Genomic DNA, 115,343 nt, shown 5'->3' with positions numbered 1-115,343 from the left:
TATTATTGTCGGGCGCCGGTCTGTGAAAATGAGCCGGTCAGGCCACGCTTTCCTTGGTCGACCATAGGGCGACGGCTACAAGAATACGTTGGCACAGGTGCCTGCCATCAAGGGTTTTTCAGCAAAAAGGGGGGATTCTGTGATGGTGTCGACAGAGGTTCCGCAACCCCTGCCGCACTTTGTCGCCTGAGCCGGATTCAGATTGCCGGCTTTGGCCAGGCCTTTCGACCCTCACTGAGAGTAAGCCGGACGACACCCGGCAGTTCGCGATCGGTCACCGGCGCATGGCGACCGGCTGAAACCAGTGTTTTCGAGTTCGGTGTCCAGAAGGCATCAGGATCAAACACACAGACATCAGCGATTTCGCCCTCGGCAAGGCGGGCTGTTCTGCCCAGCGCGGAAGCCGGACCGTTGGTCAGCGCGCGAATCAGATCAGGCAGTGCCAGCTCATTCATCTCCACCAGTTCCAGCCCCAGCGACAGCACACTCTCAATGCTCGACAGTCCCGGCTCGGTGGCTGCCATGGGCGCCTGCTTGGCGGCGGTATCGTGAGGTTGATGCTGACTGACAATGGCATCAATCACACCGTCCCGAACACCGGCTATCAACGCCTTCCGATCGCCCTCGCCGCGCAGAGGAGGCCGAACATGGAAGCGGCTGTCGAAACCGGCCAGGGCCTCCTCGGTGAACACAAGCTGGTGCATAGCCACATCGGCGGTTACCGCAATGCCGCGGCGGCGGGCTTCAGCCAGCATTTCAACACTGCGACCACAGGAGAGCTGGCTCAGATGCAACCGTACCCCGGTCTCCTCCGCCAGCAACAGCATTTCCATCACCGCGGCGGTTTCCGCCACTTCCGGAATACCGAGCAGGCCCAAGCGAGATGTTACCAGGCCGTCGTGGGCGTAGCCGTCGGCTGCCAGGGCCTGGTTCTCGGGACTGAACATCACCGTCAAACCAAAGGTCTGGGCGTAGGCCATGCAGCGGCGCAAGATACGGGCGTTGCGCACGCCCCGGGAGCCATTACCCACAGCGACACAACCCGCTGAGGCCAGGCCCGCCATGTCGCTGAGCAAATCACCCTCCAGACCCCGGGTGATGGCACCAATGGGCAACACCCGGATCGGCGACCGGCTGGCGGCGCCGTCCCGGATCAGATGGGTGACGGCACTGGAATCATTCACTGGCGAGGTTTCCGGCGAAGCGCAGACCGTCGTGAAACCGCCATGAGCCGCTGCGAGAGTTTCCGAGGCAATATTGCCTTTCTGGCCATTGCCCGGCTCACGGAGGTTACAGCAAAGATCGACAAACCCCGGCGTTATGACAGCGTTCTCGGCGCTGATTGTCTCGTCGGCCTGTGCCCGGGCGGCAGCTTCGCCCATCGCGGCAATACGGCCATCCCGGATCAGCAGCGCGGTATTCTGCTGCTCCGGGCCCTGACCATCGAACAGTCGGCCTCCGGTAATCTTCAGGCTGGTTCCGGATGTGTTGACACTGCTCATGCCTGGCCCCTCTCACTCAATTTCTGCTGCCGTTCTGAAACCTGGCCACCCATGGCCATGGACATGACCGCCATCCGGATGGCGATGCCGTTGGTCACCTGGTTCAGAATGACCGACTGTGGTCCGTCGGCAACCGCCGATTCGATTTCAACGCCCCGATTGATCGGCCCCGGGTGCATAACGATGCATTCCGGATGGGCCAACGCCAGTTTTTGCTGGTTCAGGCCGTAGAGCCGGTAGAACTCGCGCTCGCTGGGCAGCAATGCGCCTTCCATCCGCTCTTTCTGCAGTCGCAGCATAATGACCACATCCAGATCCTTCATCCCGCGGGTCATGTCGTATTCCACCGTGCAGCCGAGGCTTTCCACGTCTTTGGGAAGCAGGGTTCCCGGGGCAATGACGCGAACTTCCTCGGCACCCAGCTCGTTGAGAGCCCGGATCTGGGAGCGGGCCACTCGGGAGTGCAGCACGTCGCCAACGATAGCGACTTTGAGGCCCTCGAAACGCCCCTTGTGCTGGCGAATCGTCAGCATATCCAGCATGGCCTGCGTCGGGTGAGCGTGGCGACCATCACCGGCGTTGATGATGGCGACGCCAGGCGTCACGCTCTCGGCGATAAAATGCGGCGCACCACTCTGGGAGTGCCGGACCACAAACATGTCGCTGGCCATGGCTTCCAGGTTCAGCAGCGTGTCAGACAGGGATTCGCCCTTGGAGGTGGCCGAGGTGCTGATATCCAGGTTGAGCACATCCGCAGAGAGGCGCTTGGCCGCCAGCTCAAAGGTACTGCGGGTTCGGGTGCTGGACTCGAAAAACAGGTTTACCACGGTTCGCCCGCGAAGCAGTGGCACTTTCTTGATGGTTCGCTCACCGACCTCGATAAAGGAGTCCGCAGTGTCCAGGATGTCGGTCAGCAGCGCCCGATCCAGACCGTCGAGAGTGAGGAAATGCCGCAACTGACCATCCCGGGTCAGCTGCAAGTGGTGCGGGGAAGAGTCGTTCGCGGTCATGGGTCGCCTGTTATCCGATTCGGAGGTTTATTGTCCGGCTTCCTGAAGCTCGATACGGAGCGGGTCGGGGCCACGCAGTTTGACGCGTTGATGGGCTTCCAACGCCATTGTCTTGCCAGCCACATCCGGCTGGATGGGCAATTCCCGGGCACCGAGGTCAATCAGGGTGGCCAGTATGATACTGGCTGGACGGCCATAATCGAAGATCTCATTCATGGCCGCCCGGATCGTCCGGCCGCTCATGATGACATCGTCAATCAGGATGATGTCACGACCTTCGGTATCGAAGGGCAGACTCGAGGGTTTCACCCGGGGATTCAGACCGATGCGGCTGAAATCATCGCGGTAGAAGGAGATGTCCAGTTCGCCCAACGGCTCTTCGATGCCAAGGCGTTTGCTCAGCACGTTGGCCAGCCAGACTCCTCCGGTCCGTATACCGATCAGGACCGGGGATTGCACGCCCCGTTGCTGGAGCGCCTGACGCAGCCCGGTTTCCATCTGGTCAAGCAACTGATCAATATCAAGCAATGCCGTCATTCGGTCCTCACTGTTGAAAAAAGGTTTCCAGGATCAGCACCGCGGCCCGGTCATCCACTCCGTGGCGACCAAAATCACGACTGCCTCCGGCGGCCATCACTTCACCCTTGGCCTCGAAGCTGGTGAGCCGCTCGTCCACCATCTCGACCGGCACGTGGTAGCGCCCATGCAGGCGCTTGCCGAATTTGCGCGCCCGGGCACACATATCGTTTTCGGTGTCGTCCATGTTGAGGGGCAAACCGACCACGACCAGGTCCGGACGCCACTCCTCGAGCAGGGACTCAATCTGTTGCCAATCGGGGATACCGTCTCGGGCAGGAATCAGAGCCACCGGTTGGCCGGATCCAAGCAACTCCTGACCGACCGCGACGCCAATACGGCGGGTGCCAAAATCGAACGCCATGACGCGACGGCTGGCCGGTTCAGGCATGACCGACCGATTCGCTGAGCTGATTGAGATCAATTCCGATCAGCTGCAGCACCGCCTTGTAGCGCTCTTCCCAGGGAGTACGGAACAGGATGTCGGTGTTGGCCGGACAGGTGAGCCAGGCGTTACTGCCCAGTTCCTCTTCCAGCTGCCCTTCGCTCCAGCCGGAATAGCCCAATGCCACCAGGTACTCGTCGGGACCTTCGCCACGACCAATGCCTGCCAATACATCGCGGGATGTGGTCAGCAAAACATCGTCGGTGACCTTCGCCGTGTTCTGCCAGCTGGTGCCTGGGGGATGCAGCACAAAGCCGCGTTCCGGCTGCACCGGACCACCGCTGAATACCGGCAGATCCAGCTCGCCGCCTGGCAGGTCCAGTTGTTCCAGGATTTCACCAAGGTGGATGTCCAGCGGCTGATTGATCATTAACCCCAGGGCACCGTCGTCAGAATGCTCGCAAATGTAGATCACGCCGCCATGGAAACGGGGATCAGCGAGATAGGGCGATGCCACCAGGAACTGGTGGCGCAAGCTATGGGGAGAGTGTTTTGATGCTGTCATCCGGATGTCAGCCCCCGACGCTGGAAGGACCAGGTACGTATGATTTCGAGTTCATCCACCTCTTTCCGCATTTCGTCCGGAAATGGTGCAAAAGGTGAGGCCATCCTGACTATACGGATGGCAGCATCATCCAGGACGGTGCTGCCGGAAGACTGCAGGATCGCCACCTCTTTAATGGTGCCGTCTTTCTTGAGTGACACCAGCATTCGCAGTGTGCCATAGATTCCGGCATTGCGCGCCTCGGTCGGGTAGTTGATATTCCCCACCCGCGTGACCTTGCTCACCCAGTTCTGAACGTACCAGGCGTTGGTGGACTTGAGCGTAGAGGCGGCGGTTACCCGCATCACCCTGGGTTTGCGGGCATAAGCCTGCTGCTGGGCATCGAATCGGGCCTCAAGGCTGGCAATTTCGAGGCTGCGCTCCATCAGGCTCTTTTTCTCGCGAACCGGCAGAGGCTCCTCTTCCGGCCTGGTGCGCTCTTCAGGCTGGCGAACCTTCTGACTGGAAGAACTTTCGGTCTGAACTACCTGCTTTTCCTGACGCGGCTGCGGCTCGGTTTGCGCAGGAGGCTCGGGTTGAACCTGGGCTACCTGCGGCTGGCTCACCTCCGCCGGTTGCGGGGTGGTCATTTCCCGAACATCTTCCTCGGTACCACTGCCCTTCTGACTGGTCTGGGCCAGGAAATCCGCCTTCTCCGGAGCTTCCTCATCGTCAAACTGGGACAGGGTAATTTCCATGGTCTGGGCAGAGGAGCGGGGCGGTTCAGGCGCAAAGGTGATTCCCAGCACCACGATGGCGTGCACCGCCAGCGCCATAAACAGGGTGAAGGAAAACCGGTCGAAGTCGCTTACCTGAACTGCCATTCCTGATATGGATCCTGTCGTTATACCTGTCCGGCCGCCATCACCGGATTATGCCTGGCCCAGACGCTTTGCAATCGCGTCCATCAATAAGCCACCAATATCGATCCCGAAGGCCGCATCGAGTTCCCTGATACAGGTCGGGCTGGTGACATTGATTTCGGTAAGGTAGTCACCAATGACATCCAGACCCACAAAAATGAGACCCTTCTCTTTGATCACCGGGGCAACGCGTTCGCAGATCTCGCGATCCCGAGCGGTCAGTTCACGACCCTCACCCCGACCGCCAGCGGCCAGATTGCCCCGATTCTCGCCATGAGAAGGTATTCTCGCAAGCGAATAGGGGACCGGTTCACCGTCGATCAGCAGGATGCGCTTGTCGCCATCGCTGATTTCGGGGATGTATTTCTGGGCCATGGCCTGGTGCGTGCCATAGTTGGTAAGGGTTTCGATGATGACACCGAGATTGAAATCGTTTTCCCTGATACGGAAGATCGAATGACCGCCCATGCCGTCCACCGGCTTCATGATGACATCGCCGTGTTCGGCGTAGAACTCACGGAAGCGACTCGCCGAACGGCTGACAAGTAGTGGCGGCGTCAGGTCAGTAAACTGCGTGGCGAACAGCTTCTCATTGCAGTCGCGCAGCGTGGACGCGGGATTGACAACCAGAGCGCCCTGCTGCTCGGCCGCCTCCAGTATATAGGTGGCCATCAGGAACTCCCGGTCTACCGGCGGGTCCTTGCGCATGAGGATGACATCCAGATCTCCCAGCGCCCGGTCCTGGGACGGCCCGAAGCCGTACCAGTTTTCCGGATCCATGTGCACAGTCAGGTCACGGGTGTGCGCCATGGCACGGCCACCGTCCAGGTACAGGTCGGGGAGCTCCATGTACTCGATTTTCCAACCGCGTTTCTGAGCAGCCAGCAACATGGCCAGTGAGCTGTCTTTCTTGAAGTGGATATCTTCAATCGGATCCATCACGATCCCGAGTCTGACGGTCATGGGCGTTCCTGCACTCCTGAGGGTTAAAAACACGAACCGGTCTGCAGAGCGGACCAGACATTAGGTGCTATGCTTTGAAATCAGATGGTATTGTACCCGAACTGCAAATGCATCCGGAGAAATCCTCAGTCAGTTACGTGACGTTGCGGGCAGTAGTACATTTGGTCACAAACTAATACTTTTTATCCGGCCATTGATAATCTATAAATGAGCGGGGTTTATAGAAGAACCTTAAGGTTTGTGTTAAAACCCCCGTTTTAAAATAACGACAGTCGCTGAGCGCAAGGCAGTTGGACAATGGATGACAACTTCGAGAACTTGAAGATCATGGTGATCGACGACAGTAAAACCATACGTCGCACCGCAGAAACCCTTCTGAAAAAGGTCGGCTGTGAGGTCATCACCGCGACTGACGGCTTTGACGCTCTTGCCAAGATTGCCGATTCACAGCCGGACATCATTTTTGTCGATATCATGATGCCCCGACTGGACGGCTACCAGACCTGCGCACTTATCAAGAACAATTCCTCCTTCAAAAAGACGCCGGTTATCATGCTCTCCAGCAAGGACGGTCTGTTCGACAAGGCCAAGGGCCGTATTGTCGGCTCGGACCAGTATCTGACCAAACCGTTCAGTAAGGATGAGCTGCTCAATACCATCCGCCAGTATGTTCCACAGGCGGAACAGTAAACCTGCTGACCCAAAGAACCATCGAGGAAACCATGGCCCGCATTCTTATTGTTGACGATTCCCCTACCGAGGTTAAGAAAATCTCTACGATCCTCGAGAAGCATAAGCACGAGGTGCTTACAGCTGACAACGGCGCAGACGGCGTTGCCAAGGCTCGTGCAGAGACCCCGGATCTGGTTCTGATGGATGTCGTTATGCCCGGCCTGAACGGCTTTCAGGCAACCCGCCAACTGACCCGCGCCCCGGAAACCGCGTCCATCCCGGTCATCATCGTAACTACCAAGGATCAGGAAACTGACCGAGTTTGGGGCACCCGCCAGGGCGCCAAGGGTTACCTGGTCAAGCCGGTTAACGAAGACGACCTGATCAAAACAATCAACAGTCTGATTGCCTGATCCCCAACCGTGGAGTAAGCATGTCCGCCCAGGCCGCCCCTTTTGCCGTTCTGACGGATATCGCCGCGCGCAGCCGGTCGCTGGCTGCCGGCCTGCCGGAACAACAGCAAGCCGTTGAACTGTGGAACGGCATCGGCTTCGTTCTCGCAGGCGAACGGTACGTTGCCCCCATGGGCGAAGTCACTGAAATCCTCCACGTTCCCCGGTTTACCCATATACCGGGGGTTCGCCCGTTTTTGCTTGGCGCGGCCAATGTTCGCGGCCGCCTCCTGCCCCTGGTTGATCTTGCCGGCTTTTTCGATATTCCCCGCTCTTCCCGTAGCCAGCGGGAACGGCGCGTGCTGGTGGTAGAGCAGGGTGACATTTTCAGCGGGCTGGTCGTCGATAGTGTGCTGGGCATGCAGTATTTCGCAACTGACAGTTTCAAGGATTCGCCCGAGGGCGTGCCTGAAAACGTTCGACCGTTTGTCTCAGGCGGTTATGAACGCAACGAGGAAGTCTGGAAAGTGTTTTCGGCCGTCGACCTGCTCGAGGACGAACGATTTCTTGACGTCGCACAGTGGTAAGGGTGGTGACAATGGCAGGAACATCACCCTGACCGCCTGAAACCCGAAAAAACAAACTTGCCAATTTCTTGAAGAGGCCGGGAGCCAGAAAATGAAGAACAGAGCCGGAAGACTCAGTATGGGACAGGGAGGCAACAAGCTGGTTGCCGGCCTGATCGCCGCGCTGATCGCACTCACTATCCTGCTCGTTGTGGTGCTGTTCATTATCAATACAGACAGCCAGAACGATCAGGAATACATCGCCAACACCGCCGAACTGAGGGTGCTCTCTCAGGAGATTGCGAAGAACGCGACCGAGGCTGCCGGCGGTACCGCCGAGGCCTTCAACCAGCTGCGCCGCTCCCGTGACGAATTCCAGCAGCTCTGGACCAACGTAACCGAGGGTAATCCGGAAACCGGTCTGCCGCCGAGTGAACTGGCCCAGCAGAGTGGCGTTCAGGAAAACTGGAACACCGTGCGGGAAAACGCCGACAGCATCCTCTCCACCCAGGATGCGGTGCTCGGTCTCCACGAAGTTGCCCGGACTCTGAACGAAACCATTCCGCAGCTGCAGGTTGAGTACGACGATATCGTACAGATCCTGCTCGACAACGACGCCCCCGCCGAACAGATCGCACTGGCGCAGCGTCAGTCACTCCTGGCGGAGCGGATTGTTCGCTCGGTTAACAACGTACTCTCCGGTGACGAAGACGCGGTTATTGCCGCGGACCGTTTCGGTCGTGACGCGAGCCTATTCGGCCGAGTGCTTGAAGGCCAGCTGAACGGCAACCCTGCCATGGGGATCTCTCAGGTAAATGACGAAGACGCCATCTACGGCCTCGAAGCTGTCGATGAACTGTTCCAGTTCGTTTCCCAGAACGTAGACGCAATCCTTGAAGCCTCTCCCGACCTCTTCAAGGTTCGTACTGCTGCCAGCGACATCTTCCAGAATTCCGAGATCCTGCTTTCCGAACTCTCTGTACTGGCCGAGAACTTCCGGACCCAGTCCGGCTCACGTCTGGTCAGCCCGACCCTGGCCTTCGCGATCCTGGCCGCCATGGTTGCCATTGTTGTGTTTATCGGTCTGGCCCTGTACCGCGAAGCCCAGGCCCGACTGGCTACTACGCAAGAGCAGAACGAGCAGAACCAGAACGCGATCCTGCGACTGCTGGACGAACTGGCCGACCTGGCTGATGGTGACTTGACCACCGAGGCCACGGTAACCGAGGACTTCACCGGTGCCATCGCCGACTCCATCAACTACGCGATCGACCAGATGCGCGGACTGGTTCAGGCGATTCGTGGTACTGCCGTGCGGGTAGCGTCAGCGGCTCAGGAAACCCAGGCCACTGCGATGCATCTTGCCGATGCTTCCGAGCACCAGGCCCAGGAAATCGCCGGCGCCTCCGCCGCGGTGAACGAGATGGCCGTGTCCATCGACCAGGTATCCTCGAACGCTGCCGAGTCCTCCGCGGTTGCGGAGCGGTCGGTTGCGATCGCGAAGAAAGGCGCGGAAGTGGTACAGAACACCATCCGCGGCATGGACAACATCCGTGAGCAAATCCAGGAGACCTCCAAACGGATCAAGCGTCTGGGTGAATCTTCCCAGGAAATCGGTGACATCGTATCCCTGATCAACGACATCGCCGACCAGACCAACATCCTGTCCCTGAACGCGGCGATCCAGGCCTCCATGGCCGGTGACGCTGGCCGGGGCTTCGCGGTTGTTGCGGACGAAGTACAGCGACTGGCGGAACGCTCCTCTGCAGCGACCAAGCAGATTGAAGCGCTGGTTAAGACGATCCAGTCGGATACCAACGAAGCGGTTATCTCCATGGAACACACCACCGCCGAGGTGGTTCGAGGTGCCCGTCTGGCCCAGGACGCGGGTATCGCCCTCGAGGAAATCGAGAACGTATCCATGTCTCTGGCGGAACTGATCCAGAACATCTCCAACGCTGCACGTCAGCAGTCTTCGTCGGCGGCGCACATTTCCAACACCATGAACGTTATCCAGGAAATCACCTCCCAGACGTCTTCCGGTACCAACGCGACTGCGAAGTCTATCGGTAACCTGGCAGAAATGGCGTCCGAGCTTCGGTCTTCCGTTGCCGGCTTCACTCTGCCGGAAGAAGACGTGGCGGATTACGAGGAAGAGGAAGACAGCGACGTTCCGGTGGTGGGCTGATTTCCGTTCCAGGGCTGTTGACGGTTTATGGCGCAAATGCATAACAACCTGTCACCTGCCGAGGGCATCTGGTCACTGCGTCGACTCCCGGATATGGACGAGGCGCAGTTCAGCCAGTGGCAAACCCTGCTGGAACACCGAACCGGGATCACCCTGTCGTCCGAGCGCCGTTCGTTTCTGGAAACGAACCTTGGCATCCGGATGCGGGAAATCGGCTGCAGCAGCTATCAGGCCTATTACGAAAAGATCGTATCCGGGCCGGATGCGATCAGGGAATGGTCAACGCTGGTGGACCGGCTCACTGTCCAGGAAACCCGTTTCTTCCGGGATCCCGACGCTTTCCGGCTGGTATCCGACTATGTCCTGACACGGCCGCGGGAACAGCTGAAAAAGCGCCCACTAGAGGCCTGGAGTGTCGGATGTTCCACCGGGGAAGAGCCCTACACCCTGGCCATGGTGCTGAATGAATGCATGGAGCAGCTGGCATTGCAGCCTCTGTTCGGTGTCACCGGCTCTGATATCAGCAAGCCGGTGATCGAGAAGGCCCGGAACGGTCAGTTCAATCCCCGCAAACTGCTGGGAATGGACGAGAAAATGAAAGCACGGTATTTCCGCCCGGCCGAGCGGAACACCGTAGAAATCGTGAACAGCATCCGCGACAGGGTGTGCTTTACCAGACTGAATGTTCTGGACCTGGATAAAGCACCCATGCACGGGATGAACATTATCTTCTGCCAGAATCTGCTGATTTATTTCCGCCGCTGGCGCCGGCGGGAAATTGTCAAGCGACTTGCAGAGCGGCTGGCGCCCGGGGGGTTGCTGGTACTGGGCCAGGGAGAGCTGACCGACTGGCAGCCTCCAGGGTTACAGAGAGTCCCCTCGGAACATGTGCTGGCGTGGATCAAACGCCAGACTGACGAAGAATAACCGGAGTGGTTATGGGCAATCACCATGACAGCATCGCCCTCGACTGGGTTCGGGGAGAGATACAGGACACGCTGACCCAGGGTCAGCATGCACTGGAAGCGTATGTCGAGAATCGTGACGACACCGCGCGCCTGCGCTTCTGCCTGAATTATCTCCATCAGGTACATGGCACCCTGCAAATGGTCGAGCTCTACGGTGCAGCCCTGCTCACCGAGGAGATGGAAAAGCTCACTCAGGCCGTACTCAACGAAACCGTTGCCAATACCGACGAAGCCGTTGAAGTCCTGATGCAGGCCATCCTGCAGTTGCCCCAGTACCTCGAGCATCTGGCCAGCAGCCAGGACGATTTCCCGATGGTGCTGCTGCCACTGCTTAACGACCTCCGGGCCGCCCGTGGCGAATCCCTGCTGTCTGATACCTCTTTGTTCAAGCCAGACCTGGCCCCCTCGCGAATGACCGTGTCCGGGAAGGTCTCCCAGCGCCTGCAGGACCCCACGGTCCTGGGCCACATCCGCAAACTGCGCCAGATGTACCAGTTCGCGCTGGCCGGTGTTATCCGGGAAGCGGATCTCGATGCTCATTTCGAGTACATGCAGAAGGTTATTCAACGGTTGGTCCGTTTATGCCAGAAAACGCCCCGGGGCGAGCTCTGGAAAGCGGCCAGTGCGTTTGTGGAAACACTTCAGGCACACGTAAACCCGGTGAATGCGGCGGTGAAATCCCTGCTCAGGGAGCTGGACAGTGAAATACGCCGACTGACCGATGAGCACGCCGATATCCTTCAGCAACCGGCACCGGAAGCGCTGCTTAAACACCTGCTCTACTACGTTGCCCGTGCGCGGGATCTGGATTCACCCCAGGTCAGTGCCCTGCGGGAGGCCTACCAGTTGAACCAGGCACTGCCGTCAGAAGACGATGTTGATGCCGCCCGAACGCGTGTCTCCGGCCCCGGCCGGGACGCCATCCATTCCGTTGTCGGCGCGCTCAATGAAGAGCTGGCGAAACTGAAGGATCAGCTGGATCTGTTTGTCCGCTCAGAGCTCCGCCAGAACAGTGAGCTTGACGACCTGTTGCCGGGTCTGCGCCAAGTGGCCAATACCCTGGCCGTGCTGGGTCTGGGCATACCGCGGAAAGTGATCACCGAGCAGGTCGAACTGGTTGAAAAACTCAGCGCCCAGGCCGAGCTGGTTGACGATGGGACGCTGATGGATATCGCCGGCGCACTGCTTTACGTCGAAGCCAGTCTCGCCGGTCTGGACAGCGAAGGTCAGCAGGAGTCGTCCGCTGACGAAACCTCCGATACACCGATTAACCTTGGCTCCCGGGAACTGGGCGAGGCCAGCGGCGCGTTGCTGCGGGAATCACGGAACACTCTGGAGCAGGTGAAATCCGCCATCGTCAATTTCATTGCCTCGCAATGGGATACCCGGGAAATCGAGCATGTCCCCGGCCTGCTGCACAGCATTCGCGGCGGCATCAGCCTGATCCCGCTGGACCGGGTTGCAAGCATGCTGGCCTCGGCAGAGCGCTACATCAGCGATGTGCTACTGGACGGCAAGCAGGTTCCTGACTGGAAGCAGCTCGACATCCTGGCCGATGCGGTTACCAGCATCGAGTATTACCTGGAGCGCCTCGCTGAAGGGATTGGTGAAAACGATTCGATTCTGCGGGTTGCCGAGGACAGTCTCGCTTCCCTCGGCTTCCCGGTCGGGGCTGAGCCCACCTGGACGGAAACCAAGGCCCAGGAAGAGCCCGTCGCTGAACCGTCTTACGAGCAGGATGAAGCCAGCGTTTCGACCGCCCCGGAAGAAGCCAAAAGCTCGGATTCGGAGCTCCTGGACGACGAGATTCTCGGCATTTTCGTTGAGGAAGCCGAAGAGGTTCTCGAGACCATTCATGAATTCTATCCGCGTCTGCGCCAGAATCACGACGACCGTGAGGCTCTGACCGAAGTTCGTCGTGCTTTCCATACGCTCAAGGGCAGCGGACGACTTGTGGGCGCGACCAGTATCGGCGAATTGGCATGGTCTGTGGAAAACCTGCTGAACCGGGTGATCGATCAGACCATTCGCCCCACCGAAGACATGTTTTCCCTGGTGGACGAGGTCAATGCACGGATTCCATCACTGATCCGTGAATTCAAGGACGGCCAGACCGCAGGCGACGTGGAGGAGCTCACAAACCGGGCCGAGGCCATGGCAACCACCCGTCGCACCGACGACGATGCTGTGGCGGAGCCGGAAACTCCCGAGGTCGAACACACAGTCGCCGACCAGGGAGAAGAAGAGCACGAAATCCCGGCATCCATCGATGAAGAAGCCTCAGCTGAGGCCGTGTCGGATGAGTCCGCTGTTGACGACGACCTGATTGACGATGAAATACTCGAAATATTCGTCGAAGAAGCCGGTGAGGTGCTGGACACCATTCGCGAATACCTGCCGATGCTTCTGCGTCAGCACGATGACCGCAGCGCCCTGTCCGAAGTTCGCCGTGCCTTCCACACGCTGAAAGGCAGTGGCCGTATGGTCGGCGCACTGGTTGTTGGTGAACTGGCCTGGTCCGTGGAAAATATGCTGAACCGCGTTATCGACGGCAGCATATTCATGAACGATGACATCGCCAGTCTTCTGGGAGATGTCACCGCCAACCTGCCGGCCCTGGTCGAAGATTTCGAGAAGCGCCGTTCGGCGTCCGTCGATACCTCCAACCTGGAAGCCCGCGCCAACGCTCTGGCAAACGGGGAGATTCCCGATGCCAGCACGATGCCGGAGGCCGAATCGGACGGCTCCGAAGCCGTAGCCGAAGGGGAAACCACGACTGCAGGCGCAGAGGTCGAGACGGCTGAAGAGGATGCGGTCGACCCGGTACTGCTCGATATTTTTGAAAGTGAAACCGAGACCCACCTGCAGACGCTGAAGGATTTCCTGTCAGCAGCCGGAGACAAGACCACGGTTACCTACACCGATGATCTTTCCCGGGCCCTGCATACCCTAAAAGGCAGCGCCCATACCGCCGGCATTGCACCCATTGCTGCTGTGATCACACCACTGGAACGCTTCGTCAAGGAATCCCGGGCACAGAACAAGCGGGCCAACCGTGACGTGCTTTCGCTGATCGAATCCGCCTGCGATTTCCTGACCCAGGGCCTGGCCCAGATCCGTGAAAATCCACAGGCCTCGCTGCCGGGCACCGAAGCCTTCCTCGAGAAGCTGGACCAACTGACAGAAGAGACACTCCGCGGCCACAGCGAGGAGGCCCCGCGCGAACATCCGCAGCAGGCTCCGTCACGGCTAGTTCAGCTGTTCCTGAACGAGGGCCTCGACATTGTTCTGGATGCTGACCGGATTCTCGACCACTGGGCAGAAAACCCCGGCGAGATGGAGTCGTTGAACCCGTTACGTTCCGAGCTGGAGCAGTTGACCTCCGGCGCCTCCGAAGCCGGGCTCAGCGACGTTGCCGCGCTCTCAAGCGCGTTGAAAGACACCTACGACGAAGCCGCCAGACACGATGAAGCGCCGGACGAAGCCTTTTTCGAGACCGTTCGGGCAGCTCACGAACAGCTGATCAACATGATGGATCAGGTGGCTGCCGGGCTTGCCACGGAATCCAGCGACGACATGGTTACCGCGCTCGAAAACCTGAAACGGGCCCCGAGCACAGAAAACCAGGAACCCGACGCCTTCGAGCAGGAATTCACCGGTGAGCTCGAAGAAATCGATCTCAGCTTTGAGATGGATGAAACCGACGTACCGGCAAATGAAGAACCAGCGGCGGCCGAACAACCGCCGCTGCCGGAAATGTCCGAATCCGATGATGACATGGACGAGGAGCTTGCGGAGATCTTCCTGGAAGAGGCCCGCGACCTCATCGACAGCACCGCTGACGCGCTGCAGAGTTGGAGCGAAAATACCGGAAACCTGGATATCCTTCGGTTGCTGCAGCGGGATCTGCATACCCTCAAGGGTGGTGCACGCCTGGCCGACATTCCTGCCGTGGGCGATCTCTCCCACGAGCTGGAAAACCTGTTTGAGGGACTGACCGAGCAGCGGCTATCGATCAATGATGAGCTCTCGGATCTGCTGTTCCGCTGCCACGATCGGCTTGCGGGCATGGTCGAGAACCTGGAAGCCAAGGAGCCGCCTCGCCCTGCGCCGGATCTGATTGGCGAAATCCAGGCGTACATGGACAGCGCCACCGGAACACGCCCGGTCACCAATGTTGCGAGCCCTGAAGAAGAAGCGGAACCGGATTTCAACGACGAAGAGCAGGCCCCCCTCCCGGAGGTCGAGGAACCCGTCGATTCCGATTCAGAAACCGCGGAAACCGGCGAGGCGGAAGACGGCGTTGCCGATCTCTCGCATCTGGATCCGGAGCTGGTCGGCATCTTCCTGGAAGAAGCCTACGACCTGATCAACTCTACCGGCAGCGCTCTGCACACCTGGACCGAAGACCCGTCGGACCGGAGCATTGCCGCGGAACTGCAACGGGATGTCCACACGCTCAAGGGTGGCGCCCGGATGGCTGGCGTTGAGCCCATTGGCGACCTGACCCACGTGCTCGAAGACCTGTTTGAAAAGATTGCGGAGGGTCAGCTGGAAGCCAGCGACGCCATGAACGACCTCTTGTTCGCCTGCCATGACCGGCTGGCGCAAATGGTCGAGCAGGTGGCGACGCAGAAGCCTTGCCCGCCGGCGGAGGAGCTGGTCGCTCGCGTCCAGTCTATCCTTCGGGGTGAGTCGGCGCCGTCCGAGGAGTCAGCAGAAGCCCCCGACCTCAGCGAGACTCTGACACAGGCCAGCGATGATGACCTGATCGGCATCTTCCTGGACGAAGGCCTGGAAATCTATGGCGCCATCAGTGAGTGTCTTGACCAGTGGCGCGAGGAACCGGAAGAACTGACCGGACTGACCCAGCTGCAGCAGGAACTGCATACCCTCAAGGGTGGTGCACGGCTTTCTGACGTCGATCCGATTGCCAACCTGGCAGAAGCCTGGTCCGACGCTCTGGATCCCCTCATCTCCGGGTCCAATAACCAGAAGACGTTGCTGAAGCTCAGCGACCGGGCATTGGGCAGCCTGAAGACCATGCTCAACAGCCTGGAACAGGGCAGCAAGCCCGAGCCGGATGCGGACCTGATTGAGGACTTCCGGGTGGCCCACGAAGTGGCCGCCGAAGAGACCGCTGCTCCCCGAGAAGAGTCCCAACAGGAAGCGATCGATCCGGAAGTACTGGAAATCTTCCTGGAGGAAGCCGGTGAAATCATGGACCAGTTGGAGCAGCTGCTCGATGACTGGCGCAAGGAACCGGCAAACCACACCTTCAACCAGGAAGCCCAGCGGGCATTGCATACTCTCAAGGGCGGTGCCCGTCTGTCCCAACTCACACAACTTGGTGACAAGGCCCACGCCTTTGAGACCCGTCTGATCGACCTTGGCGGCAATGCCCCGGATGAGTCCCAGTGGCAGGCCATTACCGAAGATCACGACGCCATCATCGCCCTGGTTGCCGACATCCGTAAGGGCTATGAGTCCGGCATGGGTGTGCCTTCGGCAAAGGCCGAACAGCCTGCGCCAGCCCCGGCCGCGCCGGAACCGAAAAAGCCTGAAGAGCCGACGCCTCCCGCCAAGGCAGAAAAACCGGTAGCACCGGCACCCAAGCCCGGAAAATCGCCGGCCAAGGTTCGCAAACAGGCGGCCGAGGCTCAGCGGGCGGCCCAGGAGACCATTCGGGTGTCCGCACCGCTGCTGGATGAGCTGGTCAACCTGGCGGGTGAAACCAGTATTACCCGTGGCCGGCTTGAGCAGCAGACCAGTGATTTTGGCCATACCCTGGAGGAAATGGCCGCCACCATCGAGCGTCTGCGTGAGCAGCTGCGCCGGATGGAAATCGAGACTGAAGCCCAGATACTGTTCAGTGCCGAGAAAGAGCACGGGCCGGATTACGGCGACGACTTCGACCCGCTGGAGATGGACCGTTACTCCTCCATTCAGCAGCTGTCCCGCGCTCTGACCGAGTCCTCTTCGGACCTTGCAGACCTGCGGGAAACCCTGTCTGACCGGGTACGGGACACCGAAACCCTGCTTGTGCAGCAGTCCCGGATCAACACGGAACTCCAGGAGGGTCTGATGAAGACCCGGATGATTCCGTTCGCCTCCATGGTGCCGCGTCTGCGGCGCATCGTTCGCCAGATCAGCGGCGAACTGGGCAAGAAAGTCGACTTTGATGTCCGCAACGCCGAAGGCGAAATGGACAGGAGCATCCTGGAGCGCATGATCGCACCCCTGGAACACATGCTCCGGAACGCCCTGGACCACGGCATCGAAAGCCCGGCGGACCGTAAGCAAGCCGGCAAGCCGGAGACTGGCGAAGTCACACTGTCACTGACCCGCGAAGGCGGCGACGTTGTCCTGAGGATGATCGACGATGGCGCCGGCATTCCCTCTTCGGTCATTCGCGACAAGGCGATCCGTCAGGGCATGCTGCGGGAAGACGAGGATCTGTCCGAGCGGGAAATCCTGCAGTTTATCCTGCAGCCCGGCTTCTCTACCGCCCAACAAGTAACCCAGATTTCCGGCCGCGGCGTGGGCATGGACGTGGTTGCCAGCGAGATCAAACAGCTCGGTGGCAGCCTGGACATCGATTCCGCCGTTGGCCGCGGAACCACCTTCACGGTTCGCCTGCCGTTCACGGTTTCCGTCAACCGGGCGCTGATGGTGTCCACCGGCGAGGATTTCTACGCGATCCCGCTGAACACCATCGAGGGTATTGTCCGGGTCAGCACCTACGAGCTTGAGGAATACTACAAGCCGGACGCGCCGATGTACGAATACGCCGGCCAGGAATACCGGCTCCAGTATCTGGGCAGCCTGCTGAACAGCGATCACCATCCGAAGTTGCAGGGACAGGCCCTGCCGCTGCCGGTGATCCTGGTGCGCGGCGCCGAGCAGCCCATGGCCCTGCAGGTGGACAACCTGATGGGCAGCCGGGAGATCGTTGTTAAATCCCTTGGTCCGCAATTCAGTTCGGTGCGCGGTGTGTCCGGTGCCACCATCCTGGGTGACGGCAACGTGGTGGTGATTCTCGACCTGCCTGCGATGATCCGTTCCGACATCCTGTCCGAGCGCCAGCGCCTGGCCAATCTCGAGAAAGCCCGCGAGTCTGCACGGTACGAGGAGCAGGCTACCGTGGTCATGGTGGTGGACGACTCGGTTACCGTACGGAAGGTTACCTCACGACTGCTGGAGCGTAACGGCATGGAGGTCATCACTGCCAAAGACGGCCTGGACGCGGTCGCACAGCTGCAGGATCACAAACCGGACATCATCCTGCTGGATATCGAAATGCCGCGGATGGATGGTTTCGAGGTTGCGAGCTTTGTGCGCCACGACGACAACCTGCGGGAAACCCCGATCTGCATGATCACCTCACGGACCGGCGAGAAACACCGCGAACGCGCGCTGGCCATTGGTGTGAACGAGTACCTCGGCAAGCCGTTCCAGGAAACCGAGTTGCTTGAGACTATTGAGCGGCTGACCGGACGTCAGTGATGGCCGGCCAGACTGGCCGGCCACGGGTCGGGATCGTCTCGGATGTGGTTCTGCAGCGACACCGACTGCAGGCCGCAACATCCAAGTTCGGTCTGGAGGTGCGTTTTGCCGGGGATCCCGAGCGTTTGCTGGGCTACCCGGAGTTCCCGGATGCCAGCCTCTGGCTGGTTACCCTCGAAGACGAGGCCGATCACCCATTGCTGTTCGATCACCTGCTTGAAAATACCGACGCACCGGTACTGTTCGGATTGGATGAAGCACCCAAACCGGGAAGTACCGAGTATTTTCGCTGGGAACGACGTTTACTGGGCAAACTTGAGCAGCAACTGGGGCACCTGGAAGAGCTGGACTCAGAAGCCACTCTGGCAGAACTGGAGCAGGAAACGCCGGCACCAGCACCATCGCCGGGCCTGCCTCACTGGATAACGCCTGCCGTACCCGGTTCGGTGGCCGAGGAAGTCTGGATTCTGGGCGCTTCACTGGGAGGGCCGGCGGCGGTTAAGACGTTTCTGGACCACCTGCCGCCGAATCTGCCCGTGGGCTTCATCTACGCCCAGCACATAGATGGGAACTTCACAGAGGTTCTTACGCGGGTACTGGGTCGCCACGCCCATTACCAGCTCAAGCGAGCCGAAGAAGGCTATCGGGTCAAGAATGGTGATGTGGTGCTGATGCCGGTGGAGCACGAATGGAAGCTGAACGAGCAGGGAGCCCTCACCGAAACCAGCAATGCCTGGCCGGGGCCCTATGGCCCTTCCATTGATCAGGTCCTGCTTAACGTCGCGGATCATTACGGCCAGCGCTGCCATGCTATTCTTTTTTCCGGCATGGGTAATGATGGCGCTATTGCAGCGCCTTTACTGAAAGCCTACGGTAGCCGGATCTGGGTCCAGGAGAGCACAAGCTGCGGCAACAGCTCTATGCCCGAATCCGTCGCCGCCACCGGTTGCAGTGGTTTCTGTGGCACCCCGGAGCAGCTGGCACGGGAACTGGTAAAAACCATCGAAGAATCCTGCCTGCTCAAGAGCCGGCAGAAACGGGACTCCGCCTGAGGTAACACGCAATGAATGACAACAGCCAATCCCTCTCCTGCGTCATGATTCCCATGAGCGGACGGCAACTGTTGCTGCCCAACGTCTCGATTGCGGAAGTGGTCGACTATGCCAGCGCTGATGCCGGCGCGAACACGCCGGAATGGCTGGTTGGCTACCTTGACTGGCGGGGCCTGCAACTTCCGGTGATTTCATACGACGCGGCCAACGGCGGCGCCCTAACCGTTCCGGGCGATAATCGGGGCCGCATCGTGGTCCTCAACACCATCGGCGATCACCACAACGAAGTTCCGTTTATGGCACTGGTTACCCAGGGCATTCCCAGCCAGGCCCGTTTGGCGGAAGACCAGGTCAGGAAGCTGGAGGGTGAACCAGGGCCGGCGGATCTGATGCAGGTCGAGGTTGAAGGTGAGCATGCCTGGATCCCGAATCTGGAATTTCTGGAATCCCTGGTCGTAAAGTCCCGACACTGAACCGTGCCACTGCCGGACATGGCAGACAGCCCTGCAAATGTTATAATGTTTCAAATTTTGCAGGATTTCGACCATGTCTGCCCGTGCTATTCCCTACCGGCCTCACAACCACGATGCCTGTGTCAGTCAGGCCCTGACTGACGCCAGGACCATTTGCCAGCGGCAGAATGCCCGGCTGACCCCCATCCGGGAACGGGTTCTGGAACTGATCTGGCAGTCCCATAAGCCCCTGGGTGCCTATGATGTGCTCGCGGAACTGTCCTCCGATGGTCATAACGCTGCGCCGCCCACCGTTTACCGCGCACTGGATTTCCTTCAGCAGCATGGGCTTGTGCACCGCATCGCGTCGCTCAACGCCTTTATCGGTTGTACCCACGCGGGTGAAAGCCACACCGGCATGTTTCTGATCTGTCGCGCCTGCGGCAATGTGCTCGAACTGACCGCACCAGAGGTGTCAACAGAGGTTCGCAAAGCCGCATCCGGCGAAGGCTTCCGGGCCGAGACCACGACGCTTGAAATTGCCGGCCTTTGCCCCCGATGCCAGTCGGAGCCGGGCCATGACTGATCCTCTGGTCAACCTGGAGAACCTCACTGTCCGGTTTGACGAACGCCCCGTGGTTGATCAGGTCAACCTGAAGATTCACCGTGGCGACATCATCACCATCATTGGTCCAAACGGGGCAGGCAAGACGACACTGATCAAGGCCGTACTTGGCATCCAGAAAGTATCTGAGGGTAAGGTGTCCCTGAAAAAGAACCTGGTGATCGGGTACGTCCCGCAGCATCTGACGCTGGAGGCCACACTGCCTCTGAGCGTCAAACGGTTCATGCTGCTCAGCGGCCGGTCTCTCGCGGAATGTGAGTCTGCCCTTGCCCGCACCGGCGTCGGACACCTGCTGCATGCCTCCGTGCACCACCTCTCCGGGGGAGAGAAGCAGAGGCTGTTGCTTGCCCGGGCCCTGGCCCGCAAACCGGACCTCCTGGTCCTTGATGAGCCCGCCCAGGGCGTCGACATCAATGGCCAGGCGTCATTGTATGATCTGATACGTCAGTTAAGGGATGACCTGAACTGCGGTGTTATCATGATCTCCCACGACTTGCACCTGGTCATGGCAGCAACCGACAAGGTTATCTGCCTGAACCAGCATGTCTGCTGCAGCGGTTATCCCGAGGACATCTCCCACGACCCGGCTTTCATCGAAACATTCGGTCGCCCGGTGGCAGAGTCTCTCGCGGTCTATCACCATCACCACAACCACAGCCACGATCTGCACGGGAATGTTGTCGAGGGCAGACACACGGAGTGTGACCATGCCCATCATTGACGCGATTCTGGACGATTTTTTCTGGCGCGCCCTGATCGGCGGACTCGGCGTGGCCCTGGTAGCCGGGCCATTGGGCTGTTTCGTGGTCTGGCGACGATTGGCCTATTTTGGCGATACCCTGGCGCACTCGGCCTTGCTCGGCATCGCCCTGAGCTTCCTGATCAGCGTACCGCTGAACCTCGGTGTGATCATCACCTGTGTGGTGCTGGCCATGGCACTGGTACTCCTGTCACGGACCCGGACTCTGGCAACCGATACCCTGCTGGGCATACTGGCCCACAGCGCCCTGGCCATAGGGCTGGTAACCCTGAGCTTCATGCCGGATGTCCGCGTCGATCTGACCGGCCTTCTGTTCGGGGATCTGCTGGCCATGAGCCGTGAAGACCTGCTGTGGATCTACGGCGGCGCGGCACTGATCATTATCCTCCTTGCCGTGCTCTGGCAGGGGTTGCTGATGAGCACGATTCACGAAGAACTCGCCCGGGTGGAGGGTGTTGCCGTAGAGCGGCTTCGCCTGGTTCTGATGCTGATGTTCTCACTGGTCATCGCGGTAGCCATGAAAATCGTCGGCGTGCTGCTGATTACCGCACTGCTGATCATTCCTGCGGCAACCGCCAGGCGCCTGGCCCACAATCCGGAAATCATGGCGGCCATGGCCATCGGGTTCGGGTTTGTGGCGGTGAGCGGCGGTCTGAGCCTGTCCTGGCACCTGGACACACCGGCCGGCCCTTCCGTCGTTGTCACGGCTTTTGCCGTATTCCTGCTGGTCTACGGCGCAGCTGGCAAAGTCCGGACCTGAGCATTTCCCTCTCTTCTCGAGCTGGACTAGAGTATAGGAGTAACGTCGGTCTGTTCTGAGGGTACAGACCCAGCCGCAAAGGACGCACGGCATGGAAAGCTCGACTTCTGCCCGTTTCCGCAGACCGGTCTTATGGCCAGGAATCTGGATTCCCCTGATCCTGGTCGCAGCCGGCCTGCTGGTAACCGGAATTACTGCAAACATTGAAGCGCGTCGGGCCATGGCGCTTGCCGAAGCGCGATATCACGCCCAGCATCAGGCCCTGGTGAATCATCTGCTGGCCAACGTTCCGGACCAGTCGATGGTGGGCGACCACAACCAACCCGTGTCGGCCTGGCTCCAGGCCTTGTTCAGTGACACCCTGCCGGATTCTCTCGGACTGCGCATCGACACCCTCGAACGACATACCAAGATGCCGCTGCTGGAACTGGGCACCAACGGTTCGGTGGACCCGACACGGGCGCTGCGTACCGAAGTTTCGCCAATGGATCAGAACTGGATACTCACAACCGTACCGTCTCCAGAGGGACTTGAAGCGGTCGCCCAAGCCTCTCGACGAACCGTCTGGATCGCCGGTGCAGCCCTGTCGGTGTTCGCGGCCGCCCTCACCCTGGTGCTGAACCGGCGGCTCCACCGGCAAACACTACACATTCGTGGTCTGGAGCAGCGAGAAATTGGTGCTGACCATCAGATCGCCAACTTTCAGACAGAAAAATCGATACTTCGGCGAGCACTGAACGATAGTGAGCAGCGCAGCCGGGATCTGGTGGCTCTGTCCGGAGCGGTCATATGGGAACTGGACGAAAAAGGCAGGATCGGTTTTGTTTCACCGCAAATCGCCGAACTTCTGGACCAGGCACCCGCCGATCTGGTCAACCAGCCCCTGGAGGAACTTGTTGCACCGGCGTCCCGGGACAATTTCCGGCGAGCCCTGGCGGCCGCCCGCAGTGACAGTTCCATTGAACGCGTTGATCTTTCCCTGGTCCATCGTGACCAGGAGACGGAGATTCCAGTAGTACTCAGGGTTCGGGCGCTGAAAGACCCGGTTCACGGCCTCTCGGGCTTCAGGGTAAGCACCCTGCAGCGAATGGCGCTCTACTCGAGCGCTTTGTGACTACCGTCGCAGAGAGGGGCATTACCGGTTTGCTTGCACCCGCAGAACCACACCCACTCTTTCTTCTCCGCCTCGTATTTAATCGGGGTTATCCCTGTCTCCTTGTGGGAACCGTCGCAGAATGGCTGGCTGCCACTGCGGCCACAGGCACACCAGAAGTAGTTCTTGCCCGCCTCAACCATCACAGAGAAAGGTGTCTTGCTGGCGACCACCGGTTTTTCATCCGACATAATCTGCTCCCCAAGTCATGACTTTACTGAACCAGTATAGACACTCCTACAGAAACACATCGTTCAGAGGGGCCTGACGATATCCGCCAGATGCCCGGTTTCGATCAGCTCCATAAACTCATCACCCAGGCGATCACTTTCGGCAATGGCCGATCGCCAGGCCCGTTCACGGCCGGCGTCATCTCCGACATAGCGCTCGAAGTCCTTCCGATCCGGGAGTTTTCGGTCAGGCAGGGATTCCAGATAGGCTTTTGACGGTGCAACCAGCAGGACATCCTGCAAACGGGTGGCGTCGCCCCGCCGCCAGGGCAACGACTTGTCAAACCAGCCGGGGACCACCTTATCCGTAAAGTGTGGGTATAGCACCACGCCCGGCTGCTGGTATGGCAGATCCAGATGATAGTCGAGAAGACCGCCGTCGCGATAGACGCCTTCCGGGGCGCCGGGAATATTGCGAACACCGGACATCACTAGGGGGATAGACGCAGAAGCCAGGAGAGCGGGCAACAGGTTCTCGCGGGTCAGCGCAACCTCATGGCTCGGAAAATCCACCAGCTTTGACACGGGCGCCTTGAGACGGGCGTCGTGGATTATGCCCCGCTCCATGAACCGGCCCAGATGCCGGCGACTGACCATATTGGCGCTGATGGCGCTCATCAGGCCAAGCCCCAACCGCCCTCGCGCATCCTCCGCCAACCTGCCAAGACTGCGAACCACCACCACGTTCAATCGGTACCATGGGTGGTTCAGAATGGCGTCTTCCCGCCCACCGAGCAGCTCTTCCAGAAACAGCACGCTCTTGCGGCTCACTTCCGCAGCGCTGACACCCTTGGCAAAGCGTTGTGCGGTATAAAGTTCCGCCAGCCGGGCGAGCTGGGCTTTTGGGTCATCGGAGGAAGCCACGGCGGCAAAACGCCAGCTGCCGATCGACGAGCCGATCAATGATCGCTCCTGCGGAACCCTTGGCAACCAGTCACCGAAAATGGCTTTGTCCAGGCCACTTATTCCCAGAGCCTTGGGGCCACCGGCAGCACCCGGAATGACATGCACGTCCTCGGGCGACAGCGGCTTTTCCCTGAGGCGCTGCATCGCGCGCCGGCCTGCCCGGATCGTCAGAGCCGGTTCTCGGATGTGAATAGCAGTCATAGGATGGTCCCTGGGCGTGTCCCTGAATCAGTCCCGCGGAGTTTAACGAAGTGGACAAGGCGCGGCCAACTGAACAAAACTAATGGTGGTCATAAACGGCGCTATCTGCTTCATTAAATGAACGGCCATGCTAGACTTCAAGACTGTCCCGGCACCGGACGCGGGCGGATACGACTCAAACAGCGGGAGTATGCTGTGAATTTTTCGGTACCACCCTCCACCCTTGCCACCAACCCGACACTCGCGGTGCTGGGGTTCAAGCGCCAGTTGGTCTATCACCTGCATTTCTGGGCATTTGTCGCAGTAGCGCCTCTGGTCGTCGTGCAATGGCAGCAGCACCACTTTCTGCTGTCGGCAATGCTGGTCCTGTTCTGTGCGAACGCTATCCTAGTCATTGCCTTTCTTCGGCTACGCGGAACCTACTTCCTCAAAGGCCGTCTGTTTCCCCTGCTCGCTGTGGTCAGTGCCGCCTACTCGACACACATCAATGGCCATGCCGGCCTCTACTGGGCCTACCCGGCGGCCACTGCCCTGTTCTTTTTACTACCGCTCAGGGAGGCGATTGGAAGCAACATTGTTTTCGTTGTTGTTATGGCCGTCGTGTCCTTTTTACGATTTCCCGAGGCCGACTTCTGGCGGATAACCTTTTCGCTCGGTCTCACGTGCCTGTTTGCCATGATTTTCGCCTGGCTGGTGGGCAAGCTTCAGCAGGAACTCACGCGACTGGCAACCACCGATCCCCTGACCGGCTGTCTGAACCGCTCGCAACTGGCTGACATCCTAAACAGCCAGATTCAGATGCGGGAGCGGTATGAGCGGGTCTCCAGTCTGATTCTGCTGGACCTTGACTACTTCAAGACGATCAACGATCAATGGGGACATCTGGCCGGCGACAAGGTGCTCACGGAAATGGCACTGCGCCTGAGATCCCGTCTGCGCGAGAGCGATCAGCTGTTCCGGATTGGTGGTGAGGAGTTCATGATCGTGCTGCCGGAAACCCGCCAGAAAGATGCCGATGTGCTGGCGAATCAGCTTTTGACCAGCATCAGCGCACGGCCATTCCTGGAAGATATCAAGGTAACCGCCAGTGCCAGTGTCGCCGAGGTCAGCAAGGGTGAGACCTGGTCAGTCTGGCTGAACCGGGCGGACCAGGCGCTTTACGAAGCAAAATCCCGGGGTCGCAACCAGGTCGTCAACGCGGCCCGGCCGCTACCGGTTGTAGGCAGGGGTGCCGAGGATATGCCCGATTCCGCATCGGGCTGAGGAAAGCCCGCCCCGGGAGCTATCCCTCGCAGCGCTTGCGAAACTCCCGATAGGCACTGAAAACCTCCCAGGGGCACTCCAGATGGGGGTAGTGCCCGATATTCCTGAGGGTGACCACATCACCATCGGGCATCAGTTCCCTGTAGCGTCTGACCATGCCGGCACCCGAGACCGGATCGGCGGTACCCGAAATCAATCGCATCGGCTGCGTTGCCTTCTGTAGCGCGCCAACCCACCGGTTGCGGTGGCAGCGGCGTTCTTCCATGAACTGGATCAGATGATGCAGGATGCCCCGGCCGTTGTTGTAGGTCAGCAGGTGCCAGAAGTCCTCCATATCCTGTCGATCAGGCGGATTCTGGGTTCCGAATAACCGGCGGAAGTTTCGCTCGAAACTGCGTCGGGTCAGGCCCCGGCTGATCAGCCCGCCAAAGGGGCTCCCCAGCAGCTTCTGAATAAGCAGGGGATTGTGGACCTCGGGGAAAAGGGCGCCGTTGAGGAAACAGACACTCGCAATCCGGAATGGCAGCAGGTCCTCTTGCTCCCTCGCCAGAAGCTCCTGGGCAACACTGCACCCGTAGTCATGAACCAGCAGGTGCACGGACGGCAGACCCAAGCCCTCAATCCAGCCTTGAAACAGATCCGCCTGGTCTTCAATGCTGTAATCGTAATCGGCGGGTTTATCGGAAAAGCCAAAGCCCAGCATGTCCAGGGCCAGCACGTTGTGCTGCTGAATCAGCATCGGCCAGAGTCGATTCCAGTCCCAGCTGGCAGTGGGAAATCCATGAATCAGCACCAGCGGTTCTCCCGAGCCTGCCATCCGGCTGAAGATGGCATGTCCCTCGAAACTGAACCACTTACCTCCATGTTGCCACCCTTCTAGGGTGCCTTCCTCGCGCCCCGCGGCGGAAACCCCACCAACGGTCGGCATCACCTCATCCATGCATTGTCCCCGAAGAACATTGATAGCCTGAAACTTTAGAACAAACCGGCCGCCACTGCCATAGCCCCACTGCCTATACCACTGGGCATGGCGGCCAAAGTGGTCTTTTCCGGCGATGCCTGCGTAAAGCGTAGAGATGGCGGGCAAATTGCCTTAAGCTTTGGCCCTCGTAAGACACTGCTAACCGGAAAAGACTATGAGTAAACTCCTTGACGACCTCTCAGGGCACTTCCGTGCCATCATCGATGGCCTGGGCGAAGACCCGGATCGCGAGGGTCTGCAAGACACTCCAATGCGCGCGGCCAAGGCCATGCAGTTCCTCACGTGCGGGTACCAGCAGGACCTTGGCGACCTGGTCAACAATGCGGTATTCGAATCGGCCATGGATGAAATGGTCGTGGTTCAGGATATCGAACTCTACAGCATGTGTGAGCACCATATGTTGCCGTTCATCGGCAAGTGCCACATTGCCTACCTGCCCGCCGGCAAGGTACTAGGCCTGTCCAAGTTTGCCCGCATCGTCGACATGTACGCCCGCCGTCTGCAGATTCAGGAAAACCTGACCCGACAGATTGCCGAGGCCGTTGAGAGCGTCACGGGCGCCAAAGGCGTGGCCGTTGTCATCGAAGCCCAGCACATGTGCATGATGATGCGGGGCGTGGAGAAACAGAATTCCCGCATGAAAACCTCGATGATGCTGGGGCAGTTCCGCAAATCCCAGGCGACCCGCACAGAGTTTCTGACGCTGATCAGTAACAATCGCTGAACTATCTGACCCGAGGGAGGGCGCATGACAGACGTCAACGGGAATCACCTGGCAAAAGTCCGCATCAAGGATCTTCTTCTCAGGGCCTACATAGGCATCAAGGAAGAAGAAATCAATAATCAGCAGGACGTGTTGATCAACGTTGCGCTAACTTATGATGCGACGGAAGCCGTGAACCAGAATGAAATCTCCGCCGCCCTCAACTATCGAACCATCACCAAGCAGATCATTCACCATGTGGATGGCAATCGCTTCGCCCTGCTCGAGCGTCTGACCCACGAGGTCCTGACCATCGTCATGGAGCATGAGGCGGTACAGTGGGCCGAGGTGGAAATCGACAAGCCTCACGCGCTACGCTACGCGGAGTCCGTGTCTGTCTGTCTGCAGGCACACCGTTAATCCAGCGAGGTTTCGCCAGCATCATGCCCAGTACCAGCCCGGAACAGTTGCGTGACATCCTGACCACTGTCAGGACCATCGCCCTTGTCGGCGCGAGTGAAAAGACCAGCCGGCCTTCCCATGAGGTCATGGAGTACCTGCAGTCCCAGGGCTACCGAATCCTACCGGTCAATCCCCGCCTGGCCGGTCAGACCGTGCTCGGTGAAACGGTATACGCCGACCTCCGAAGCCTTCCCGAACCGGTGGACATGGTTGACCTGTTCCTGGCGCCGGAGCGCACAGATGCGATTATCGACCAGGCCATCGATCTGAAAATCCCCGTGGTCTGGCTCCAGATTGGCGTCATCAACCATGAAGGTGCGGCGCGAGCCGAAGCCTCGGGACTGACAGTGGTGATGGACCGTTGCCCCAAGCAGGAAATTCCCCGGCTGGGTATCCGCAGGGTTTCTGAGCATCCCTGAAACCTGATCTAAATCAGGCACTGAGTCACACTTTCTCCACTCTTCTGTAACCGGTCTGTCAGGTCTGACATAATCAGCTGACATCAACGGAAGACTGGAAAGCCCTGTGGAACAACCTGTATCACCCCAAAAAACTGTTGTCTCGGGCCTGCTGAGCCCGCTGTTTCCGGTGGTGATATTCCTGGTTTTCCTGGGTCTGGCAGCCGGCCTGCGCTACGGCCTGGTGCAGCAGGACAAACGTCAGATAGAAGCGAACCTGGCCAACGAAGCCCGGGCCATGGCCAACCACCTCGCGCGGGAATTTCTGATCCATGCCGAAGCAATCCGGCGCATGGCTGAAAGACTCGAGACAGCCCCGGACATCACCGAACAGGAGTGGCGCCAGGACGCCCGCAACTATCTGGACGATTTCGGGGTTTACCAGGCCATTGAATGGATTGACTCTGATTTCGTTATTCGCTGGCTGGAGCCATTCACCGATAACGAGGAGGTCATCGGATACAACGTTGCCTTCAACGAGGAACGACGCCAGGCGCTGGAGCTGGCGAAGCAGTCCGGCACCTGGGATCTTTCCGGTGTCATCAATTTGCGCCAGGGCGGCAAGGGCATGGTGATCTATGCGCCCGTGGGAGCAGGCCCTGAAAACAATGGTTTCATGGCCGGCGTGTTCAGGATGGAAGTACTGGCCCGCCAACTCCTCACCGAACGGGTCCTGGAATCGTTCCGGATCGAGATCCGCGAAGCCGGCGAAGTGAGCTATGAACTGAACGTGTCACAGCCGGTCAGCAGCGAGTTTTCGCAACGCCAGTCCGTCAATCTGCCAACGCTGGACTGGACCCTGACACTTCGCCCGTCTGTCGAGTGGGTGGATAACCAATACAGCGACTGGCCGGCCCTGACCTTTACCACGTTCCTGTTGATGGGCCTTCTCACCAGCCTGACCACGTTACTGGTACAGCTGATTCTGAAACGCAATCAAGCCTTGCTGAAGACCCGTCGGGAACTGGATCAGGAAATGGAACAGCGCACCGCGATCCAGAAGGATTTGGCGCGGCTGGAATCCACCGACACCCTCACTGGTCTGGCCAACCGTCGGTTCTTCATGGAAGACCTGTCTCACACCCTGAACATTGCGGATCGCCAGATGCGCCAGGTTGCCCTGGTTATGTTGGACCTCGACCGGTTCCAGACGCTGAATGACTCGCTTGGCCACCAGTTCGGGGATGAGCTGCTGATCAAGGTGTCCGAGCGGCTCAACCGTTTGAGTAACGAACGGCTGCTGGTGGCCTACTCCGGAGGCGATGAGTTCATGTTCTGCCAGCAGCAGGTAGACGACATTGACGACATCATTCACCTGCTGGGCCAGATCAAACAGTGCTTTGACCAGCCCTACGAGGTTCAGGGCCAGTCCCACAGCATTACCGGCACCATGGGCGTGGCGGTGTATCCCCAGAGCGGTCTGGACGCAGATACGCTGTTGCGCAATGCCGACATTGCCCTGTATCGCGCCAAGGAGCAGGGCCGGAATACCTACCAGTTCTATACCGAAGGCATGCAGGAACGGGAGGTCATGCGCCTGGAGCTGGACAAAGATCTGAGCCAGGCCCTGGCCAACAACGAATTCGTGCTCTTCTACCAGCCTCAGTTGAATCTGGACACCGGTGAAATCCAGAGTGTTGAAGCACTGATACGCTGGCGCCATCCCCGCCGGGGGCTGCTGCCTCCCGTGGAATTCATTCCCCTGGCCGAGGAGAGCGGCCGGATCACCGATATCGGGCGCTGGGTAGTGATGGCCGCCTGTCGGCAGCTGGCAGCATGGAAAGGGTCGCCACAGGATGGCCTGCGCATTGCGGTCAATCTCTCCGGCCGGGAGCTGGACGATGAGGATCTGGTGGATCATATCCGGGAAGCGCTGGCCGCAGAGAATGTCCCGGCGGATCGTCTGGAGGTTGAGCTGACCGAGGAGATCTTCATCCAGAATATCGAGCACAATCGCAATCAGCTCTCCCGTCTGCATCAGTTGGGAGTGAACCTGGCGATTGATGACTTTGGTGTCGGTTATTCGTCTCTCGGCTACCTGCGGGATTTCCCGGTCGATCTGCTGAAGATCGACCGCTCGTTCATCACGGAGGTCACCGAACGCCACGACGATGCCGTCATTACCCGGGCGGTAATCAATCTGGCGCATAATCTGGGTATTCAGGTGGTTGCCGAGGGCGTGGAAACCGAGGAGCAACTGAGCTTCCTGAAGAACCAACGCTGCAACTTTGCCCAGGGTTACCTGATCAGCCGGCCGATCCCTGTCGATGACCTTGAGAAGGCGCTGGCCTCCGGCGTTCTGGTGGCAGGTATCACCGCCGATTCCGGATTGTAATTCCCCCCGGCCGTCCCCAAGATACGGGTAAATCCTCCAGGTGAGATTCTATGGCTGCGCAATACCTGACACCGGAACAGGACGACAAGATTCGCCAGTGGGAACGCTGGAACCGGAACTATTTTATTTTTGCCTTTGTGGCGCTGACCATCATTCTGGTGTTCAGCAGCCAGCTGGGCTTGTCCAGCGGTGAAAGCTGGGGCCCCCTGGGTGTTCTGATCGCCGCCCTGATCACGCCGATCATAGTTCTGCAGCTTAAGCTGGCGTGCCCGGCCTGTGGCCACAAGATTGGCTGGCAGGCAAAGCTGATGGCGCCGGATCAATGCAAGACCTGCGGTACGTTTTTGCGTTCCCAGGATTAATAGGCCTTCCCGGATTCCTCCCTCGAAAAAACCCTTTGACCTGTGAGTTGCTCACAGGTTTTAGTCTATTCTTATTGGTTTGGAGTTTGCCGTGCGGACTTCAGTCTGTGGTTCCTGACGCCATGATCTTTGGCAAGTTGAGCACAAGACGATGAAAGTAAAAGAGATTGCAGACGCCGCTGGTGTTAATCCGGATACGGTGCGTTTTTACACCCGGGAAGAACTGCTCAAACCAACCCGTAACCCGGACAACAACTACCAGCAATACGATACCGAGGATCTTCGACGGCTTCGCTTTGCCCGTAAGGCCCGTCAGCTGGGATTTTCCTTGCCTGAAATTCGGCAGATTCTGGATCAGGCGGACGACCATCATTCGCCGTGTCCGATGGTTCGGGATGTGTTTCAACACCGGCTGGCAGAAGTTGAGCGGGAGATTCGGGAGCTGCAGCAGCTTCGCAAGCGGATGACCTCTGCGCTGGCGGCCTGGCAGGACATGCCGGATGGCACGCCGGATGGACACACCATCTGCCGGTTGATCGAACACTGGGATGATCCGGCGCCCTGTTGCGGGGCAAACGAACAGAACGAGGGGTGATTCTGGATGACTGATACACCTGTTTTACAAACAACCCTCAGCATTTCCGGAGCTTCGTGCCAGGGCTGTGCGAAGAAGATTCGTAACGCCCTGGAGCCGTTGACCGGCGATACTGGGCTGGTTGAAGTCGATCTGGAAAAACAGACCGTGGCCTTGCCGGAGGGAGTGGATGCCTCTGAGGCCGCGCGTATTGTTACCGAGACTGGTTACCCGGCTGAGCCTTTTGTAGAAGACGCCACGCCGGGCAGTTGCTGTCCTCCAGCTCATCAGGATAAGGGCAACTCCAACGACAGCGCCGAAGACCGGGCAACCGGTGAACGTTCGGCACCTGCCAGCTCTGAAGCGACAACCGGAGCGGATGAGCAAATTCATCTTTCGGTGACAGGTGCGACCTGTGCCTCTTGTGTCAATACGATTGAAAAGGCTCTGATGTCGGTTTCCGGGATCAGCCATGCGCATATGAACCTGGCAGACAATACCGCCACTGCCACGGGTGATGCCGATCCCGAGGCCCTGGTGAAGGCGGTTGAAAGTTCCGGTTATGGCGCCAGCGTGATCGAGGACGCGGACGAAGCAGACGATCGCAAGCAGGAGGAAGACCGGAAGCAGTACAAGTCACTGCTGGTAAAAATGGCGGTGAGTCTGAGCCTGGGTCTTGGCCTGATGGTCTACGGCATGGGTTTCGACACCATGATGGTGACGGATGCCAATCAGCTCACCTGGCTGAACCTGGGCATTCTCACTCTTGGGGTAATGATCGCTACCGGACGCCACTTCTACACAGGTGCGTGGAAGGCATTCCGTCACCATAACGCCAACATGGACACCCTGATTGCCCTGGGTACCGGTACCGCCTGGCTCTATTCCATTGTCGTGGCGAGTATTCCCGGTGCTCTCCCGGAAATGGCTCGCCATGTCTACTTTGAGGCCTCGGCGATGATCATCGGCCTGATCAACCTGGGGCAAGCGCTGGAGCTTCGGGCCAAAGGCAAAACGTCAGAAGCGGTGCGCCGGTTGCTTGACCTGCGGGCGAAAACCGCGCGAGTGATTCGCGATGGTGAAGAGCAGGATCTTCCGGTCGAGGAGGTTCGCAAGGGCGACCATATTCGGGTACGGCCGGGAGAAAAATTGCCGGTCGATGGTGTCATCGCCGAAGGCTCCACCCGCATTGATGAGAGCATGCTCACGGGTGAGCCCATGCCGGTGAGCAAGTCCGAAGGCGATGAGGTTTCTGCCGGCACCCTGAATACCCATGGTTCAATTATCTATGAGGCCACCCGGGTAGGCAGTGAAACCGCGCTGGCGCAGATCATCAAGCTGGTGAAGAAAGCCCAGGGCTCCAAGCCCGCCATCGGTCGGCTTGCCGACAGGATTTCATCGGTGTTCGTGCCCACCGTGATGCTGATTGCGGTAGTCGCGGCGCTGGTCTGGTACAACGTTGGGCCGGAACCGGCCGTGGTTCACATGATGGTGGCAGCCACCACGGTGCTGATTATCGCCTGCCCCTGTGCCCTGGGCCTGGCGACCCCGATGTCGGTGATGGTCGGGGTTGGCAAGGCTGCGGAGTACGGCGCACTGATTCGTCAGGGCGATGCCCTGCAAACCGCCGGCAAGCTGGATCTGGTCATACTGGATAAAACCGGCACCATCACCGAAGGCCATCCTGCTGTCACCCGCGTTCATGCCATCGACGGAGATGAGCAGCGGCTGCTGGCCCTGGCGGCCGGGCTGGAACAACACTCCGAGCATCCCCTGGCCGAGGCCGTTCTGGAGAAGGCCAAAGAGAAAAACGTTGAGCCCGAGAAAGTGACCGATTTTGAAGCCCTGAACGGCAAAGGGGTGCTAGGTAAACTCGACGGTGAGTCCCTGCGTCTGGGCAATCGCCGCTGGCTGGAAAACCAGGGCATTGGACTGGACAGCTTGGCTGAGGCCGCCCGCGCAATAACTGAGGAGGCCGGCACGCCCCTGTTCCTGGCATTGGGCAACGAGGCCGTCGGCGTCATTGGGGTAGCCGATGCGATCAAACCGGACTCCAAGGCCGCTATCCAGCGACTCCACCAAGCTGGCATCAAGGTGATGATGGTCACCGGCGATGTCGACGCCACCGCGAAAGCCATCGCAAAAAAGGCTGGTATCGATGACTATCGAGCAGAAGTCCTCCCGGAGGACAAGGCCGGGGTGGTCAGCGAAATGCGCGGCAAAGGGCACGTTGTTGCTATGGTCGGCGATGGAATCAACGACGCCCCGGCCCTGGCGGCGGCGGACGTCGGCTTTGCCATTGGCACCGGAACGGATGTTGCCATTGAGAGCGCCGGCATCACACTGATGCGTGGTTCGCTACACGGCGTGCCCGATGCCATCGAGATCTCCCGGGCCACCGTGAAAAACATTCACCAGAACCTGTTCGGTGCGTTCGTATACAACACCATGGGCATTCCGGTGGCCGCCGGCCTGCTCTACCCGGTCTGGGGAATACTGATGAGCCCCATTCTGGCTGGCGCCGCGATGTCATTGTCATCGGTCACCGTGGTCTCCAACGCCAACCGTTTGAGGCTGTTCCGAACCAGCCACCGGCCGGAACAAGGCGACGGGCACAGTGATCCGAAACAGCAAAAGGAGCGGAACTGATGGAAACCCTGCTGGTCAATGCCGGAGGATTTGCCCTGATGGCTGCCATCGTCTGGTGGTTCTGGCTCTCCGGTTCCGACGACAAAGGCTCCAATGAACATGAACATCACCACTGAGGTATTTGCCATGAAAAAGCACACCCTGGCTCTTGGTCTGATGGCGGCTCTGGGGTTCAGCACCACGGCGTTGGCCGGCGGCGCGGCCCCGAGCATCCATGTTTACAAATCCCCAACCTGCGGCTGTTGTGGTGACTGGATTGATCACCTCGAGGACAATGGCTTCACGGTGACAGCAACCGACACCAACGACATGGGCAGGATCAAGGCCGACGCCGGTCTGATCGCCGGTCTGGGTAGCTGCCACACCGCCTTTATCGGTGATTATGTTATTGAAGGCCACGTTCCGGCCGACGACATCAAACGCCTGATCAGCGAAGCGCCCCGAGCCACAGGCCTCAGCGTGCCGGGTATGCCCATCGGATCTCCGGGCATGGAGATGGGCGACCGGAAAGACCACTTCAAGGTCATCCTGTTCAACGAGTCAGGACAGACGCGGATTTTTTCCGAGCATAACTAGCATCGATCGCCAGGCAGGGGTCGTTGCATCAGCGGCCCTTGCGACACTGTTTCCCTCCCGAAACGCTCCCTGCCCTGTCTGTTTTCTCTACACTCTGACTAACCAGTGTTCTATCATTGGCGCCCAGAAACCCAGAAAAACCGAGAGGGACCCTCGTTGAGCCTTAAAACCCGAATCCTTGGTCTGGCCGCAAGCCTCATAATCGTGGCTTCACTGGCATCGTGGCTGGCCTATCGGGAGCTATCCGAAAATATCATCGAACGCTGGGGCCAACAGGTGGCGGAAATACAGGTGCGCTACGACAGTGCCCGACTGCTGCAGTCACTGGAGCGGGAGATTGGGCTGGCCAAACAGATGGCGAGCTCTCCGGCATTACTCGACTGGGCCAGAAATCCGGATGATTCCGCGCTTGAATCTGAAGCCATCCGCCAGATGGAGAGTTTTCGTTCCAATTTCCGGGACAACAATTACTTCGTTGCTCTTGTTGAGAATGGCCACTATTACTACAACAACGAGGAAAACGAATACGCCGGCAGTCAGTTCCGATATGTTCTCAATAAAGAAAAACCCGATGACGCCTGGTTTTTCCAGCTGATTGATGAAGGTCGGGACTTCCACCTGAACGTCAATCCGGACACCGAACTGGGCGTCACCAAGCTCTGGATCGATGTGTTGATGCGCAACGAGGCCGGCGAGATTGTTGGCATGGTCGGTACCGGTCTGAGTCTGGACGCGTTCCTGCAGGATATTGTCGACATCGGCCAGGAGGGCATCACAACCCTGTTCGTGGACTACAACGGCGCCATTCAGCTGTACCGTGACCGGAACTACATCGACTTCGCCAGCATCATCAAACCCGAAGGTCAGAAGAACACGGTCGATCTGCTGTTCGAGGATCCCCAGGACAAACAGCAGATTCTCGGTATGCTGCAGCTGCTCAAGAAGCGGGGAGACCAGGCCGGCCAGGTGGAAAGCGGCTTCGTAACGGTGGATGGCCGCAAGCATCTGGCCGGGGTTGCCTTCCTGCCGGCAATTGGCTGGTTTGAGATTACGCTGCTCGACCTCAACACACTCCTGCCAACGAGCTACCTGTGGCCGCTGGTGGCCGTATTTCTGGGCACACTGCTGGTCACACTGGTTTTGTTCCACCTGATTATCCAGACCCGAATTCTCAAACCCATCATGAGCCTCGAGCACGCGGTGGAAAAAGTCCGGGAAGGCAGTTTCGACCTGCCACGGCTGGATAAACCGGACAATGAGATCGGCTGGCTGGCCGATCATTTCGAGAAAATGACTCAGAGCCTGGGCAACTCTACCCGGGAACTCGAAGAAAAAGTCGCGCAACGAACCGATGAATTGAACCGACTGGCCCGGATCGATCCCCTGACCGGTCTGAAAAACCGTCGCGGCCTGGACGAGGTTCTCGATGAGGAAATCCAGCGGGCCCGCCGCCAGGAAACCGGTTTTGGCGTACTCTGGCTGGACATTGACCATTTCAAGAGTATCAACGACAACCTGGGCCATCAGGCGGGCGATCAGATCCTGTGCCGGGTGGCGCTGTGGCTGAAGGCCGGCGTGCGCCCTTATGATCACCCCGGACGCTGGGGTGGCGACGAATTCGTGGTACTGCTGTCACCTTGCGACCCGGACACGTTGAGTCGGATCGCTCTTCGCATCCGGGAATCCGTGGAACAGGAAAGCCAAAAAACCGGAACCCCGGTTACTGCCAGTGTTGGTGGCTACTTCGCCCTGCCAGGTGACAGCACCGACACCATTCTTCGCCAGGCAGATCGGGCCCTCTATCAGGCCAAACATGAGGGCCGGAACCGGGTGTGTATCACCACCTCGGAAGACCCGGAGATTAACCCCGCGTAACGGGTCTGACTCATACCGCCATAACCGTTATACTCCGCCCCATCATTCATTTTTTACCAGCCAGGTTACTTCATGCTCAAAGCCGACGCCCTCAGCCAGTTGCGCCAGCTGAAATCGGATATCAAGGAAAACAAGGTGGTTTTCCCCGGTACTGTCAAAGCCACCAATGGCCGCTTCGGATTTGTTGCGCTCGATGAGGGTCGGGATGTTTTCCTTCCCCCGGAGGAAATGCAGAAGGTGCTGCCCGGGGACCGGGTGAACGTCACCGAGCAGGAAGTTGAGAAAGGCAAAACCCAGGGCGTGGTGGACGAACTCCTGGAAACCCGCCTGAACACCTTTGTAGGGCGTTACCTGGTAAAAGGTAAAGGGCATTTCGTGGTGCCCGAGACGCCGGGCATCAACCGCTGGATCTTCATTCCCCCCAAGGAACGAATGAACGCCCAGCAGGACGATTACATCTACTGCCAGATCCACAAGCATCCGATCAAGGACGGCAAGGGCCAGGCCAAGGTACTGCGGGTAATCGGTAAGGCCGGGAAACCTGGTATTGAGCGCTCTTTCACCCTGGCGACGTTTGATCTGGCAGACACCTGGCCGGACGCTGTCCGCGCGCAGGCCGACAGCCTCAGTGAAAGCGACATTGAGTCCAGGGAAACGGGGCGGGAAGACCGCACGGACCGCCCCTATGTAACCATCGACAGCCCTGGCACCCAGGACATGGACGACGCCCTGCTGGCCGAACCCAACGCCACCGGCTGGACACTCTCGATCGCCATTGCCGATCCGACCGCCGTGATCGACACCGACAGCCCGGCGGAACAGGAAGCTTTCAATCGGGCCACCGCTATCTATTTCCCGGGCGAGCCTCTGCCCATGCTGCCAGACAGCATCAGCACCCGCCTGTGCTCTTTGATGCCGGAAGCCAAGCGCCTGTCCCTGATCTGCGATCTTCAGGTCAACAATGATGGCAGTCTTGGCGACTACAGCTTTCATCAGGCCACTATCAAGTCCAAGGGCAAGCTCAGTTACGAGCTCGTTTCCAACCTGATCGAAGGACGGGAAGACGACGACATCAAGGCACTGCCGGACGCCGTTGCCAACAGCCTGGATCAACTGCATCAGGCAGCGACAGCCCTCCGGAAATGGCGCAACGAGCATGCGCTGCTGAGCGGCGACCGTCCCGAATTCCGCCTGCGGCTGGATGAAAACAAACGTATCCGGCTGATCGAACCGTCCATCCAGAATGAAGCCCATCGGCTGGTGGAAGAATGCATGGTTGCCGCCAACCGCTGCGCCGCGGATTTCCTGAGTAACCACACGGCCGGCCTGTTCATCCAGCATCCCGGATTACGGGATGATCGCGCCGACAACATCCGGTCACTGATCGACAGCCACGCACCGCATCTCTCAGGCGTCGACGCCCATCAGGCCGAGGGTTTCAGGAAGCTGATGAAGGAGACGGACTCTCTGGAGGCCGAGGTACCGGTCAAGGCCATCCTGTCCCGCCAGCTGGCCCGGGCAGAGCTGAGCTTCAAGCCGGCTCCTCATCAGGGCATGGGCCTCGATGCCTACACCACCTTTACCTCGCCACTGCGCAAGTTCTCGGATTTCTATGTACACCGTCTGATCAAGGCGGCTCTGTGGAGCACCCCCATGAAAGCGCTGACAGAGGATCAGCTGGAAGCCCTGCAAGCTGCCCAGATCCGCGCCCGACAGGCGGCGAACAGCCTGGAATCCTGGCTCAAAAGCGATTTTGCCAAAACTCTCGGCGAAGAACCCATGGCCGGCGTTATCAGCCGCACAGTGCCCGCCGGCTTCTTCGTTCGCCTGGATGCCAACGGGCTGGAAGGCTTCGTCAGCTGCAAGGATCTTGACGGAAAATACAGCTTTGATCCGGTTACCATGCGCCTTATCCACAACAAGAACGGACGCATCTTCCAGCTGGAGCAACCGGTAACGGTCAGCTTTGCCGGGGTGGATGACGAGCGCAGGCAGATTAATTTCAAGTTGGTGGAAGCCCAGGAAATTGCCAGCCAGAGCAGCACTGACGGCGGTTGAAAAACCACAATGGCAGGCGCATCGTATTCATCAGGACATGTTCCACTGATGGAGGTGCGCCATGACCATCACGCCCGATGAATTTCTGAAAAAGTACGGCTTCGACAAGGAAGACGACGAGCGGGACCACAGCCTCCGCAACAACGCCATGGAGCATGCCAAACATCTGCGAAGGCCCCATGCGGGAACGCCCCACGACTGGGAAGAATGGGAACGCTACAAGCGTGAACATCCGGATGAAGTGGAGGATGATTCCGACAGCTGATGCCCGATATTTATCGGGCCAGCATTTGCTCCAACCGCTGGTCCTTGGCCCGCCACTGATCCCCCAACCAGTTTTTCACGTTCCGGCGGTGCTCGGCATCCGTTGAATAGTCTCGGCCTTTCAGATGGTCCGGGATATCAACGGTGTGGATTTCCATTTTGACTTCCTTTACCCGGCCACAGATAAAGTCCCAGAACGTGGGCGCCCCGTCCGGATAGGCGATAGTCACGTCCACCAGGGTCTGGATCGAGTCGCCCATGGCGTCGAGTACGAAGGCCGCACCGCCAGCCTTTGGGGTCAGCAGGTGTTTGTAGGCAGACTTCTGTTTGTCGTGTTTGGCCTGGGTAAACCGGGTCCCTTCAACGAAGTTCATCACACTGACCGGGGTATGACGGAACTGCTCGCAGGCCCGACGTGTGGCCCGCAAATCTTCACCGCGTTTCTCCGGGTGTTTGATCAGGTACTCCCTCGTGTAACGCTTCATGAACGGGAAATCGAGGCCCCACCAGGCCAGGCCTATGACGGGCACCCATATCAGTTGCTGCTTGAGGAAAAACTTCAGGAACGGCGCCCGGTGATTGAAGACCCGCTGCATGGCGAAGATATCCACCCAGCTCTGGTGGTTGGCCAGCACCAGGTACCAACTTTCCCGCTTGAGGTTCTCGGCGCCTTTCACGTCCCATTTTGTGCCATGGGTAAGCTTCATCCAGCCGGTGTTGCAGGCGACCCAGGCCTCAGCTATCCAGATGATGACTCGCGTGCAGAGTACCCGGAAGCCCTTGATCGGGATGATCAGCTTCAGGATGGCCGGTATGTAGAGCAGTATGCACCAGAACAGGGTGTTGATTCCCAGCAGGATGGAGTTGAGTACACCGATCACGGGGGCGGGTAGAAAGCTGAGCATGGCAATCCTGTTTTTCTGGTTGTTTTTTCAAAATGGAGCTTAATGATAACAACCACAGGCCTCGTTGGGCAGTGGCCTGAAGTGACCGGTTTGCCCACCAGTCTGGACACTTCTGCCATGGTGATTTGCGCCCCAGCATGGATAATCCCGGTTTCTGACCGAAGAGAATCGAAGTTCGGTAATCCGTATAGTGAACGTCAAATTTTCCATGGACATGCCCATGCCCAATCTCTTCAAATCCGCCGCCGACCGCGCGGCAGGCGTTACCCGGCAAACGGCCCTATACGCCGGCAACGCCTTCGACCGAATGTTCCGGGCCGCCAGTCTGGTTCAGGCCGGACAGACGCCATTTGAAACCCTGTATACCGACGGGCTGGTCAGTCTGCGTTATTACCCGCCCCTGGCCGAGGATTTTATCGAGCTGGACGGGGAGACCATTGCGGTTGAGCGAACGGCCCATAAGACACCGATTGTGATCGTACCGCCCCTGGCGGTGAACATGCTCATCTACGATCTGTTCCCCCAGCGTAGTCTGGTGCGTTTTCTGCGGGCCAAGGGATTCGAGGTGTATCTGATTGACTGGGGCATGCCAACGCGGGAGCACAGTCACTACAACCTGCATACCTATGTGGCCGAGTTGTTGCCGGCCTATCTGAACCGGGTTCGGGAGCACAGCGGTGAACAGGAGTTGTCGCTGCATGGCTGGAGTATGGGTGGCATGTTCACGCTGTTCTATTCCGCCCTCAGTAACGATCAGCACGTGCGCAATGCCATCGTGCTGGGCTCGCCGATCGACAGTCACGCCTCAGGAATTCTGGGGCTTGTGAATCAGCGGATGGCAGACGTGGCCGGGTTTGTTCGAGAAAGGACCGGGTTCCGGCTTCACGATGTGAAACCCCACTGGTTTCATACCCCCGGCTGGGCCAATACCATCGGTTTCAAACTGACCAACCCTGTCGCCAGCGTGATGAGTTACTGGGAGCTGATCATCCGGCTGGGTGACCGGGAGTTTGTCGCCAACCACGCGACCACGTCGGCGTTTCTGGACCGGATGGTGGCTTATCCCGGCGGGATCATTCAGGACACGGTGGTGCGGGTCTGGATCGACAACCAGCTGTCGAGAGGTGAGATCCAGATCGGCGAGGACATTGCCAGGCTGGACAATGTGAGTGCCAACTTACTGGCCATTGCCGGCGGCGACGATACGCTCGTGACACCCGGTGCCGCCAAGCGGGTGATGGATCATGTGAGTTCTACGGACAAGACGTTCCGGGTTGTGCCGGGCGGGCATATGGGCATTCTTGCCGGGAGTAAGGCGCCGCGTCAGAGTTGGCTGGAGTTGGCGGAGTGGCTGGCTGTTCGGTCGGACTGATTGTCTTGCTTTGGAGTTTGCCGGCAGATGACGGGGAGGGCTTCGCTGACATCAGAGGTTCTTCAGTGTTACCTCCAACTCTGAAAGACTGCTGATCACTGCTGAGGGCTGAATCCCCCAGTCTTCAAAAACCTTATCCGGATCCCTCTGTACCCAGATTGCGAGTAATCCCGCAGCTCGGGCACCAATGACATCCCAGGCATTGCTTGAAACCAGACACAACGGCTTCTCCCAACAGCCCGTGGCCCTTCGGGCATGGGTGTAGACTGCCGGATCGGGCTTGAAGCTTTTGACGTCGTCTACCGAGACCAGACCTTCGAACTGCTCCAGCAGATCGTTGTGTCCAAGGACCTTTTCCAGCGCCGGATAACTTCCATTGGAAAACGCGAACAGCGGATACTGCCCTTTCAGTGTTTTCAGTGCCGGCAAGGCATCGTCGAACGCAGGCAGAGACAGGTAAGCCGCCATCAGGGCGTTTTCGCGTTCTTCGGGCAGGATCAGTTTGTGGGTTGCCATGGCGTAGCGCAGGGCTTGGCGGGTGCAGACACCGAAATCTTCGTAGACTTTCATCAGGCCCTTGCGGAACGAGAATTCCAGCTGTTTCTCCCGCCACAACGCGGCTACGCCCTCTGCCCTGTCACCAGCGTCTTCCGCCAGCAGGCGGGACATGCCCATGGGGTCAACCAGGGTTCCGTAGACGTCGAAAGCGAGAGTCATGCTCATCGGTGGGGCTCCTCATCCGGAAGGCGGTTCGGGGTCGTATACTGAAGTCACAGTATCGAGATTTGAACGATCACTCAACACAGTCAGCAATGACGACGGTTCAAACGAAAGGAGCGAATCTCACTCGCCGGCTATGACTATTCTCAGGAATTTGCTCGTTTTACTGGTGCTGGGCACGACCGCCGCCTGCGCCACCAGCACGCAACTCTACACGCCAGGGCCTGCAACGCTAGGGGCCGAACCGGTGACTGATTTCGACCGCTATGTGGCGTCGGTCAAAACCTACGTCGATACCAATCTGGTGCCGGTGGAAGGGTTTGAACGGGAACAGCAGGTGTTATGGAACCTGCCATACAGGCTGTCGCCGGCCGCCGATTGCAACTCCGGAGATCGCACCGGGCTGTTGCTGGTGCACGGCCTGAGCGATTCGCCCTTCGTGTTCCGGGATCTGGCCCGTTACCTGGCGGATCAGTGCGTGGAAGTCCGGGCCCTGTTGCTGCAGGGACACGGCACCCGTCCCGGGGATATGGTGACGGCCAGCGCCGACGTTTGGCGCGATCAGGTACGTAATCACTTCGTCGCCTTGTCGCAGGATGTGGACCGGGCGTTTATTGGCGGCTTTTCACTGGGCGGTGCCCTGGCCACGGATTACGCGCTTTCGGAGACGGGGCCAAGACCGGCGGGCCTGATTGCAGTCGCGCCCGCCTGGCAGCTCAACGGTCTTCGGGATTACCTCTGGCTGGCGCCCATTGCCGACGTCTTTGGTGATTTCGTGGAAAAAGAGCCCGAGCTGAATCCGGTGAAGTACGAGTCGTTTTCCTTTAACGCGGGCAGCCAGATCGGCGATGTCATCTCGGCGGCGCAAAGCCGGATAATCCAGAAGGAAAGCCTCGATATACCCCTGTTCCTGGCCGCCACTGAGGCCGACTCGGTGATCAATCTCGAGTATCTGGTCACGCAGTTCCGGGAGCGGTTCAGCAATCCCGGGAATGCCATGATGATCTTTCGGGATACCCGTAAACCCTGGCCGGTCGCGCAGGCCGATGAGCGCATCCGTTTCCTGAACAGTTATCTGCCTGACGCCAATATCCTGGAATTCTCTCATCAGTCCCTGCTGATTGCGCCAGACAACGAACTCTACGGCCTGGGCGCGCCGCTGCAACGGTGCCTGGAACCCAACAACATCTCCCTCGAGGATTGCCGGCAGTTGCCGGAAGAAGATCTCTGGTTCAGCGCCTGGCACGATACAGAGCGGCCCGTGTTTACCAGCCGGCTGACCTACAACCCCTGGTTCGATGATCTTGCTCAGGCCATCGGCTCCTTCATCAAGGAAAGCGAGTACACCAAGGTGCCGTAGCGCCACCGGGGGCATCGGGTTACACTGCCATTCATGAACCCGATTGATACATTCAACCTGGATTTCCGAGCCCTGAGTACGTTTTTGGCGGTGCTCGATGAAGGCAGCGTGTCCCGTGCTGCGGTGCGGCTGGGTGTTACCCAGTCGGCGGTGAGCCACACGCTGGAACGCCTGCGCCAGGCACTGGGGGACCCCCTGTTCGTAAAATCCGGGCGGGGTATCGTGCCAACCCGCTACGCTCTTCAGGCCGGGCCACACATTCGGCAGATTCTGGATGATCTGCAGTCGCTGTCCTCGGGGCCGCCGTTCAGTCCCGCCACGGCCGAGTTCACCTTCACGATTGCTGCCAATGATTACCAGCGGGACCTGCTTTTGCCCGGCCTGGTGCGAACCTTGCGGCAGGAAGCTCCGGGCATCAGCCTTCAGGTGATTCCATCCGGCATTCCCCGGGCAGACCTGTTGCGGAAGGATGTCTGTGATCTGGTGATTTCTCCGCACGCGCCGGAGGCGACGGACATTATGCAGCGGGGCCTGATGGCCGATCGGATGGTGGTGTTCTACGATCCCGAGTACCGCAAACCGCCTGCAGATCTGCCGGAATACCTGAAGGCGGACCACATTGCCCTGCTGTTTGCCACTGGCGAGAAGCCAACGGTGGAGACCGCCATGGATACCCGTGGCCTGGTTCGCCGCAATGTGGTGACGGTTTCCAATTTTTCCGGCCTGCCGGAGTTCCTGCGAGGCACGGATATGCTTGCCACGGCGCCGGAGGGAATGAGCAAACACTTACTCCGCGACTTCGCCTGGGTGCCTCTGCCCTTTGATTTCAAACCCTTCACCCTGCTGATGTTGTGGCATCGCCGCAATCAGAACGATCCTGCCCACAAATGGCTGCGGAATCAGGTGAATGCTGTTGCCGCTGCGCTCAACGGTCTGAAAAGTTAATCAATTAGTTTTGCTCATAGGTTGTATGAGCTTTGCTGGCGTTATCTTCTTACCTCCTCTCACCTAGACTGCCATTACTCGGCGGTCGGCCAGGTTGGGAAAGGCTTTCCAAAACACGCTACGAGCACATCCATGTGCGCTTGTTTCGGGCCATCCTTGGCCCTCTACAGTTTTGGAAAGCCTTTCCCAACCTGACCTGTCGTTACTCTTTCGGTATTTCTCTGATAACGCGTTAGGAAACACATGCTGACTTTGACCAGTGTCTGGACAACGATACTTCTTGCCGCCGCTGTGGCCCTTGGGCCGCTGGCAACGGACATGTATCTGCCGGCACTGCCTCAGATTGGTTCAGACTTTGGCACCGGTACCGATCAGGTTCAGCTGACGCTGAGTTTGTATATGGTCGGCTTTGCCATTGCCCAGCTGATTTGCGGTCCGTTGGCAGATCGCTTTGGTCGCAAGCCGATCATGATTGGTGGTTTCGTGCTTTTCGCCATTGCCAGCATTGGCTGTGCCCTGGCGTCGAACATCGAAACGCTGATTCTGTGCCGTTTCCTGCAAGCGCTTGGTGGTTCTGCCGGCCCGGTCCTGGGTCGGGCGGCGATTCGGGATATCTACAGGCCCCGCGAAGCTGCCAAGATCCTGGCAATACTGGCCAGCATCATGGCCCTGGCGCCGGCCGTTGCACCGACCATTGGCGGTCTGCTGACCGCCAGCCTCGGCTGGTCATCGGTGTTCCTCGCATTGGGTGGCTACGCCCTGGTGATGGCGGTGGTTGTGGCCTTCGGCATTCCAGAGCCCATGCGCCCGGAACATCGCCAATCCCTGAAAATCGGCAGCCTTTTGCGGAATTATCGGACCATCGCGAAGGACATCAGCTTTTTGGGCTACACCCTGACCAACGCGCTGATCTTTTCCGGACTGTTTGCGTTCCTGTCCGGTTCTTCGTTCGTCCTGATCGATTTCCTGGGCGTGCCGACCGAGCAGTTCGGCCTTTACTTCGCCTGTATGGTGGCCGGTTATATTGTCGGCAACCTGACTGCCGTCCGTCTCGGCCGTCGTCTGCTGCCGGACCAGATTCTGGTTCGTGGCCTGATTATCGCCGTCGGTGGCGGCAGCCTGATGGCCGTTCTGGCCCTCAGTGAAGTGTTCAACGTCTGGGCGGTTATCCTGCCCCAGGCCCTGTTCATGATCGGTACCGGGATGGTGTTGCCCCAGACCATGGCAGGCGCCCTGGCCAACTTCCCCACTATGGCCGGCTCCGCATCTGCCCTGTTCGGCTTCACCCAGATGGCCGTCGCCGCCATCGCCGGCATGCTGGTCGGCCATCTGCACGACGGCACCTCTCTGGTCATGGCTTTGATCATTGCAGCATGCGCCGCCATTGCCATGGGCTGTTATCTGCTGCTGGTTCAGCGTTACCCTGCGAAAGGTTTCGAACCGCAAAGTGCAACCGGTAATTGAGGCAAAATCATCCAAAGTGGTCTACACAGAGTACGTTAGACTCTAAACCAGACACCGAGGAGCAAATACCATGAGCAGCGTTAACCTGGACGGCAACCCCATTGAATTGAGCGGTAAATTTCCCGAAACAGGCGACAACGCGCCTCCCTTTACCCTGACCAACGGCGGGCTGGAAGAAGTCAAACTCGACAACTGGTCCGGCAAGCGCAAGATCCTGAACATCATCCCGAGCATCGACACCGGCGTCTGCGCCGCGTCTACCCGGAAGTTCAACGAAAAAGCCGGCAGCCTGGACAACACCGTGGTCCTCGTAGTCTCTGCCGACCTGCCCTTCGCAGCCGCCCGCTTCTGCGGCGCCGAAGGTCTGAAAAACGTCGAAACCCTCTCCACCTTCCGGAACTACAGCTTCCAGCAGGACTACGGCGTCGCCATTCAGGATGGCCCCCTCGCCGGTCTCTGCGCCAGGGCGGTGGTGGTACTGGATGAGAACGACAAGGTCATCCACAGCCAGCTGGTCGATGAGATCAAGGACGAGCCGGATTACGATGCAGCGCTGAAAGTGCTGTAAAACCAGCAATCAATAATCCGGCAGTTGGCAGTATCGCCTGAGCTCGGGCGAAGCGGCCGGTGCGACTTTCCAGGACTGTGCATTGCCAGGGATGGCAATGCCAAGCCCCCATGAATGGGTTCACGGCGTGTCCTGGAAAGTCGCACCGGCTGCTTTGCTAACACCCAAGCCAGGACCTGTTAGAATCCCCGCCCAAAGCCCGAATCCTAACCGAAGGCCCCTGACGCCCCGTGCAGACCACCACCCAAAACCCATCCCTGGCCCGCCAGCTCTACAGCATGACCTGGCCCATGCTCTTCGGGGTGCTGTCCCTGATGACCTTCCAGCTGGCCGACAGTGCCTTCGTGGGTCAGCTGGGTCGTGATCCGCTAGCAGCCCTGGGTTTCACCTTGCCGATGCAGCAACTCATCATCGGCCTTCAGGTGGGTCTGGGGATCGCCACCACAGCGATCGTATCCCGCACGCTGGGGGCCGGCGATGAATTGCGCGCCTTCAGGCTGGGCGGCCTGATCATTACCGTGGGCGGCAGCCTCGTTTTCGTCATTTGCATGGCGCTGTGGTTCCTGCAAAGCCACATCATGACCGCCCTGGGCGCTGAAGACTCGCTACTGCCACTGGTCCGGCAATATTGGGTCCCCTGGCTGATGGCGGCCTGGACCGGGGCCTTCCTCTACTTCGGCTACAGCGTTTGCCGCTCCCACGGCGATACCAAATTGCCCGGGTACATGATGGTAGCCACGAGTCTGGCCAACATCGCCCTGGATCCGCTTTACATCTTTGTCTTTGGCTGGGGACTCCCCGGCGCCGCATGGGCCACCATCACATCCTTCAGTATCGGTTGCCTGGTGATCTATCCAAAACTTCTGAAGCGACAGTGGATCCGGTTTGATCTGGGCCAGCTTGCCCTGGGCCAGGCCGTGAAACAGCTCAACGGCATCATGGCTCCGGCGATGGTCAGTCAGCTGATGCCCGCTGTCTCAGCGATGTTGGCAACGGCAATGGTCGCCGGCTTTGGTTCAGCAGCCGTCGCGGCCTGGGGCCTCGGCACCCGCCTGGAATTTTTCTCCATTGTGGTGGTGCTGGCCCTGACCATGTCGATGCCGCCGATGATTGGTCGCATGCTGGGTGCCGGCGATATCGAGCAGATTCGTAAACTGGTGCGTCTTGCGGTCCGGTTTGTGGTGGTCTGGCAATTGGCCATTGGCCTGACCTGGGTGGTGGCTTCCGGGTTGGTGTCGGAACTGTTCTCCAGCGACAGTGATGTTCAGGAGGTTCTCGCCGGTTATCTGGTGCGGGTACCGCTCAGTTACAGCGGTCTGGGCGTGTGCATGCTGATGGTGTCGGTGTGCAATGCCCTTGGCATGGCGATGCGGGCCCTGCTGGTCTCCACCCTGCGACTGTTCCTGTGTTTCCTGCCCCTGCTCTGGATCGGTAGCCAGATCAACGGCGTCTACGGGCTTATGAGCGGCGCCCTGGTGGGCAATCTGTTTGCAGGCGCCATGGCTTACAGCTTTTACCGTGCCGGCATGACGCGCCTCAAGGCCGAGGTATCCTCAGGCAAAGCGTGAGCGGAAGCTCTCGGGCACCGGCACCACTTCCTTGCGGTGGTAGTTGAAGAAGACGAAGCCATACTTCGCCAGTGCCACGGGCTGGCCGCTCTCGGCCTTGGTGACCCGGAATACGAAATCCCCGCCATACTTGTTGAAGTCCATCAGACCCACTTCAAAGCGCAGCATTTCAGGGAAGAAGGACTCGGACTGGTACATGGTGGCCAGGTCGGTGACGATAATGCCGGTGCCGTCCTTGCTGGCTTCCTGAATGCCATAGCTGACCAGGAACTGGGCCCGGGCCTCGGAGAGCATGGAGATGAGGGCGTCGTTGCCGAGGTGGTTGGCGCCGTTGATGTCGGTGATTCTGACGGGCATCCTGGTTTCGAAGCAGAAGACGTCATCCGGGAAGGAGAGTTTGATTCGGGCCACGGGGGTTCCTGTTTTCACTGGGTATGTTGGGGCAAATCATACGCTGTTCGACTTTAGTGTTCATCTCAAGACGCCCAGTCCCAAATCGGTTATCTTGCTATGAGACCTCCGCGCCGATGGTTTTGGTGGAGCGACGGCAGGGAAGGGCTTTCCAAAACACGCTCCTTTCGGCACGTCCATGTGACGCTTGACTGTCGCCATCCATGGCGACAGACAGTTTTGGAAAGCCCTTCCCTGCCATCGTTCGTATCACTCCCGCGCACTGACAATAAATATTTGAAGATGGAGTTTTATGGATATTCGCCCTGCTGCCACGCTGGTTCTGGTTCGAGATACGGCCGACGGCCTTGAAGTCCTGCTGCTGCAACGTACCTGGGACGCCGTGTTTATGCCCGGCTATTTTGTATTCCCCGGTGGGAGGGTCGAGGAAAATGAGACTCACGGGCAGGATCATATAATCGGGACCGCAGACGCCGAGATCAGTCAGATCATGAGCGTCGATGAGGGCGGCGCGGACTATATGCTGGCGGCGGTTCGGGAGTGTTTCGAGGAGTCCGGCGTTCTGGTTGCGGTGGATAAGCAGGGCAACCCGATCGCCGGGGATCATCCGGCCCACGCGGATCGGAAGTCGGTGTTCGACGGCGATCTGTCTCTGGCCAGTCTGTGTAAAAAGCACGGCCTGGCGATTCCGTTGGACCGGCTGGCCTATCTCGGCCACTGGATCACGCCGCCGGGGCCACCACGGCGTTTCGATACACGGTTTTTCGTGACGCCCGCTCCTGAGGGGCAACTGGCCGGGCACGACGGGGTCGAAACCATTGATCATGTTTGGATCAGGCCGGAGCAGGCCCTTGAGGACCATCGCAAGGGCCAGTGTTTGCTGGGGTTGCCGACGATCCGGACGCTGCGGGTGCTCAGTGATTTCGACACCACTGAGGCGCTGATGCGCTATGCCCATGCCAATCCGCCGGAGCCTTATCCGAGCCAGCCCTGGCCCGCTCGGAAAAAGGGCAAGCCGGTGACGCTGGAACCGGGTGCTCCGGCCTACGATGAGGCGGCGAAGCTGGATCCGGAGGGCGAAGGCTCCACCCGGGCGGAGATTATTCCGGGTGAGGCGGTAGAGGTTGCCGCCAGGGTCGTCAGGCTGACGGCGCCCAACCCGGGCATGATGACCGGGCCGGGTACCAACACTTACATTCTGGGCCATGAACGCTTTACGGTGATTGATCCCGGCCCCGCCAACGAGTCCCATATTGAGCGGATTCTGGAGGTGACCGGTGGTGTGATTGACCAGGTTCTGGTAACCCACACGCATCAGGACCATTCGCCAGCCGTTGCCGCCCTGAAGGAGCGGACCGGATGCCGGGTGTTCGGTTGGCCGGCGCCCCCGGGTGCCGGGCAGGACCAGACGTTCCGCGCCGACGATGAGCCGGAGCACGGCGACCTGATTGTGACCGAAGCCGGGGTCTTGAAGGTGCTGCATACCCCGGGCCATGCGTCGAACCACCTGTGTTTTCTGCTGGTCGACCAGCAGCTGCTGTTCTCCGGTGACCACATCATGCAGGGCTCAACGGTGGTCATTAATCCGCCGGACGGCGACATGAAGGCCTATATCGAGTCGCTCTACGAGTTGCTGGCAGAGTCTGTACGTTACATTGCGCCGGCACACGGGTTCCTGATGGGGCATCCCGAAGCGGTGATCGATTTCCTGATTACCCACCGCCTCTCGCGCGAACATAAGGTGGCCCGTGCGCTGGAAGCCCTCACTCCCGTGGATCTTAAAGCCCTTACCGCCAAAGCCTATGATGATGTTCCGACGGCCATCCACGGCCTGGCGGCACGGTCAGCCCTGGCGCATTTGCTGAAACTGGAAGCGGAGCACAGGGCGTTCAAAGAGAATGACCTCTGGCATGTCATACACGAGAGCTAACGGGGTAGTAACGAAAGCACACCGGATTTCGCAAAACACCCATATTGTTGATCGCTTTTCCGGCGTATAACAGGGTTCGTTATAACTTGCCCGGATTTCATGAAGGTGGCATTAAACCTTTGTCACAGCGGTGTTCATGACCGACAGGGGCACTCTATCCTTGAGCGCACACTGACGAACCGTGAGGAAATATGCTGTTTGAGCGGCTTCAAAAACCGTCCCCCCGGATCCTTCTGATCGCCCTGGTGATACCCTGGCTGTCGGCACCGCTTTTGGCCGAAACCGATTCGGCAAAGGCCGGCAAGAAATCCGAAGTGCTGGTTGCCGAACTGGCCGAGGACGAAAGCGTCGAGGACGTTGAGCAGTCGGCTCCCTTGCAGACCAAAGGGCAGACCCACAAATCCCGGAAACCGGAAGCCCCACGGGGCGGGGCCGGTGTCGATACGCCCTCGGCTGCGTCACGGAAAGTGGCGCCGAATATCGATCTGAAACAGGTGGCACCGCCACCGGAAGCCCAGGTTTCAACGCCGGCCGACACGGATGCGGATGCCGCCGAATCCGAGGTCATGGCAACCGAAGCGGTGGCCGAACCTGAGCCGCAACCCGAACCCGAAATTCGCGAGGGCAAGGTATTCACCCTGCTCGACAACGATGTCATGCCGGGCACGTCTACCCGTCTGGCCTGGACGCCAGGCATCCAGATTGCCGGCCTGTCCCAGGCCACGCCGGTACTGGTGGTTAACGGTATCAACGCCGGCCCCACCCTGTGCCTCACCGGCGCCGTCCATGGGGACGAACTGAACGGCATCGAAATCATCCGCCAGACCATGTACGACCTGAACCCCGAGAAGCTCTCGGGCACTGTGGTAGGCGTGCCGATTGTAAACCTGCCTGGATTCCAGCAGGGCAGCCGCTACCTCCCCGACCGTCGGGACCTCAACCGGCATTTCCCGGGCAGTCCCAACGGCAGCCTGGCGGACCGGATTGCGCATTCACTGTTCGAAAACGTGATTCGCAAGTGCGACATGCTGGTGGACATCCATACCGGCTCACTGAAACGCACCAACCTGCCGCAACTTCGCGCCGACATGAACAATCCGGATGTGGCGGAATTTACCCGCGGCTTTGACCGCATGGCGGTGGTGCACAGCTCGGGCTCTGCAGGCATGTTGCGCACGGCCGCCGTGGAAGCCGGCATTCGAACGGTCACCCTGGAAGCGGGCGAATCCCACCGTATCCAGCAACACCAGATCAGCGCCGGCGTTAACAGCCTCACCAGCCTGATGGAGCGACAGGGCATGATCTCCCGAATGTTCGTGTGGGGCGATCCGGAACCCGTCTACTACGATTCCGACTGGATCCGGGCCGATCACGGCGGGATCCTGTTCAGCGAAATTGAGTTGGGGGCCAATGTATCGGAAGGTGAGATTCTCGGTTACGTCTCCGACCCGATCACCAACGCCCAGCACCCCATCCGGTCCACCAGTGATGGCCGCGTGATCGGTATGGCCGTGGACCAGGTCGTGATGGCCGGTTTCGCCGCCTACCACATTGGTACGGAGGCAGAAGTTCCCGGAGAGTAGTATGCTAGGCTTTTTTCGGGCATCACCAACCCAGAGGAGCCTTTGTGTCTTCCGAGAACGCCGGAGTTTTATCACGTATTCCCGGCCTGGCCTACATCGGGCTGGTTCTCACCCCGCTATTCTGGGCCGGCAACGCCGTGGTGGCCCGGGGTACGGTCGAGAACATCCCGCCGTTATCCATGTCGTTCTGGCGCTGGGTGATCGCCCTGGCTATCCTGCTGCCATTCGGGCTTCCCGGTATCTGGCGCCACCGCCAGGTTATCCGCCAGCGCTTCGGTTCCATGCTGGCACTGGCGACCTTCAGTGTGGGAGCCTTCAATACCCTGCTGTATCTGGCGGCCACCACAACCACCGCGACCAACATTGCCCTGATCAACGCCACCATTCCCATTTTTGTCGCTCTGCTTGCCTGGATCCTGCTCGGCGACCGAACCCGGCCGATTCAGGCATTGGGAATCGCGCTGGCGATTACTGGCATCGTTACCGTGATTGCCCGCGGCGATCTTTCGGTGTTGACCCGTCTCCAGGCCCAACCCGGCGATCTGATCATGGTGGCGGCAGTATTCAGCTGGGGCCTGTTCTCGGTGCTACTGAGACGACAGGCAGTGCCTCTGCCAGCACTGACCTTTTTGACCACGCAAATTCTTCTGGGCACGATGGTTGTGCTGCCCTTCTACCTGACAGATCTGATTTTCTTCTCCGGAGGCTTCGAGCTGTCAAAAACCACGGCCATGCCGCTACTGTACTTCGCGATCTTCCCGGGGATCCTGGCCTATGGATTCTGGAACCACGGTGTGCATAAAATTGGCCCGGCCAGAGCAGCCATCTTTATGTACCTGACGCCTGTCTTTGCCTCAATTCTTGCGGGCATTTTCCTGGCCGAGTCCCTCGGATTGTTTCACATTATCGGAGCCGTGCTGATTCTTGCGGGACTGGTGCTGGCGACACAAACCCGAGTTCGCACGAACCACCCACTCTCAAAGCAGCAAGCAAAAGGAGAAACCCATGGTTGAACTCACTCTCAGTAACGCTCGCGGCTTCTTTTGCCTGATTCTGATGCTGTTGACCGCGAGCCTGTCGGCACCGGCTGCGGCAGAACCCTGCGATCCGGAGACAGCCAAGTGGAACCCCGAGCATTATTACCCCGAAGATGCCGTGGTTTTCCATAAAGGCCACTGGTACGAATCCAGAGAGATGCACAAGGGACTGGAACCAGGCATCACGTTTGACTGGAACAAGCTTGACTCAGTGCCCGACTGTAGCAACCGACCCGAGAGCGGAAAGCAGGCAAAGGGCAGCGACAAACAGAATGACGGCAAATCCCATCGCGGCGAAACCGCCTCCGGAATGTGCGTAAAGCCGGAACAATGGCTGTTTTCGAAAAGCTATGAAAAAGGCGACCTGGCCAGTCACGGAGGACAGATCTGGGAAGCCACCGGGCCAACTCGGGGGGACATGCCAGACATGGACGAGCCCCCTCACTGGAAACTGGTTGAAGAGCACTGTGCCCTTCAAAATCAGTGATCTGACACGTCCCTGTCCAGGGCCGCTTCAATGCGGCCAATGACCTCCTCAAGAACCGACCTCGGGCAGCCGATATTCAGGCGCATAAAGCCGCTGCCCGGGTCTCCGAAGGAAAGTCCGGGATTCATGCCCACACCGGCCTTTCGAACGAAAAAGCGTTTCAGACCCGCATCGTCCAGACCCAGCTCGCGGCAATCCAGCCACATAAGATACGTGCCCTCCGTAGCAGAGACCCGAATGCCGGGGAGGCGCTGGCCGACCGCTTCCACCACGTAGTCCCGGTTTGCCTGCAGGTAAGCCATCAGATCGTCCAGCCAGGGACCGCCATGGCGATAACCGGCCTCAAACCCGGCAATGCTGAACGGATTACACTGGGGCAGATGCATCGATTCGAACACCGCCTTCATGGCCTTTCGCCGATCCGCATCCGGAATCACCAGAGCCGACAGTCCCAGCCCGGGCATATTGAAACTCTTGCTGGGAGCCACCGCCATGACCAGTGCGTCGTCAGGGCCGGCCAGGTTGGCCAGCATCGTATGACGGGGTTTGTCGGGAAAGATGAGATCGCAATGGATCTCGTCGGACACCACCACCAACTGGTGCCGACGCGCGATATCCAGCACCGCCCTCAGTTCTTCCTCGGACCACACCCGGCCGACCGGGTTGTGCGGTGAACACAGCAGCAGGACTCGAGCATCGGGACGCGCTGCACACTCTTCAAGATGATCCAGATCCATGCGGTAGTGGCCGGGGTCCCCTGTGTCCGGATCCTCGGGCACCAACGGGTTCTCGATCACCACCCGGCCACTGTGCCGCACCGAACTGAAGAACGGCGGATACACCGGCGGCTGAATAATCACACCCTCGCCAGGCCCGGCGTAGGCCATGCATGCGGCATTGATCGATGGCACCACGCCGGGTGCCATCAGTATCCATTCCCGCTGAATCTCCCAGCCGTGACGGTTGGCAAACCAGTCAATCATCGACTGATAAAGACTGTCCGGAAACAGGGTGTAGCCGTAAACCGGATGTGCCGCCCGCTCCGCCAATGCGCGGGTAACCGCCTCAGGGGCTGCAAAATCCATATCAGCAACCCACACCGGAATCACCTCCTCGGTGCCAAAAACCGCCTGGCGGGCATCGAACTTGACGGAACAGGTATTCTCACGGGAAACCGGGTCATCGAAAGGGCTGGACACAAGGACTCTCCAGAGCAGATATCAGTATTGGAAACCGGTATTGTGGTGGGCTCATCCAGGCACCGCAAGCGCCCGCCCGAACACAACCATTGTGTTCATCTCCGGCTTTGGTCGAACATCGTCGATTAACACTTGCCCAGATGGGCCGATACTTGCGAACCTAACGGTTTATCCAACAAAAACTTCCAAACTTTCTCCCGGAGCCTGTTCAATGATTGGCCAGATCCTGTCCACCATGTTGCCGGTGTTTTTGATCGCTGGTTGCGGCGCCCTCTATGGCCGTTATCGGACGCCCGATATCCAGGGGCTGAACGTTCTCAACATGGAGCTGTTTGTGCCCATGCTGGTCTTTGCCGTTCTCGCCGACCAGCAGGCTCCGCTGCAGGAATATGCCCGGCTGGCATTGGCGGCCACCGTGGTCGTGCTCGGATCAGGTATTGTTCTCTACCCGCTGGCCAGGGTTCTGAAGCTGAATCTGAAAACCTTCCTGCCGCCAATGATGTTCAACAACTCCGGCAACATGGGGATCCCGCTGCTGGTGCTGGCGTTCGGTGATGAGGCCCTTCCGGCGGCGATCGTGCTGTTTATTGTGGAAATGCTGCTGCACTTTTCGGTGGGGCTTTACATGCTTGACCCCCACACCTCCATCATCAAACGGCTCAAGCTGCCCATCGTATTTGCCAGTATTGCCGGACTGTCGGTGAATCTCGGGGGCGTACCCCTGCCGGAATGGCTGCTGGAAACCCTGAACATGCTGGGGGGAGTCTGCATCCCGCTGATGCTCTTTGCCCTCGGGGTACGCATGCTGGATATCGATTTCAGCGACTGGAAGCTGGGCATGCTGGGAGCCATTGCCTGCCCCGCCAGCGGCCTGATACTGGCCTGGCCGATGATTGCGGTTCTGGATCTTCCGGGCATGCAGATAGCCGCGCTGTGGGTATTTGCGGCCCTGCCACCGGCTGTACTCAACTACATGGTGGCGGAACAGTATCGTCAGGAGCCACACAAGGTCGCGTCGCTGGTATTATTGAGCAACCTGGGCAGTCTCATCGTTATGCCGGTTGTGCTCGGGCTGGTGTTTGCCGCCGGCTACGTTTGATCAGAGGAAGGACCCGATGTCTGAAACCGTTGCGGTGGTGCGCGCCTCCCGCCCGAACTTTCTGATACTCGCACCACTGTGTGCCGGTCTCGGTGTGGCCCTGGCCTGGCAGCAGGGCGCATCGCCGGCCCTGATTGACACCTTGCTGGTTCTGATTGGCGCCCTCCTGGCCCATGCCGCCGTTAACCTGCTCAATGAATACGAAGATTTCATCTCCGGACTGGACCTGATCACCCGGCGCACGCCTTTCTCCGGCGGCAGTGGCGCTCTGCCGGAGGTTCCCTCCGCCGCCCGGCAGGTCCTGTTGGCCGCATCCGGAACGCTGGCACTGGTTGTGGCCATTGGCCTCTACTTTCTCTGGCTCCGGGGCCTGCCCATGCTGGTGCTGGGTGCCGCAGGCGTGGTGCTGGTGCTTACCTACACCCGCTGGATTACCCGTTCGCCACTGATCTGCCTGCTTGCTCCCGGGCTGGGATTCGGCCCCGTGATGATCCTGGGCAGCCTGATTGCCATGGGGGCACGGCTCGATGCTGCGGCCGTTGCGGCCTCTGCCATCAGTCTGCTGTTGGTCAGCGAGCTACTGCTGATCAATCAGATTCCGGATGCCGATGCAGACCGGAAAGTCGGCCGGCGGCATCTGGTCATTACCATGGGCCAGCCGGCCGCTGCCCGCCTGGCAGGCCTTCTGTTACTTGGCAGCTACGGCCTACTCGGCTCGGCAATCTGGGTCGGCTGGTTGCCGACCTGGACGGCTATCGCCCTTGCGCCATTACCGGCAGCGGTCTGGGTTAGCACCAGGCTGCGGGGCGCCCTGAGCAACCCCGCACAGTTGAACACCCTTCTGGGCATCAACGTCGCGGTGCTGCTGGCCACTCTAGCGTTGTTGATCTGCGGGCTCAGCCTTTAAACCGGAAGACGCTGACCCGCGAACGCAGCTGCCCGGCAAGCACCGCCAGATCCCGGCTGGCCCCGGCCACCTGCTCGGAACCGGCTGACGTTTCCACCGTGGCGTCGTGGATGCGGCTGATGTTGCGGTTGACCTCTTCTGCAACGGAACTCTGCTCTTCCGAGGCACTGGCAATCTGGGCATTCATGTCGTTGATTGAACCAACCTCATCGCGGATTCGAGCCAGGGCAGCTTCCGCCTCGCTGGTCTTGTCGACCGTGTTACGTGCCAGTTCACGACTGCTTTCCATCACGTTGGCCGCCTCGCCGGCACCGGTCTGCAGGTTGCCGATCATTTCCTGGATCTCCCGGGTGGAATCCTGGGTCCGCGACGCCAGAGAGCGCACCTCGTCCGCCACCACCGCAAAGCCCCGCCCGTGAGTGCCCGCGCGGGCGGCTTCAATGGCGGCATTGAGCGCCAACAGGTTGGTCTGTTCGGCGATGGCATTGATCACTTCTATGATCTTTTCGATATTGGCGCTGTCCTCAGACACCCGCTGAACGGTCTGCGTTGCCTGTTCCAGGGTTTCCGCCAGCTCTCCAATGGAGGCCGCGGTGTCCTGCACCACGCGATTCCCGCTTTCAACCTCGGTATCGGCCTTCTGGGTAGCGGTGGCCGCGCTGGCCGCGAAACCTGCGACCTCATTCACCGTGGCAGCCATCTGGTTCACAGCCGTGGCCATCTGTTCCGCTTCGCTGGCCTGCAGACGGATCTGACGACTGTTGTTGTCGGACGTCGCCTCCAGTTCAGAAGACGAGCTGGACAGTTCCTCCGCCGCTGAGCGGACCTCCCGGATAATGCCGCCCAGTCGCTCGACGGTATCCTGCAACGCGCCCATCACGCTGTCCGGGTAGCGGGTTTGAATATCCTGGTCGAGCTCTCCGTCAGCCAGCTGGCGAATCGCCTGGGCAACATCCTCCGGCTCACCGCCAAGAATTTTCTTCAACCTACGGATGATCACCAATGCCACAAGAGCACCCAGAACGACCGCAAGCCCCGTTACAGACAGGTTCAGGGCGTTAAATGTGCTTGCCGCCTCACGCACTTCATCAACACCGGTGGTCACCACGTCTTCCTGGTAATTGATAAAGGCGTTGACCCGTTTGAGCCACTCCGAATAGGCGCCGGAGACATCGCTGAGAAGAAATGCCCTGGCCTGATCGATGTTGCCGGCCAATCGCAGCTCGAGCAGTTCATCCGTTAACGTGAGGGCCCTGAGTTCAATGTCTTTTATCGCCGCCAGCAGTTGCTTTTCCCGGCTGGTAGCGCCTTCTTCCCGGAACATTTCATCCATGGGGCCAGCGGAATCCCGGTAAAACGCCTTCAACCGTTCGATGTCAGCGAGGTGTGTTTGCAGGTCCCGCTCGCTCTCCACCAGCACCGCATCCCGGATGGCTATCGCCCGATCGTGGACACTGCCGCGAAAGTTGATCGCGTACCGCTGTTTCACGGCAGCGCCATCACCCACATCGGTCAGGGTCCTGTCGATGAAACCGACCCGCTGGTTGCCAATCAGACTGACCGCAATTACCAGAGACAGAATCAGTCCAAAACCAAGGGCTAGGCGTTTCGCAACGGTGAAATGACCAAACATCAGTAGGCTCCGGGGCAGATCTTTATTGAATGAGCCTATGACTTCTTTAAAAATGGCAGATTGGATCAATCAATAGAGCCTTCACCCCCGTTTTTTGACAATCCTTTTCATTACTGCAATCAATCTTTACATCTCACGCCCCGAGCCCTTGCAACTGCCTGAACTTTAACCGATGGTTAAAATAGCTTCTGAGCAATTGCATTCACGATACGGAGGTCTCCCCATGAGTGTTCTTCTCCTGCTGATCAGTGCCCTGGTGCTGATCTATCTGGGTATCGGCGGCACCACAGCCGCTGCCGTCATGTCTCTTGCGACCGTTGTGGGCCTGTTCCAGGATGAATGGCATCTGATCAGCATTCTCTGCGGCGGTGTGCTGCTAGCCCTGGCGTTGATTCTGGTTATTCCTGGCGACTTGCGTCTAGACAAGCTCAGCCGCCCGCTGCTCGGCTGGGTACGCAGCCGACTGCCCAAACTCTCGGACACCGAAGCCGAGGCCCTGAAATCCGGCTCGGTCGATTGGGACGGTGAGCTCTTTTCCGGCAAGCCCAAGTGGAACAAGTTGCTGGATTCCAAACCAGCGCATCTAACCAGCGAAGAGCAGGCCTTCCTGGACGGCCCGGTGGAAAAGCTGTGCGCGATGCTCGACGACTGGAAGATCACCCACGAGCAGTACGACCTGCCGGACAAGGTCTGGAAGTTTATCCGTGAGAACGGCTTTTTCGGCCTGGTGATTCCCAAAGAAGACGGCGGCCTGGGGTTCTCCAACACCGCCCACTCTGAAATCGTGATGAAGATTTCCACCCGGAGCGTATCGGCTGCCGTTACCGTGATGGTGCCCAACTCCCTCGGCCCGGGCGAGTTGCTGATGCACTACGGTACCGATGAGCAGAAACAGCATTATCTGCCCAGACTGGCCGGCGGCGACGAGATTCCCTGTTTCGCCCTCACCTCCCCGGTGGCCGGCTCCGACGCCGGCGCCATTCCAGACAAAGGCATCGTCTGCAAGGGCAAATGGAACGGCAAGGAAGTGCTGGGCCTGAAAGTCACCTGGAACAAGCGCTACATCACCCTGGCCCCGGTGGCGACACTGATTGGCCTGGCCATCAAGGTCTATGATCCGGACAAACTGCTGGGCGATTCCGATGAAATCGGTGTGACCTGTGTACTGGTGCCCAAAGACACGGATGGCGTCAACGCCGGCGCCCGCCACCTGCCCATGAACACCGTGTTCATGAACGGCCCGACCTGGGGGACGGACGTATTCATCCCCATGGATCAGGTCATCGGCGGCCAGGACATGCTCGGCAAGGGCTGGACCATGCTGCTGGAGTGCCTGTCCATCGGCCGCTCCATCTCCCTGCCCGCCCTGGGCACCGGCGCCGGCAAGGTGGCCAGCCTGGCCACTGGCTCCTACGCTTACACCCGCGAGCAGTTTGGCCGCTCCATCAGCCAGTTTGAGGGCGTGCAGGAAGCCCTGGAGCCCATCGCCGGCTACACCTACATGATGGACGCTGCGCGGCTACTTACCTCCGGCATGCTGGACCGGGGCGTGCGGCCCTCGGTGCCCTCCGCCGTGCTGAAATACCGCAACACCGATCTGATGCGGGAAGTCATCAACCATGCCATGGACGTCGTTGCCGGCCGGGGCGTGATCACCGGTCCCCGCAACTTCCTGGCCCGGGCCTACCAGGCGGTCCCCATCGGGATCACCGTCGAGGGCGCCAATATTCTCACCCGCAGCCTGATGATCTTCGGCCAGGGCTCCATCCGCTGCCATCCTTATATTGTTGAGGAAATCGAAGCGGCGGGCATGGAAGATGAGGATAAAGCGGCCAAAAAGTTCGACGGCATTTTCTACCGTCATCTGGCGCACACCACCCGCAACGCCCTGCGAGCGCTGCTGCTGGGGCTGACCGGCGGCTTGATAGAATCGGTTCCGCGCCATGGCAATATCAAGTCCAGCTACCGCCAGCTGGCAAGGTTTTCGGCAGCTTTCGCCCTGATGACCGATGTCACCCTGCTGACAGTTGGCGGCGGTCTCAAGGCCCGCCAGCGGCTTTCCGGCCGCATGGCGGACTGCCTGGTGCAGCTCTACTACGCCACCGCAGTGATCAAGCAGTGGCATGAGGAAGGTTATCCCGATGATCAGCGGCCTCTGGTGGAATGGTGCCTGCAGACCTGTCTGCACGATCTTCAGGGCTCCATGCGCGAAGCCATCATCAACTTCCCGGTACCGGCACTGCGCTGGCCCCTGCGCCTGCTGGTGTTCCCGCTCGGCGCCACTGGCCTGAACGGTCCGGACGACAAGTTGGGCGCACAGGTCGCGAAATCCATCGTCAAGGACACCCCGGTACGCCAGCGCATCAGTCGCGGTGCCTACACCACCATGGACCCGGAAGATCCGCTCGGGCGGGTGCTCAATGCCTACAAGCTGGCCAACGAGACCGCGGACATGCGCAGCCGGCTGCATGACGCCATGCGTAACCGCGATGAAGACGAACTGGGCGGCATTGACCTGTTGATGGGGCATCAGCGCAAGGAACTGGTTGACTGGGCCTGTGCCCAGGGCGTGGTCAAGGCAGACGAGTGCGACAAACTCCTGGAAGCACTGGAAGCGCTCTATGATGTGATCCGCGTCGATGCCTTCGATGCCGACGGCCTGAAAGCGCTTTCACGCTGTGCCAAGGGCAAACGCAAGGTGGTCGAGCGCCCACCCAGAGAAGAGAAATGACGAGCAATAAAGCGGGGGACAGTCGATGAACGATCCTGGTGATTTGCGTCCGAATGAGGAGGCCTTGGCACTTGAACCGGCCTCAGATGCAACGCTGCGATTCATCGGCACCATTCATACCCCCTGGCGCGATCGCAAGGACTGCCCGCGCCAGGGCCGCCTTGACGGCCCGGAGTGCCAGCTGGTTCTGGACCCTGTTTGGCACAACGCGCTGGCGGGGCTCGAAGACTACGACACCATTGAGGTGCTTTACTGGCTCGACCAGAGCCGCCGGGACCTGATCCGGCAAAGCCCCAGAAGCGACGGCCAGACCTTCGGAACCTTCGCCCTGCGCTCCCCGGTGCGACCCAACCCGATTGGCACGTCCATGGTCAAACTGGTTCGTATAGAAAAAGGAACGCTGATCGTGCGCGGCCTGGACTGTCTGGACGGCACCCCGCTGCTGGACATCAAGCCAGACCGCTGCGCCTTCAGCCCGAAAGCGCCGCCGAAACCCGGGGATGAGGTCATACAGTCCTGACGAATAGTTCGATCCGAGCATTGTGCACGCCAGAGGTGGTCATCTTGCGATTCATCGTTGTCCTTCTCGTTCTCTTATCCCTGTCCGTCGATGCCCGGACCGTCGTGGACAGCGCCGGCCGCAGCGTTGAGATTCCGGACGAAGTGGACACGGTCTTTGCGGCCGGGCCGCCAGCGGCCATCCTGCTGTATATCGTCAAGCCCGAGGCCATGACCGGCTGGCCCCGGGCCCTGCGGCCGGACGAGCGCGAGTTCATCGCCGAACCCTATCGGGACCTGCCGGAAACCGGCCGGCTGACCGGCCGCGGCGGCGAAGCCAACCTGGAGCGGGTGCTACAGAGCCAGCCCGACCTGATCCTGGATTTTGGATCGGTGCGCGACACCTATGTGGACCTGGCCAACCGGGTGCAGGACCAGACCGGCATTCCCTACCTGCTGATCGACGGCCGCTTCGAGAACACCCCGGAGGCACTGCGGGTTGTCGGTGAAGCACTGGGCGTGCCCGAGCGGGGCGAAGCCCTGGCCGAGGATGTAGAAGCTACCTTCGCCCGAATCGAACGCATTCTGGAGACTGTGCCGGAGGGCGAGCGGCCCAGAACCTACCTGGCCCGCGGCCCGGATGGCCTGGAAACCGGCACGAAAGGCTCCATCAACACCGAGATCATTGAGCGCGCCGGCGGTCGCAACGTGGCCGATGACGACGGCGCCACCCGCGGGCTGGTGCAGGTCTCGATGGAGCAGATGATCACTGCCAACCCGGATACCATTGTGACCTGGGATCCGAATTTCTACGGCAAGGTGTTTGACGATCCGCTCTGGCAGGGGATTGATGCGGTGCAAAGTGGCCGCGTTTACCTGTCGCCCTCCTTGCCGTTCGGATGGATCGACCGGCCACCATCACTCAACCGCATCATGGGGCTGATCTGGATGACCGGGCTGCTCTATCCGGACGATTGGGAAGGGAACCTGCGGGCAGAGACCCGCGAATTCTATCGCCAGTATTACCACGTCAATCTCAGCGACGATCAATTGGGGAGGCTCCTCCAGTGGACCGAGGGTCGCTCCGGGGAATAGCCCGGCCAAAGCCGATGATCTCGCTGGGTGCAGGCCTGACCCTCGGCCTGACGCTGCTGGCGTTTGGCGCCGTGATGATTGGCCCCTACAACCTGACCCCGGGCCAGACGCTAGCGGCGCTGTTGGGTCAGGGTGATACCCAGGCTCAAATCGTCGTCTGGAACATCCGCCTGCCTCGGGTAGCGGCGGCGCTGCTAGTGGGCGCGGCCCTGGCGGCCGCCGGCGCCAGTTACCAGGCGCTGTTCCGCAATCCCCTGGTATCGCCGGACATTCTGGGCGTTTCTGCGGGCGCAGGTCTGGGTGCGGTGGCCGGCATATTCCTGTCGCTGCCAGTGGCGGCCATCCAGGCGTCCGCTTTTGTCGGCGGCATGCTAGCGGTGGGCTTCGTCATTCTGGTTGCCTCGCTGGTGCGCAACACCGACCGAACCCTCACCCTCGTGCTCATCGGGGTGGTGATCGGCGCCCTGGCGGGTGCGGCCACCTCACTGCTGAAGGTCATGGCCGATCCCTACGATCAGCTGCCGGCCATTACCTTCTGGCTGCTGGGCTCCCTGGCCGCCACCACCACCGAGGACATTCTGCCGACCCTGCCAATGGTCCTGATAGGCCTGGTGCCGCTGGCCCTGTTGCGATGGCGCATCAACGTGCTCAGTCTTGGAGACGAAGAAGCGCGGGCCCTGGGGATCGACGTGTCGAAAACCCGGTTTCTGGTGATCGTGGCCGCCACGTTGATCACCGCCAGCGTGACCGCCCTGGCCGGTGTGGTCGGTTGGGTCGGTCTGGTGATCCCCCATATTGCCCGCATGCTGGTAGGTCCCGGCTTCGGCCGGCTTTTGCCCACCTCCGTGCTGATCGGCGCCGGCTACCTGCTTGTCGTGGATACCCTGGCGCGAACCATGGCCCAGGTAGAAGTCCCCCTTGGCATTCTCACGGCCGTCATCGGCGCACCATTTTTCGTCTGGCTGCTGGCCCGCGGCCGGCGCGGGTGGTCGTGATGCTGGAAGCCCGTGAACTGGCCATCGGCTACGGCCGGACTCGAATTGGATCCGGCCTGAACCTGAGCGTGAACCAGGGAGACATACTCTGCCTGTTGGGCCCTAACGGGTGCGGCAAGACCACCTTTTTCCGGACCCTTCTGGGCCTTCTGCCGGCACTGTCCGGAACTGTATCTCTGGGGAACAGGCCCGTCGCCAACCAGACCCCGGCCACCATCGCCCAGCAAATTGCCTACGTGCCCCAGGCACACGCGCCGCCTTTTCCGTTCAAAGCTCTGGAGGTGGTTCTTATGGGCCGGACCGCACGGCTGGGCGTGTTCGGGCAACCGGGGCACCACGATCGGGAAATCGCCCATAACGCCATGGATCGACTCGGCATTGCCAACCTCGCCCACCGTGACTACTCGCGCCTGTCCGGCGGACAGCGCCAGTTGGTACTGATTGCGCGGGCATTGGCCCAGGAGGCACCTCTGATCGTCATGGACGAACCCACCGCCAGCCTGGATTTTGGCAACCAGGCCCAGGTGCTGATGCAGATCGCCAGCCTCGCCCGCGACGTGGCTGCCCGAGGCTGCGGCGTGGTGCTGTCCACCCACGATCCGGACCAAGCCTTCGCTCTCGACGCCCGGGTGCTGCTCATGAAAGACGGCCACGAACTGGCGCAAGGCGCCGCTCGCGACGTACTGACCGGCCCCAACCTGAGTGACGTGTACGGCCTTCCCGTTGCAGTGGAAACAACCTCCTCCGGGCGGAAGGTCTGCATGCCGGCGCTGACCAGCCATCATTAGAGCCGTCAGGATGCCCGCAACCGACTCCTGATGGCCTCATCCACCAGCCAGCGTCGCAGGGTCTGGATGCCCCGCTCCTGCCGTCGACTGGTCTTCCAGGCAAAATAAAAAGTGTCACCGGTTGCTACCGAATGCGCCGGCAAACGCACAAAATCCTCCGAATCCCGTCGGGTACTCAGCATGTAATCGTTGGTCAGGGCCACCCCCTGGTGGAACCTCGCCGCCTCCAGCGCCAACAGCATGTGGCTGAAGTGCTGCACCCGAACGCCACCGGGCAGGCGCTCACCCACTGCGTCATACCAGGCTTGCCAGTCCCCGGTGGCACGGTCAAAAATACTGTGGGTCGATAGCAACGGAAAGCGCGCCAGCTCTTCAGGCGACAACGGCGGCTCATCCCGCACCTCCAACTGATCATCGCGACCGAGTTCCCGCCGCATGCGCTTCCAGTAATCCTGACTGCAGACCGGAAACAACCGCTCCTCATACAGCTTGTCATAACTGAAAGCTGCGGCATCCGTCCGGATGGTGATAAAGCAATCCGCCACCCGATCCGACAACACCGGGTTACCACTACTCATCTCAAGCGCCAGATCCAGCTGGGGATGCAGCCGCTGCAAGTAAGGCAACCGTGGCACCAGCCAGCGCACGGCAAACGAGCTGAACACCGACAAGCGCAGGCGCGACTCCTCATGCCCCAACAACTGCTCACTGGCCCGCTCAATCTGCAACAGCGCTGAACTGACCGCATCCAGGTACTGCCGGCCCTCATCGGTCAGCGACAGCGTCCGTCCACTGCGCCAGAACAACTGCTCGCCCAGGTAGGTTTCCAGCTGCTTGATCTGATGGCTGACGGCATTCTGGCTCACCGCCAACTCATCGGCAGCGAGTGAAAAGCTGTTGAGACGGGCAACGGCTTCGAAGACAGGCAGGGCTTTCAGGGGTGGCAGCTTCATTATCTAATTTTCTAATAGCACGTGAATATTGATCATTTTATCGGATATTAGCACTCAAATAGAATTCCTGAGCCAGTTAGGGGAGCCCGGGCAGGAACTGGCTTCCGAAAATGCTCGGAGCCAGGGAAGGCGGAGAGCAAGCGTACATGGATGTACTCGCAGCGGTTTTCGGAAGCCATTTGCTGACCGGGCTCATGCACCCAAAGTTGAAGAATTGAGGAGAAAAAAATGTCAGGAAAAACCGTAAACAGCGCCATCCTGCTGCTGGTGATCGGCAACGCCATGGCATTGATCTCTGACGTGTTCATCAAACTCCTCGAACCCGGCGCCCCGGTGTTCCAGTTTGCCTTCCTGCGCTGCCTGATCACCCTGGCACTCCTGCTGCCAATGGCCGGGCAACTGGACCGGAAAAACCTGTTCGCCGGCCTGAAAATCCACACCTTCCGGGCCCACATCCACCTGGCCGGCCTGCTTTGCATGGTAGTCGCCCTGGCCAACCTGCCGCTGGCGACCGCTAACGCCGTGTTCTACGCCGCGCCCATCCTGGTGATGGTGCTCTCGGTATTCCTGTTCCGGGAAAAGCTCACGCCGCTGAGTGTCAGCGCTGTGTTCAGCGGCTTTGCCGGCATCGTGCTGATCCTTCGGCCGGTGGAATTCAACTGGGCGGCCGTGGCGGCGCTTGGCTCTGCCTTTGCCCTGGCCATCAACGCCGTGCTGGTCCGAAAACTGCCGAAACAGCAGAGCACCGCTCACAAACTGTTCCTGAATTACCTGCTGATTCTGCCCGCAGCGGGTGCACTGGCCTGGTGGGAAGGCGCCCAATGGGATTCTGGCATCCTGATCGGTGCCATGGGCTCCGCGCTGTTTATTCTCGGCTACAACATCACCGTACTGCTGGCCTATCGGCAGGTGGATGCCAACCAGGTCACCAGTGCCGAATACACGGGCCTTATCTGGGCCGTAGGGATTGGCTGGATCTGGTTCGGTGAAGTGCCCGACCTGTGGTTCCTGGCTGGCAGCCTGATGATTGTGGTGCCCCTGCTGCTCATTGGTCTGCAGCACCGGCGCAAGGAACCTGCAAGGGGGTTCAACCCGGTCCCGGAGCAACAGGGGCGCCGGAACCAGGAGGAATCATTCAGTGCCGGGAAGATTCAATTAGCACGTGAGTGTCGTGAATAATCCGACCGATACGGGCCTCCGGCGGCAATCCGTCACCATAGCCGAGTTTGATGCGGTAATGGCCCGAATGGTGACGGTGCCAGTCGCGCCGACGATCGTATCTGTCGCGATAGACATCCCGCTTGTGTTTCTTGCCCCATCCGCGCTTGTCACCGTGGTACCTGTGGCGATCGTGGTACTTCCGGTCCCATTGATGCTTCTTGTAGTGCCGTGGTTTGTGGTGATGCCGATGGTGACGGTCCTCCCGATAGTGGGCCTGCAGGAACTTTTTCTGGTGGCCCGGGGGTAGCGCACTCCCCCGCTCATGGTGCGGTTGCCAGCCATGACCGCGGCGGTCATCGTCACCGGCCATCACCGGAGCCGATGCCATCAGGAATGCCGTTACCAGGCTTCCGATCAACAGTCGCTTCATGATGATTCTCCCGTTCTGCTCAGAGACAGATCTCGCATCCGGACCCCGTGCCGGATGCCTCTGAACCCAGATTATCGAAGCGGGAGCGAATGTCAGTGCCTTGGGGCCGGCTTTGCAGGATCTTTACGCAAGGCCCCGTCAGCTTGACGTTTGAGTGGCCGGTAGTGTCGTATTTTTTGTCAGAAGGTGAAGAAAACGTTCGGCGCCTCAGGTGGTTCTGCAGTCCTCGAAAATATTGAGCGATGGCTTGATCGCCCCGGTCTTCACATTCATCAGTCCCAGCATGGAGGAGAACAGGTTGTCGTGGCTCAACGGTTGCGATGCGATCCGGTTGACGCACTCGGCATCAATCCGGTTATCCATCCGGAAACCGTCTGACAACCACACAACCATGGGCACATGGGTCTGGGCCTCCGGCGCCAGCATGTAGGGAATACCGTGCAGGTAGATGCCACCCTCGCCCAGTGACTCGCCATGGTCAGAGACATACACGAGGGCCGTGTTGTAATCCGCCTGCATGGATTTCAGCATGCGCACGGTTTCCCCAAGCAAGCGATCGGTTACCAGAATACTGTCATCGTAGGCGTTGATGATGGCCTGCTGGTCACAGCTCTGCAGTTCATTGCTCTGACACTCGGGCAGGAACTTTTTCTGGTCCGGTTTGCTGCGCTTGTAGTACTCGGGACCGTGACTGCCAAGCTGATGCAGCACCATGAAATGGTCATGGTTGTCTGCGGCATCGAGCTGCTGATGGGCACCCTTCAGCAGTACCAGATCATCACAGTACTCGCCCTGGCAGAGGTCGGTATCCTCCGGACGAACGGTCGGAATCCGGTCACACATGCCCTTGCAGCCAGAGTTATTATCCAGCCAGGTACTGACAATGCCGGCGCGGGTCATGACATCCAGGAAGTTATCACTGTTCTTGGCCACGGCTTCATCGTAATCCGATCTGCCCAGCCACGAGAACATACAGGGCACCGACAAGGCCGTTGCGGTCCCGCAGGAGGATACCCGGGGAAAATTGACCAGTGTTCCGCCCGATTGCCGGGCCAGTTTACTGAGCTCCGGGGTGGTATCGCGCTGATAGCCATTCAGACCAAAATGGTCTGCGCGCGCAGTTTCACCAAGAACGAAAACCACCAGATTGGGTCTGCTGCGATCGGAAACCGGGAGAGAAACCGTCGCATCCAGCCCCACCTGCTGGTATTCCTGGGGAAACTGCGCCGCAGCCACCTTGCTACCCAGCGATGCCAGGGCAGCAACACTGTTCACCGGCACCACAAGATCCTTGATGTCGCGGTGATTACGGAACGTTGAAGCCATCTCCTGATAGCTGGTCAACGCCAGTACCAGAATCAGAGCGATATCAACAATGATCGGGGCCAGCCAATGGGTGATCCTTTTCAGGCCCGCAGGCCAGCTCACGCGTGCCAGAAAGAGCAGCACAACCGGAATCACAAAAAAGAGCGCCATGTGCACAAGCAGTCCGAGGCTCAGCAGGCCGCGAGCCTCCTGCACATCGGTTTCGAACACGTTCTGCAGCATGTGCTTGTCGATCAGCACGCCATACGCGTTCATGAAATACCCACTGAGCGCTGCACTCAAAAACAGAAACACCAGTACCGGCTTCAGGATAAATCGTGCCGAAAACAGGCTGATCAGGAGATGGTTGACCAGCAGCAGCAAAAACGCGAGTTTGAACATCAGCATCGGCTGATCAAAGCCGACGTATCGATCAATGGCGGTGTAGAAAGGAACGTTATACAGAGCGGTCAGGGCAAGGGCGCTGATCAACACCAGCCAATGCGGTTTGATTGCAGGCCATTGAAACCGACCGGTTCCGCTATGCACAAACGGCTGCGCGTGAAGAGTGGGTTTTGAGGACAAGCCCATGGGATTTTCCGGGATAAGTGTGATTCAAGGTCTGGTGAGTGTGCTCCCCGAACCTTAAAGCAAACTTAAACGGACTTAGCTCAACTCATCACGCAGGTGGGATTCGATGGCAAAGGTGTGCGGGCAATCGGCACCCATTGCCCTCAGGGACTCTGCAAGGCGCAAGAGATAATCGGCATTCGGGCCACTGGGGCCTGAGGCAGAAGCAATCTGGCGGGCAATATCTGCATCCGGCGCGTGGCCCAGGAAGGCTTCGTTGTCTTCGGTGGCAATGTAAACCAGGCCCTCGGCATGGCTGCCATCATCGAAACTGAGCGTGATGCTCAGGCGCAGATAGCCGTTCTTTTCACGGACATCCAGGTGCTCGAACACCTTGGGCGATACCCGAAAGGCCATGCCCTTGCAGACAGCATTCGGCTTTTCTACCAGGGTAACCACGCGGCCGGGGGCCTCCGGTGTGCCCCGATGATCGTGGGAACCCTGCCAGAACCGACGCTCCCACCCTCGAATCGAGGCAGGGCGTTGCTCAAGAAAGGGGAAGTCGACCTTGTAAATCAAAGAGCCGTAACCAAACAGCCAGACCGACTCCACGCCCGAGAAATCGTGCTTTTTGCGATTGTGCTCAATGGTATTTGCAGACATCAGGCATCCTAAAGAGAAAACATACCCCTCGCGAGATACTAGTGTCTCTCATCAAGGAATCCTCTTATTATTGAACTTAACGGATCGACGAACGATCCATGCAGTTATGTGAGCCGCCGTTTCGCACCAGACTGCCTTTAACTCGCGCATGCTGATAGCTGGCGCAGCAGCTCGAACTGGGCTTTCGATTTGGCAGGCTTACTCGACACGTACACTAACTGGCCAGCGGTCAGAAATTAGACTCGGCTTATGAAGACTCGAAAGTTTATCACGGTGATTGGGGCTGTCGGGATGTTCTGGGCGTGTTGCGCTCAAGCTGATCCCGGAAAGCACCTCGATATCAGTGTCGGCGACTGGCCACCATTCTTTATTGAAGAGGAAGCGGGCCAAGGATCCGTCGCCCGCCTGGTCAGAGACATATTTGCCGAAGAGGGCTATACGGTAACCTTCCATTTCCGGCCGTGGCAACGCGCTTATCGCGAAGCAGCCTTAGGTAATCATCACGCCACCGCTATCTGGATGTATGCTCCGGAAAGAGAGCAGGATTTCACCTACAGCGACCCGGTGATGAAGGAGCGATTTGTGCTGTTTTATTTGGAGGATGAACCACTTGAGTGGAAAAACCTTTCTGACTTATCGGACCTGAGGATTGGCACAAGTATCGGTTACAGCTATGGGCCTGACTTCGATACCGCCGTGGACAACAAGCTGCTCTCCGTCGATCAGGCGGCTTCAACTGTTCTGAATTTTAGAAAGCTGTTATTTGGTCGTATCGATGTTTTTCCGGAAGAGATCAACGTGGGATATTACATCCTGAACCGGGAAATCGGCCCAACGGAAGCTCAGAAGGTAACCCACCACCCGAAGCCTATTCTCGAGAACGAAAGTTTCCTGTTATTCCCTAAAAATGAGCCTGCAACGCAACGCCTGGTCGAAGCTTTTAATCGGCAACTTGCCAAATTCAGAAGCAACGGGCGGTACGACGACTACTTTGATATCCGCCCAAAAGCCTCGCTGAATTTTCAAGAAGAAGTTCCGACCCCCGAATCCACCCGGTGAATCTGATAATAAGACGAACTCTCAGCACCCTAGGTAGAAGCAATAAACCCCGCAATACCTGTAAGCACGATTTCAGCCGCCATGGCCGAGAGGATCAGACCACTGATCTTGGACATGATGTTCAGGCCGGTCTTGCCCAGCACCTTCTCCAGGTAGCCCGACAGGTGCAGCAGCACCGCGAGGATCAACAGGCTCGATACCAGCCCGAGAAGCCCGCCTGCCACTTCGGATACCCGGTTAAGCTCGGCGCCATACACCATGATCGCACCAATCGTGGCCGGCCCAATCATCACCGGAATGGCCAACGGCACAACGGCAATGTCATCGCGATCCTCATCGGGCAATCCGGTGGCGTGATTTCGGGTACCACTGGTCACAAGGCTGATGGCGGTCAGGAACAGCAGGCTACCGGCACCGATCCGGAACGAATTGAGGGTAATGCCAATTGCGCTGAACAGCAGCGGGCCGGCAAAGAACAGAATCACGCCCATCATAAAGGCCGAAACGCAGGCTCGGCGGATAATCGACGTCTTCTCGGTTGCCGGCAGGCCCCGGGTCAACGCCAGGAACATGGTCACCACGAAAAACGGTGCCAGCAGGAACAGGAAGCGAATGGTGCTGCTGATGTAAGTCGAGAAAAACGTTTCAATCATTCCGTGTCGTCCAGGTGCCATCGAAAGCCCGCAAGCATAGCTTGCTACTGTGCACTCTGCCGTAAGGAAGTGAACGTATGGATAAGCTTAACCATAGCCGGACGGGTGGATTCGGTTAAGTCGACAGTTCTTCCAGATAGGTTTCGCCGTCGCCGTACAGGGAGGCGAACTCCTCCTCGGGCACCACGGTCACGGCAATCTCCGGTTCATGTCCACCACCGCCCAGCAGGACACCCCGCATCGGTGTGATATCGGAAAAGTCCCTGCCCCAGCCGAGGGTAATGTGTTCCAGATCCGGCCTCAGGGCATTCGTAGGATCCAGTTCCAGCCAACCAAAATCCGGCACAAAGACGGCCACCCACGCATGGGTGGCATCTGCACCGACGAGTCGCTCCTTGCCCTCGGGCGGATGGGTCAGGATATACCCGCTCATGTAACGCGCGGCCAGGCCCACCGAGCGCAGGCAGGCAATCATGATATGGGAGAAATCCTGGCAGACCCCGCGACGGGCCTTGAACGCCTGCTCGACCGGGGTGAAGGTTTCCGTCGCCGTTGCATCGAAGCTGAAATCGCGATGAATCATCCGCATCAGGGCATCGGCCGCCTCCACCAGCGGCCGCCCCGGAAGGAACGCCTCCCGGGCATAGGCGGCGTACTGGGAATCAATGGGCACATTGGTGGAGACAAACCGGAACGCCGTGGCCTGAAGATGGTCCGGCGGGAACTTCCTGTCGGCGCGGTACCGCAGGCTGTCACGCACGGTTTCCCAGGGTACTTTTGCAGCGGCTGCCGAGGGCTTCGGACGTTCACGAAGCTCCACCCAGAATTCGCTGATGATCTCCAGGTACTCGTGGTCGGCGGTGAAATGAATCTTGGTAATCCGGTTGCCAAAGCAGTCCAGGAAGGAACGCCTTGCAGAGGGTTCCGGTGAGATCGCCAGGTGATGCTCAAGATTCCGCTGCCAGGGCAACGCCCGCGGCGTGAGCCTCAACAAATGGTGGGACTCCCCCACCACCTGATCATACTGGTAGAGGGTATCATGACGCACATGGTAACGGACAAATGTCATGACAGACGCCTCAATCCGGGTTCACAGACCGGTCGGAATACCGGGTGTGAATAAAACACTGCCGCTGGATTTCATCAGAGACACGATAGGCCTCCGACCGGATGTCACACAATAGCTCCGCCAGGGCTTCACAGGCTTTATCCGGGCGCTTACGCTCAAACGGATGCAAATCAAGCGCTCGCAGCCGCTGCAGCGATTCGTTCAGATCCGGCGGAAACAGCTGGCCGGTTTTACGCCCCATCTCCGGCAGGTCCTTCTGCAGCTGGCGCAGCTGGAACATCACCGAATGAGGATTGCTTGCGTCTATCACCAGGGTATGGAGTACCCCCAGAAGCTCTGGTGTCCGACGGTACCGGGTGCGGTAGGTGACTTCCGAGTTGGCCACTTCCAGCAACCATTCTAGCATGGCATGGCGGCTGAACCGGTCGCTGAACAGGGGCACGCAAATCAGCGTACAGAGATTGGCCAGTCGCTCCAGGCGCCGGCCGATCACGAGGAAAACCCAGCTGGCATCCCGCGTAATGTCATCCATCGCAAAGCCCGCCAGGGAGATGCAGTCCAGCAACACCAGGTTCAGTGCCCGAATCGACCGGTCCGGCGTGGTTGGCGCCGGGCTCAGGGGCTTGCCCACCCGATTGAGCGTGTGCCAGTTGTCGGAAGACAGACGGTCCCGGACCTGGCTGGCATTGAACAACAGGGCCTGGAGAATCGACGCGATCGAACCCGGAAATTGCAGGTCACTCACCGCTCTCAACAACGCCTCGGGAAGCGGCTCGGGGACCGCATCTTCTTCGGGCTCCGGAAGGGTCCCGAATTGCTCGGCTGCCTGTTGCAGCCCGAGCAAGGCTTCTTCACTGGCCTGATCATGGCCCGACAGGCGGTTGAACGCCGCCCGCAATAAACGGGCAGTTCCCTCCGCCCGCTCCGAATGCCGGCCCATCCAGAACAGGTTTTCTCCCACCCTTGAGGGCGTGTCCCGCTCGCCGTCGAGCAGGTCAGACACCTGCAGCCGTTTCTTGATCAGTGACTTGGAGGGGGCCGTGTAGCGAGCCTGTACCCAGGTGTCCTTCGACAGCCCGCCCCGTTGCATGGAGATGACTTCCACACCCGCATCCATGGCGACCCGGGTCAGCCCGCCGGGCATGACCCGCCAGCCGGAAGGCGTGGCCGCCGCAAACAGCCGCAGGCCGATGGAACGGGTGGCCAGCGGCTGCTCCGGATCCCCCTTCCAGACCGGCGCCTGGGAAAGATGGACGAGTTCCTGGCCGACAAAGGCATGGGGATGGGCATGCATCTTCTTGATCAGGGCGTCCCGCTCTGCACCTTTCACCTGGTAACCGAACACCGGCTCCATTCGCATGCTCGCGAAGGCCGGTTTAATGACCAGCTCATCCAGGTGCTCGATGACATATTCCAGAGCCGGTTTCTCACCACACCACCAGGACGCCACTGACGGCATGATCAACGGCGACCCCAGCAGCTTTTTCGAAATCTCCGGCAGGAAGCCGAACAACGCGGCACTCTCGAGAACGCCTGATCCGAGGGCATTTGCCATCAGAACCTTGCCTGCCCGCACCGCTCCCAGAAGCCCGGGAATCCCCAGCACGGAATCGGCGCGGAGCTCCAGCGGATCACAGAAGCCATCGTCCAGCCGGCGATAGATCGCGTGCACCCGCCGAAGACCCTGGAGGGTTTTCAGGTAGACGGTGTCATCACGCACGGTCAGATCCTGGCCCTCGACCAGCGGCAAACCCAGGTAACGGGCCAGGAACACATGTTCGAAATAGGTTTCGTTGAAACGGCCCGGAGTCAGCAGAACGCAAAGCGGTGACTCGGTTCCGGCTGGCGACATGCCCGCCAGACTGTTCTGGAAACCCTGGAAGAATTCAGAAAGGTTGGTTACCGGCAGGTTGTGGAATGGCGCCGGGAACGCCCGGGAAATCACCAGCCGGTTCTGAAGGGCGTAACCGGCGCCGGAGGGCGCCTGGGTACGGTCGGCCATCACCCACCAACCGCCGTCTGGTGCGCGCGCCAGATCCACGGCATACAGATGCAGGAACCGGCCCCCGGCAGGCTGAATCCCCTGGCAGGGCCACTGGAAACCCGCCTGCCCATAGACCAGGGCCGGAGGCATCAGACCTTCTTTTAACAGCGACTGCTCGCCGTAAAGATCGGCCAGAACGCTGTCCAGGAGCTCTGCACGCTGGGCGACGGCTTTCGAGAGCCATTGCCACTCATCGGCGCCCAACACCAGCGGCAGCAGATCCACCTCCCAGGGTCGGGTATCGCCGCGGGGATCTTCATAGACGTTGTAGGTTACGCCATCTTCGGCGATGGCATTGGAAACCGCCTGAGCCCTGAGGTTGAGACCGGCGACAGACTCAAGGTTCAGCTGCTGCAACAACGGCCGCCAGTGCGACTTGGGCCCGGAACCCTCGGTGCCAAGCTCATCAAACCGGTCCGGCACCGGATGGTACTGGCGGAGGATGTCAGTAACTGCTTGCTGCTTCGCCACCTTGAATTCAGGCTCCGTTAGTCAGTGAGCTGGAAGCATAGCCGCTTTCTACTCTCCGGAGCCAGCATCAAACCACACGTCCAGGCATCTTATTTGTGATATCGCAGATCCAGGGTGAACGGGAACTCCCGGTGCTCCGGAACCGGCCGCAGGGGTTGTTGCCCCGAGCTGTGTCCCATCCGGAAGAAGCGCGCCATGCGGCGGCCTTCCGCTTCGAACGAGTTCACCGGCAAAGTTTCGAAATTCCGGCCACCGGGGTGGGTCACGTGATATTCACAGCCGCCCAGGCTGCGTTCGTTCCAGGTGTCCACGATATCAAACACCAAAGGCCCATCCACGCCAATGGTCGGGTGCATGCACTGGGATGGCTGCCAGGCCCGGTACCGGACGCCGGCGACCGATTCACCCACCATCCCTGTTGGCTGAAGCGGCAGAGGCACCTGATTGCAGGTAATCTGGTAACGATCCGGGGCAGCGCCGCGTACCTTCACCTGCAAACGCTCGAGGGAAGAATCCACGTAGCGGGCGGTGCCGCCGATCGCGCCGTGTTCCCCGGTCACATGCCAAGGCTCCAGAGCCGAGCGCAGCTCAAGGGTTATGCCCTTGACCTTGTAATCGCCGATTCGGGGGAACCGGAACTCGAAATGGGGCGCGAACCACTCGCTCTCGAGCGGGTAACCCTGGGCCTTCATATCGTCGATGACGTCCTCGAAGTCCTGCCAGACATAGTGAGGCAGCAGGAACCGGTCGTGCAGCTCGGTTCCCCAGCGCACCAGCCCGCTGGGTTTGTAGGGCTGCTCCCAGAATCGGGCCACCAGCGCCCGCAGCAGCAATTGCTGGGTCAGGCTCATGCGGGCATGGGGTGGCATCTCGAAGGCCCGCAACTCGAGCAGACCGTGACGCCCACCCGGGCCGTCCGGGGAATAGAGCTTGTCGATACAGAACTCGGCCCTGTGGGTATTGCCGGTGACGTCCGTAAGCAGGTCCCGAAGCAAACGGTCCACCACCCAGGGTGCGACTTTTTTGCCCACAGGGCATAACCGCTCCATCTCCCTGAACGCCAGCTCCATCTCGAACACATGGTCGTTGCGCGCCTCATCAATCCGTGGCGCCTGGGAGCTGGGGCCGATGAATAGGCCGGAGAACAGGTAAGACAGGCTGGGATGGTTATGCCAGTAGCTGATCAGGCTCCGCAAAAGATCCGGGCGGCGCAGAAACGGAGAATCTTCCGCTTTCGCGGAACCGAGAACAAAGTGGTTGCCACCACCGGTGCCGGTATGGCGACCGTCCATCATGAACTTCTCGGAGGTCAGCCGACACTCATACGCGTCCGCGTAGAGAGTCTCTGTCTGTTCAACCAGCTCATCCCAGGTTCGAACCGGCTGCACATTCACTTCGATCACCCCGGGGTCCGGCGTGATCCGGAAATGACTCAACCGCGGGTCCGAAGGCGGCTCGTACCCCTCCAACAGGACCGGCTGCTGTAGCTCCGCGGCCGTTTTCTCGATCGCTGACACCAGGGCAAGGTAGGGCTCCAGCTCCTCCAACGGCGGCATGAAGATGCGAAGAATGCCTTCCCGGGGCTCCACACACAGGGCCGTTCGGACAATCTCGGGTGCTGACTTTCCTTTTGCGGGAGGCTCCCGCTCCGGAGACGACTGGCCGGCCTGGCCACTGTTCCATTGCCGGATCTCTTCGCTGCCGGGCAAAGGGCCGCGGGGCGCAAAGGGATCCTGCTCGTGTATCCAGGGGTAATCCGCTTCTTCCACCCAGGGCTGGCTGTCCAGGGGCAGCCGGTGGCCCATGGGTGAGCCGCCCGGAATCAGATAACAGCGCTGGCTGCGCAGGAACCAGGGGCCGGTTTCCCATTCGTGTCCCTTTTCGGAGACACGCAGGGGGAGCACGTAGCCCACAGGCTCATCCAGACCCCGGCTGAAAATCTGCTGCAGCTGCTTGCGCTCCAGGGCATTCTCGAGTTTCGCATCGAAAGGATCGACGTTGACCGGCAGACGTCGTTCCCGCCACAAGTAATAAAAGGCATCCTCGAACCCCGGGAACAGCTGTTTTTCATCAACACCAAGCTTTTTCGCCAGGGCCGACAAAAACCTGTGAGCATCTTCCGGGCTTGCGTTGCCTTCGATGCGCTCATCCGCCAGCCAGCGCTCGTCCCGCCAGATTGGCTCGCCGTCCTTGCGCCAGTAACAGTTCAGGGACCACCGGGGCAGCGGCTCACCCGGATACCACTTTCCCTGCCCGAAATGAACCAGCCCGCCAGCGCCGTAGCGGTCCCGCATCCGGTGATAGAGCTCGATGGCCTTCTTGCGCTTGGTGGGGCCCATGGCCTCGGTGTTCCACTCCGGCTCGTCCCGGTCGTGATTCGCCACGAAGGTAGGCTCACCGCCCTGGGTCAGACGTACATCCAGTTCTGTCAGACGCTGGTCCACGTCATGGCCCAGCCCAACGATGCGCTGCCACTGGGCCTCGGTATAGGGTTTGGTCACCCTAGGTGCTTCCCAGATGCGCTGGACGCTCATCTGGTGCTCGAACTCGACCCCGCACTCCTCAACCATGCCGGTAATCGGCGCCGCCGAGGACGGATCCGGGCTGCAGGCCAGTGGGATATGCCCTTCTCCGGCAAACAAGCCGGAGGTAGGGTCCAGCCCCACCCAACCCGCGCCGGGCAGAAAGACCTCGCACCAGGCGTGCAGATCGGTGAAGTCTTCCTCAGCGCCCGAGGGACCATCCAGTGCTTTCTGGTCTGCCTTGAGCTGAATCAGATAGCCGGACACAAAGCGCGCCGCCAGCCCCAGATGCCGAAGCGTCTGCACCAGCAACCAGGTCGAATCCCGACAGGAGCCGGAGCCCTTTTTCAGGGTTTCTTCCGGGGTCTGTACACCTGGCTCCATCCGGATCAGGTAATCAACGCGATCAGCAAGACTCTGGTTCACACCCACCAGGAAATCCACGCTGGGGGTTTCCTTGCGGTCTATGGTGGCCATCCACTTACGGAATTCCGGTGTTTCCGGCAGTTTCTGTAAATAAGGCGCCAGCTCTGCCGTCTGCCAGTCCTCGTAGTCGAAAGGAATGGTCTCCGCTCTGGGTTCCAGAAAGAAATCGAACGGGTTGATCACGGCCATCTCGGCAACCAGGTCCACCGTGATCTTCAGCTCGCCCGTTTTTTCGGGGAACACCAGGCGGGCCAGGTAATTGGCCTGCGGGTCCTGTTGCCAGTTAAGAAAATAACCGTCGGGTTCGACCTTCAGCGAGTAGCTGAGGATGCGGGTTCTCGCATGCGGACAGGGACGCAAACGAACTATCTGGGGCCCAAGGGTGATCGGGCGCTCATAGCAATAGTGGGTGGTATGGCTCAGGGCAACATGAATCGACATTGAACCTATCTCGCAGGCGAATGAAATTAGGAGTTTCAGGCTGTCTCGTAGACAGGAAACCAGGTCTCTGCAATGTCCTCGTGGAGCTCGCCAATCTCCAACTGCAGGTTTTCCAGGAACAGGATCACGTCTTCCTTGCGGATCAGCGCATCCACGTCGCCCTCCCGGGTGTGACGTACCGCCTGCAACGCGGTGCGTAACGGAATCTCGTTCCTTGGTAGGCGCCCGAGCGCGTTGGCCACTTCGCTGAGGCTGTGCAACACCGACCGCGGGAACGGCTCGTTCTGCAGCAGGAAGCGAATAACCAGGGGCCCGCTGACCTTGCGCCGGACATTGTGCCGGTACATCTGGAACGCGCTCTGATAACGCAGCACACTGGTCCACAACAGCCCGCCATAGGTTTCGGTGCCATCCCAGCCATCGAGGAACTGAAGGGCGCCCACTTCAATCTGCCGTGTGGCCATGTCCGCCCGCTCAAGGTTGCGGCCTACCCGGATGAAGTCATACCCCTCATCGTGACTCATGCAACCGGCCAGCAAACCATTGAGCATCTGGCAGCGACCCACGATTTCATTGAGGAATTCGTACCTCGCCCGCTTACCAACCCCCTGGTCTATGTGCTCCAGGATGTACCGGTACAGCTCGTTGATCACCTCCCAGGCGTCGGTTGGAATCTGGTCCCGGGTGGTGCGCACGTTCTCCCGGGCAGCCTTGATACAGGAGGCAATGGAGCTCGGGTTGTAGCCATCCGCCATCAGAAATTTCACGCAATTACGTTCATCAGCGCGCTGATGGTGCTGATCAAACAAGGCGCCCATGCCCGTCACCGCCACCAGTCCCTTCCAGGACAACTGAGTTTCCCGGGGCATGTCCAGAGACAGCGAATTAAAGGCCATGATCATCCGGGCGTTGTTCTCGGCCCGCTCAAGGTATCGGGCCATCCAGTACAGTCGTTCCGCTACACGTGACAGCACATCAATTCTCCTCGTCCACGATCCAGGTATCCTTGCTTCCACCGCCCTGGGACGAATTCACCACCAGGGAGCCTTTTCGCATCGCCACCCGCGTGAGCCCGCCGGCCGTAACGTAGGTTCTCACGCCCTGCAGCACAAAAGGCCGAAGATCCAGGTGTCGGGGCGCCAGGCCCTCGTCGCACAGGGTTGGCGCCACAGAGAGACTCAGTGTGGGTTGGGCAATGTAATTACGCGGGTTCTTCTTGATGAGGCGCGCGAACTCGGTGCGCTGTTTCTTGGTGGAATGCGGCCCCACCAGCATGCCATAGCCCCCGGACTCGTTCGCGGGCTTGACCACCAGCTCGTCGAGATGATCAAGGACATACTCCTGATCCTGCTTGTTCACACACATGTAGGTGGGCACGTTCGGGATGATCGGTTCCTCATCCAGGTAGTAACGGATCATGTCCGGCACGAAGGCGTAGATCACCTTGTCGTCGGCCACGCCGGCACCCGGTGCATTGGCGAGGCCAACCTTGCCATTGCGCCAGGCTCGCATCAGACCGGGCACGCCCAGGGTGGAATCGGCGCGGAACTCTTCCGGATCGAGGAAATCGTCATCAATGCGGCGATAGATCACATCCACACGTTCCAGCCCTTCAACCGTGCGCATGTAGACACAGTCATCCTCGCCAACCACCAGATCGGCCCCCTCGACCAGTTCAGCGCCCATGCGCTGGGCCAGGAAGGAATGCTCGAAATAGGCGGAGTTGAAAATACCCGGTGTGAGCACCGCAATCTTCGGGTGGTCCTGAGGCCGGGGCGAAATCGACGCCAGCATGTCGAACAACTGGTTGGTGTAGTCATCCACCGGCAGGATATTGGTGTTATCGAACAACTCCGGGAACACCCGTTTGGTCAGCTGCCGGTTCTCCAGCATGTAGGAGACACCAGAGGGAACCCGAAGGTTGTCTTCAAGGACATACACGGTGCCGTCTTTGTCACGCACCAGATCGGATCCGCAGATATGCGCCCAAACCCCCAATGGCGGCGTAAAACCCCGACACTGCTCGCGGAAGTTCTTCGAGTTGGCGAACACATACTTCGGGATCACCTTGTCCTTGACGATGTTCTGGTCGTTGTAGATGTCGTTGATGAACATATTGAGGGCTTTCAGACGCTGCGCCAGGCCCCGCTCGATGGCTTCCCACTCCCTGAGCGAGATAACCCGTGGAATGATGTCGAAAGGCCAGGCCCGATCGATGTTTTCGCCCTCACTGTAGATGGTGAAGCTGATCCCCATCTCCAGTATCGCCAGTTCGGCCGCCTGCTGGCGTGCCTGGATCTCCTCGGAACCGAGATTGCCCAGATAGTCGGTAATAGCCGTGGCCGCAGGCCGGGGCTTGCCCTTCGCGGCAATCAGTTCATCGAAAAAGTCATTGGGATCGTAGTTTTTCCAGTCAATCGATTTGTTCTTTTTCATTTGGGGTCCTTTCATTAACCACCGTGAGCTATTCGGTGTACCAGGCGGAGCTTTTCCACCACCGGATCGGCAAGCACGAAGGGGTAGGCGTCCTCATGCCCCATGCTTCGGTTCAGGCTGTTGAGCGCAAGCGTCAGGGGTAACCAGTGCTTGATCAGGGCATCGAAATCGTCAGCCTGGTAGGGATCAAACGCAGGGTCTGGTTCGCTGTTCATTACCGGGCGCTGCCGGGCATTCACTCGCATCCCGAACTGCCAGGCTGTTTCTAATGTATCCACCATATGCAGGTAATGTGCCCAGGTCTCTGCCCAGTCTTCCCAAGCGTGGCTGCTGGCATAGGCGCTGATGTACCAGCTCTGCCAGTCACCGGGCGGGCCGTACTGGTAATGCTGGTCCATAGCCTGTTTGTAGTCTCTGGTATCGTCCCCGAACATCTCGCGCACTGGGCCAAGCCAGGGGCCGGTTCGGACCAGCAGGTCCCAGTAGTAGTGGCCGGATTCGTGGCGAAAGTGCCCCAAAACAGTGCGATAGGGTTCGGCCATCTGGCTCCGCATACGCTCGCGCTCTACGGGGTCAGCCTCCGCTATGTTCATGGTTATCACACCATTGGCGTGGCCGGTTTTTACTTTCGCGCGTTCGTCGAACATCGCCGGCTGGTCAGCCAGAAAATCAAATGCAAGCCCGTACTGGTCCTCATTACGGGGTTCGCAGGGCAGCCCAAGGCGCAACACTGAATACACCAGACGCCGTTTTTCCTTCTCCAGACGCCGCCAGAGATCGTTGTTCTTCGGGATGCTGAGATCGGGGATAGTGCGGTTCAGTCGGCAGGCGACACAGAAGGTATGGGAGTCCGGAGAAGGGATCAGCCAGTTGCAGGCACCCTGGCTCTGATAGTTGCCACAAAGCCTGTAGAGGTCGCCCCGGGCGACGGCCGCCCAGGTGCCATCATCGTTTGGCTCGATAGCCAGCAAGTCCATGACATCCGGCGCGAAGCCGAGGCTTGCTCCGCAACTGGTACAGCAGCTGTTTTCGAAGTACAGCAGGTTGGCGCATCGGCCGCAGTGAAACAGCTTCATTGGGGGACATCCTTGGCCGATACCGGCAAGACCGTTGCCTTAAGTATTGGCCATCCGGGCCAAAACGCAACTTATCCACCGTCAAAAGGCGTCTGAATGCCCCCGCTGATCCGACGCTAGACCGCCATGGCAGGATCAACTCCGGCGACGCTGTCACTGGTGCCTTTACACAGGTACTGCTCTGCGTCAAATCGCCGTGTCTGGTTCCGGAACTGCCAGGTAAAACCCGGCCACAGCGTCGTGTTCCTGCCGTTTTCGTTGACATACCAGCTCTTGCACCCGGTCTGCCATACGGAATCGCCCAGCTTGGCATGAATGGAAGCGTTGTAACGGCTCTGGGCGTCCTGCCGCACTTCCAGGGTGCTCCATTGATGCCGCTGCATTTGTTTGAGGGCATCCAGCACATACTGAATCTGGCTCTCAATCATGTACACCATGGAGCTGTGGCCGAGGCCGGTATTCGGCCCCATCAGCATGAAGAAATTCGGGAAGCCACTGATGGTGGTGCCTTTATACGCTTCGGCGCCATCCTTCCAGGCGTCCAGCAGATCCTCACCATTACGGCCAAAGATCATGCCCGCGGGAATCGGGTCCTGGGCTCGGAAACCGGTGCCGTAGATGATGCAATCCACCTGGCGCATGTTGCCCTGACCATCGATCACGGTGTTGCCCTGCACCTCACGGATACCATCGGTCACCACATCCACATGGTCCTGGGCCAGTGCCGGGTAGTAGTTGTTGGAAATCAGCACCCGTTTGCAGCCGAAATGGAAATCCGGGGTAACCTTTTTGCGCAAGGCCTTGTCCGGAATCTGGTTGCGAATATGCCGGCGGGCCTGCAGTTCACCCAGCTTCAGAATACGCGGGTTGCCCACAAAGCCCAGTACCCGCGCCTCAAGCGACCAGTAAATACTCTGCCTGAACGCATTGAGTGTTTCTGGGAACAACCGGAACAGCCGTTTCTCCATTGGTCGGATGGCACGGTCCGGCTTGGGCATGATCCACGGAGGTGTGCGCTGGTACAGATCGACCTTCGCCGCCTGCTTCGCCACTTCCGGAACAAACTGAATGGCCGACGCTCCGGTGCCAATCACCGCTACCCGCTTGCCGTTCAGGTCGTAGTCGTGATCCCAGTCCTTGGAGTGGAAACGCTTGCCCGTGAAGGACTCAATCCCCTCTATCTCCGGATACGCCGGCGTGCTCAATCCCCCCATTCCGGAAACGAGGATATCGGCCCTCAAGGTACTGAATTCCGGCAGCCCCTTATCGGTTCGATCCAACCGGTCTCCCGGCTTCACGCCTCTCTCCTGCATGTACGCCCAAAGCGCCGGACTATCACAGGTCTCAACAACCCACCGTTGATGGTTCTCATCAAATCGCGCCCCGGCCACATGGGTGTTCAGCCGGATATGCTTCATCAGTCCGTATTTCTCGGCACAATGCTTCAGGTAGGCCTTGATCTCACTTTGCTGGGCATACATCCGGCTCCAGTTCGGGTTCTGCTCGAAGGAGAAGGAGTAGAGTGCAGACTGAACGTCACAGGCACACCCCGGGTAATGATTCTGGTGCCAGGTGCCGCCGATGTCGTCGCTTTGTTCAAAGATCACGAAGTCGTTGTAACCGGCTTCCTTGAGTTTGATAGCCATGCCCAGGCCGGAGAAGCCGGTGCCGATGATGGCGATCTGTGTGTTCTGTGTCATTGCTGCACTCCTGCTGGCCTTGTCTGTTGTTGTCCGGCGGGTCATCATGGCCGGTAGACATATGTATACACAGGTGGGTATACAGCCGTATACCAACGGAGCAGCGAATGGCCTGCGTTGACTAATACTTGGCCCCGCCTGCAGGCCCGATCTCCAAAAATGAGAAAAAGATGAGCGTAATAACCGGCGGAAAGCTGAAACTCATTCAGGCTGCACTTCGGCTGATTACCGAAACCCGGAGCCTGACATCGCTGGGATTGCGGGAACTGGCCCGGGAGGCGGGGCTGAATCCGAACACGTTTTACCGGCACTTCAAGAGCCTCGATGAATTCGGGCTAACGGTACTGGGTTACATTGCCGAGGAGATGAAAGCCGGAGTACGGGACTTGCGCCAGATGGCCGATTCGTCGGAACAGGCGTCGCGGGATACGGTGGCCTTCGTTTACCACTATTTCCTGGCCAATCCGGCGGCCATCACTGTCGCTGTCCGGGAACTTCACGGCCCCTCGCCGGTACTGCGTCGTGCGCTCGAATCCCAGCTGGAAGCGAGCGCCCAAGAGATGGCCGAGGATATTATCGAGCGTCAACTGGTCAGCGACCTGCCACCGGAGACTATTCATGAAATATCCCGCATGACCATTCGGTACATTCTGTTCCGGGCGATGGACTACATCGAGAAACCGGCACAGCGGGAAACCATCCAGACCGAAACCGAGCGTTTCATCAACCGACAATTCCGGGGCGCCATTCTGGACGGCCTGTCGGAATCGTCGATTCAATCTCTGCGACACCGCCTTCCCTAGCCTTCGGTACCGTCATTTGACCGTAAAGGTTCTCATTTAGGTGTTTCTCAGCGAATCTGGTACCATCGTCGGCTACGTAAAAACCGAGATATCCATTGAGTCGGTCGTTCCGGAGGACGCGCTTAACATGAAAATCGGTATCCCCAAGGAAATTTTCGAGGATGAGAGGCGGGTGGCTGCAACGCCACCCTCTGTTCACAAATTAGTCGGACTTGGTTACGACGTCATCATGGAAGGAGGCGCCGGCGAGGCGGCCAACTACTCCGATGCTGCCTATGAAAAAGTGGGCGCAGCCATCGCAACAGACACCAGTTCGCTCTGGAAGGAAGCCGACTTCATTCTGAAAGTCCGCGCGCCCATGGAAAATCCGGCGCTGGGTAAACACGAAGCGGACCTCATGAAAGAGGGCGCGTTTCTGGTCAGCTACATCTGGCCAGCGCAAAACCCGGAACTCCTGGAAAAGCTGGCCGCCAGAAAGATTACCTCTTTTGCGATCGACAGCCTGCCCCGCATCAGCCGCGCCCAGAAGATGGACGCCCTCAGCGCCATGGCCAACATAGCCGGCTATCGGGCGGTGATCGAAGCGGCCAACCATTTCGGGCGTTTCTTTACCGGCCAGGTCACGGCTGCCGGCAAGGTGCCACCGGCCAAAATCATGGTGATCGGTGCCGGCGTTGCCGGCCTGGCAGCCATTGGTGCTGCCAACAGCATGGGCGCCATCGTGCGGGCCTTCGATACTCGCCTGGAAGTGAAAGAACAGGTTGAGAGCATGGGCGCCCAGTTCCTGATGCTGGACTTCGAAGACGAGGACGGCAGCGGCAGCGGCGGCTACGCCAAGCAGATGAGCGACGAGTTCATCAAGGCGGAAATGGAACTCTTCGCCGAGCAGGCCAAAGAGGTGGACATCATCATCACCACCGCTTTGATTCCCGGTAAGCCGGCGCCGAAGCTGATCACGGCAGACATGGTGAAATCCATGAAGCCCGGCAGCGTGATTGTGGATCTGGCGTCCGAACGGGGCGGCAACTGCGAGCTCACCGAGCCTGGCGAAGTGGCGCATGAGCACGGCGTAACCCTGATCGGCTACACCGACCTGCCCAGCCGCATGGCCAAGGTAGCCAGTGAGCTCTACGCCACCAACCTGGTGCATCTGCTGACCGAGCTGACACCCGAGAAAGACGGCAAACCCGTGGTGAACATGGAAGACGATGTCATCCGTGGTCTCACCGTTGTTCATGAAGACGACATCACCTGGCCACCACCACAACCGGAGGCACCGGTCAGTCCCAAGCCGGCACCGGGTACGGAGGAGCCGTCGGCCGCTGACAAGGCCGCCGCGAAGAAAGATGCCGATCGCAAGAGCCTGATCGGCAAAGGCGTCCTTCTGGCCGTAACCGCCCTGGCACTCTACGGGGTTGGCGCACACGCGCCGGAAAGCTTCCTGCAGCACTTTACCGTGTTTGTTCTGTCCTGCTTTATCGGTTGGCAGGTCATCTGGAATGTCACGCCTTCCCTGCATACGCCTCTTATGAGCGTAACCAACGCGATCAGTGGCATCATCGTGATCGGTGCGATTCTGCACCTGGCACAGGCGGAGAACATTGTCGTCGGGATCATGGCCTTTATCGCGGTGCTGATTGCCAGCATCAACGTAGGGGGCGGCTTCCGGGTCACCCATCGCATGCTCAAAATGTTCCGCAAGTAGGAGACGCCCGATATGAGCACAGGACTGGTGAGCGTGGCCTACGTGGTCGCAAGTATCTTGTTTATTCTCAGCCTTGGTGGCCTTAGCCACCAGACATCGGCACGACGAGGCAATCTCTACGGCGTCGCCGGTATTATCATCGCCGTGGGAGCCACCCTGGCCAGCGTTGACGGCGGCATCGTCTCGATCCTGGTGGCCGTGTTGCTGGGTGCCGGCATCGGCATTGCTATCGCCAACAAGGTGGAAATGACCCAGATGCCACAGCTGGTGGCCCTGCTTCACAGCTTTGTGGGCGCGGCAGCCGTGTTTGTCGGCTTTTCAGGCTACATCGAGCCTCTGATTGCAACCTCCGGCGCGGAGCACACCATCAAGCTGGTGGAAGTCTTCGTTGGCATCTTCATTGGTGCGGTGACCTTTACAGGTTCGCTGGTGGCCTGCGGCAAGCTTGATGGTCGCATCGACAGCAAGGCCCTGACCCTGCCCGGCCGGCACCTGATGAACCTGGCAGGCGTTATCGTCTGTGTCTTCCTCGGGGCCTGGTTCCTGGGTACCGACAGCATGGCCCTGGGCATCGTGGCGCTCGTTCTGATGACCGTCATTGCCTCGGTCCTCGGCATTCATCTGATCATGGCCATCGGCGGTGCCGACATGCCTGTGGTGGTCTCCATGCTCAACAGCTACTCCGGTTGGGCCGCAGCCTCCATCGGCTTCATGCTGGGCAACGATCTGCTGATTGTCGTTGGTGCCCTGGTGGGCAGCAGCGGTGCCATCCTCAGCTACATTATGTGCAAGGCCATGAACCGCTCGTTCATCAGCGTGATTCTCGGCGGCTTTGGCCAGACCAGCAGCAGCTCGGCTGCAGCCGATGCTGACCAGACCGTGCATGAATCCAGTGTGGATGAGGTCTGTGAAGAGCTGCGCAACGCCCAGTCGGTGATCATCGTGCCCGGTTATGGCATGGCGGTCGCGCAGGCCCAGAACGGCGTCAGCGAGATGACCAAGATCCTTCGGGACCGTGGCGTAAACGTGCGCTTCGGCATCCATCCGGTGGCCGGCCGCCTGCCAGGGCATATGAACGTACTGTTGGCGGAAGCCCACGTTCCTTATGACATCGTTCTGGAAATGGACGAACTCAATGATGATTTCCCGGATACCGACGTGGTGCTGGTTATTGGCGCCAACGACACCGTGAACCCGGCGGCAGCAGAAGATCCCGGTAGCCCGATCGCCGGCATGCCGGTGCTGGAGGTCTGGAAGGCTGGACAGGTTGTCGTGCTCAAGCGAGGCATGGCCACCGGCTATTCCGGCGTCGAGAATCCGCTGTTCTTCAAGGACAACACGCGCATGTTGTTCGGCGATGCCAAGGACAGCATCGACAAGCTGGTAGGAGGTTTGCGGGGCTGAAGGCAGCCCCGGGCCTGATCTTTTGCCAGTTTATTCAGTGGTGTTGTAGACGTAAGACGAGACCGTGCCCGCCTGGTTGAACCGAACAACCAGGTCGGTGGTTTCTGCATCACCAAAGGCAGACCACTTGTACTTGCCATAGGTCCAGGTGCGTTTGCCGTCTTCGATCCCGGTGCGCCACGGCTCGCCGAACATCTCCTGGATATCCGCCCGTGTGGTTTCACCGATCTGGATCTGGTCCACATTGTGGGTGGCGAAGTCTTTCCCAACGGTCGCACAGCCCACGATGGCCGAGATCATCAACGCCACCGACAGTGTTTTGATCGAACCAAGCATCGACATACCAATCCCTCATATCAGGGTGAATTTCGCCCATCATAACGTGTCTCTGATCAGACGCGATTACGAAGACGACAGGTTAGGCAGAAATAAAAAGGCCCCCGCAATGCGAGGGCCAGTGAGGTATCAGCTAGCTGACTTTCAGGCTTGGCTGCGCTTGCGGTACGCAAGCCCGGCGATGGCAGCCAGTGCCAGTAGCGGCAGGGTCGGGTCGAAGGGTGCACCCGGGTTGTAGCTGCATCCGAAGAGTCCACCGTCCCCGTCGGAAGGCTCTGCGGGTGGCACATAGATTTCCGGAGTATCGTCGATTCTCACGGTAACCAGAGCACTGTTCGAAACCTTGTCATTGACCGTCACCTGATAGGTAAACCGGGCAGGTACGTCGAAGGCCGTATAGTTCTCATTGGGCGTGAACACGATCGCACCATTTTCAACGACAGCTGTGCCTTGTGAAGCCGACGGTAGGTTATTTATATCAATCGTCGGTGCCCCCTCTGGCAGCGTATCGTTGGCCAGTACATCAATCGTAACGGGCGTATCGAAGAAGGTTACAGCCGAATCGTTGGCTGCCACAGGGGCATCCGGAACAGGCGGACTGTCAACCTGGATGGTTACAGTCGCAGTGTTCGACTCCACATCCGTTCCAAAGTCAACACCGTCTCCGCCATCGGCATCGGTCACCGTCACGGAATACGTGAAGCTGTCAGATCCGGAGAAGTCGGCATTCGCGGTATATTCTGCGACACCATCAACAATTTCAACGGTCCCATTGGTCGGGTCCGATTTCTTATTAACGACAACCGTAACCGCATTCGCATCAATGCGATTTTGCAGGAGTTCCTGACGCAGGATGTCATTTCCAAGGATCTCGATATCAACAGGATCAGTACCCACAGTCGTCGCAAGGTCATTCAGCGCAACTGGCGCATCCTCGTTCAAGAAACTCACCAACGGGGCAAAATTGTTTTCGTAACACGGCGGAGTTTCAAATACCTCACATGTTCGCTCATCAATCCAGCTCGGAATGTTGTTGCCGAGGTCGGTAGTAGCCAAACCGGCCTCAGCAGTGGACACGCCGGTTACACGAAGTGTGAGGTTATCGAATTTTGGCACGCCAGAATCGTCGAGAATGCCTTCACTGATATAGATGTAAACATCCATGTTCTGAGTAGCAAAGTCATCCCCAAGAATGGAGTCATAACGAACAGAATCGCCTAATAGTCCCGGGTCAATGCCCAACAGTTTCGCCGCCCATTGCTCCAGAACAGTGTCCGGAACAGTTCCAAACGGGTTCAGGCCAGAGGCATCGCCAGCAAGGCCATAGCGCCATGCGGAGCCATCCCACCAGGCTTCAAGGGCATCCGACTCACCCTCGGGATTACCCTCGTCGTAACGAGCAATCACATACGGTGCCAGCAAGTCGGGGAGAACATAGCCAAACACGCCCTGCTCCACGGTGCTGCCCATTGCCTGCGCATCTGCCATGCTGAAATGGTTCGGTGTTATCGCACCAAAAGAACCGTTCAGATTGGCATCGGTACCACTGAAAATAAACGGCGATTTTTCCGGGTCACCGCTGGTGTCCTGTGGCGGGAAAAGACCGCCGGCTGCATCGTCGAAAAAGCCCGGATCGAAGCGGTCACGAGATCCATCGTCGAAGAGCTTCGGTGAGAAGGTTGCATACCGCTCGGGTTGCCAGACCTCAATGTCAGGAGCACCGGTTTCGCCCTCAAAGAATTCTCTCGGAACGAAATTTCTCAGCTCGAAGGCTACGCCATCTTCGGCAAAATTGAACCGCTCAAAATCGGCGCCAACACCGTGGCCCAACTCAACGTTTACACCAACCCAGCGCTCATCTGTGTTGTTGATGACCTTCTGGATCACGCGATAGATTCGGCCAATACCGAATTCTTCGCGGAAAGCTGCCAGTGCTTCGCCACCATCGTCGACTGGATCCTTGACGCCACCGTAGCGGATGTCTTTCAGACCGATATCAAACACCATATCGATGGGAGTATCGGCCGTCCTGACTTCGAGGAAATAGCGCTTGGAACTGCTCGCGGGATCACTACAGGTTTTTGGAACTACCGTTCCCAGTTCCTCGTCCACGCGTTCACCGGAAGCCATGATGCAGTTATTGGTAGGGAACGCGAAATCGTCCGTGACTACCTGGATACCGGGTGCGCGACCACTGCCATCGTCGAGCGCGTAATAAACGGCAGCGGGGCTGTCCGTCCAGAGGGCATCTTCAATATCAGATGCGTTGGGGTCGGTCTGAATCGCCGTTTCGGCAGCTTGCTTGGCTGCCTCACTGGTATAGATCTGCGTTCTGGCAGAGGCGCCAGAATACCCGTCGATACCTGGCTCAACGTTCAGATAGTTGACATCGTTCCAGCCCGTCATCTGGGGCACCGGAACATCAACAAAGGTGTTGGGCGTGGGCTCCTGCGCCACCGCTGTTCCAGCAATCAGCCCGGCAAAAACCGAACCGATGAGAATATTACTCCCTGTGCAACCTGCTCCAAACCGACTTAATTTGTCAGATCTGAAGCACCCTTTAAATTTATTGTGTTGATACTTCATTGCTCACTCCCTCGTGATTCTTCGAACTGCCAATTGAATGCTAATTGATCAACGCCAAAACGAGATGCGGCATTTCGCCGCACAGTCGACCCCTTTTTACAGGGGCATCAACAAAAAAGTAGATCACTTTAAAGCAGAACAAAACATTTGACTCTGTGCAAAGCACCGAATTTGATACAGAGCAATTCGGCCGAACAGCCGCCGCCTAGGTATCACGCCGCCAACCGAAAAGGCAGGAATTTTTGAACTTGTTGGAACACAAAAAAGCCGCAGGCCCGAAGACACTGCGGCAGGTTTCGATCGCTTGATCGAAGGGGACAATCAATACAGCTTGGCTAAGGACTTCTTCGCGAACGACTCCACCTCGTTCAGTCGGCCTTCTTTCACCTTGATCAGCCATTCCGGATCCTGCAGAAGTGCCCGACCCACAGCGATCAGTTCAAACTCGTGGTTGTTCATTCGCTCCACCAGCTCATCGATGCCGGCTATCTCAACGGCTTCCTGCTTGCTGGCAAAGGTGCCGCTGATGAAATCTTCCGTCAGCCCGACACTGCCCACGGACATGGTCGGTTTACCGGAAAGCTTCTGGGTCCAGCCTGCGAGGTTCAGATCCGAGCCTTCGAACTCCGGCTCCCAGAAACGGCGGGTGGAGGCGTGGAAAATGTCGACACCTGCGTCCACCAGAGGCTTCAGGAACCGCTCAAGTTCCTCCGGGCTGTTGACCAGCCTGGCTTCGTAATCCTGCTGCTTCCACTGGGAGAACCGGAGCATGATCGGGAAGTCCGGGCCAACCCGATGACGAACCGCTTCAACGATCTCCACCACGAACCGCAGGCGGTTCTCCAGGCTGCCGCCGTACTCATCGTTGCGCTGGTTGGTACCTTCCCAGAGGAACTGGTCCAGCAAGTAGCCGTGGGCGCCATGGAGCTCGACACCATCAAAACCCAGGGCCTTGGCATCCTGGGCCGCATCGGCAAACGCTACGACAACATCCTCGATGTCTTCTTTACTCATGGCCTTGCCGTTGGGCTTGCCCGGCGCGAACAAGCCGGAAGGGCTGTATCCGGGTACCGAAGGATCCGGCGGGGTGCCCTCCTTCCTGACGGCACCCACGTGCCAGAGCTGCGGGAAAATCGCGCCGCCGAACTCATGGACCGCGTCGACCACATGCTTCCAGCCCTCAAGAGCGTCGGTGCCGTGAAACGCCGGTACATTCGGATAGCCGTTGGCGGCCGCGTGATTGACGGTCGTGCCTTCGGTAATGATGAGGCCAACGCCCGCTTCGGCCCGTCGGCGGTAATAGGACACCACGTTGTCTCCCGGAACGCCCTCCGGCGAGAAGTTACGGGTCATGGGCGCCATGGCCACCCGGTTTCGCAGTTTGAGGTTGTGAAGTTCAAACGGTTCGAAAAGCGGGCCAAGATTCATGCTCATGGTAGTATGCAACCTCACTAATTTGGTTTCGTTAAGCAACCCTATTGAATCTGGTTTTAAAATGCAACCCTATTCGGTACACTTCGTTCATGGCCAGAAAACGTTTTGATGACTCCAGCTGTTCCGTCGCCCGCGCCCTCAATGAAGTGGGCGACTGGTGGTCCCTCCTGATTGTGCTGCACGCCATGTATGGCACCCGCCGGTTCGTGGACTTCCAGCAGGAACTGGGCATTGCCAAGAACATCCTGTGTGATCGACTGGCACGGCTGGTGGACAATGAAGTGCTGCGCAAGGTGGATGTGGGCGAACATGGGTCACGCTTTGAATACCGCCTGACCGAAAAAGGCCGGGATCTTTTCCCGGTGGTTATCGCCCTTCGTCAATGGGGGGATAAATGGAACCCTGCTCCGGACGAGCCTCCGCTCGATTTGCGCGACCGCGCCACCGGCCGGCCGATTCACACGGTAGAAGTCCAGGACGCCGATGGCCAGGCCCTGTCCATCAGAGACGTGTTTGTCCCGGACGAGAGCCTGCCCGTGCGGAAAAAGAACTCTGCCTGACTATTCGCAATAACCGCAGCAATCGAATCACCGTCGGTTTTTTTGAGTTGAATCAATCCGCTGATCAAACGCGCTCACCTGCCCGGGCATTCTTGCGCTAAATCAAGTTTCCATTTCCCGATGTCATTAATCTGCAGTCATCAACGATTCAGGTTAAGGAGATGGATATGTCCCGTACATTCAAACTTGGTGTTCTGGCTGCAGCGGTAATGGCTGCTGCTCCCGCTGTTCAGGCGTACGAAGCTGGTGATTTTATCGGCCGCGTTGGTGTGGCAACGGTTGATCCGGATTCCTCAAGTGGCAACCTCAAGTCTGACGCTGTGGGCGAAATTGTTGGCGCCAGAGTTAGCGTCGATTCCGACACTCAACTTGGTCTGACTGGCACCTATATGCTGACCGACCAGCTCGCTGTGGGCATTCTGGCCGCAACTCCGTTCAAGCATGACATCAAAGGTGATGGCCCAGTCCTCGGCGGTGCCGGCAAGCTGGCTGAAACCAAACACCTGCCGCCAACCATTACGCTGCAGTACTTCCCGATGCCCAGTGGTAGTAAATTCCAGCCATACGTGGGCGCGGGCGTAAACTACACCAACTTCTTCGAAGAGAAGACCACAAGCACCCTTACCGGCGTCTATGACGGGGTTGCACAAGCCAACCTGGGAACCCCTCCCGGCACGATCACGGGCACCGACATCAAGCTGGATGACAGCTTTGGTCTGGCAGCCGAAATTGGTCTTGACTACATGATCACCGAAAACGTGGGTATCAACGCCGCAGTCTGGTGGATCGACATCGACACCGAAGCCACCATCAATGCCTACGCGGGCAACGCGGTAGCCGACACCAGCACCATCGACGTTGATATCGACCCCTGGGTCTACATGGTAGGCGTGTCCTACAAGTTCTGATTCCCGTGCCTCCGCCAGTCGCCACGGTCTGTTGGCTGGCGGAAGATGCGTTTTCCTGTGCGGGGCTCTCCGGCCCCGCTTTTTTGTGCCCCCTCATTAATTTTGTGACCGCTCATCCCTGAGCCTGTCGATGGTTACTACTGGATCTGGAAGCTGAGCTCGGCCATCACCTCGGCGGGCGGCGGGTTCAATCTGGCAATTGTCTGGAACTCATCAACCCACTCGTGCTCCCCATGCAAACCGTCGATAAACGTGGGACGGATGGATTGATAGTAAAGAGTCGTTTCCACCTGTAATGGCAAGGCCGCATCGGCACTGACCGGGATCCGGTAACGAATCGTGTCCTTGCCCTCGTTGCCAGCATTAAAGTCACTGTCTCCAGCCACCCCGACCGGGCGAACGTCCTCTGGTGCCGAGTCACTGTCGAAGCCCCTGGGAGGGATACGGTTGTCCTTCAATGAGTCTGCGGCATAGAGCAGTATATGAGTGATTTGCCCGGTCGTAGAGCCCAGGACAGCCTCGTAAACCGGCACATTCTGTTCAGAGACCACTTCACTGATGTGACGCTGATAGCAGACCGAGGAATCAAAATCGGAAGTCTTCTTCGCAGCCAGGCAGGCATCCGAAGTAAACACCGCGTCCATTGGCAAGCGATAAGATTCGTCCGGAAGCCCGCTGGTAAACACAACGTTGCCGCTGGCATCGGTGATCCGGGTTCCGACCCACATTCTCCGGGAGGGAAAACTGGTGGGGAGTTTGTGGCCGCTTTCGTTTTGAATGGTCAGATCGAAGGCCAACTCGCCGGATCCGAGGGTTCGTCCGGTTATTGATAAAGATGCAGCCGTTTTAAGGAACGCCCGGGTCAACTCTGCCGTAGCAGTGAATTCCCCCGCCTCATTGATATCGCCGCGACCGAGTTCTTCTCTGAACAGCTCCAGGGTCTCAAGCAACCAGGTATTACCACCAAGCATCACATGAGGTGAGTAAGGCTGCCTTTCGGGCCAATTGGCGTTTACCGAACCGTTCGGTCTGACCGCCAAACGGGTCAGGAAGTTCTCACTGATCCCTTCGCGCGCCATATGGCACTGCTGACAGGAACGGGTGTTGCTGCCATTGGGTCCGAAATCACTGTTGGCCCACTCGGTGTAAGGCGTCTGTTCAGGAAAGTCCTCACCGTTGGGCTGATCCGTCTCCATATCGATGGTCGGGGTGTAAAGCTCGTGGCAGCTGGCGCACTGACGTGAGTCCGACATATGCTGACCAAAAGCCGGCGTGTACCCGACCTGATTCTGCATCGCCTGCCCCTGCGGATTCTGATAGGGCCCATGGATCGTGAATGCGTCCGAATCATCCTCGGCAGGAATCTCGAAATTGCCGGAATGCACGCCATCGGGATACGCATTACCGTCCAATACACTGTCCGTTATCTGGTGGCAGGCTGTGCAACTGACCCCCTCCCGGGCATGGGGGTCAACAAGGGCCTGTTCGGCCCGATAAAACTCACCATCAAGACCTGTCCCCGTCTGATGAGCATGCGTCGTGGCCATAGGACTGTGGCAGGTCAGGCATTTGTCCTCAATGAAGCCTGCCAGATGGGGAAAAGTCTCCGCCTCATGCATCATGTTCGCCCGGAAATAAGGATCCGTGAACGCGTTCGCCATCACAGTACTTTTCCAGTCTGCGAAGGGACTGATGTCATCACCCTGGGGCGAGGGCTGATTCTCAGAGATCTGAGCATCTGGCGCCCGCAGCACAGCGGGGCTGTCACCGGGCTGACTGGCAGTATGGCACTGGCCACAATCCGCCGCCGCCAGGAAAACGCCGGTCGGACTCCAGTGCTCTATCTGGGTCGTCAGTGAGGGTAAAACCTCTCCATGCTCGGAGTCCGGATCGGTTTCTTCACTAACATCAAGCCCTGCCCCCCCGCCGCCACCGCAAGCCGTCAGGAAGATGGCCGCAAATGCGACATATCGCCGCGGGAGCACAGCGTTTTTCAGAACATTCTTCATAGTTTTCTCTCAAAATTACTCCACTATTCAGGCTGATACACAACCAGAATCCAGGTTTTGACACTGATCAAATTTCGGCCAGAACAATCCATGAGCCGTCGACACACTGCGCAAAAGTGATCTAACCTAATAATGAAAAGTAATCAATTGCAAGCTTTTGCTGAGCAGTCAGAGTCTGGTTAATGGAGTTCAAAACATGAAAAAAACACTTCTTGCTAGCGCGCTAATAACTGCCGTTGGCTCATCCGGCATGGCCTGGGGGGCAACCGGTCTGAGTTTTGGTGACACGGTTCAATTGAGTGCCAATGGCGGCGCCAATAAAACCAAACTGGTCCGGATGACCAGTGGACGGCTGGTTTCCGTTTACGGGGATTATCTCGACCCAAATTCCAACACCGTTTACGACGTCAAGGGCCAAAGCGAGCGGCCAGCCCGGGATCTCTTTGTCCGGTATTGCGACGCAGATTGTGACGATATCGCCAACTGGTCAGAACCGGAAAATATTTCCGAAACGGCCGGCAAGTCTTCAATTGCTACTGACTGGAATGGTGACGGAAACGCAGCGCCTTTTCCCGGCGACTCGGACAAGCCCAACATTTTTAACAGCGGCAACCGGATCGCTGTGACCTGGGTGGACAAATACTGCGAAGGACCAGATGGGACAACAGAGAACACATTGCAGAGAACGGTCAGTTACCTGACCCTCGAGGATCGCGAGGTTCCCTTCAGCTGCACTTATGTCGTAACCGGTACCAGTGTGGATACGCCAGAGACGAGCGAGATTATCTGGGACGAGCCGATGCAGCTATCCAGCGGGGAGCGCGACGCCAAACAGGATGTCAATCGTGGTCTGGGCACCGGCGAATGGGCCATCACTTGGCAAGAGGATCCCCGTGGCCTTCAACGCGGTGAAGCAGATGGCCCGGGCGACGGTGCTTCTGGCGCCAACGTCAGCTCTGGCACCGATATCTGGTACAGTTATGCTCTGAAAGACTGGGCCGATCAGGACGTTGTAACCGACGGAGTTCAAATCTGGTCTGAGCCAGTTCGCATAACCGACAACTTTAACGGACAGACCGCTTCCGGTAACTTTGACATTATTCAGGACGCGGATGGCCTGGTACCAGACGAGAACATTGAAAGCGGTAAAGCAGGAGCATCACGCGCGAACCTAGCGTTGCAGTTCAATTCAGAACTTGAAAGCGTTCCTCAAGTAATCGTTGCTTATGAGGAAACCAAGGGGTCGGAAGGGCTGGATGAAGGCAAGTTTATCCGCTACCACACCTTCGACTGGAATAATCCGGACGGCTGGACCGATTATGTTGATGAAAATTCAGTCCCCGCTGCCGCCGCTGGCTGCATTATCAGTGATCCGTCCTTAAATGCCCGCCGTGTCCGCTTTGTACCTCAGAAAACTCCCGGAACAGAGAGTGGTCTGCGCCTCGGCATCTTCTGGAAAGAGGGGGACTTTACCCAAGGTGGCCCCTCCGACATCATGCTGCGCAAAGGTTTCGCACTTGGTGGAAGCAATGGTTTTGCAACGGCGGATATGACGCCGGCCGTTGACCCGGCCTGCGAAACCTCGGATTATCTGACGGCCATTGGCTTGCCCAACCAGCAACGTGCCCTGAACATGAGCAGCCGGACCGAGGAGGCCCAAGCGACCAGCGACGCAGAACTCGCAACTTCCACATTGTCTGATCCCACCAACTTCAAGGTAGAAGAGAACTCGATTGCCCACCGTGGCTTACTGCGGGGCGATGATTTCTACATCGGCTATACCTACACTTCGGTGTTGGCGGAGTTGCTGTACACCAACACCAAGAACTACAACTTCTACATCCGTCGCTACGATGCGGTAGCAGGCACCTACTCTGCACCGGAAAACCTGAGCAACATTGATGACACAGGCATCAATGTTCGCGAACCCCGTCTCGTGGGCACGCCCGGTAGCACGCCGAAGTGCGAGAACGATCCGGAGGAGTGCCAGGACAAGGCCAAGTTCTACGTTGCCTGGGGCACCCAGACCAATGTCTCCGAGTGGAGCCTGGAAGAACCCAGCGAGCTGGACCTGTTTGCCGCACGCGCTGAAGACAAAGGTGATTATGTAACGCCGATCGTGCGTTTCGCTGGCGACGCGGAAGATGTGGAAGACTTCGAGTCACAGATTCGAATGACGCCGGCCGGCAACGAACTGTTCGTGGTCTGGAACGAAAACACTCCCTCAGGCACCCATGCCCTGTACCGTGAGGCAGTAACGACCGAGATTCCCGATGATGGCGGTGATGACAATGGCGATACGCCAACCGCAACCAGCAGCAGCGGTGGCGGTACCATCTTCGGCTGCAGCTACAGCCCGGGTGCTCCGTTTGACCCGACCCTGTTCCTCCTGACTGCTCTGGCCATTGGTGGTCTGACCGTGAGGAAGATCAAAGCCCGGTCATAAAAGCGAGCGGCAATAACGAAAAACCCCGGCACTTAATCCAGGCCGGGGTTTTTTCAATGGTACTCAGGAAAACAGATACCAACCCGGCAACAGGGCAGCATTATAAGCGGCATGCAAAATCACACAGGGCAGCAGCGAGTCGTACCGGTCCCGAAAATACCCAAACACCAGAGCAGGCAGGAACACCAGCCAGGCCATCAGATCGGTTCGGTAAACAAGATGCCAGGCGGTAAACAGAAACGCCGCGATAAGGTTTGCGAAGGACAGGCCGGCAAAGCGTTTCTGACCCACCGGAGTGTTAGCCAGCCAGCCCTGCACCACGCCGCGAAATGCCAGTTCTTCGATGATAGGCGCCCAGAGTACCAGTGAAAAAATCGACAACAGGTCGGCATCCTGCCAGCCACTGCCTCCGGCAAGCACTGTCAGCAAAATCCCGATCAGACAACCGATAACCAGAGCGAGCACAAACTGACCATCGGCCATGGACCGTGTTGGTCGGCTCAAGCCCAACTGTGCCCGTAGAGAGCTGGATTGATGCATAGGCGGGAATATCCTGGCCGGACTGGTTTCAGACCCTGATACTAGAGCATCCACCCTCAAAAAGTCAGGCCACCAGAAACAGAAAAACGGAGCCGAAGCTCCGTTTCTCATAACTGCCAATCAGCCTTCAGGCACTCTGGCGCTGAGCCGGACGACTCCGCTGACCACCGCCATTCTGGCTACGGCCACCGCTGCGACCACCCGGCTTGGCGCCGAAGCTCTTCGGCTTTCCGCCGGGACGACCATTGCCACCGCCGTTACCATTACGGTTACGGGCACGGCTGGGGTCGGCCTTGGCCTTGGGCTTCAGCGGCAGGTTGTTGGTCGGCTCAAAGCCTTCCACTTCCGTGCGCGGCAGCTGCTTTTTAATCAGTCTTTCGATACCGGCGAGCATCTTGCCTTCATCGGCACTGACCAGAGACAGGGCGTGACCACTTTCACCGGCACGGCCGGTACGGCCGATACGGTGCACGTAATCTTCCGGTACGTTGGGCAGTTCAAAGTTCACTACCTGGGGCAGTTGTTTGATATCCAGGCCACGGGCGGCGATATCCGTCGCCACCAGCACACGTACTTCGCCAGCTTTAAAATCCGCCAGCGCACGGGTACGGGCACCCTGTGACTTGTTGCCATGGATGGCAGCAGCCGTAATACCGTCCTTCTCCAGCTTCTGGGTCAGGCGATTGGCCCCGTGTTTGGTGCGGGTGAAAACCAGCACCTGATCCCAGCTGTTATCGCGAACCAGCTTGCTCAGCAACGCTGTTTTCTGGCTCTGGTCTACCGGATAGACAGACTGCTTGATATTTTCGGCAGAGGTATTACGAGCCGCGACTTCAACCTGAACCGGGTTATCCAGCAGACCTTCTGCCAGAGTCCGGATCTCGTTGGAGAAGGTGGCAGAGAACAGCAGGTTCTGGCGCTTGGCCGGCAACAACGAAAGGATCTTGCGGATGTCGCGGATAAAGCCCATGTCCAGCATGCGATCGGCTTCGTCCAGAACCAGGATTTCCACTTCGTTGAAGCGCACAGCATTCTGCTGATACAGGTCCATCAGACGGCCCGGTGTTGCCACCAGCACGTCCAGGCCTTTGCGCAGCTTCATCATCTGCGGATTGATTTTCACACCACCGAAGACCACAGCGGCCTTGGTCGGAATGTATTTGCTGTAAAGATTCACGCTGTCATGAACCTGCGCCGCCAGTTCACGGGTGGGCGTCAGAATCAGGGCGCGGGGGCCTTTGCCAGTGCGCGGATTTTCACCCAGACGCTGCAGCAGAGGCAGTGTAAAGCCGGCGGTTTTGCCGGTACCGGTCTGGGCTGCCGCCATAACGTCCCGGCCAGAAAGCACGGCAGGAATGGCCTGGGCCTGAATGGGAGACGGGGTTTCATAACCCTGGTCAGACGTGGCACGGACCAGCTGCTCGGACAAACCGAGTGAAGAAAAACTCATATAAGATCAACTCTTGATTGTTCTGCCTCCACGACCACCGTTTTCGGCGAATGCGGGCAGATGCCATGAACATTCATGGAATAAAAGACGACTACGGTCACGCGCCGTTATCGGGGTGACGTCCTCTGACAGGTCGTATGGAAAGGTCGCACGGGCTTAAAGCCTTAAACTGCGGAATCCCTAGAGGCAGGATGCGGGCACATTAACAGAGCCCCGGCCAATTAGCCATAGGTGATTATAATAAGCATCCGAAGGAACCTGGCACTCATCCTCAAGTCAGAGTGCTTTGATCCCCGCAACCTAACACGGATTTATAAGGAAGTTTCAGGAATGAGCGTCAGTATCGGCCCATTGAGCCTGTCCATCGGTCACCTGCTGTTAGTTATTGCCTTCGGCCTGGCTCTGCTGGTTGGAGGGATACTCGGCCGCAAATACCGGGTGCCGGTGGCCGGATCAGTGGCGGATATCTTTGTGGTAGCGATGCTGAGCGCCCGGATCGGTTTCGTGATCAGCTACTTCGAGCATTACCAGAACGACCTGCTGGGCATCATTGATATCCGGGACGGCGGTTTCGATGCGCTCTGGGGTGTCATCGGCGCCATCATCTTCACCGGCTTTCTGATGTGGCGCAGGAAATCGCAACGCAAGCCACTGGCTACGGCCGCGTTAACGGGCGCCCTGTTCTGGGCCGGTACCGCAGGCACCATTACACTGATCGAACAGCAGGCCCGCAGTATGCCGGACGTGACCCTGCGCTCGCTCAATGGTGAAGTGATCAGCCTGTCCCGGTTGGCTCCCGGCAAGCCCCTGGTGGTGAACCTCTGGGCGACCTGGTGCCCACCCTGCATCCGGGAAATGCCCGTGCTGGAGGAGGCCCAGCAGATCTACCCGGATGTCGCGTTTGTGTTTGCCAATCAGCGGGAACAGCCCGAGACCATCCGTTCCTTTCTTGAGGAAAACCGTCTGAATCTGAGCAATCTCTACCGGGACGATCAGGCTCAGCTGGCCCGGGCTGTGGGCAGCAATGGCTTACCAACCACGCTGTTTTACAACGATCATGGAGAGTTGGTTGACTCCCATATGGGCGAGCTGTCACGGGCAACCCTGGCCAGGGGCCTGGAAAAGATCCGGGCACCCGAGGAGTGAACCAGGCCAGTTGCTCCCGTTAGCCGCGGGGCGTTTTTATCTACTGGGTTGCCGCTTTGGCAAAATTTCCCAGTGCACCGCTCACTTTCCCGAGCACCTCATCGCATCCTTCGATGTCATGGCGGCCCTTCAGGTATTGCGGATCGTTGTACCCCAGCCATACATCACCGTTGGCATCCTCCCAGATAAGGGCTTTCTGGGGCAGATCAATGGCCACACTCTGGGCGCACTGCATCAGTGGCGTACCGACTTTGGGGTTGCCGAAAATAACCACTTCCGTCGGACGCAACTCCAGCCCGGCTTTTTCCGCGCCCTGCTGATGATTAACGCGGGCCATGACCGTCATGCCCTTCTCTTTTAGCACAGACTCGAGTTTGTCGGCCGTGGCTTTTACATCGTGACTGCTTTTAATCGCGACCAGTCCATCTGCGGCATTGGTGAGCGTGGCGAACAACAGAGTTGAAGCCACCAAAACCAGTCTAAAAATAGGGCGCATAACATTCTCCTGAGCGTTTGCAGAGGCTCTCAGCATAGAACATGGAGCAGCAGAGCGCTGCCACGATCGGCAGTGGGGGAGCAAACCAGATAAAAGCAATCCGGAACGGCAGATAGCGAGTACTATGATAGGGGGGTACGTGTTTATACGTAGAAAACATCCCAAGACAGGAAATTCCTGATGATGTCCCGATGGAAGTTCGCCGCGGGTCTTGTGATCCTGCCACTCCTGCTTGCCGGCTGCAGTGACGACACCAGCACCAGCCAACCGACGACAACGGATATCAAGCCACCGTCGGAAACGGGCGTACTCAAAGTAGCTACCCGCAATGGCTCCACAACCTATTACGTGGATCGGCATGAGAACCCCGTCGGTCCGGAGCACGCACTGATCAGCGCCTACGCCGAGAGTCGGGGCTGGCAGGTAGAATGGACCATGCTCGATTCCACCAGCGACGTTCTGGCGGCGTTGGAATCTGGCAACACCCATCTGGCCGCAGCGGGACTGACGCACCTCGCCTCCCGCGATGAGCGCTTTGTAAGAGGCCCGGCCCACACCGAGATTACCGAACAACTCGTCTGCCATCGCGACGCTCGGCCCATGCCCCGCAAACCTGCGGACATTCCCGGCACTGATATTGTCGTAACCGCCGGCTCCAGCTACGTTGAAACCCTGAACAAGCTGAATGAACAGCATCCGGGAATCGTTTTTGAGGAGGATGCAGATCGCACGACAGAGGTCATTCTCTCGGATGTTGCCGAACGGGATGTCGGCTGCACCGTCGCTGATTCCAACATTGTTCAGGTCATGCGCCGGCATTTCCCCCACCTGGAAGTGGCGATGACGCTAACACAGGGTCGGAATCTTGGCTGGTACATGCCCAAGGCTTCCGAAGATCTGGCCTCCGATGCCCACGAGTGGATGAATAGCGTCGAAGGCGATGAGGCCATAGGGCTGATGGAGAACCGCTACTATGCCTACATTGGCGACTTTGATTTCGTGGATCTGCGGGCCCTGAATCGACGCATTGAAGACCGCCTGCCCGATTTCATCGATCAATTCCGGGAAGCGGAGGCCAAAACCGGCATGCCCGCAGACCTGCTGGCCGCGCTGGCCTATCAGGAATCCCACTGGGACCCAGCGGCGAAATCCCCCACCGGTGTCCGCGGCATCATGATGCTGACCCGACGAACCGCCGAATCTCTGGGTGTAACCAACCGGCTCGATCCCGATGCAGCTATTGATGGTGGCGCCCGCTATCTGGCCGACCGGCACCGCCGCCTGCCAGAGACCATTCCGGAGCCAGACCGCACTTTCCTCGCGCTGGCCAGCTACAATATTGGCCGAGGGCACCTGCTGGATGCCCGGGAGCTGGCCCGGAGCCTGAACAAGAATCCGGACTCCTGGCAGGATATGACTGAGGTGTTACCCCTGAAGGCCGACAAGCGATACTATCCCAGCACCCGCTACGGATATGCTCGGGGCTATGAGCCCGTGCATTACGTGCAGCGCATTCGCAACTACCGGGATGTCATACGTTCGGCGTTTGACTGATCAGGTCCCGAACAGGGCCGAGCGCAGGGGCCGCAGGAAACCACCGGATTCCTTGTGGCTCGCGTGGGTCCGCTTGCCATCGAATTCCAGGTAGCCATCCTCAATCGGCTCGAATCGCAGGATTCTGACGTCCTCCAGATAATTCTGGGACGACTTCCAGGGCCCGTGAGTGCCCTGGCGGGGCAGGCGATCGGCGGCCCGGCGAATGTAGCCGGCATCCAGAGAGCCAAGCACCGTGTCGTCGCCGCGACTGTTCTCTGTGTCCCGGGCCACCACGGTACGATAGCCACGCTTGTCCATCAGGTTCATCAGCCGGCACAGGTACTCGGCGGCAATGTCCACCTTCAGGGTCCAGGAAATGTTGGTGTAGCCAAAAATCATGCCGGCGTTCGGCACGCCCTCCACCATGACATTCTTATAGATAATCTTGTCTTTCATCACGACTTCCTGGCCGTCCACAGTCGGCCGGATTCCACCCAGCATCTGGATATCCAGACCTGTTGCCGGGATGATGATATCCGCCTCCAGTTCCTCGCCCGATTTCAGGCGGATGCCGGTTTCCGTGAATCGGTCAATATGATCGGTGGCGATGGAAGCCTTGCCCGCTTTCATGGCCTGGAAAAGGTCCCCGTCTTTTACCACGCACAGCCGCTGATCCCAGGGATTGTAATCCGGCGTGAAGTGCCGCATGTCCGCGGTGTCCCCAACCTTGCGTTTGATAATGCCCAGGAACAGCCGGCGCATGAACTTCGGGCTCCTTCTGGAGCGCAAGTAAAGGAAACGGGAAATGGAAATATTCCGGGCCCGGGTCAGCCGATAGGCAGTCTTCTCGGGCAGAATTTTCTGCAGGAACAGGGTCACCTTGTCGGTTGAAGGCAGAGGCATCAGATAGGTGGGTGAGCGCTGCAGCATGGTGACATGAGCGGCCTGCACTGCCATTGTCGGCACCAGGGTTATGGCGGTTGCGCCGCTGCCAATAACCACCACCTTCTTGCCCGCGTAGTCGAGATCTTCCGGCCAGTGCTGTGGCTGCACAATCTGGCCACGGAAATCATTTTCACCCGGGAAGTCCGGCTTGTAGCCCTGATCATAATTGTAGTAGCCGGTACAGCCGACCATGAAGTTGGCGGTGTAGTGTTCTGTTTCGCCGGTGGCTTCGTTCAGGGCCGAGAGCTTCCAGCATTTGTCGACACCTGACCAGTCCGCTGTCTTCACCGCCAGCCCGAAGCGGATGTGGCGCTCGACATCATGCTCCCTGGCGGTCTCCGCCACATAATTCTTGATCGATGCGCCGTCGGCCAGCACCTTGCCGCCTGTCCAGGGGCGGAAATTGTAGCCGAAGGTAAACATGTCCGAATCCGAACGGATTCCCGGGTAACGGAACAGATCCCAGGTGCCACCCAGGGACTGCCGACGTTCGAGGATGGCAAACGACTTGCCGGGGCATTCACGCTTAAGATGGCATGCCATGCCAATGCCGGAAACGCCGGCGCCGATGATCAGTACATCGAAATGCTGGTTACTCATTGCCTGTCCTCTCGGATTCCAGTCCGCTTTTTATAATCAATGGCCTGCAATCAAGATAGCTCAGGCAGCGCTGGTCGGGAATTGGCCAAAGTGGTCCCTGCCCCTGGTTGTTTCAGTCAGTCTTGAGATGCGAAACCGCCGACCCGCAACGCCGTTCAACTTCCGGGCGTGAAATCGGGGTATTTCTTCTGCAGCCGATAGAGCCGGATGATGGTGATGATGTTGGTGACCAGCACCATGCCCTCCGCCAGGGTGCCACCCACGGAACCGATAACGATGTTGTTGAGCATCCAGGCCAGGGCAGCAAACCCGAGCACGATTCGCAGGGGAATACCCCTGAGCATGAACATGCCCACGGTGCCGAAAACGGCGGCGGCGAGGGGGAATACATCGGTGATGGATTTCCAGGTCGCCCAGGCTACCACCAGGTTCACCGCCAGCATGCCCAGCATAATAGGCCAGTTGCCCTGGTATTTTCGGGCCAAAGTAATGCGCACGATCACCAGAACGGTGAGCGCCGACGCCGTCCAGCTTTCGAAGAACGCGAACATCAGGGCAAACGCAACGTTGGCGGAGATCAGCAGCACCATCAACCGGTCGTCATTCTTGTTCGCGAAGCCGGCAATGCAGAAACCCAAGGCTACAAGACCGCACACCTGGCCCAGAACCTCGGCGAGGGTCATGTCCGCGATCAGATCAATCATCCTTTACCGGCCTGTCGCTCGTCGCCATATCGGTAATCCCCTCTGCCCGCAAAAGGTTTCAGCCTGCCACAATCAGGGCCTTTGAGCCATCAAGCTCCCTGTGCCAAAGTGCTCACGTCATTCAGCAAGGACCACTCAAGACCATGAAAACCGTATTCTCTCCATTGCACAGCCGCCGACACGTCAAAACCGAACTGGATGGCGGACTGCTGATCGAGCCTCACGAGAAGCCGTCTCGTGCCGAAACCATCCTGGCACGAGTGAAAGAACAGGCGCTGGGAGAGATTCTGGAACCGGAAGAATTTGGTCTGGAGCCCGTCAAGCGGGTGCACACGGCGGATTACGTGGCGTTCCTGGAAACCTGCTGGCAGGAATGGCTGGCTGCCGGCAAACCGGGTGAAGCCATCCCGGCGGTCTGGGCGGGTCGCGGCATGCGCCACCGGCGGCCCAGGGACATCGACGGCCGGCTGGGCTATTACAGCTTCGCGGCGGAGACGTCGATCTCGGATGGTACGTGGGAAGCCGCCCGGGCATCCGCCAATGTGGCCCTTACCGCCCAGAAACTGGTGGCCGGAGGCGAGCGCGCTGCCTTTGCCCTGTGCCGCCCACCCGGACATCACGCCCATGCCGATCTGTTCGGCGGGTACTGTTTCTTCAACAACGCCGCCATCGTGGCTCAGGCCTTTCGTGACCAGGGCTATGGCAAGGTCGCGGTGCTGGATGTGGACTTCCACCACGGCAACGGCACCCAGGCGATCTTCTACGAACGCAGCGATGTGCTCACCATCAGCCTGCATGGCGATCCGGACCTGGTGTTTCCCCATTTTCTGGGCTTTGAAGACGAGATTGGCGAGGGCGCCGGCGAGGGCTACAACCTGAATATCGTCTACCCGCCAAACACGCCCTACAGCGTCTGGAGCCAGGGGCTGGAAACCGCCTGCGAGCGGATCCAGTCATTCCAGCCCGATGCCCTGGTGGTTGCCCTGGGTGTCGATACCTTCGAAGAAGACCCGATTTCGTTCTTCAAGCTGACCTCCGGCGATTACCTGACCCTGGGCCAACGTCTCGCGCGGCTTGGACTACCAACGGTGTTTACCATGGAAGGCGGTTACGACGTCGACGCCATCGGCGTCAACGCGGTGAACGTCATGCAGGGATTCGACAGGGCTGCAGGCTGAATCAGCCCTTGAAGCCCTTGCCGAGAATGTAGACTTCCCGGGAGCGGGAGCGGGAGGAATCCGGCTTTCGCACCACAACCTTGTCGAAGACAGCGCGGACCGATTTCAGGTACTCGTCGTAGCCTTCACCCTGGAACACCTTGGCCAGGAAGCTGCCCTTGGGCTTGAGCACCTGGCTTGCCATGTCCAGGGCCAGTTCCACCAGATACATGGACGAGGCCTGGTCGGCCACGGTCACGCCGCTGATGTTCGGAGCCATGTCGGAAATCACCACGTCCACCGGGTCATCACCCAGGGTGGCCATGATCGAGTCGAACACGTCGTTTTCGGTGAAATCGCCCTGGATAAAATCCACGCCGGCAATGGCATCCATGGGCAGGATGTCGGAGGCAATCACCCGGCCCTTGTGGCCAACGAGTTTGGCCGCCACCTGGGACCAGCCGCCAGGAGCCGAGCCCAGATCCACCACAACCATATTGGGGTGGATCAGCCGGTCCTTCTTGTTGATTTCAAGGAGCTTGTAACTGGCACGTGAGCGGTAGCCATCCACCTGCGCCTGTTTCACGAAGGGGTCGTTTACATGCTCTTCAAGCCAGCGGTTACTGCTTTTGGATCGGGCCATGGTGTCTCTTCACAACGGGAAAGCCAAACCCCAATTGTACGTGCCGCGCCGGGCGGCGGCAAAATCCTGACAACCGGGACGGCCACACGTACAATCCTGCCTGAATTCTGTGATTTTTCAGAACCCACCACGCCCACCTAACGGGAGACCGCCCTCGTGAATCTGGCCGACATCAAAAAGCTGCATCAGAAAAAGTACCGGCAGTCGTCTGGCCACTACCTCGTTGAGGGTGAGCACCTGATTCTTGAGCTGCAAAAAGCCGCGACCGGCCAACCCACTCTGGCAGCCTCGGAGCTGTACGTCAGCGGCGAACACGAGCACTGGCAAAGCCCGTTCAGAACCCATGTCATCAGCGATCGCCAGATGGCGCAGCTGGCCGACACACGAACGCCCCAGGGGATTCTGGCGGTGGTGCCCATGCCGGAGCGCCCGGCTGAACCGGTGCCCGGCGAAAAAGCGATTTACCTGCACGAGGTTCAGGACCCCGGCAACCTGGGCACAATACTGCGCACCCTGGCCTGGTTCGGCGGTTTCCGGTGTCTGTTGAGCCCGGGCAGTGTCGACCCCTTCAATCCTAAAGTGGTACGCGCCAGCATGGGGGCGCTCTTTCACGTCCCTCTCGAGACCGATGTGACTCTGGACAGCCTTCCCCAAAGATACCAGAGTCTTGCCTGCCTCGACCTCAATGGCGGTTTGATGGCATCCCGGGGCTTCAGGGAACACGACTGTTATCTGTTCGGCAACGAGGCCCGGGGTGTGCCGCGGGAGGCCCTCGATCAATTGAAGGCGGTGCCGTACAGCATTCAAGGCCGGGGGCAGATCGAGTCCCTGAACCTGGCCTCGGCGGTAAATATGTGCACCTACGAATTAATGCGGGACCTTTAGACTGCAAACCCCATGCTCTGAGCACTTTCCCCAATCGTTCTGGCGGAAACCGCCATTGCCTGTGCATTGCCAATTGAGCACGATCAGAGTCTGATCCCGAGACCGGACTGATGACTATGGAACGCTATCTCCAGCCCACCGCCTTTTTTGACTATGACCATCCCCGGCTGCAGGCCTGGATCGAGTCAGAGCTGGAGGGAGTTCCTGATGAGCCGGTGGAGCAGATCAAGGCGCTCTATCTCGCTGTTCGTGACAGCATCAGCTACAACCCCTACGTGTTCCGGACCGATGCCAACACGTTCAGCGCTAGTTACGCACTGGAAAGCGGCGAAACCTACTGCATTCCCAAGGCGGTTCTCCTGGGCGCGGCAGCTCGCTCGATTGGCATTCCCAGCCGGCTTGGGCTGGCCGATGTTCGCAATCATCTCTCAAGTCCGAAACTGATCGAATGGCTGCAGTCGGACATCTTCCGAATGCACGGTTACATCGAACTTTTCCTGAACGGCCAATGGGTCAAGGCGACGCCGGCGTTCAACCGGCAACTGTGCGAACTGATGAAGGTGGAACCGCTGGAATTCGACGGGGTGCACGATTCCATGTTTCAGGAGTACACCGAGGACGGTCACGCGCACATGGAATATGTGAACGACCATGGCCTGTTCGACGACGTGCCTCATGAGTTCATCGTCTCTGGTGTCCGGGCGGCCTACGGCCACCTCTTTGACGGTGAAGAGGAGCCTGAAGCTCCGAAAGGCAGTCTGGTGCAGGACATATCGAGGCCCTAGAGCCTGCTCGAATCCAGGAAGGCCTTACTCTGTCCTCGCTATGGTGTCTGCTCCCTGCCTCGCCAGCGCTCCCGTCATCGCATCCAGCAGGGCATCAGGATCAGGCACTGCCTTCGCAATCCCAGTCTCGCCAACGCGGCTGAACTGCCGGAAATCAACAGTGCTCCAATCCTCGGGGTCCATAATACGTTGCACCTGGTCTACATTCTCCAGGGTTGCAGGCTCCAGCTGGTAGCGGAAAACATAGTCCGGTGACATATCTCCGAAATCCTGGCCATGGTGATAATCATGCAACAGGAGCAAGGCAAGTCCACCACCCATGAAATGTCGACCCAGGCTGACCAGCAACTCCCCCTGCCGGATACTTTCCAGGGCCTCAGGTTGCCAGTCTACGCCGCCGACCAACAGATCTTTGCCCGGCGTCCGGCCGGCATTTCGGGCGGCTTCAATGGCGCCCAGTGCCATGCCATCGCTTGCGCTCCAGATAGAGACAGTATTCGGATAGCGTTCAAGCAGGACTTCTGTTTTTTCCCGGGCCAGCTCACGGCTCCAGTTGGCATACACCAGCTGCAGGAGTTCACTGCGCTGCTGGACGGCTGCCGCCAGCAAGCCCCGGTCCCTGTCCGTGGCGGCAGAGGAATCCAGGGTTCCCGAGAGGGCCACCATGGGAACGCTGGGTTCGGAGGCCAGCCCCAATTGTTCGGCCTTTTTGCCCAGCAGCGTTACCAGAGAACGGCCGGCGGCAATATTGTCCGGCGAAAGGTGGCCAAGCCAGCCCGACAAGACGGTTCGGGGCATACCGATGCTGGCTCGAGCGGCGTCAGGCACATCGGTATTGAAGGTGAACGTCTTTACACCGGCCCCATCCGCGAGCCTGAGCATGGATTCGGTAACATGCTCCTTGCACATGAACAGCAGGTAGTCCGGCTTCTCTTCACGGCTCAGCACGTCCTTCGCCATCCGAAGGTAGCTGAATCGATGACCTTCCCGATCGTATTGAACCTCCAGGTCAACCTCTAGATCCTTCGCCACCGCCTCCATGAAACCGGCCACCAGTTGCCAGAAACGGGAATCGTCCGGTGACAGAAAAACAACACTGGGCCTTGGGCCTGCGTTTGCCAAAGGCACTGTGAGCAGAAGCAGGAAACTGATGAGGAAGCGGGCTGGAAAGGACTTCATGTAATGAACGACCCTCTGGACGATCTGGCAACGTTCGCTTTCGCGGGGCCTAACCTACCGAGCTGTCGTGTAACAGACAAGCCTAGATCCGTAACCAATGTCTCAGTTCGGGAGGGAATGTTCAGCGGAAACGAAAAAGGCACCGGATCGCTCCGGTGCCTATCTCTCATCAGGCGGCGTTGAGTCGATTACGCCGCTTCGTCTTCGCTCTCGTCCACAGAATTGCGGATCAGGAAGTCAAAGGCGCTGAGGGCGGCTTTGGAACCTTCGCCCATGGAGATCACGATCTGCTTGTAAGGCACAGTTGTCGCGTCACCCGCCGCAAAAACGCCCGGAATGGAGGTTTCGTTGCGGTCGTTAACGATGATCTCGCCGTGCTGGCTCAGTTCGATGTCGCCCTTCAGCCATTCGGTGTTGGGCACCAGGCCGATCTGTACAAACACACCTTCCAGGGAGATGTGGTGCTGCTCACCAGAGGTGCGGTCGGTGTAATTCAGACCGTTGACCTTGCCATTTTCCCCGGTAATCTCAGTGGTCTGTCCGGACGTGACGATTTCCACGTTCTTCAGGCTGCGAAGTTTCTTCTGCAACACCTCATCAGCGCGCATCTCGGCACCGAATTCGATCAGGGTGACATGGCCCACGATACCGGCCAGATCGATGGCTGCCTCGACACCGGAGTTACCGCCGCCGATCACCGCCACGCGCTTGCCCTTGAACAGGGGGCCGTCGCAGTGCGGGCAGTAGGCCACACCCTTGTTGCGGTACTCTTCCTCTCCCGGAACGCCCATCTGGCGCCAGCGGGCACCGGTGGACAGCACCAGGCTGCGCGCTTTGAGAGTGGCACCGTTTTCCAACCTTACCTGGTGGAGCATGCCCGGGCGTGACGCCGGGATCAGCTTCTCGGCGCGCTGCATGTTCATGATGTCCACGTCGTATTCCTTGACGTTTTGCTCCATGGCCGCCACCAGTTTCGGACCCTCGGTGTAGGGTACGGAAATCAGGTTCTCAATGCCCATGGTGTCAGCCACCTGGCCACCGAAACGCTCGGCCGCGATGCCGGTGGAAATGCCCTTCCGCGCAGCGTAGATGGCAGCAGAGGCGCCAGCCGGGCCGCCACCAATGATCAGGACCTCAAAGGCGTCTTTCTGATTGATTTTCTCGGCGTCTTTCTCGCTGGAGCTGGTGTCCAGCTTGGCGACAATTTCTTCCAGGGTCATACGGCCCTGGCCCCAGGGCTCACCGTTCATGTAAACGCTGGGAACCGCCATGACTTCGCGCTGCTCCACTTCATCCTGGAACAGGGCCCCATCGATAGAGGTGTTCGTGATGTTCGGGTTCAAAACGCTCATCAGGTTCAGGGCCTGAACCACGTCCGGGCAGTTCTGGCACGACAGGGAGAAGTAGGTTTCAAACTCGAACCGGCCTTCCAGAGACTGGATCTGCTCGATAACATCCTGGGACGCCTTGGAGGGGTGACCACCCACCTGCAGCAGGGCCAGCACCAGGGAAGTAAACTCGTGGCCCATGGGGATGCCCGCAAAGCGAACGCCAATATCGGTGCCTACGCGGTTGATGGCGAAGGACGGACGACGCACGTCATTGGATTCTTCAGTGCGGAGACTGATCTTGGAAGACATCGGCTCCAGCTCTTCCAGCAACTCCCGGAGTTCCTGGGACTTCTTGCTGTCGTCATAGGCCGCAACCAGCTCAATCGGCTGCTGCAGCTTGTCCATGTAGGCCTTGAGCTGTTCCTTGATATTGGCATCCAACATAGTCTGACTTCTCCTTTAAATTTCGGAACTAAGTATTTGAATCAAATACGGTGGTTAAGTTGAGTTGGTGCAACAATACGGCCCCGCCACTCAATGCTCAAATTAATTGACCCAAACTGTTTGATAGGGCTTTGCTATACCACCAGCTTCACCGCTGCTCGGGGCTTGACCAATAGCGCATATCCACCGAAAGCCTGCCGCAGTATGATGTTGTCATATCGTCGCAACATCATTCTCTGGTATCCAGAATAGGCAACGCATGTTTCTAGACCGTTTCCACTCCGTCCAGGACGGACACGTCGTAATTTCCGCCCTGCAGGCAAGCCAGTTCGCCAAGGAAATCGCGGGGGATTTCAATCCCATCCACGACCCGGATGCCCGCCGTTTCTGCGTTCCAGGAGACTTGCTTTTCGCCATTGTCCTCGCCCGGTTCGGGCTGTCGGAGAACATGACCTTCCGGTTCCGCAGCCTGCTTGGAGAGAATGTGCCGCTCAAGTTCGTTGAAACCGAAAACACCATTGACGTCTGTGACGATGCCGGCAAAGTCTATATCGAGGTGGCCCGCAGTGGCGCGACAACCCGGGATGAGGAGTTGATCGAGACCATCACCCGTGCCTATGTGGCGGCCTCCGGCAAGAACTTCCCCCATACCCTGAAGCCTTTGATGGAGTCTAACGGGGTGATGTTCAATCCCGATCGCCCCATGGTGATGTACGAGAGCATGAGCCTGGCCCTGGAGAATCTGGATCTGCCCTCCCCCGGGCTGGAATTGCATAACGCCACCCTCGAGGCAGCCGGTAAACGGGGTAACGTTCTCCTCGAATACCGTCTGACCGCCGATCACAAACCAGTGGGCGAAGTGACCAAACGGCTCGTATTAAGTGGTCTGCGGCCCTATTGTCCCGAGGCGATGGCCGGCGTAATTGAAGAGTTCTATCGCCTCAAGGCCCGGAGTGCCGACTATTTCAACAAGGACAACAGCGGAGACCACAGCAATGCCAATTCAGCCGGGTGATACCCTGCCAGACCTCGAACTTCAGGTAATGGGCGAAAAAGGCCCTGAGAAAGTCCGTACCAGTGAACTCTTTGCCGGCAAGAAGGCCGTTCTGTTTGCTGTACCCGGCGCGTTTACCCCCACCTGTTCAGCCGCCCATTTACCCGGTTTTGTGGTAAATGCCGACAAACTGCGGGCCAAAGGCATCGACAGCATCGTTTGCACGTCAGTAAACGATGCGTTTGTAATGGACGCCTGGGGCAAGGCCCACAACGCCGAAGAGATCGTCATGCTGGCTGATGGCGTGGCAGAGTTCGCCAAGGCTCTGGACCTGACTCAGGATCGGACCGCGAACGGTATGGGCATTCGCAGCCAGCGCTACGCCATGATCGTGAACGACGGCAAGGTCGAGCTGCTGAATATCGATGCCCAAGGATTGGACCAGACCAGCGCCGAAAGCATTCTCGAGGCCCTCTGAGCCTCACCTTTCGCCAGACACAAAAAACCCCGGAAATTCCGGGGTTTTTCGTTCATAAGCTTTCCGGAAGGAGAGCTTAGATCTTGCCAACCAGGTCCAGAGACGGAGCCAGTGTTTCTTCGCCTTCTTTCCACTTGGCAGGGCAAACTTCACCCGGGTGCTTGCGCACGTATTGGGCAGCCTTGACCTTATCCATCAGGTAGTCAGCGTCACGACCAACGCCTTCGGCGCTGATTTCGACAGACTGAATGATGCCATCCGGGTCGATCAGGAAGGTAGCTCGATCTGCCAGGCCCTGACCTTCACGCATCACGCCGAAGTTGTTGGTGATGGTGCCGGTCTGGTCGCCAACCATGTAGTACTGGATCTTGCCGATAGTCTCGGAGTTGTCGTGCCAGGCCTTGTGAGTGAAGTGCGTGTCGGTAGATACGGAGAATACTTCAACGCCCAGCTTTTGCAGCTCTTCGTACTTGTCAGCCACGTCGCCCAGCTCGGTCGGGCACACGAAGGTGAAGTCGGCCGGGTAGAAGAAAAATACCGCCCACTTGCCTTTCACGTCTGCTTCGCTGATCTCAACGAACTCGCCGTTTTTGAAGGCGGTAGCGTTGAACGGTTTGATCTCGCTGTTAATGATGCCCATTAAAAAACTCCTTGTTGATGGATTCATAAGTTAATGAATTTGTGGCGCCCACAGTACGGATATCGGCGATGCGGATAAAATTGATAATTCCCAAGCCAAGGATAGAAAAAACCTATCTCTGGCTTCTGAAGGGAATTTTTCCGCTACCCCGTTTATGGGGTCTTAGCCAGCCAGTTCAATCTTTCCAAAGTCCAGAATATTTTCTTTCGGTGACGCTTTAATGGCAGCCACTTCTGCCCGCTTGTTCACCAGGATATAGACGAAGCAGCCAAAATACAGTGCAATCACCAGGGCGCCAACCCACTGAATCCGCAAGAAATCCAGCTGGAACAGCATGGTCAGACCAACCATCGCCAGGAAATTGAACACCACATAGTTCACCCGCCCGAGGCGCTGGGCAGTGAGATTGAGGTTGTCGGTATAAAGCCGGATCAATGAATCCAGCGAGTTCACCACCATCAACACACCCACCGAAATCATGGCGAGATTGGTGAACGCCGCAATCTGCAGGCCTTCCGCGTGGTAGTGGTAAAGCACGGTAAACCAGACACCAATGGCGATTGACGGTACCACCAGCATGGCAATCAACAGCTGCCAGGTACGGATACCGCTCACAAAACGCGCGGTAAACTGGCCAATCATGATGCTCCAGGCAAACCACCAGAACAGGTAGAACTCGTGGTAGTCGTTGATCGGCAGGGCAAACTGGTGGATGTTGGCGAAGTACTCGCCGATCAACCCGGCGGTGCCAAAGAAGTCTGCCGGTGAGCCCGCACCCATAACGAACGCCCGGAACCACATACCCACGATCAGGGCAATAAACAACAGGCTCGAACCCAGACTGAGGATGCGCACATATTTGATCTTGGAGCTGGAATAGACCGCCAGCGCAATCGAGGCAAATACAATGAAGTAGAACGCTGGTACCACCGATTCGCCATCACCGAGCATGGGCAGGTACCAGGGCAGATTCACCAGCAGCAGATAGGCGGTAAACGCACAGGTGCCGATGATTACCACGTTGTTTACGACCTTCACCAACGGAATCTCAAAGAACTGCACCCGCGGCTCAATGATCGCGAAGTAAAAACAGGTCAGGAAATAGAAGCCCCAGATCAGGAACGCCCAGAACCCGAATTCGATAGCCAGCGGATTGGCAAAGCCGTACTCCGGGCTCGCCGACAGGTCGCCGTAGCCACCGAACTCGGTCAGTGGGAACATGATCAGCCCCACATCCAGACCGGAGGTGAACAGGATGGCGATAAAGGTGAAGGTTCGTACCGGCGTCACGCCGATGCACTGGATGTCCCACCATCTGTACAGAATCAGCACAATGGCGGCGAAGGTGAAGATCAGACCTGCGGATAACCAGAGTGTCATAACGTCCTCCGGTTACTTTGTTTCTTTGCAATGAACAGCATGGGTGTTCCTCCTCTACTTTGTAAGCGCTGCTTCTTTCGAATCGGACACAAACCCAGGACTTGCCTATCGGGCGCCCGAAAACGGCAGAACACCGTCGCGCTGATAGGGAAATCCTGAGGGCTTGCAAAACCCCGGGCGCGTTGCACGCCCGGGTGGGATGACGACGCGCTAAACCAGCGCGCGCTTTGCCTGTCCCGGTCGCTGGCGTGCCTGCCACTGGTCATCCATCACCACAGGCACGTCAGAAGGTTGCAGGGGCTCCCTGCCCCGGATCAGATCGGCTGCCCGCTCGGCCACCATAATGGTGGGCGAATTCAGGTTGCCGTTGGGTATGGTCGGGAAGATGGACGAATCCACCACCCTGAGATTCCGGATACCGTGAACCCGCGTCTCCGGGTCCACCACCGCCAGCTCGTCGGTGCCCATCTTGCAGGAGCAGGACGGATGGTAGGCGCTCTCCACCGCCTGGCGGACAAACGCATCGATTTCCTCGTCGGTCTGGACCTCGGCCCCAGGCTGGATTTCCGCTCCGCGATACTCGTCCATGGCCGGCTGATTGATGATTTCCCGGGTCAGGCGCACACAGTCCCGGAAGCCCTCCCGGTCTG

98 protein-coding genes (1 of these 98 cut by a window edge) are annotated in these 115,343 nt (G+C 58.8%); 56 read left to right on the top strand and 42 right to left on the bottom strand.

All coding sequences use genetic code 11. The features are described 5' to 3' along the window. Positions 1–197 precede the first annotated feature (197 nt). The 7 genes from CFB02_RS15620 to gshB are packed head-to-tail and all read right to left on the bottom strand — an operon-like array spanning position 198 to position 5,903. The gene (locus CFB02_RS15620) at positions 198–1,502 is read right to left on the bottom strand and encodes a dihydroorotase (protein WP_014578668.1); all 1,305 of its coding nucleotides are present in this window, start codon (positions 1,500–1,502) and stop codon (positions 198–200) included. Next, the gene (locus CFB02_RS15615) at positions 1,499–2,512 is read right to left on the bottom strand and encodes an aspartate carbamoyltransferase catalytic subunit (RefSeq protein ID WP_008175649.1); all 1,014 of its coding nucleotides are present in this window, start codon (positions 2,510–2,512) and stop codon (positions 1,499–1,501) included. The genes CFB02_RS15620 and CFB02_RS15615 overlap by 4 nt, the downstream gene beginning before the upstream one ends. A 27-nt stretch (positions 2,513–2,539) precedes the next feature. Further along, positions 2,540–3,049: a bifunctional pyr operon transcriptional regulator/uracil phosphoribosyltransferase PyrR gene (pyrR, locus tag CFB02_RS15610; protein WP_088558732.1), complete on the bottom strand. Its 510-nt coding sequence runs from the start codon at positions 3,047–3,049 to the stop codon at positions 2,540–2,542. Between the two features lie 7 nt (positions 3,050–3,056). Next, the gene (ruvX, locus tag CFB02_RS15605) at positions 3,057–3,479 is read right to left on the bottom strand and encodes a Holliday junction resolvase RuvX (protein ID WP_008175643.1); all 423 of its coding nucleotides are present in this window, start codon (positions 3,477–3,479) and stop codon (positions 3,057–3,059) included. After that, the gene (locus tag CFB02_RS15600) at positions 3,472–4,038 is read right to left on the bottom strand and encodes a YqgE/AlgH family protein (protein ID WP_039882120.1); all 567 of its coding nucleotides are present in this window, start codon (positions 4,036–4,038) and stop codon (positions 3,472–3,474) included. Before CFB02_RS15600 ends, ruvX begins: the two co-directional genes overlap by 8 nt. Next, the gene (locus CFB02_RS15595) at positions 4,035–4,901 is read right to left on the bottom strand and encodes an energy transducer TonB (protein ID WP_088558731.1); all 867 of its coding nucleotides are present in this window, start codon (positions 4,899–4,901) and stop codon (positions 4,035–4,037) included. The genes CFB02_RS15600 and CFB02_RS15595 overlap by 4 nt, the downstream gene beginning before the upstream one ends. A gap of 48 nt (positions 4,902–4,949) precedes the next feature. After that, on the bottom strand, positions 4,950–5,903 hold the full coding sequence (gene gshB, locus CFB02_RS15590) for a glutathione synthase (protein WP_088558730.1): 954 nt from the start codon (positions 5,901–5,903) through the stop codon (positions 4,950–4,952). 297 nt (positions 5,904–6,200) lie between these two features. On the opposite strand from gshB, the gene pilG reads away from it, so the two are divergent. The 12 genes from pilG (at position 6,201) to CFB02_RS15530 (ending at position 22,958) form a co-directional block, all read left to right on the top strand. Next, a complete protein-coding gene (pilG, locus tag CFB02_RS15585) occupies positions 6,201–6,593 on the top strand; it encodes a twitching motility response regulator PilG (RefSeq protein WP_008175635.1) in 393 nt (130 codons plus the stop codon). A gap of 32 nt (positions 6,594–6,625) precedes the next feature. After that, positions 6,626–6,988, top strand: a complete 363-nt coding sequence (pilH, locus tag CFB02_RS15580; RefSeq protein ID WP_088558729.1) for a twitching motility response regulator PilH — start codon at positions 6,626–6,628, stop codon at positions 6,986–6,988. A gap of 20 nt (positions 6,989–7,008) precedes the next feature. Further along, entirely contained in the window at positions 7,009–7,554 is a 546-nt protein-coding gene (locus CFB02_RS15575) for a chemotaxis protein CheW (protein WP_008172777.1), read from the top strand. 91 nt (positions 7,555–7,645) lie between these two features. Beyond that, positions 7,646–9,721, top strand: coding sequence for a methyl-accepting chemotaxis protein (locus CFB02_RS15570; RefSeq protein WP_172835837.1), 2,076 nt, complete (start codon positions 7,646–7,648; stop codon positions 9,719–9,721). Between the two features lie 27 nt (positions 9,722–9,748). Beyond that, positions 9,749–10,648, top strand: coding sequence for a CheR family methyltransferase (locus tag CFB02_RS15565; protein WP_088558727.1), 900 nt, complete (start codon positions 9,749–9,751; stop codon positions 10,646–10,648). 11 nt (positions 10,649–10,659) lie between these two features. Continuing rightward, positions 10,660–18,195, top strand: coding sequence for an Hpt domain-containing protein (locus CFB02_RS15560; protein WP_088558726.1), 7,536 nt, complete (start codon positions 10,660–10,662; stop codon positions 18,193–18,195). Continuing rightward, the gene (locus CFB02_RS15555) at positions 18,195–19,247 is read left to right on the top strand and encodes a chemotaxis protein CheB (RefSeq protein ID WP_088558725.1); all 1,053 of its coding nucleotides are present in this window, start codon (positions 18,195–18,197) and stop codon (positions 19,245–19,247) included. Before CFB02_RS15560 ends, CFB02_RS15555 begins: the two co-directional genes overlap by 1 nt. An 11-nt stretch (positions 19,248–19,258) precedes the next feature. After that, positions 19,259–19,720, top strand: a complete 462-nt coding sequence (locus CFB02_RS15550) for a chemotaxis protein CheW (RefSeq protein WP_088558724.1) — start codon at positions 19,259–19,261, stop codon at positions 19,718–19,720. 73 nt (positions 19,721–19,793) lie between these two features. Next, positions 19,794–20,285, top strand: coding sequence for a Fur family transcriptional regulator (locus CFB02_RS15545; RefSeq protein WP_014578678.1), 492 nt, complete (start codon positions 19,794–19,796; stop codon positions 20,283–20,285). Next, complete coding sequence (gene znuC, locus CFB02_RS15540; protein WP_088558723.1) at positions 20,278–21,045, top strand: zinc ABC transporter ATP-binding protein ZnuC; 768 nt, start codon at positions 20,278–20,280, stop codon at positions 21,043–21,045. The genes CFB02_RS15545 and znuC overlap by 8 nt, the downstream gene beginning before the upstream one ends. Further along, positions 21,032–21,844, top strand: a complete 813-nt coding sequence (locus CFB02_RS15535; RefSeq protein ID WP_088558722.1) for a metal ABC transporter permease — start codon at positions 21,032–21,034, stop codon at positions 21,842–21,844. Before znuC ends, CFB02_RS15535 begins: the two co-directional genes overlap by 14 nt. A gap of 91 nt (positions 21,845–21,935) precedes the next feature. Then, positions 21,936–22,958: a PAS domain-containing protein gene (locus CFB02_RS15530; protein WP_088558721.1), complete on the top strand. Its 1,023-nt coding sequence runs from the start codon at positions 21,936–21,938 to the stop codon at positions 22,956–22,958. On the opposite strand, the gene CFB02_RS15525 is transcribed toward CFB02_RS15530, so the two are convergent. Together CFB02_RS15525 and CFB02_RS15520 are read right to left on the bottom strand one after the other, a co-directional pair. After that, on the bottom strand, positions 22,940–23,188 hold the full coding sequence (locus CFB02_RS15525; protein ID WP_088558720.1) for a CDGSH iron-sulfur domain-containing protein: 249 nt from the start codon (positions 23,186–23,188) through the stop codon (positions 22,940–22,942). The two genes, CFB02_RS15530 and CFB02_RS15525, sit on opposite strands and share 19 nt — an antisense overlap. Before the next feature lie 63 nt (positions 23,189–23,251). Continuing rightward, complete coding sequence (locus CFB02_RS15520; RefSeq protein ID WP_088558719.1) at positions 23,252–24,334, bottom strand: patatin-like phospholipase family protein; 1,083 nt, start codon at positions 24,332–24,334, stop codon at positions 23,252–23,254. Positions 24,335–24,529: 195 nt separating this feature from the next. On the opposite strand from CFB02_RS15520, the gene CFB02_RS15515 reads away from it, so the two are divergent. After that, the gene (locus tag CFB02_RS15515; protein WP_088558718.1) at positions 24,530–25,597 is read left to right on the top strand and encodes a sensor domain-containing diguanylate cyclase; all 1,068 of its coding nucleotides are present in this window, start codon (positions 24,530–24,532) and stop codon (positions 25,595–25,597) included. 19 nt (positions 25,598–25,616) lie between these two features. Here the strand turns inward: CFB02_RS15515 and CFB02_RS15510 are convergent, their stop codons facing one another. After that, positions 25,617–26,537: an alpha/beta fold hydrolase gene (locus CFB02_RS15510; protein ID WP_088558717.1), complete on the bottom strand. Its 921-nt coding sequence runs from the start codon at positions 26,535–26,537 to the stop codon at positions 25,617–25,619. A gap of 196 nt (positions 26,538–26,733) precedes the next feature. Between CFB02_RS15510 and folE the strand changes: the two genes are divergently transcribed. From folE to CFB02_RS15455, 11 genes are all read left to right on the top strand, one after another. Continuing rightward, positions 26,734–27,303, top strand: coding sequence for a GTP cyclohydrolase I FolE (gene folE / locus CFB02_RS15505; protein WP_008172758.1), 570 nt, complete (start codon positions 26,734–26,736; stop codon positions 27,301–27,303). A gap of 24 nt (positions 27,304–27,327) precedes the next feature. Continuing rightward, positions 27,328–27,702 carry a dihydroneopterin triphosphate 2'-epimerase gene (gene folX, locus CFB02_RS15500; protein WP_008172757.1) on the top strand — a complete coding sequence of 125 codons (375 nt, stop codon included), beginning with the start codon at positions 27,328–27,330 and terminating at the stop codon, positions 27,700–27,702. A gap of 23 nt (positions 27,703–27,725) precedes the next feature. Further along, positions 27,726–28,163, top strand: a complete 438-nt coding sequence (locus CFB02_RS15495; RefSeq protein WP_088558716.1) for a CoA-binding protein — start codon at positions 27,726–27,728, stop codon at positions 28,161–28,163. Between the two features lie 106 nt (positions 28,164–28,269). Next, the gene (locus CFB02_RS15490; protein ID WP_227519248.1) at positions 28,270–30,537 is read left to right on the top strand and encodes an EAL domain-containing protein; all 2,268 of its coding nucleotides are present in this window, start codon (positions 28,270–28,272) and stop codon (positions 30,535–30,537) included. 50 nt (positions 30,538–30,587) lie between these two features. Next, entirely contained in the window at positions 30,588–30,899 is a 312-nt protein-coding gene (locus CFB02_RS15485) for a hypothetical protein (protein ID WP_088558715.1), read from the top strand. A 151-nt stretch (positions 30,900–31,050) separates the two neighbouring features. Further along, on the top strand, positions 31,051–31,494 hold the full coding sequence (locus tag CFB02_RS15480; RefSeq protein WP_088558714.1) for a MerR family transcriptional regulator: 444 nt from the start codon (positions 31,051–31,053) through the stop codon (positions 31,492–31,494). Between the two features lie 6 nt (positions 31,495–31,500). Then, complete coding sequence (locus tag CFB02_RS15475) at positions 31,501–34,122, top strand: heavy metal translocating P-type ATPase (protein ID WP_088558713.1); 2,622 nt, start codon at positions 31,501–31,503, stop codon at positions 34,120–34,122. A 126-nt stretch (positions 34,123–34,248) separates the two neighbouring features. Next, positions 34,249–34,698 (top strand): DUF411 domain-containing protein, encoded by a 450-nt coding sequence (locus CFB02_RS15470; RefSeq protein ID WP_088559272.1) that lies wholly within the window; start codon positions 34,249–34,251, stop codon positions 34,696–34,698. Between the two features lie 156 nt (positions 34,699–34,854). Then, positions 34,855–36,573 carry a diguanylate cyclase gene (locus CFB02_RS15465; protein WP_088558712.1) on the top strand — a complete coding sequence of 573 codons (1,719 nt, stop codon included), beginning with the start codon at positions 34,855–34,857 and terminating at the stop codon, positions 36,571–36,573. 72 nt (positions 36,574–36,645) lie between these two features. Then, complete coding sequence (locus CFB02_RS15460) at positions 36,646–38,631, top strand: ribonuclease R family protein (RefSeq protein ID WP_088558711.1); 1,986 nt, start codon at positions 36,646–36,648, stop codon at positions 38,629–38,631. A gap of 61 nt (positions 38,632–38,692) precedes the next feature. Further along, positions 38,693–38,896 (top strand): hypothetical protein, encoded by a 204-nt coding sequence (locus CFB02_RS15455; protein WP_088558710.1) that lies wholly within the window; start codon positions 38,693–38,695, stop codon positions 38,894–38,896. A gap of 10 nt (positions 38,897–38,906) precedes the next feature. On the opposite strand, the gene CFB02_RS15450 is transcribed toward CFB02_RS15455, so the two are convergent. After that, complete coding sequence (locus CFB02_RS15450; RefSeq protein WP_088558709.1) at positions 38,907–39,800, bottom strand: acyltransferase; 894 nt, start codon at positions 39,798–39,800, stop codon at positions 38,907–38,909. 220 nt (positions 39,801–40,020) lie between these two features. On the opposite strand from CFB02_RS15450, the gene CFB02_RS15445 reads away from it, so the two are divergent. After that, positions 40,021–41,172, top strand: coding sequence for an alpha/beta fold hydrolase (locus CFB02_RS15445; protein ID WP_088558708.1), 1,152 nt, complete (start codon positions 40,021–40,023; stop codon positions 41,170–41,172). A gap of 51 nt (positions 41,173–41,223) precedes the next feature. Here the strand turns inward: CFB02_RS15445 and CFB02_RS15440 are convergent, their stop codons facing one another. Then, positions 41,224–41,895 carry a haloacid dehalogenase type II gene (locus tag CFB02_RS15440; RefSeq protein ID WP_088558707.1) on the bottom strand — a complete coding sequence of 224 codons (672 nt, stop codon included), beginning with the start codon at positions 41,893–41,895 and terminating at the stop codon, positions 41,224–41,226. Positions 41,896–42,139: 244 nt separating this feature from the next. On the opposite strand from CFB02_RS15440, the gene CFB02_RS15435 reads away from it, so the two are divergent. The 5 genes from CFB02_RS15435 to CFB02_RS15415 all read left to right on the top strand — a co-directional run bounded on the left by CFB02_RS15435 (position 42,140) and on the right by CFB02_RS15415 (position 47,797). Beyond that, the gene (locus tag CFB02_RS15435) at positions 42,140–43,252 is read left to right on the top strand and encodes an alpha/beta hydrolase (RefSeq protein ID WP_227519246.1); all 1,113 of its coding nucleotides are present in this window, start codon (positions 42,140–42,142) and stop codon (positions 43,250–43,252) included. Between the two features lie 33 nt (positions 43,253–43,285). Beyond that, on the top strand, positions 43,286–44,197 hold the full coding sequence (locus tag CFB02_RS15430; protein WP_088558705.1) for a LysR family transcriptional regulator: 912 nt from the start codon (positions 43,286–43,288) through the stop codon (positions 44,195–44,197). A 243-nt stretch (positions 44,198–44,440) separates the two neighbouring features. Beyond that, complete coding sequence (locus CFB02_RS15425; protein ID WP_088558704.1) at positions 44,441–45,661, top strand: Bcr/CflA family multidrug efflux MFS transporter; 1,221 nt, start codon at positions 44,441–44,443, stop codon at positions 45,659–45,661. 70 nt (positions 45,662–45,731) lie between these two features. Then, a complete protein-coding gene (gene tpx, locus CFB02_RS15420) occupies positions 45,732–46,229 on the top strand; it encodes a thiol peroxidase (RefSeq protein ID WP_088558703.1) in 498 nt (165 codons plus the stop codon). A 230-nt stretch (positions 46,230–46,459) separates the two neighbouring features. Further along, positions 46,460–47,797, top strand: a complete 1,338-nt coding sequence (locus CFB02_RS15415; RefSeq protein ID WP_227519245.1) for an MATE family efflux transporter — start codon at positions 46,460–46,462, stop codon at positions 47,795–47,797. On the opposite strand, the gene CFB02_RS15410 is transcribed toward CFB02_RS15415, so the two are convergent. Next, positions 47,783–48,208 (bottom strand): thioesterase family protein, encoded by a 426-nt coding sequence (locus tag CFB02_RS15410; protein ID WP_008172718.1) that lies wholly within the window; start codon positions 48,206–48,208, stop codon positions 47,783–47,785. The two genes, CFB02_RS15415 and CFB02_RS15410, sit on opposite strands and share 15 nt — an antisense overlap. A 292-nt stretch (positions 48,209–48,500) precedes the next feature. Here CFB02_RS15410 and CFB02_RS15405 point away from each other — a divergent pair, with 292 nt between their 5' ends. The 4 genes from CFB02_RS15405 to CFB02_RS15390 all read left to right on the top strand — a co-directional run bounded on the left by CFB02_RS15405 (position 48,501) and on the right by CFB02_RS15390 (position 53,245). Next, the gene (locus CFB02_RS15405; RefSeq protein WP_088558702.1) at positions 48,501–50,138 is read left to right on the top strand and encodes an MBL fold metallo-hydrolase; all 1,638 of its coding nucleotides are present in this window, start codon (positions 48,501–48,503) and stop codon (positions 50,136–50,138) included. Between the two features lie 191 nt (positions 50,139–50,329). Further along, entirely contained in the window at positions 50,330–51,721 is a 1,392-nt protein-coding gene (locus CFB02_RS15400; protein ID WP_088558701.1) for a succinylglutamate desuccinylase/aspartoacylase family protein, read from the top strand. A 44-nt stretch (positions 51,722–51,765) separates the two neighbouring features. Continuing rightward, positions 51,766–52,734: a DMT family transporter gene (locus CFB02_RS15395; RefSeq protein WP_088558700.1), complete on the top strand. Its 969-nt coding sequence runs from the start codon at positions 51,766–51,768 to the stop codon at positions 52,732–52,734. Further along, positions 52,727–53,245, top strand: coding sequence for a carbohydrate-binding protein (locus CFB02_RS15390; RefSeq protein ID WP_088558699.1), 519 nt, complete (start codon positions 52,727–52,729; stop codon positions 53,243–53,245). Before CFB02_RS15395 ends, CFB02_RS15390 begins: the two co-directional genes overlap by 8 nt. On the opposite strand, the gene CFB02_RS15385 is transcribed toward CFB02_RS15390, so the two are convergent. After that, positions 53,239–54,444 (bottom strand): MalY/PatB family protein, encoded by a 1,206-nt coding sequence (locus CFB02_RS15385; protein WP_088558698.1) that lies wholly within the window; start codon positions 54,442–54,444, stop codon positions 53,239–53,241. The genes CFB02_RS15390 and CFB02_RS15385 overlap by 7 nt on opposite strands. Positions 54,445–54,655: 211 nt before the next feature. On the opposite strand from CFB02_RS15385, the gene CFB02_RS15380 reads away from it, so the two are divergent. Next, the gene (locus CFB02_RS15380) at positions 54,656–55,543 is read left to right on the top strand and encodes an AEC family transporter (RefSeq protein WP_088558697.1); all 888 of its coding nucleotides are present in this window, start codon (positions 54,656–54,658) and stop codon (positions 55,541–55,543) included. Positions 55,544–55,559: 16 nt separating this feature from the next. Beyond that, positions 55,560–56,450: a prenyltransferase gene (locus CFB02_RS15375; RefSeq protein WP_088558696.1), complete on the top strand. Its 891-nt coding sequence runs from the start codon at positions 55,560–55,562 to the stop codon at positions 56,448–56,450. Here CFB02_RS15375 and CFB02_RS15370 read toward each other — a convergent pair. Then, the gene (locus tag CFB02_RS15370) at positions 56,440–58,083 is read right to left on the bottom strand and encodes a methyl-accepting chemotaxis protein (protein WP_088558695.1); all 1,644 of its coding nucleotides are present in this window, start codon (positions 58,081–58,083) and stop codon (positions 56,440–56,442) included. The two genes, CFB02_RS15375 and CFB02_RS15370, sit on opposite strands and share 11 nt — an antisense overlap. A 223-nt stretch (positions 58,084–58,306) precedes the next feature. Here CFB02_RS15370 and CFB02_RS15365 point away from each other — a divergent pair, with 223 nt between their 5' ends. From CFB02_RS15365 to CFB02_RS15345, 5 genes are read left to right on the top strand one after another with little or no spacing between them, the layout of a single operon-like run. After that, positions 58,307–60,814, top strand: coding sequence for an acyl-CoA dehydrogenase (locus CFB02_RS15365; RefSeq protein WP_088558694.1), 2,508 nt, complete (start codon positions 58,307–58,309; stop codon positions 60,812–60,814). 25 nt (positions 60,815–60,839) lie between these two features. Next, positions 60,840–61,334, top strand: coding sequence for a tRNA (N6-threonylcarbamoyladenosine(37)-N6)-methyltransferase TrmO (tsaA, locus tag CFB02_RS15360; protein ID WP_088558693.1), 495 nt, complete (start codon positions 60,840–60,842; stop codon positions 61,332–61,334). Positions 61,335–61,378: 44 nt separating this feature from the next. Then, the gene (locus CFB02_RS15355) at positions 61,379–62,407 is read left to right on the top strand and encodes an iron ABC transporter substrate-binding protein (protein ID WP_088558692.1); all 1,029 of its coding nucleotides are present in this window, start codon (positions 61,379–61,381) and stop codon (positions 62,405–62,407) included. Between the two features lie 14 nt (positions 62,408–62,421). Beyond that, complete coding sequence (locus tag CFB02_RS15350; protein ID WP_014578735.1) at positions 62,422–63,402, top strand: FecCD family ABC transporter permease; 981 nt, start codon at positions 62,422–62,424, stop codon at positions 63,400–63,402. Continuing rightward, complete coding sequence (locus CFB02_RS15345; RefSeq protein ID WP_088558691.1) at positions 63,402–64,190, top strand: ABC transporter ATP-binding protein; 789 nt, start codon at positions 63,402–63,404, stop codon at positions 64,188–64,190. The genes CFB02_RS15350 and CFB02_RS15345 overlap by 1 nt, the downstream gene beginning before the upstream one ends. Before the next feature lie 5 nt (positions 64,191–64,195). On the opposite strand, the gene CFB02_RS15340 is transcribed toward CFB02_RS15345, so the two are convergent. Further along, positions 64,196–65,143, bottom strand: coding sequence for a LysR substrate-binding domain-containing protein (locus CFB02_RS15340; protein ID WP_088558690.1), 948 nt, complete (start codon positions 65,141–65,143; stop codon positions 64,196–64,198). 228 nt (positions 65,144–65,371) lie between these two features. Here CFB02_RS15340 and CFB02_RS15335 point away from each other — a divergent pair, with 228 nt between their 5' ends. After that, positions 65,372–66,322: a DMT family transporter gene (locus CFB02_RS15335; RefSeq protein WP_088558689.1), complete on the top strand. Its 951-nt coding sequence runs from the start codon at positions 65,372–65,374 to the stop codon at positions 66,320–66,322. Here CFB02_RS15335 and CFB02_RS15330 read toward each other — a convergent pair. The 3 genes from CFB02_RS15330 to CFB02_RS15320 all read right to left on the bottom strand — a co-directional run bounded on the left by CFB02_RS15330 (position 66,279) and on the right by CFB02_RS15320 (position 69,272). Then, positions 66,279–66,734, bottom strand: coding sequence for a hypothetical protein (locus tag CFB02_RS15330; RefSeq protein ID WP_088558688.1), 456 nt, complete (start codon positions 66,732–66,734; stop codon positions 66,279–66,281). The two genes, CFB02_RS15335 and CFB02_RS15330, sit on opposite strands and share 44 nt — an antisense overlap. Before the next feature lie 207 nt (positions 66,735–66,941). Continuing rightward, positions 66,942–68,630, bottom strand: coding sequence for a phosphoethanolamine transferase (locus CFB02_RS15325; RefSeq protein WP_088558687.1), 1,689 nt, complete (start codon positions 68,628–68,630; stop codon positions 66,942–66,944). 75 nt (positions 68,631–68,705) lie between these two features. Beyond that, positions 68,706–69,272: a gamma-glutamylcyclotransferase gene (locus CFB02_RS15320; RefSeq protein WP_088558686.1), complete on the bottom strand. Its 567-nt coding sequence runs from the start codon at positions 69,270–69,272 to the stop codon at positions 68,706–68,708. Between the two features lie 249 nt (positions 69,273–69,521). Here CFB02_RS15320 and CFB02_RS15315 point away from each other — a divergent pair, with 249 nt between their 5' ends. Next, the gene (locus tag CFB02_RS15315; RefSeq protein ID WP_088558685.1) at positions 69,522–70,331 is read left to right on the top strand and encodes a substrate-binding periplasmic protein; all 810 of its coding nucleotides are present in this window, start codon (positions 69,522–69,524) and stop codon (positions 70,329–70,331) included. Positions 70,332–70,360: 29 nt separating this feature from the next. On the opposite strand, the gene CFB02_RS15310 is transcribed toward CFB02_RS15315, so the two are convergent. The 8 genes from CFB02_RS15310 to CFB02_RS15275 form a co-directional block, all read right to left on the bottom strand. Further along, on the bottom strand, positions 70,361–70,984 hold the full coding sequence (locus CFB02_RS15310; protein ID WP_088558684.1) for a MarC family protein: 624 nt from the start codon (positions 70,982–70,984) through the stop codon (positions 70,361–70,363). Between the two features lie 115 nt (positions 70,985–71,099). Then, positions 71,100–72,053 carry a transglutaminase family protein gene (locus CFB02_RS15305; RefSeq protein ID WP_088558683.1) on the bottom strand — a complete coding sequence of 318 codons (954 nt, stop codon included), beginning with the start codon at positions 72,051–72,053 and terminating at the stop codon, positions 71,100–71,102. Between the two features lie 10 nt (positions 72,054–72,063). After that, complete coding sequence (locus CFB02_RS15300) at positions 72,064–74,568, bottom strand: circularly permuted type 2 ATP-grasp protein (RefSeq protein WP_088558682.1); 2,505 nt, start codon at positions 74,566–74,568, stop codon at positions 72,064–72,066. An 89-nt stretch (positions 74,569–74,657) separates the two neighbouring features. Further along, complete coding sequence (locus CFB02_RS15295) at positions 74,658–77,957, bottom strand: DUF2126 domain-containing protein (protein WP_088558681.1); 3,300 nt, start codon at positions 77,955–77,957, stop codon at positions 74,658–74,660. Between the two features lie 35 nt (positions 77,958–77,992). Continuing rightward, the gene (locus CFB02_RS15290; RefSeq protein WP_088558680.1) at positions 77,993–78,931 is read right to left on the bottom strand and encodes an alpha-E domain-containing protein; all 939 of its coding nucleotides are present in this window, start codon (positions 78,929–78,931) and stop codon (positions 77,993–77,995) included. Position 78,932: 1 nt separating this feature from the next. Continuing rightward, complete coding sequence (locus CFB02_RS15285) at positions 78,933–80,393, bottom strand: circularly permuted type 2 ATP-grasp protein (protein ID WP_088558679.1); 1,461 nt, start codon at positions 80,391–80,393, stop codon at positions 78,933–78,935. Positions 80,394–80,407: 14 nt separating this feature from the next. Then, positions 80,408–81,469 (bottom strand): putative zinc-binding metallopeptidase, encoded by a 1,062-nt coding sequence (locus CFB02_RS15280; protein WP_088558678.1) that lies wholly within the window; start codon positions 81,467–81,469, stop codon positions 80,408–80,410. Positions 81,470–81,585: 116 nt separating this feature from the next. Then, complete coding sequence (locus tag CFB02_RS15275; RefSeq protein WP_088558677.1) at positions 81,586–83,169, bottom strand: flavin-containing monooxygenase; 1,584 nt, start codon at positions 83,167–83,169, stop codon at positions 81,586–81,588. A gap of 170 nt (positions 83,170–83,339) precedes the next feature. Here CFB02_RS15275 and CFB02_RS15270 point away from each other — a divergent pair, with 170 nt between their 5' ends. The 3 genes from CFB02_RS15270 to pntB all read left to right on the top strand — a co-directional run bounded on the left by CFB02_RS15270 (position 83,340) and on the right by pntB (position 87,081). Further along, a complete protein-coding gene (locus CFB02_RS15270) occupies positions 83,340–83,972 on the top strand; it encodes a TetR family transcriptional regulator (RefSeq protein ID WP_088559270.1) in 633 nt (210 codons plus the stop codon). A 127-nt stretch (positions 83,973–84,099) separates the two neighbouring features. After that, positions 84,100–85,677, top strand: a complete 1,578-nt coding sequence (locus CFB02_RS15265; RefSeq protein WP_088559269.1) for a Re/Si-specific NAD(P)(+) transhydrogenase subunit alpha — start codon at positions 84,100–84,102, stop codon at positions 85,675–85,677. Between the two features lie 12 nt (positions 85,678–85,689). After that, a complete protein-coding gene (gene pntB, locus CFB02_RS15260) occupies positions 85,690–87,081 on the top strand; it encodes a Re/Si-specific NAD(P)(+) transhydrogenase subunit beta (RefSeq protein WP_088558676.1) in 1,392 nt (463 codons plus the stop codon). A 30-nt stretch (positions 87,082–87,111) separates the two neighbouring features. Here the strand turns inward: pntB and bamE are convergent, their stop codons facing one another. From bamE to CFB02_RS15245, 3 genes are all read right to left on the bottom strand, one after another. Next, positions 87,112–87,417 carry an outer membrane protein assembly factor BamE gene (gene bamE, locus CFB02_RS15255; protein WP_088558675.1) on the bottom strand — a complete coding sequence of 102 codons (306 nt, stop codon included), beginning with the start codon at positions 87,415–87,417 and terminating at the stop codon, positions 87,112–87,114. 144 nt (positions 87,418–87,561) lie between these two features. After that, positions 87,562–89,874 carry a choice-of-anchor F family protein gene (locus CFB02_RS15250; RefSeq protein ID WP_088558674.1) on the bottom strand — a complete coding sequence of 771 codons (2,313 nt, stop codon included), beginning with the start codon at positions 89,872–89,874 and terminating at the stop codon, positions 87,562–87,564. A 450-nt stretch (positions 89,875–90,324) separates the two neighbouring features. Continuing rightward, positions 90,325–91,437, bottom strand: coding sequence for an NADH:flavin oxidoreductase (locus CFB02_RS15245; protein WP_088558673.1), 1,113 nt, complete (start codon positions 91,435–91,437; stop codon positions 90,325–90,327). Between the two features lie 89 nt (positions 91,438–91,526). Here CFB02_RS15245 and CFB02_RS15240 point away from each other — a divergent pair, with 89 nt between their 5' ends. After that, a complete protein-coding gene (locus CFB02_RS15240) occupies positions 91,527–91,997 on the top strand; it encodes a winged helix-turn-helix transcriptional regulator (protein ID WP_014578755.1) in 471 nt (156 codons plus the stop codon). 167 nt (positions 91,998–92,164) lie between these two features. Continuing rightward, on the top strand, positions 92,165–92,905 hold the full coding sequence (locus tag CFB02_RS15235; RefSeq protein ID WP_088558672.1) for an OmpW/AlkL family protein: 741 nt from the start codon (positions 92,165–92,167) through the stop codon (positions 92,903–92,905). A 137-nt stretch (positions 92,906–93,042) separates the two neighbouring features. Here CFB02_RS15235 and CFB02_RS15230 read toward each other — a convergent pair whose 3' ends face one another. Further along, on the bottom strand, positions 93,043–94,914 hold the full coding sequence (locus tag CFB02_RS15230) for a hypothetical protein (RefSeq protein WP_088558671.1): 1,872 nt from the start codon (positions 94,912–94,914) through the stop codon (positions 93,043–93,045). A gap of 196 nt (positions 94,915–95,110) precedes the next feature. Between CFB02_RS15230 and CFB02_RS15225 the strand changes: the two genes are divergently transcribed. Next, a complete protein-coding gene (locus tag CFB02_RS15225; RefSeq protein WP_088558670.1) occupies positions 95,111–97,360 on the top strand; it encodes a choice-of-anchor O protein in 2,250 nt (749 codons plus the stop codon). Between the two features lie 63 nt (positions 97,361–97,423). Here CFB02_RS15225 and mrtJ read toward each other — a convergent pair whose 3' ends face one another. Next, positions 97,424–97,900, bottom strand: a complete 477-nt coding sequence (gene mrtJ / locus CFB02_RS15220) for a JDVT-CTERM system glutamic-type intramembrane protease MrtJ (protein ID WP_227519243.1) — start codon at positions 97,898–97,900, stop codon at positions 97,424–97,426. Positions 97,901–98,027: 127 nt separating this feature from the next. Beyond that, positions 98,028–99,350: a DEAD/DEAH box helicase gene (locus tag CFB02_RS15215; RefSeq protein WP_014578759.1), complete on the bottom strand. Its 1,323-nt coding sequence runs from the start codon at positions 99,348–99,350 to the stop codon at positions 98,028–98,030. A gap of 330 nt (positions 99,351–99,680) precedes the next feature. On the opposite strand from CFB02_RS15215, the gene CFB02_RS15210 reads away from it, so the two are divergent. Next, positions 99,681–100,496, top strand: coding sequence for a TlpA disulfide reductase family protein (locus CFB02_RS15210; protein WP_088558668.1), 816 nt, complete (start codon positions 99,681–99,683; stop codon positions 100,494–100,496). 40 nt (positions 100,497–100,536) lie between these two features. Here the strand turns inward: CFB02_RS15210 and CFB02_RS15205 are convergent, their stop codons facing one another. Next, a complete protein-coding gene (locus tag CFB02_RS15205) occupies positions 100,537–100,992 on the bottom strand; it encodes a DUF302 domain-containing protein (protein WP_088558667.1) in 456 nt (151 codons plus the stop codon). 180 nt (positions 100,993–101,172) lie between these two features. Between CFB02_RS15205 and mltF the strand changes: the two genes are divergently transcribed. Further along, positions 101,173–102,546, top strand: coding sequence for a membrane-bound lytic murein transglycosylase MltF (gene mltF / locus CFB02_RS15200; protein ID WP_227519242.1), 1,374 nt, complete (start codon positions 101,173–101,175; stop codon positions 102,544–102,546). Here the strand turns inward: mltF and CFB02_RS15195 are convergent, their stop codons facing one another. Then, the gene (locus CFB02_RS15195) at positions 102,547–104,073 is read right to left on the bottom strand and encodes a flavin-containing monooxygenase (RefSeq protein ID WP_088558666.1); all 1,527 of its coding nucleotides are present in this window, start codon (positions 104,071–104,073) and stop codon (positions 102,547–102,549) included. Positions 104,074–104,228: 155 nt separating this feature from the next. After that, a complete protein-coding gene (locus CFB02_RS15190) occupies positions 104,229–104,777 on the bottom strand; it encodes a YgjV family protein (protein WP_008172644.1) in 549 nt (182 codons plus the stop codon). A 143-nt stretch (positions 104,778–104,920) separates the two neighbouring features. Here CFB02_RS15190 and CFB02_RS15185 point away from each other — a divergent pair, with 143 nt between their 5' ends. Beyond that, positions 104,921–105,955 carry a histone deacetylase family protein gene (locus CFB02_RS15185; RefSeq protein ID WP_088558665.1) on the top strand — a complete coding sequence of 345 codons (1,035 nt, stop codon included), beginning with the start codon at positions 104,921–104,923 and terminating at the stop codon, positions 105,953–105,955. Between the two features lies 1 nt (position 105,956). Here the strand turns inward: CFB02_RS15185 and rlmE are convergent, their stop codons facing one another. After that, positions 105,957–106,577: a 23S rRNA (uridine(2552)-2'-O)-methyltransferase RlmE gene (rlmE, locus tag CFB02_RS15180; protein WP_088558664.1), complete on the bottom strand. Its 621-nt coding sequence runs from the start codon at positions 106,575–106,577 to the stop codon at positions 105,957–105,959. Between the two features lie 156 nt (positions 106,578–106,733). On the opposite strand from rlmE, the gene CFB02_RS15175 reads away from it, so the two are divergent. Continuing rightward, complete coding sequence (locus tag CFB02_RS15175; protein WP_088558663.1) at positions 106,734–107,462, top strand: TrmH family RNA methyltransferase; 729 nt, start codon at positions 106,734–106,736, stop codon at positions 107,460–107,462. A gap of 116 nt (positions 107,463–107,578) precedes the next feature. Then, positions 107,579–108,247, top strand: a complete 669-nt coding sequence (locus CFB02_RS15170) for a transglutaminase-like domain-containing protein (RefSeq protein ID WP_088558662.1) — start codon at positions 107,579–107,581, stop codon at positions 108,245–108,247. Positions 108,248–108,271: 24 nt separating this feature from the next. Here the strand turns inward: CFB02_RS15170 and CFB02_RS15165 are convergent, their stop codons facing one another. Together CFB02_RS15165 and ahpF are read right to left on the bottom strand one after the other, a co-directional pair. Continuing rightward, positions 108,272–109,426, bottom strand: coding sequence for an ABC transporter substrate-binding protein (locus CFB02_RS15165; RefSeq protein ID WP_088558661.1), 1,155 nt, complete (start codon positions 109,424–109,426; stop codon positions 108,272–108,274). 188 nt (positions 109,427–109,614) lie between these two features. Next, positions 109,615–111,201 carry an alkyl hydroperoxide reductase subunit F gene (gene ahpF, locus CFB02_RS15160; protein WP_088558660.1) on the bottom strand — a complete coding sequence of 529 codons (1,587 nt, stop codon included), beginning with the start codon at positions 111,199–111,201 and terminating at the stop codon, positions 109,615–109,617. A gap of 259 nt (positions 111,202–111,460) precedes the next feature. Here ahpF and CFB02_RS15155 point away from each other — a divergent pair, with 259 nt between their 5' ends. Continuing rightward, complete coding sequence (locus CFB02_RS15155; RefSeq protein WP_088558659.1) at positions 111,461–112,216, top strand: DUF3581 domain-containing protein; 756 nt, start codon at positions 111,461–111,463, stop codon at positions 112,214–112,216. Then, the gene (locus CFB02_RS15150; protein WP_088558658.1) at positions 112,197–112,673 is read left to right on the top strand and encodes a peroxiredoxin; all 477 of its coding nucleotides are present in this window, start codon (positions 112,197–112,199) and stop codon (positions 112,671–112,673) included. Before CFB02_RS15155 ends, CFB02_RS15150 begins: the two co-directional genes overlap by 20 nt. 76 nt (positions 112,674–112,749) lie before the next feature. On the opposite strand, the gene ahpC is transcribed toward CFB02_RS15150, so the two are convergent. From ahpC to betA, 3 genes are all read right to left on the bottom strand, one after another. Continuing rightward, positions 112,750–113,313, bottom strand: a complete 564-nt coding sequence (gene ahpC, locus CFB02_RS15145; protein ID WP_227519241.1) for an alkyl hydroperoxide reductase subunit C — start codon at positions 113,311–113,313, stop codon at positions 112,750–112,752. Between the two features lie 162 nt (positions 113,314–113,475). Continuing rightward, on the bottom strand, positions 113,476–114,693 hold the full coding sequence (locus tag CFB02_RS15140; RefSeq protein WP_088558657.1) for a choline transporter: 1,218 nt from the start codon (positions 114,691–114,693) through the stop codon (positions 113,476–113,478). Positions 114,694–114,903: 210 nt separating this feature from the next. Then, positions 114,904–115,343 carry the 3' end of a choline dehydrogenase gene (gene betA, locus CFB02_RS15135; RefSeq protein WP_088558656.1) on the bottom strand. It continues 1,246 nt past the right edge of the window, so only the last 440 of its 1,686 coding nucleotides appear in the window; the start codon falls outside the window, past its right edge; it ends in the stop codon at positions 114,904–114,906.

It is taken from the genome of Marinobacter sp. es.042, from assembly GCF_900188315.1.
In the GTDB taxonomy this organism is placed as follows: domain Bacteria; phylum Pseudomonadota; class Gammaproteobacteria; order Pseudomonadales; family Oleiphilaceae; genus Marinobacter.
Note: the sequence above shows the minus strand (reverse complement) of the source record. Positions and strands in the feature narration are given on the sequence as shown.

What these genes read in the sequence shown, in the direction of transcription:
- mrtJ (WP_227519243.1), bottom strand. Translation starts at nt 97,900, where the DNA reads ATGCATCAATCCAGCTCTCTACGGGCACAGTTGGGCTTGAGCCGACCA.
- CFB02_RS15205 (WP_088558667.1), bottom strand. Translation starts at nt 100,992, where the DNA reads ATGCGCCCTATTTTTAGACTGGTTTTGGTGGCTTCAACTCTGTTGTTC.
- CFB02_RS15380 (WP_088558697.1), top strand. Translation starts at nt 54,656, where the DNA reads ATGATTGGCCAGATCCTGTCCACCATGTTGCCGGTGTTTTTGATCGCT.
- CFB02_RS15140 (WP_088558657.1), bottom strand. Translation starts at nt 114,693, where the DNA reads ATGACACTCTGGTTATCCGCAGGTCTGATCTTCACCTTCGCCGCCATT.
- CFB02_RS15190 (WP_008172644.1), bottom strand. Translation starts at nt 104,777, where the DNA reads ATGATTGATCTGATCGCGGACATGACCCTCGCCGAGGTTCTGGGCCAG.
- CFB02_RS15570 (WP_172835837.1), top strand. Translation starts at nt 7,646, where the DNA reads ATGAAGAACAGAGCCGGAAGACTCAGTATGGGACAGGGAGGCAACAAG.
- CFB02_RS15235 (WP_088558672.1), top strand. Translation starts at nt 92,165, where the DNA reads ATGTCCCGTACATTCAAACTTGGTGTTCTGGCTGCAGCGGTAATGGCT.
- mltF (WP_227519242.1), top strand. Translation starts at nt 101,173, where the DNA reads ATGATGTCCCGATGGAAGTTCGCCGCGGGTCTTGTGATCCTGCCACTC.
- CFB02_RS15295 (WP_088558681.1), bottom strand. Translation starts at nt 77,957, where the DNA reads ATGTCGATTCATGTTGCCCTGAGCCATACCACCCACTATTGCTATGAG.
- CFB02_RS15315 (WP_088558685.1), top strand. Translation starts at nt 69,522, where the DNA reads ATGAAGACTCGAAAGTTTATCACGGTGATTGGGGCTGTCGGGATGTTC.
- CFB02_RS15405 (WP_088558702.1), top strand. Translation starts at nt 48,501, where the DNA reads ATGGATATTCGCCCTGCTGCCACGCTGGTTCTGGTTCGAGATACGGCC.
- CFB02_RS15560 (WP_088558726.1), top strand. Translation starts at nt 10,660, where the DNA reads ATGGGCAATCACCATGACAGCATCGCCCTCGACTGGGTTCGGGGAGAG.
- CFB02_RS15480 (WP_088558714.1), top strand. Translation starts at nt 31,051, where the DNA reads ATGAAAGTAAAAGAGATTGCAGACGCCGCTGGTGTTAATCCGGATACG.
- CFB02_RS15565 (WP_088558727.1), top strand. Translation starts at nt 9,749, where the DNA reads ATGGCGCAAATGCATAACAACCTGTCACCTGCCGAGGGCATCTGGTCA.
- bamE (WP_088558675.1), bottom strand. Translation starts at nt 87,417, where the DNA reads ATGCTTGGTTCGATCAAAACACTGTCGGTGGCGTTGATGATCTCGGCC.
- CFB02_RS15335 (WP_088558689.1), top strand. Translation starts at nt 65,372, where the DNA reads ATGTCAGGAAAAACCGTAAACAGCGCCATCCTGCTGCTGGTGATCGGC.
- CFB02_RS15390 (WP_088558699.1), top strand. Translation starts at nt 52,727, where the DNA reads ATGGTTGAACTCACTCTCAGTAACGCTCGCGGCTTCTTTTGCCTGATT.
- CFB02_RS15240 (WP_014578755.1), top strand. Translation starts at nt 91,527, where the DNA reads ATGGCCAGAAAACGTTTTGATGACTCCAGCTGTTCCGTCGCCCGCGCC.
- ahpF (WP_088558660.1), bottom strand. Translation starts at nt 111,201, where the DNA reads ATGTTGGATGCCAATATCAAGGAACAGCTCAAGGCCTACATGGACAAG.
- CFB02_RS15215 (WP_014578759.1), bottom strand. Translation starts at nt 99,350, where the DNA reads ATGAGTTTTTCTTCACTCGGTTTGTCCGAGCAGCTGGTCCGTGCCACG.
- folX (WP_008172757.1), top strand. Translation starts at nt 27,328, where the DNA reads ATGACAGACGTCAACGGGAATCACCTGGCAAAAGTCCGCATCAAGGAT.
- CFB02_RS15270 (WP_088559270.1), top strand. Translation starts at nt 83,340, where the DNA reads ATGAGCGTAATAACCGGCGGAAAGCTGAAACTCATTCAGGCTGCACTT.
- CFB02_RS15440 (WP_088558707.1), bottom strand. Translation starts at nt 41,895, where the DNA reads ATGAGCATGACTCTCGCTTTCGACGTCTACGGAACCCTGGTTGACCCC.
- tsaA (WP_088558693.1), top strand. Translation starts at nt 60,840, where the DNA reads ATGAACGATCCTGGTGATTTGCGTCCGAATGAGGAGGCCTTGGCACTT.
- rlmE (WP_088558664.1), bottom strand. Translation starts at nt 106,577, where the DNA reads ATGGCCCGATCCAAAAGCAGTAACCGCTGGCTTGAAGAGCATGTAAAC.
- CFB02_RS15485 (WP_088558715.1), top strand. Translation starts at nt 30,588, where the DNA reads ATGGCTGCGCAATACCTGACACCGGAACAGGACGACAAGATTCGCCAG.
- pilH (WP_088558729.1), top strand. Translation starts at nt 6,626, where the DNA reads ATGGCCCGCATTCTTATTGTTGACGATTCCCCTACCGAGGTTAAGAAA.
- CFB02_RS15225 (WP_088558670.1), top strand. Translation starts at nt 95,111, where the DNA reads ATGAAAAAAACACTTCTTGCTAGCGCGCTAATAACTGCCGTTGGCTCA.
- ruvX (WP_008175643.1), bottom strand. Translation starts at nt 3,479, where the DNA reads ATGCCTGAACCGGCCAGCCGTCGCGTCATGGCGTTCGATTTTGGCACC.
- CFB02_RS15550 (WP_088558724.1), top strand. Translation starts at nt 19,259, where the DNA reads ATGAATGACAACAGCCAATCCCTCTCCTGCGTCATGATTCCCATGAGC.
- CFB02_RS15195 (WP_088558666.1), bottom strand. Translation starts at nt 104,073, where the DNA reads ATGAGTAACCAGCATTTCGATGTACTGATCATCGGCGCCGGCGTTTCC.
- CFB02_RS15620 (WP_014578668.1), bottom strand. Translation starts at nt 1,502, where the DNA reads ATGAGCAGTGTCAACACATCCGGAACCAGCCTGAAGATTACCGGAGGC.
- CFB02_RS15185 (WP_088558665.1), top strand. Translation starts at nt 104,921, where the DNA reads ATGAAAACCGTATTCTCTCCATTGCACAGCCGCCGACACGTCAAAACC.
- CFB02_RS15155 (WP_088558659.1), top strand. Translation starts at nt 111,461, where the DNA reads ATGTTTCTAGACCGTTTCCACTCCGTCCAGGACGGACACGTCGTAATT.
- CFB02_RS15425 (WP_088558704.1), top strand. Translation starts at nt 44,441, where the DNA reads ATGCTGACTTTGACCAGTGTCTGGACAACGATACTTCTTGCCGCCGCT.
- CFB02_RS15375 (WP_088558696.1), top strand. Translation starts at nt 55,560, where the DNA reads ATGTCTGAAACCGTTGCGGTGGTGCGCGCCTCCCGCCCGAACTTTCTG.
- CFB02_RS15475 (WP_088558713.1), top strand. Translation starts at nt 31,501, where the DNA reads ATGACTGATACACCTGTTTTACAAACAACCCTCAGCATTTCCGGAGCT.
- CFB02_RS15615 (WP_008175649.1), bottom strand. Translation starts at nt 2,512, where the DNA reads ATGACCGCGAACGACTCTTCCCCGCACCACTTGCAGCTGACCCGGGAT.
- CFB02_RS15170 (WP_088558662.1), top strand. Translation starts at nt 107,579, where the DNA reads ATGGAACGCTATCTCCAGCCCACCGCCTTTTTTGACTATGACCATCCC.
- CFB02_RS15535 (WP_088558722.1), top strand. Translation starts at nt 21,032, where the DNA reads ATGCCCATCATTGACGCGATTCTGGACGATTTTTTCTGGCGCGCCCTG.
- CFB02_RS15365 (WP_088558694.1), top strand. Translation starts at nt 58,307, where the DNA reads ATGAGTGTTCTTCTCCTGCTGATCAGTGCCCTGGTGCTGATCTATCTG.
- CFB02_RS15520 (WP_088558719.1), bottom strand. Translation starts at nt 24,334, where the DNA reads ATGACTGCTATTCACATCCGAGAACCGGCTCTGACGATCCGGGCAGGC.
- gshB (WP_088558730.1), bottom strand. Translation starts at nt 5,903, where the DNA reads ATGACCGTCAGACTCGGGATCGTGATGGATCCGATTGAAGATATCCAC.
- CFB02_RS15525 (WP_088558720.1), bottom strand. Translation starts at nt 23,188, where the DNA reads ATGTCGGATGAAAAACCGGTGGTCGCCAGCAAGACACCTTTCTCTGTG.
- folE (WP_008172758.1), top strand. Translation starts at nt 26,734, where the DNA reads ATGAGTAAACTCCTTGACGACCTCTCAGGGCACTTCCGTGCCATCATC.
- CFB02_RS15150 (WP_088558658.1), top strand. Translation starts at nt 112,197, where the DNA reads ATGCCAATTCAGCCGGGTGATACCCTGCCAGACCTCGAACTTCAGGTA.
- CFB02_RS15310 (WP_088558684.1), bottom strand. Translation starts at nt 70,984, where the DNA reads ATGATTGAAACGTTTTTCTCGACTTACATCAGCAGCACCATTCGCTTC.
- tpx (WP_088558703.1), top strand. Translation starts at nt 45,732, where the DNA reads ATGAGCAGCGTTAACCTGGACGGCAACCCCATTGAATTGAGCGGTAAA.
- CFB02_RS15575 (WP_008172777.1), top strand. Translation starts at nt 7,009, where the DNA reads ATGTCCGCCCAGGCCGCCCCTTTTGCCGTTCTGACGGATATCGCCGCG.
- CFB02_RS15450 (WP_088558709.1), bottom strand. Translation starts at nt 39,800, where the DNA reads ATGCTCAGCTTTCTACCCGCCCCCGTGATCGGTGTACTCAACTCCATC.
- CFB02_RS15285 (WP_088558679.1), bottom strand. Translation starts at nt 80,393, where the DNA reads ATGAAAAAGAACAAATCGATTGACTGGAAAAACTACGATCCCAATGAC.
- CFB02_RS15265 (WP_088559269.1), top strand. Translation starts at nt 84,100, where the DNA reads ATGAAAATCGGTATCCCCAAGGAAATTTTCGAGGATGAGAGGCGGGTG.
- CFB02_RS15595 (WP_088558731.1), bottom strand. Translation starts at nt 4,901, where the DNA reads ATGGCAGTTCAGGTAAGCGACTTCGACCGGTTTTCCTTCACCCTGTTT.
- CFB02_RS15165 (WP_088558661.1), bottom strand. Translation starts at nt 109,426, where the DNA reads ATGAAGTCCTTTCCAGCCCGCTTCCTCATCAGTTTCCTGCTTCTGCTC.
- CFB02_RS15460 (WP_088558711.1), top strand. Translation starts at nt 36,646, where the DNA reads ATGCTCAAAGCCGACGCCCTCAGCCAGTTGCGCCAGCTGAAATCGGAT.
- pyrR (WP_088558732.1), bottom strand. Translation starts at nt 3,049, where the DNA reads ATGACGGCATTGCTTGATATTGATCAGTTGCTTGACCAGATGGAAACC.
- znuC (WP_088558723.1), top strand. Translation starts at nt 20,278, where the DNA reads ATGACTGATCCTCTGGTCAACCTGGAGAACCTCACTGTCCGGTTTGAC.
- CFB02_RS15445 (WP_088558708.1), top strand. Translation starts at nt 40,021, where the DNA reads ATGCCCAATCTCTTCAAATCCGCCGCCGACCGCGCGGCAGGCGTTACC.
- pntB (WP_088558676.1), top strand. Translation starts at nt 85,690, where the DNA reads ATGAGCACAGGACTGGTGAGCGTGGCCTACGTGGTCGCAAGTATCTTG.
- CFB02_RS15210 (WP_088558668.1), top strand. Translation starts at nt 99,681, where the DNA reads ATGAGCGTCAGTATCGGCCCATTGAGCCTGTCCATCGGTCACCTGCTG.
- pilG (WP_008175635.1), top strand. Translation starts at nt 6,201, where the DNA reads ATGGATGACAACTTCGAGAACTTGAAGATCATGGTGATCGACGACAGT.
- CFB02_RS15280 (WP_088558678.1), bottom strand. Translation starts at nt 81,469, where the DNA reads ATGAAGCTGTTTCACTGCGGCCGATGCGCCAACCTGCTGTACTTCGAA.
- CFB02_RS15325 (WP_088558687.1), bottom strand. Translation starts at nt 68,630, where the DNA reads ATGGGCTTGTCCTCAAAACCCACTCTTCACGCGCAGCCGTTTGTGCAT.
- CFB02_RS15495 (WP_088558716.1), top strand. Translation starts at nt 27,726, where the DNA reads ATGCCCAGTACCAGCCCGGAACAGTTGCGTGACATCCTGACCACTGTC.
- CFB02_RS15340 (WP_088558690.1), bottom strand. Translation starts at nt 65,143, where the DNA reads ATGAAGCTGCCACCCCTGAAAGCCCTGCCTGTCTTCGAAGCCGTTGCC.
- CFB02_RS15245 (WP_088558673.1), bottom strand. Translation starts at nt 91,437, where the DNA reads ATGAGCATGAATCTTGGCCCGCTTTTCGAACCGTTTGAACTTCACAAC.
- CFB02_RS15320 (WP_088558686.1), bottom strand. Translation starts at nt 69,272, where the DNA reads ATGTCTGCAAATACCATTGAGCACAATCGCAAAAAGCACGATTTCTCG.
- CFB02_RS15400 (WP_088558701.1), top strand. Translation starts at nt 50,330, where the DNA reads ATGCTGTTTGAGCGGCTTCAAAAACCGTCCCCCCGGATCCTTCTGATC.
- CFB02_RS15600 (WP_039882120.1), bottom strand. Translation starts at nt 4,038, where the DNA reads ATGACAGCATCAAAACACTCTCCCCATAGCTTGCGCCACCAGTTCCTG.
- CFB02_RS15230 (WP_088558671.1), bottom strand. Translation starts at nt 94,914, where the DNA reads ATGAAGAATGTTCTGAAAAACGCTGTGCTCCCGCGGCGATATGTCGCA.
- CFB02_RS15510 (WP_088558717.1), bottom strand. Translation starts at nt 26,537, where the DNA reads ATGGATGAGGTGATGCCGACCGTTGGTGGGGTTTCCGCCGCGGGGCGC.
- CFB02_RS15430 (WP_088558705.1), top strand. Translation starts at nt 43,286, where the DNA reads ATGAACCCGATTGATACATTCAACCTGGATTTCCGAGCCCTGAGTACG.
- CFB02_RS15330 (WP_088558688.1), bottom strand. Translation starts at nt 66,734, where the DNA reads ATGAAGCGACTGTTGATCGGAAGCCTGGTAACGGCATTCCTGATGGCA.
- CFB02_RS15370 (WP_088558695.1), bottom strand. Translation starts at nt 58,083, where the DNA reads ATGTTTGGTCATTTCACCGTTGCGAAACGCCTAGCCCTTGGTTTTGGA.
- CFB02_RS15555 (WP_088558725.1), top strand. Translation starts at nt 18,195, where the DNA reads ATGGCCGGCCAGACTGGCCGGCCACGGGTCGGGATCGTCTCGGATGTG.
- CFB02_RS15345 (WP_088558691.1), top strand. Translation starts at nt 63,402, where the DNA reads ATGCTGGAAGCCCGTGAACTGGCCATCGGCTACGGCCGGACTCGAATT.
- CFB02_RS15545 (WP_014578678.1), top strand. Translation starts at nt 19,794, where the DNA reads ATGTCTGCCCGTGCTATTCCCTACCGGCCTCACAACCACGATGCCTGT.
- CFB02_RS15275 (WP_088558677.1), bottom strand. Translation starts at nt 83,169, where the DNA reads ATGACACAGAACACACAGATCGCCATCATCGGCACCGGCTTCTCCGGC.
- CFB02_RS15350 (WP_014578735.1), top strand. Translation starts at nt 62,422, where the DNA reads ATGATCTCGCTGGGTGCAGGCCTGACCCTCGGCCTGACGCTGCTGGCG.
- CFB02_RS15470 (WP_088559272.1), top strand. Translation starts at nt 34,249, where the DNA reads ATGAAAAAGCACACCCTGGCTCTTGGTCTGATGGCGGCTCTGGGGTTC.
- CFB02_RS15530 (WP_088558721.1), top strand. Translation starts at nt 21,936, where the DNA reads ATGGAAAGCTCGACTTCTGCCCGTTTCCGCAGACCGGTCTTATGGCCA.
- ahpC (WP_227519241.1), bottom strand. Translation starts at nt 113,313, where the DNA reads ATGGGCATCATTAACAGCGAGATCAAACCGTTCAACGCTACCGCCTTC.
- CFB02_RS15455 (WP_088558710.1), top strand. Translation starts at nt 38,693, where the DNA reads ATGACCATCACGCCCGATGAATTTCTGAAAAAGTACGGCTTCGACAAG.
- CFB02_RS15305 (WP_088558683.1), bottom strand. Translation starts at nt 72,053, where the DNA reads ATGACATTTGTCCGTTACCATGTGCGTCATGATACCCTCTACCAGTAT.